Origin of the sequence: Pseudomonas sp. W2-17, from assembly GCF_041060445.1 — a bacterium.
Taxonomy (GTDB): Bacteria; Pseudomonadota; Gammaproteobacteria; order Pseudomonadales; family Pseudomonadaceae; genus Aquipseudomonas.
This window is the reverse complement of record NZ_JAUFNS010000011.1, coordinates 115,344-208,005: the sequence shown is the minus strand read 5'-3', so window position 1 is coordinate 208,005 and position 92,662 is coordinate 115,344. Positions and strand designations below refer to the sequence as shown.

The window sequence follows — 92,662 nt, the reverse complement described above, 5'->3', positions numbered from 1 at the left end:
CGCCGATGGTAGTGTGGGGTTTCCCCATGTGAGAGTAGGTCATCGTCAAGATTAAATTCCAGAACCCCATTTGCGAAAGCAGATGGGGTTTTGTTTTTGCGCGCGGAAAAGTTATTTGCCCAACCTACAACTCTCCACAGTAAAACCCACCCATCCGCATTATTTGACTTCGGTTTGTGCCTGCACGGTACGCTTGCGTAGGTCGGCTGGATGGCTATCATGCGCGTCTTACTACCAGGCGCTGAAACCCATGCATACGTTGCTAAAGCTACTTGGAGACGGGGCGTTTCACTCCGGCGAGGATCTGGGGCTCGCGCTGGGCGTCAGCCGAAGTGCTGTCTGGAAGAAGCTGCAGCAGGCCCAGGCTGACCTTGGCATCGAAATTTACAAGGTGCGCGGCCGAGGTTACCGTTTGGCTTCCCCGCTTTCGTTGTTGGACGGTGAGGTGCTGATCAGTGAGCACGAAAGATTGGGTTGGACATGTAGCATTCACGAAAGTATCGACTCCACGAATGCCGAAGCCATGAGGATGGCAAGTTCAGGCGCAGCCCTTCCTGCCTTGATTCTTGCAGAGCAGCAGACAGCAGGACGCGGCAGGCGTGGGCGTCAATGGGTAAGTCCTTTTGGTGAAAACCTCTATTACAGCCTCGCGTTGCGTATGGATGGCGGTACCCGTCGGCTCGACGGTCTTAGCCTTGTCGTAGGGCTTGCAGTTGTAGATACGCTGCGAGAGCTCGGTATCCATAGAGCGGGGCTCAAATGGCCTAACGACATCCTGGTTGGCCGCAAAAAACTCGCTGGAGTGCTGCTCGAGGTGACTGGCGATCTCGCTAATGTTTGCCACGTGGTTATCGGTATTGGGATCAATATCAATATGCGTGATTCCGTTGACGTCAACCAGGCTTGGACGTCGGTGGCCCTTGAGCTGGGAAATGTTCAGGACAGAAACACGGTCGCTTGCGCGCTAAGTCGGAATCTCAGTGGCTATCTTGCTGGCCATCAAGAAAAAGGATTCGCAGCGTATAGAAAGGCGTGGGAGGACAAGCATCTATGGCAAGGCCTCGCGGTCGCTCTCACCGCAGGTGTGAACACCACTCAGGGCGTTGTGAAGGGCATCGGTGACGATGGTGCGTTACGCCTGGAGGTGGATGGGCGTGAAGAGCATTTCAGCGGGGGGGAGGTGAGTCTCAGGCTGCAGGGTAGTTAGGGTAGAAATCACAGTTAGTAAGATCGGAATGCATTCAGGTGCGTATCGTTAATGAGGTGGGTATGCCATGGACGTTTTTGTTGTTACTCATGTTGAACGGTCTGTATTTCTTCTGGCATCAGCAGGATGCGCCGCTGCGTCCTAAAGAGGTAGAGCCGCTGCTGACTCATCGGGCGTATGGCCAAGATATTCGTTTGCTGGGCGAGTCGGGAATCGGTGGTGGTACTGCGCGTACCTCTACAGGGAAAGAGAACTGCCTCTACCTGGGGGGAACTGCCAAGCAGGCTGAAGCCGCACTTCTCGAGCAGCGTCTTGTTGCCTTAGATATCGATACTCACCTTGAAAAGCGCCCGGATCAGGAAGGCGGCGTGTACTGGCTGAAAATTGCGCCTGCTAGCCGGCGTCTGGTCAGCGAGACTTTGATTGCCGAGCTCCGCAGTGATTTTCCCATGCTAAAAAATGAAATAATGTCATGCGAAGGCATTGCAACCGTAGATTAGTTTGAATAGAATGGCGCCCGCTTCGCAGTGCAGATCGATTGATAGGTACTGATGTAGCAATGGTCAATGCTTGTAACCTCAAGTTTTTATTGAGAAAAAGATTGACAGAAGGGTGGCATGATATAGAATGCTGCCTCGCTTAGGAGGGGTTCCCGAGCGGCCAAAGGGATCAGACTGTAAATCTGACGTCTACGACTTCGAAGGTTCGAATCCTTCCCCCTCCACCATATTTTGAGCGTAAGCAGCAAAGCTCAGCGGGTATAGTTTAGTGGTAGAACCTCAGCCTTCCAAGCTGATGATGCGGGTTCGATTCCCGCTACCCGCTCCAAGTTTTCTGGTTGTGCAGTATGTTTTGCTCTTGTAGCTCAGTTGGTAGAGCACACCCTTGGTAAGGGTGAGGTCAGCGGTTCAAATCCGCTCAAGAGCTCCATTGCTAAGGCAGATATGTGAGTATCTGCCTTTGTTTTAGGCGCTACGAATACCAAGGTTTTCAAGGTCTTGGTGAGGTGGCGCCGCAGTGAGTCGACGTGCACAATCGCAGTTGTCGAGTTGCTGTTGAAATCTTCCTGTCAGGTCCGCATAATGTTCGGCCTGATTTTGCTTTTAGGTCAGTAGCTCAATTGGCAGAGCGACGGTCTCCAAAACCGTAGGTTGGGGGTTCGATTCCCTCCTGACCTGCCAGATTCTCCAAAGTATCTGGCTTTCTTTTCACAGGATTTTAGTAGATGAATCCAAAGGCTGAAGCCCAAGACTCCCGTTTTGATCTCGTGAAGTGGCTTGTAGTAGTGCTTCTGGTAGTCGTGGGTGTCGTTGGAAATCAATACTACTCCGCGCAGCCAATCCTGTATCGCGTTCTTGCCCTGCTTGTGATCGCCGCCGTGGCAGCCTATGTGGCTCTGCAGACGGGGAAGGGTAAGGCTTTCTTTGTTTTGGCCAAAGAAGCTCGCGCTGAGATTCGTAAAGTCGTGTGGCCTACGCGTCAAGAGACTACCCAGACCACTTTGATCGTGGTTGCAGTTGTTCTCGTCATGGCGCTGCTGTTGTGGGGTTTAGATTCCCTGCTCGGCTGGCTTGTTTCCTTGATTGTCGGCTAAGGGTGTCCCGTGGCTAAGCGTTGGTACGTAGTGCATGCCTACTCGGGTTACGAGAAGCATGTCATGCGCTCACTGGTTGAGCGTGTAAAGCTTGCAGGCATGGAAGATGGCTTCGGCGAGATTCTGGTCCCTACTGAAGAAGTAGTGGAAATGCGTAACGGCCAGAAGCGCAAAAGTGAACGCAAATTCTTCCCTGGCTATGTGCTTGTCCAGATGGACATGAACGAGGGTACTTGGCACTTGGTCAAGGATACTCCTCGTGTCATGGGTTTCATCGGTGGCACGGCAGACAAGCCGGCCCCTATTACCGATAAAGAAGCTGAGGCAATTCTGCGTCGCGTTGCTGATGGTAGCGACAAGCCGAAGCCAAAAACTCTATTCGAGCCGGGCGAAGTAGTCCGTGTTACAGATGGTCCGTTTGCTGATTTCAACGGTACCGTCGAAGAAGTCAATTACGAGAAGAGCAGGATCCAAGTGGCCGTGCTCATTTTCGGACGCTCCACTCCGGTGGAGCTGGAGTTCAGTCAGGTCGAAAAGGCGTAGCTGAGCTCAGAATCCCATACCCCGCAGCCCTGGGCTGTGGGGTTTTTTCGTCACCGGGATAAACGCGCAAGTAACCGGGGAGCCTTTCGAGGCGCTAGAACCCGTAATTGGAGTGCCTCATGGCCAAGAAGATTACCGCTTACATCAAGCTTCAAGTGAAAGCCGCTCAGGCTAACCCGAGCCCGCCTGTTGGTCCTGCGCTGGGTCAGCACGGCGTGAACATCATGGAATTCTGCAAAGCGTTCAACGCCCGTACTCAGGGTATTGAGCCAGGTTTGCCGACTCCTGTGATCATCACTGTTTACAGTGACCGCAGCTTCACCTTTGAAACCAAAAGCACCCCGGCTTCGGTACTGCTGAAAAAAGCAGCTGGCTTGACCAGCGGCTCGGCTCGTCCGAACACCGTAAAAGTTGGCACAGTAACCCGTGCTCAGCTGGAAGAAATCGCCAAGGCAAAAAATGCCGACTTGACCGCTGCTGATATGGACGCCGCCGTGCGCACCATCGCTGGTTCTGCTCGTAGCATGGGCCTTAACGTGGAGGGTGTGTAATGGCTAAGCTGACCAAGCGCCAAAAGGCTATCGCTTCCAAAGTCGAAGCTGGCAAATCTTATAACTTCAACGAAGCCGCTGCTCTGCTGGCTGAGTTGTCGACAGTGAAGTTCAGCGAGTCTGTAGACGTTGCTGTGAACCTCGGTGTTGATCCTCGTAAATCCGATCAGGTCGTACGTAGCGCTACCGTGCTGCCTCACGGCACTGGCAAGACCGTTCGTGTCGCAGTATTTACTCAGGGCCCAGCTGCTGAAGCTGCTCTGGCTGCCGGCGCTGATCGTGTTGGCATGGACGATCTGGCTGCTGAAATGAAAGGCGGCGACCTGAACTATGACGTCGTAATTGCTTCCCCGGACGCAATGCGTGTTGTTGGTCAGCTAGGTCAGATCCTCGGCCCGCGCGGCCTGATGCCTAACCCTAAAGTCGGTACCGTTACTCCAGACGTAGCCACTGCCGTGAAAAACGCCAAGGCTGGTCAGGTTCGTTATCGCACCGACAAAAACGGCATTATCCACACCTCCGTTGGCAAAGTCGGCTTTGATGCAGACAAGCTGCGTGAGAACGTTGAAGCTCTGATCGCTGATCTGAAGCGTATCAAGCCAGCTTCCTCGAAAGGTATCTACGTTAAGCGCGTAACACTGAGCACCACTATGGGCCCAGGCTTGGTCATCGACCAAGGTTCGTTGGACGCGTAAGACTGGCATGGCGCGGGTAACCGCGTCATTGCGAAAATTGGGGTCCCTGCCTGGCGGGGGCTATCCAAGACCGTAGGCGGCGCAAGCCTTAAACCACAAGCCTACGCAGATGGTGCTCCCGGTTCCTTACCGAATCAGACACCAAAACGACATCCGGCTCAGGTCAGATGAAACGGTAACAAGCAGGAGTTAAACCCGTGGCAATTAAACTCGAAGACAAGAAGGCCATCGTCGCTGAAGTCAACGAGGCTGCCAAAGTCGCTCTGTCTGCTGTTGTGGCTGATGCCCGCGGTGTGACGGTAGGCGCGATGACCGGACTCCGTAAAGAGGCTCGTGAAGCTGGCGTTTACGTACGTGTCGTACGTAACACCCTGCTCAAGCGCGCCGTTGCTGATACTGAATACAGTGTCCTCAACGATGTGTTCACTGGCCCGACCTTGATCGCCTTCTCCAACGAACATCCAGGTGCTGCTGCCCGTTTGTTCAAAGAGTTTGCAAAAGGTCAGGATAAGTTCGAGATCAAGGCAGCTGCGTTTGAGGGCAAGTACCTCGCAGCTAATCAGATCGACGTACTGGCAACACTGCCGACTCGCAACGAAGCGATTTCGCAGCTGATGAGCGTGATTCAAGGCGCTACCAGCAAGCTCGCTCGTACTCTGGCGGCTATTCGCGAACAGAAAGAAGCCGCTGCAGCCTAAGGGCCGGCACTTCTTCTCGCGTATTTTTGTTTATTTCGATGGTCGCGTAGGCCGTCCCCCAATTCAGGAATTAGAGTCATGTCTATCTCTCAAGACGATATCCTCAACGCCGTAGCTGAAATGTCCGTTCTGCAGGTTGTAGAGCTGATCAAAGCATTCGAAGAAAAATTCGGTGTTAGCGCTGCTGCTGCTTCCGCTGGCCCAGCTGCTGCTGCCGCCGTTGTTGAAGAGCAAACTGAATTCAACGTCATGCTGCTTGAAGCTGGCGAGAAGAAAGTTAACGTCATCAAGGCAGTTCGTGAGCTGACCGGTCTGGGCCTGAAAGAAGCCAAGGCAGTCGTTGACGGCGCTCCAGCAATGGTCCTGGAAGCAGTAGCTAAAGACGCTGCTGATAAAGCCAAGGCTACTCTGGAAGAAGCAGGCGCTAAAGTCGAGCTGAAGTAAGCATCGACTTTGCGTTTCCAGCCCAAGCGTTAAGCGAAAGGCTGATGGCTGGTGGCTTCTGCCACCGGCCTTTTTCCGTTGTTGGCAGCTGATTCGGTTAGCGCTGATTACGTGATCTACCCACCCCGAACGGTGGCGCGAACCATGGGGTTCGCAAGATTTTTCTGGCTGCTCCCGTCGGGAGGAGCCAAACAAGCAGGTGACCAAGCTGGGGAACGCTGATGGCTTACTCATATACTGAGAAAAAACGTATCCGCAAGGACTTTAGCAAGTTGCCGGACGTCATGGATGTGCCTTACCTCCTGGCCATCCAGCTGGATTCGTATCGTGAATTCTTGCAAGCGGGAGCGACTAAAGATCAGTTCCGCGACGTGGGCCTGCATGCGGCCTTCAAATCTGTTTTCCCGATCATCAGCTACTCCGGCAATGCTGCTCTGGAGTATGTGGGTTATCGTCTGGGCGAACCGGCTTTTGATGTCAAGGAATGCGTGCTCCGCGGTGTGACATACGCCGTACCTTTGCGGGTAAAAGTACGTCTGATCATTTTCGACAAAGAATCGTCGAATAAAGCGATCAAGGATATCAAAGAGCAAGAAGTCTACATGGGTGAAATCCCACTCATGACTGAAAACGGTACCTTCGTTATCAACGGTACCGAGCGTGTGATCGTTTCCCAGCTGCACCGTTCTCCGGGCGTGTTCTTTGACCATGACCGCGGCAAGACGCACAGTTCGGGCAAGCTGTTGTATTCGGCTCGCATTATTCCTTACCGTGGTTCGTGGCTGGACTTCGAATTCGATCCGAAAGACTGTGTCTTCGTTCGTATCGACCGTCGCCGCAAACTCCCTGCATCGGTTCTGCTCCGTGCATTGGGTTACACCACTGAAGAAGTGCTGGATGCTTTCTACACCACCAACGTATTCCACGTTCAGGGCGAGAACCTGAATCTGGAGTTGGTGCCTCAGCGCCTGCGTGGCGAAATTGCCGTTCTGGATATTCTGGACGACAAGGGCAAGGTGATTGTTGAGCAAGGCCGTCGTATTACGGCCCGTCACATCAACCAGCTCGAAAAAGCAAACATCAAGACCCTTGAGGTTCCGCTCGACTACGTTATTGGCCGCACCAGCGCCAAGGCGATCGTGCATCCGGCGACGGGTGAGATCATTGCCGAGTGCAATACCGAGCTGAACACCGAGATCCTGGCAAAAATTGCCAAGGCTCAGGTTGTTCGCATCGAAACGCTGTACACGAACGACATCGACTGCGGTCCTTTCATCTCCGACACCCTGAAGATCGACTCGACCGGCAATCAGCTTGAAGCCCTGGTCGAGATTTATCGGATGATGCGTCCTGGCGAGCCACCTACCAAGGATGCCGCCGAGACCTTGTTCAACAACCTGTTCTTCAGCCCAGAGCGCTACGATCTGTCGGCTGTAGGTCGGATGAAGTTCAACCGTCGTATCGGTCGTACCGAGATCGAAGGTTCGGGCGTCCTGCACAAAGACGACATCGTTGCAGTGCTGAAGACCCTGGTCGACATCCGTAATGGTAAAGGCATCGTCGATGACATCGATCACCTCGGTAACCGTCGCGTTCGTTGCGTAGGCGAGATGGCCGAGAACCAGTTCCGTGTAGGTCTGGTACGTGTTGAGCGTGCGGTTAAAGAGCGTCTGTCGATGGCAGAAAGCGAAGGCCTGATGCCTCAGGACTTGATCAACGCCAAGCCTGTTGCGGCGGCGGTGAAAGAGTTCTTCGGTTCCAGCCAGCTTTCCCAGTTTATGGACCAGAACAACCCGCTGTCCGAGATCACTCACAAGCGTCGTGTCTCTGCACTCGGCCCTGGTGGTCTGACGCGCGAGCGTGCCGGCTTTGAAGTTCGTGACGTACACCCGACTCACTACGGTCGTGTATGCCCGATTGAAACGCCGGAAGGTCCGAACATTGGTCTGATCAACTCCTTGGCGGCATACGCGCGCACCAACCAGTACGGCTTCCTCGAGAGTCCGTACCGTGTGGTTAAGGACGCTCTGGTAACTGACGAAATCGTTTTCCTCTCAGCTATTGAGGAAGCGGATCACGTCATTGCCCAGGCTTCTGCGGCAATGAACGATAAGAAGATCCTGATCGACGAGCTGGTTGCCGTTCGTCACTTGAACGAGTTCACAGTCAAGGCGCCGGAAGACGTCACCTTGATGGATGTTTCGCCGAAGCAGGTTGTTTCGGTTGCAGCATCGCTGATCCCGTTCCTTGAGCACGACGACGCCAACCGTGCGTTGATGGGTTCGAACATGCAGCGTCAGGCTGTCCCAACACTGCGCGCTGACAAGCCGCTGGTTGGTACTGGCATGGAGCGTAACGTTGCGCGTGACTCGGGCGTTTGCGTCGTGGCCCGTCGTGGCGGCGTGATTGACTCGGTTGACGCCAGCCGTATCGTGGTTCGTGTCGCAGATGACGAAGTTGAGACAGGCGAAGCCGGTGTCGACATCTACAACCTGACCAAATACACGCGTTCGAACCAGAACACCTGCATCAACCAGCGTCCGCTAGTGAGCAAGGGTGATCGCGTTCAGCGCAGCGACATCATGGCCGACGGCCCGTCCACCGATATGGGTGAACTGGCGTTGGGTCAGAACATGCGCATCGCGTTCATGGCGTGGAACGGCTTCAACTTCGAAGACTCCATCTGCTTGTCCGAGCGTGTTGTTCAGGAAGACCGCTTCACCACGATCCACATTCAGGAACTGACCTGTGTGGCGCGTGATACAAAGCTTGGGCCTGAAGAGATCACTGCTGACATCCCTAACGTGGGTGAAGCAGCACTTAACAAGCTGGACGAAGCCGGTATCGTTTATGTGGGTGCGGAAGTCGGCGCTGGCGACATTCTGGTAGGTAAAGTCACTCCGAAAGGCGAGACTCAGCTGACGCCGGAAGAGAAGCTGCTGCGCGCAATCTTCGGTGAAAAAGCCAGCGACGTTAAAGACACCTCCCTGCGCGTACCTACCGGTACCAAAGGCACCGTCATTGATGTCCAGGTCTTCACCCGTGATGGCGTTGAGCGTGATGCTCGTGCGCTGTCCATCGAGAAGAGCCAACTCGACGAGATCCGCAAGGATCTGAACGAAGAGTTTCGCATTGTTGAAGGTGCAACGTTCGAGCGCCTGCGTTCCGCTTTGGTAGGTCGTACCGCTGAAGGTGGTGCCGGCCTGAAGAAAGGCCAGGAAATCACCAACGAGGTTCTGGACGGTCTGGAGCATGGTCAGTGGTTCAAGCTGCGCATGGTCGAAGATGCGTTGAACGAGCAGCTCGAGAAAGCTCAGGCGTACATCGTTGATCGTCGCCGTCTGCTTGACGACAAGTTCGAAGACAAGAAGCGTAAGCTGCAGCAGGGCGATGACCTTGCTCCAGGCGTGCTGAAGATCGTCAAGGTCTACCTTGCCATTCGCCGCCGCATCCAGCCGGGCGACAAGATGGCCGGTCGTCACGGTAACAAAGGTGTGGTCTCCGTGATCATGCCTGTTGAAGACATGCCGCACGATGCCAACGGCACGCCGGTGGATATCGTCCTCAACCCGTTGGGTGTACCTTCGCGTATGAACGTCGGTCAGATCCTCGAAACTCACCTGGGCCTCGCGGCTAAAGGATTGGGCGAGAAGATCAACCGCATGCTCGAAGAGCAGCGTAAGGTCGTTGAGCTGCGCAAGTTCCTGAACGAGATCTACAACGAGATTGGCGGCCGTCAGGAAAGTCTTGATGACCTGTCTGATCAGGAAATTCTGGATCTGGCGAAGAACCTGCGTGGCGGCGTTCCTATGGCTACCCCGGTATTCGACGGCGCCAAGGAATCCGAGATCAAGGCAATGCTCCGCTTGGCGGACATGCCGGACAGTGGCCAGATGCAGCTGTTTGACGGCCGTACCGGTAACAAGTTTGAGCGTCCGGTCACCGTTGGCTACATGTACATGCTGAAGCTGAACCACTTGGTGGACGACAAGATGCACGCGCGTTCCACTGGTTCGTACAGCCTGGTTACCCAGCAGCCGCTGGGTGGTAAGGCTCAGTTCGGTGGTCAGCGTTTCGGGGAGATGGAAGTCTGGGCGCTGGAAGCGTATGGCGCGGCGTACACTCTGCAAGAAATGCTCACAGTGAAGTCGGACGACGTGAACGGCCGTACCAAGATGTACAAGAACATCGTGGACGGCGATCACCGTATGGAGCCGGGCATGCCCGAGTCCTTCAACGTGTTGATCAAAGAAATCCGTTCGCTCGGTATCGATATCGATCTGGAAACCGAATAACACGTGACGCGAATCGAGGGTGGGTCGGTATGACCGCCCTCTGCTCCGCCAGGAGGAAAGGCCTTGAAAGACCTACTGAATTTGCTGAAAAACCAGGGTCAAGTCGAAGAGTTCGACGCCATCCGTATTGGATTGGCATCGCCTGAGATGATCCGTTCGTGGTCGTTCGGTGAAGTTAAAAAGCCGGAAACCATCAACTACCGTACGTTCAAACCTGAGCGTGACGGCCTGTTCTGCGCCAAGATTTTTGGCCCGGTCAAGGATTACGAGTGCCTGTGCGGTAAGTACAAGCGCTTGAAGCATCGTGGCGTTATCTGCGAAAAATGCGGCGTTGAAGTCGCACTGGCCAAAGTCCGTCGTGAGCGCATGGCTCACATCGAACTGGCATCGCCGGTAGCTCACATCTGGTTCCTGAAATCGCTGCCGTCCCGTATCGGCTTGCTGATGGACATGACTTTGCGTGATATCGAACGCGTTCTCTATTTCGAGAGCTATGTCGTTATCGACCCAGGCATGACTACCCTCGAAAAAGGCCAGTTGCTGAACGACGAGCAATACTTCGAAGCCCTAGAAGAGTTCGGTGATGACTTCGACGCCCGTATGGGTGCCGAGGCTGTCCGTGAGCTGCTGCACGCCATTGATCTGGAACACGAGATTGGCCGTCTGCGCGAAGAGATTCCGCAAACCAACTCCGAGACCAAAATCAAGAAGCTGTCCAAGCGCCTGAAGTTGATGGAAGCCTTCCAAGGTTCCGGCAACCTTCCAGAATGGATGGTGTTGACCGTTCTGCCGGTTCTGCCGCCAGACCTGCGTCCACTGGTTCCACTGGACGGTGGTCGTTTCGCGACTTCCGACCTCAACGATCTGTATCGTCGGGTGATCAACCGTAACAACCGTTTGAAGCGTCTGCTGGATCTGTCTGCTCCTGACATCATCGTGCGCAACGAAAAGCGCATGCTTCAGGAAGCTGTGGATGCGCTGCTTGATAACGGTCGTCGCGGTCGCGCCATCACAGGTTCGAACAAGCGCCCTCTGAAATCCCTGGCTGACATGATCAAGGGTAAGCAGGGTCGTTTCCGTCAGAACTTGCTCGGTAAGCGTGTTGACTACTCTGGCCGTTCGGTAATTACCGTAGGTCCGACCCTGCGTCTGCACCAGTGCGGTCTGCCGAAGAAGATGGCACTTGAGCTGTTCAAGCCGTTCATTTTCGGCAAGCTCGAAATGCGTGGTCTTGCGACCACCATCAAAGCTGCCAAGAAAATGGTTGAGCGCGAGCTGCCAGAAGTCTGGGACGTTCTCGCCGAAGTCATTCGCGAACACCCAGTGCTTCTGAACCGTGCGCCGACGCTTCACCGTCTGGGCATCCAGGCGTTTGAGCCGGTTCTCATCGAAGGTAAGGCGATCCAGCTGCACCCGCTGGTCTGTGCGGCATACAACGCCGACTTCGACGGCGACCAGATGGCCGTTCACGTGCCGCTGACGCTGGAAGCCCAGCTCGAAGCCCGTGCGCTGATGATGTCGACCAACAACATTCTGTCGCCGGCTAACGGTGAACCAATCATCGTTCCTTCGCAGGACGTTGTATTGGGTCTGTACTACATGACCCGTGAAGCGATCAACGCCAAAGGCGAAGGTCGTGTATTCGCGGATCTGCAGGAAGTTGACCGTGTGTTCCGTGCCGGCGAAGCCGCACTGCATGCGAAAGTAAAAGTGCGCATCAACGAAACGGTCAATGATCGTGATGGTGGCAGCGTCAAGAACACTCGTATCGTCGACACAACCGTTGGCCGTGCGTTGCTGTTCCAGGTGGTCCCGGCCGGCCTGTCATATGACGTCGTCAACCAGCCGATGAAGAAAAAGGCGATCTCCAAGCTGATCAACCAGTGCTATCGCGTGGTTGGCCTGAAAGAGACCGTTATCTTCGCTGACCAGTTGATGTACACCGGTTTTGCCTACTCGACGATCTCGGGTGTTTCCATCGGCGTTAACGACTTCGTTATCCCTGATGAAAAAGCTCGCATCATCGACGCCGCAACGGATGAAGTGAAAGAGATCGAAAGTCAGTACGCCTCAGGCCTCGTTACCCAGGGCGAGAAGTACAACAAGGTGATCGACCTCTGGTCCAAGGCCAACGATGAAGTCTCGAAAGCTATGATGTCGAACCTCTCGAAAGAGAAGGTTGTCGACCGTCACGGTGAGACCGTTGACCAGGAATCCTTCAACTCGATGTACATGATGGCTGACTCTGGTGCGCGGGGTTCCGCTGCACAGATTCGTCAGCTGGCAGGTATGCGTGGTCTGATGGCCAAGCCGGACGGCTCGATCATCGAGACGCCGATCACTGCGAACTTCCGTGAAGGTCTGAGCGTACTTCAGTACTTCATCTCGACGCACGGTGCTCGTAAGGGTCTTGCGGATACCGCGTTGAAAACCGCGAACTCCGGTTACCTGACTCGTCGTCTTGTAGACGTGGCGCAAGATCTGGTCGTTACCGAGGTTGACTGCGGTACTGAACACGGTCTGGTAATGACTCCGCACATCGAAGGCGGTGATGTCGTAGAACCGTTGGGCGAACGCGTATTGGGTCGAGTGATCGCCCGTGACGTATTCAAGCCTGGCACTGAAGATGTCATCGTTCCAGGCGGCACGCTGGTTGACGAGAAGTGGGTTGAATTCATCGAGCTGAACAGCATCGACGAAGTCATCGTACGTTCCCCGATCAGCTGCGAAACCCGTTTCGGTATCTGCGCCAAGTGTTATGGCCGGGATCTGGCACGCGGTCACCAAGTGAACATCGGTGAAGCGGTTGGCGTTATCGCTGCTCAGTCGATCGGTGAGCCGGGTACCCAGCTGACCATGCGTACATTCCACATCGGTGGTGCGGCAAGCCGTACTTCTGCTGCGGACAGTGTCCAGGTCAAGAACGGCGGTATCGTTCGGCTGCACAACTTGAAGCACGTTGAGCGTCTTGATGGTCACTTGGTCGCGGTGTCGCGTTCGGGTGAGCTGGCAATCGCCGACGAGTTCGGTCGTGAGCGCGAGCGCTACAAGCTGCCGTATGGCGCTGTGATTCTGGTGAAGGAAGGTGACAAGGTCGACGCTGGGTCCATCGTGGCCAAGTGGGATCCACACACTCACCCAATCGTCACCGAGATGAAAGGTACCGTGACCTATGTGGGCATGGAGGAAGGTATTACGATCAAGCGCCAGACCGACGAATTGACCGGTTTGACGAACATCGAAGTACTGGATGCCAAAGATCGTCCTGCAGCAGGTAAAGACATTCGTCCTGCGGTCAAGATGGTTGGTGTTGATGGCAAGGATCTGCTGCTGCCGGGTACCGACGTACCGGCTCAGTACTTCCTGCCGGCGAACGCCCTTGTCGGTGTTGCGGATGGTGTGCAAGTGGGTGTGGGTGACGTTATCGCCCGTATCCCCCAAGAGACCTCCAAGACTCGTGACATCACCGGTGGTCTGCCGCGCGTTGCCGACTTGTTCGAAGCGCGTCGTCCGAAAGAAGCGTCGATCCTGGCTGAAGTCAGCGGCACGATCGCGTTCGGTAAAGAGACCAAAGGCAAGCGCCGTCTGGTTATCACGCCAAACGATGGTACCGATCCGTACGAAGAGCTGATTCCGAAGTGGCGTCACCTCAACGTCTTCGAAGGTGAGCAGGTCAGCCGTGGTGAGGTTATCTCCGACGGTCCTAGCGATCCGCACGATATCCTGCGCCTGCTGGGTGTCAGCGCTCTGGCGAAATACATCGTCAACGAGATTCAGGACGTCTACCGCCTGCAAGGCGTGAAGATCAATGACAAGCATATCGAGACGATTCTTCGTCAGATGCTGCGTAAAGTCGAGATCGCTGAGTCGGGCGACTCCAGCTTCATCAAGGGCGACCAGATGGAGTTGACGCACGTACTGGTTGAAAACGAGCGCCTGGCAGCTGACGAGAAATTTGTTTCCAAATTTACTCGTGTATTGCTCGGTATCACCAAGGCCTCGCTGTCCACCGAATCGTTCATCTCGGCGGCCTCCTTCCAGGAGACCACTCGCGTGTTGACCGAAGCGGCAGTGACCGGCAAGCGTGATTATCTGCGCGGCCTGAAAGAAAACGTGGTTGTGGGTCGTCTGATCCCTGCAGGTACCGGTCTGGCATATCACAGCGAGCGCAAGCGTCGTCGTGAAGCTGACAAGCCGATGCGTGTAAGTGCGAGCGAAGTTGAAGCTGCGCTGACCGAAGCGTTGAACTCAAGCAGTAATTGAGAGTAGGGCCCCGATTTTCATGGTCATTGGTCTTACCCGGTTTCGACGGGTTGCCAGTGGCTGTTGACATCGGGGCTTTGCCTTGACTGGGGGCAGGATCCTCTTTAGACTCCTGTACCCCTAAATCTGGCGGGACGTATGTCCTGCCATTTTGCTTTTCTTGTAAGACAATAGCGTCGCAAGACAACAGTGGAGCTAGTAGATGGCAACTATCAACCAGCTGGTACGTCAGCCGCGTAAGCGTATCGTCGAGAAATCCGACGTGCCTGCGCTGCAGAACTGCCCGCAGCGTCGTGGTGTGTGCACTCGCGTGTACACAACTACGCCGAAAAAACCTAACTCGGCATTGCGTAAAGTCTGCCGTGTGCGTCTGACCAACGGTTTCGAGGTTTCCTCGTACATCGGTGGTGAAGGCCACAACCTGCAAGAGCACAGCGTCGTACTGATTCGCGGCGGCCGTGTAAAAGACTTGCCAGGTGTTCGTTACCACACCGTTCGCGGTTCGTTGGATACCTCCGGTGTCAAAGGTCGTAACCAGGGTCGTTCGAAGTACGGTACCAAGAAGCCTAAGTAGTAGCGGCTTTTTGTAAAAATTGAATCATCTTATTTTCTGAGTCGATAAGAGTAAGGTCGGAGGCGCCAGTAGGTGCTGATTCCGAGCGAACCTGAAGACCGTTTGAGGGCTTATCCATGCCAAGAAGACGCGTAGCAGCCAAGCGCGAAGTGCTTGACGATCCAAAATACGGCAGCCAGATTCTGGCCAAGTTCATGAACCACGTTATGGAAAGCGGCAAGAAAGCCGTTGCCGAGCGTATCGTTTATGGCGCGCTGGAGAAGGTTAAAGAACGCAAGAACTCCGATCCCCTGGAAATCTTCGAGAAAGCTCTCGACGCCATCGCTCCGCTGGTCGAAGTGAAGTCGCGCCGCGTAGGCGGTGCTACTTACCAGGTTCCGGTCGAAGTTCGTCCGTCCCGTCGTAATGCTCTGGCAATGCGTTGGCTGGTAGACTTCGCGCGCAAGCGCGGTGAGAAGTCTATGGCTCTGCGTTTGGCTGGCGAACTGTTGGACGCCGCCGAAGGTAAAGGTGCTGCGGTCAAGAAGCGTGAAGACGTGCACCGTATGGCTGAGGCCAACAAAGCTTTCTCGCACTACCGCTTCTAATTTCAGCGTCACTAATTTTGCGAGGGCTTTATGGCTCGTACTACACCGATCAACCGTTACCGTAACATTGGTATCGTTGCTCACGTGGATGCTGGTAAAACCACCACCACCGAGCGCGTCCTTTTTTACACCGGTAAAAGCCACAAGATGGGCGAGGTGCATGACGGCGCCGCGACCACCGACTGGATGGTTCAGGAGCAGGAGCGTGGTATTACCATTACTTCTGCTGCTATTACTGCCTTTTGGCAGGGTTCCGAGAAGCAGCACAAAGACCAATACCGCTTCAATGTCATTGACACCCCGGGCCACGTAGACTTCACCATTGAAGTTGAGCGTTCCCTGCGTGTACTCGACGGCGCGGTCGTTGTGTTCTGTGGTACTTCCGGGGTAGAGCCTCAGTCCGAAACCGTATGGCGTCAAGCCAACAAATACGGTGTTCCACGTATTGTTTACGTGAACAAAATGGACCGTGCCGGCGCAAACTTTCTGCGCGTAATTGCTCAGATCAAGCAGCGTCTGGGTCACACTCCGGTGCCGATCCAATTGGCAATCGGTGCTGAGGACAACTTCCAGGGTCAGATCGATCTGATGTCCATGGAAGCGGTCTACTGGAACGATGCCGATAAGGGTATGGTCCCAGTTCGCAAGCCTATTCCTGCTGAATTGCTGGAATTGGCTAACGAATGGCGCAGCAACATGGTAGAGGCTGCGGCCGAAGCCAATGAAGACCTGATGAACAAGTACCTCGAGGGTGAAGAGCTCACCAACGAGGAAATCAAGGCTGCTCTGCGTCAGCGTACTATCGCTGGTGAGATCGTTCTTGCTGTTTGCGGTTCTTCCTTCAAGAACAAGGGTGTTCCCCTCGTTCTCGACGCCGTTATCGACTATCTGCCAGCTCCAGTCGACATTCCTGCTATCAAGGGCACCAACCCTGATAACGAAGAAGAAGAGATGGAGCGTCACGCAGACGACAACGAGCCGTTCTCGGCTCTGGCGTTCAAGATCGCTACCGACCCATTCGTGGGTACCTTGACGTTCGTCCGTGTGTACTCGGGCGTGTTGGCATCCGGCGACGGCGTGATCAACTCGGTCAAGGGCAAAAAAGAGCGCGTGGGTCGTATGGTGCAAATGCACGCAAACGCTCGCGAAGAGATCAAGGAAGTACGCGCTGGTGACATCGCGGCCTTGATCGGCATGAAGGACGTCACCACTGGTGAAACCTTGTGCAACGCTGACAAGCCAATCATCCTGGTTCGGATGGACTTCCCGGAGCCGGTTATTTCGGTTGCCGTAGAGCCTAAAACCAAGGATGACCAGGAAAAAATGGGTATCGCACTGGGCAAACTTGCTCAGGAAGACCCGTCTTTCCGCGTCAAAACTGATGAAGAGACTGGTCAGACGATCATCTCTGGCATGGGCGAGCTGCACTTGGACATCCTGGTTGACCGGATGCGCCGTGAGTTCAACGTCGAAGCCAACATCGGTAAGCCTCAGGTTTCGTATCGTGAGCGCATCACGAAGAACTGTGAAATCGAAGGCAAGTTCGTTCGCCAGTCCGGCGGTCGTGGTCAGTTCGGCCACTGCTGGATCCGTTTTGCACCTGCTGACGAAGGTCAGGAAGGTCTGCAATTCGTGAACGAAGTAGTGGGTGGTGTGGTTCCTAAGGAATACATCCCGGCTATCCAGAAGGGCATCGAAGAGCAGATGAAGAACGGCGTTGTTGCCGGCTATCCGCTGATCGGCCTCAAGGCTACCGTGTTTGATGGTTCTTACCACGACGTCGACTCGAACGAGATGGCGTTTAAGGTGGCTGCTTCCATGGCGACCAAGCAACTGGCCCAGAAGGGCGGTGGTGAGTTGCTTGAGCCGATCATGGCTGTAGAGGTTGTTACGCCTGAAGACTATATGGGTGACGTGATGGGCGACCTTAACCGTCGTCGCGGCATGATCCTGGGTATGGAAGACACGGTCTCCGGCAAGGTAATTCGTGCCGAGGTTCCGCTGGGTGAGATGTTCGGTTACGCGACCGACGTTCGCTCCATGTCCCAAGGTCGCGCAAGCTACTCTATGGAATTCAAAAAATACAATACAGCTCCGTCGCACATCGTCGAAACTGTAACCAAAAAACAAGGCTGATTCAGCGCCTTTAGGCTAGGAGTTATTTGTCGTGGCTAAAGAAAAATTTGATCGTTCCCTTCCGCACGTCAACGTTGGCACCATCGGTCACGTTGACCATGGTAAAACCACGCTGACCGCTGCTCTGACTCGCGTCTGCTCCGAAGTTTTCGGCTCGGCTCGTGTTGACTTCGACAAGATCGACAGCGCACCAGAAGAGAAGGCTCGCGGTATCACCATCAACACTGCTCACGTTGAGTACAACTCGGCCGTGCGTCACTACGCACACGTTGACTGCCCAGGTCACGCCGACTACGTGAAGAACATGATCACTGGTGCTGCCCAAATGGACGGCGCTATCTTGGTTTGTTCGGCTGCTGATGGTCCGATGCCACAAACTCGTGAGCACATCCTGCTGTCCCGTCAGGTAGGCGTTCCGTACATCGTGGTCTTCCTGAACAAGGCTGACCTGGTAGACGACGCTGAGCTGCTGGAACTGGTTGAGATGGAAGTGCGCGATCTGCTGAGCACTTACGACTTCCCAGGCGACGACACTCCAATCATCATCGGCTCTGCCCGTATGGCGTTGGAAGGCAAAGACGACAACGAGATGGGCACCACTGCCGTCAAGAAGTTGGTTGAAACTCTGGACAGCTACATTCCTCAGCCAGAGCGTGCTGTCGACAAGCCGTTCCTGATGCCAATCGAAGACGTATTCTCGATCTCCGGTCGCGGTACTGTTGTGACTGGTCGTGTTGAGCGCGGTATCGTAAAGGTTCAAGATCCACTGGAAATCGTTGGTCTGCGTGACACTACCGTCACCACCTGCACCGGTGTTGAAATGTTCCGTAAGCTGCTCGACGAAGGTCGTGCTGGCGAGAACTGCGGCGTTCTGTTGCGCGGCACCAAGCGTGACGACGTTGAGCGTGGCCAGGTTCTGGTCAAGCCAGGCACCGTCAAGCCGCACACTCAGTTCGAAGCTGAAATCTACGTGCTGAGCAAAGAAGAAGGCGGCCGTCACACTCCGTTCTTCAAAGGCTACCGTCCACAGTTCTACTTCCGTACTACCGACGTAACTGGTAGCTGCGAACTGCCGGAAGGCGTTGAGATGGTTATGCCAGGCGATAACGTGAAAGTTTCCGTTACCCTGATCAAGCCAATCGCAATGGAAGACGGTCTGCGTTTCGCTATTCGTGAAGGCGGTCGTACCGTCGGCGCTGGCGTCGTGGCCAAAATCATCGCGTAAGCGATGATCTTCAAAAAGAGCCCCCGCTTGCGGGGGCTTTTTTATTGGGTTGACACCCTGTTAGCTCGTCTATAGAATTGCGCCTCCTTTAAACGGGCGTATTGCGCTCGGTGGGAAGTAGCCTGGAGTCTGAAATCCAATGCAAAATCAGCAAATCCGTATCAGGTTGAAGGCTTTTGACCATCGCCTGATCGACCAATCCACCCAGGAAATCGTGGAAACCGCGAAACGTACTGGTGCTCAAGTGCGTGGTCCGATTCCACTCCCTACCCGTAAAGAGCGGTTCACCGTTCTGGTTTCTCCGCACGTCAACAAAGACGCGCGCGACCAGTACGAGATCCGCACTCATAAGCGTGTTCTGGACATCGTCCAGCCAACGGATAAAACCGTTGATGCGCTGATGAAGCTTGATCTTGCGGCAGGTGTGGAAGTACAGATCAGCCTCGGCTAAGACTCGGGTCTTAGTCGTGTAACGCTCTGAAATGGGCGGCCATAGCGGGTGAAAGCCCCGTACACTCATGAGGTTTACAACATGACTATTGGTGTAGTCGGTCGTAAATGCGGTATGACCCGTATTTTCACCGAAGAAGGTGTCTCCATTCCGGTTACGGTCATTGAGATCGAGCCGAATCGCGTCACCCAGTTCAAAACCGAAGAAGTCGATGGCTATCGTGCAGTGCAAGTCACTGTCGGCGTTCGTCGTGCTTCCCGCGTGACTGCTGCTCAAGCAGGTCACTTCGCTAAAGCGAACGTTGCCGCAGGTCGTACCGTCTTGGAATTCCGTCTTGAAGAAGGCGAATACAAGGCTGGCGATCTGATCAATGCAGAAATCTTTGCTGCTGGCCAGATGGTAGATGTTACCGGTCAGTCCAAGGGTAAAGGCTTCCAAGGTACTATCAAGCGCCACAATTTCCGTGGTCAAGATAATACTCACGGTAACTCCGTGTCCCACCGCGTCCCGGGCTCTATCGGCCAGTGCCAGACTCCTGGTCGTGTATTCAAGGGCAAAAAAATGTCCGGTCATATGGGCGCTGAGCGCGTGACCGTGCAGTCCCTGGAAGTAGTGCGCGTGGACGCTGAACGCAATCTGTTGTTGGTCAAGGGTGCTGTTCCTGGCGCTACTGGCGGCAATGTGGTTGTACGTCCAGCAGCCAAGGCTCGCGGTTAAGGGGAAGCTGACATGCAATTAAATGTAAATGACGCTCAAGCGATCGAAGTTTCCGAACTGACATTTGGCGGCGAATTCAACGAGACGCTGGTTCACCAGGCAGTCGTGGCCTACATGGCTGGCGGTCGTCAGGGTAGCAAGCAGCAAAAGACCCGTTCTGACGTATCCGGTGGCGGTAAGCGCCCTTGGCGTCAAAAGGGTACTGGCCGTGCTCGTGCCGGTACTATCCGTAGCCCGATCTGGCGCGGCGGCGGTACCACTTTCGCAGCACGTCCTCAAGATCACTCTCAGAAGCTCAACAAGAAGATGTATCGCGCTGCACTGCGCTCCATCCTTGCTGAACTGGTTCGTACTGATCGTCTGGTCGTGGTTCAGGATTTCGCTGTTGAATCGCCGAAAACCAAAGATCTGCTGGGCAAACTGAATGACATGAGCCTGACCGACGTTTTGATCGTGTCGGACGCTGTTGATCAGAACCTGTACCTGGCTGCTCGTAACCTGCCGCACGTTGATGTGCGTGATGTTCAAGGTTCCGATCCAGTTAGTCTGATCGCATACGACAAAGTGTTGATCACTGTGTCGGCCGTGAAGAAATTCGAGGAGCTGCTGGGATGAACCAGGAACGCGTATTTAAAGTTCTGCTTGGCCCGCACGTTTCCGAGAAGGCTACGGTTCTGGCAGACAAAAAAGGTCAGTTCGTTTTCAAGGTTGCTACTGATGCAACCAAGCTGGAAATCAAGAAGGCCGTCGAAAGCCTGTTCAGCGTGAAAGTAGAGCGTGTCACTACCCTGAATGTTATGGGTAAGACCAAGCGCACTGCTCGCGGTCTGGGCAAGCGTAATGACTGGAAGAAGGCGGTTATCTCCCTTCAGCCAGGCCAAGATCTCGATTTCAGCAGCAGTGCTGAGTAAGGAAGGGGTGCATCATGGCAATCGTTAAATGCAAACCGACTTCCCCTGGCCGCCGTTTTGTGGTCAAGGTGGTCAACCAGGAGCTGCATAAAGGCGCTCCTCACGCACCGCTGCTCGAGAAAAAATCGAAGACTGGTGGTCGTAACAACAATGGCCGCATCACTACTCGTCACATCGGTGGTGGTCATAAGCAGCATTATCGTCTGGTCGATTTCCGTCGCAACGACAAAGATGGCATCGCTGCCACCGTCGAGCGCATTGAATACGATCCAAACCGTACTGCTCACATCGCACTGCTGCTGTACGCAGACGGCGAGCGTCGTTACATCATCGCGCCTAAAGGTGTGAGTGCTGGCGACCAGCTGATCGCGGGCGCTTTGGCTCCAATCAAGCCAGGCAACGCTCTGCAGCTGCGCAACATCCCAGTGGGTTCTACCGTTCACGGCATCGAACTGAAGCCGGGTAAAGGTGCTCAGATCGCTCGTTCTGCTGGTGCGTCTGCACAGCTGATCGCTCGTGAAGGTGTCTACGTGACTCTGCGTCTTCGCTCCGGTGAGATGCGTAAAGTTCTGGCTGAATGCCGTGCGACTCTGGGTGAGGTCTCGAACTCCGAGCACAGCCTGCGTTCGCTGGGTAAAGCTGGTGCCAAACGCTGGCGTGGCGTTCGCCCAACCGTTCGTGGTGTTGCCATGAACCCGGTTGACCACCCACATGGTGGTGGTGAAGGTCGTACCTCTGGTGGTCGTCATCCGGTATCGCCGTGGGGCTTCCCGACTAAGGGCGCGAAGACTCGTGGTAATAAGCGTACCGACAAAATGATCGTCCGTCGTCGCAAGTAAATAGAGGGATACGACAGTGCCACGTTCTCTGAAAAAAGGTCCTTTTATTGATCTTCACCTACTGAAGAAGATCGAAGTGGCGGCGGAAAAGAACGATCGCAAACCAGTTAAGACCTGGTCGCGCCGTTCTATGATCCTGCCACAAATGGTCGGTTTGACCATTGCTGTGCATAACGGTCGTCAGCATGTTCCTGTTCTCGTGAACGAAGACATGGTCGGCCACAAACTAGGCGAGTTTGCCGGTACCCGCACTTATCGTGGGCACGTGGCAGACAAGAAAGCCAAGCGTTAAGGGGTAAGGAACGATGGAAGTAGCCGCTAAGTTGTCGGGCGCTCGAATCTCCGCCCAGAAAGCCCGCTTGGTCGCCGACCAGATCCGCGGGAAGAAGGTGGGCGAAGCGCTCAACCTGTTGGCTTTCAGCAGTAAGAAAGCCGCCGAGATCATGAAGAAAGTGCTGGAGTCGGCCGTAGCCAACGCCGAGCATAACGAAGGCGCAGACGTTGATGACCTTAAGGTCTCCACCGTCTTCGTCAACGAAGGGCGTTCGCTGAAGCGCATCATGCCACGTGCCAAAGGCCGTGCTGATCGCATCGTCAAGCGGTCTTGCCATATCACTGTCAAGGTTGCTGACAAGTAACGGAGTCGAAGAGATGGGTCAGAAAGTACATCCCATTGGCATTCGCCTGGGAATCGTCAAGGAGCACACCTCCGTCTGGTACGCAGACGGTCGGACTTATGCGGACTATTTGTTCGCTGATCTGAAGGTGCGAGAGTATCTCCAAGACAAACTAAAAAGCGCGTCCGTAAGCCGTATCGATATCCATCGTCCGGCGCAGACTGCACGCATCACCATCCACACCGCTCGTCCAGGTATCGTTATCGGGAAGAAAGGTGAGGATGTTGAGAAGCTGCGTCAGGACCTGACCAAGCAAATGGGTGTGCCTGTGCACATCAATATCGAAGAGATCCGTAAGCCGGAGCTCGACGGTATGCTGGTTGCGCAGAGCGTAGCTCAGCAGCTGGAGCGTCGCGTAATGTTCCGTCGCGCTATGAAGCGCGCAGTGCAAAACGCCATGCGCATTGGTGCCAAAGGCATCAAAATCCAAGTGAGCGGTCGTCTCGGCGGTGCTGAAATTGCACGTACTGAATGGTATCGCGAAGGTCGTGTGCCATTGCACACCCTGCGTGCCGACATCGACTATGCCAACTACGAAGCTCACACCACTTACGGTGTGATCGGTGTAAAGGTTTGGATCTTCAAAGGCGAAGTAATTGGTGGTCGCCAAGAAGAGCTGAAACCGCAAGCACCAGCGCCTCGTAAAAAAGCTGCTAAGTAAGGGGTACGCCAAATGTTGCAACCTAAGCGTACGAAGTTCCGCAAGCAGATGACCGGCCACAACCGTGGTCTGGCATTGCGCGGTAGCAAAGTCAGCTTCGGCGAGTTCGCGCTGAAGTCTGTTGCTCGTGGTCGTCTCACCGCTCGTCAGATCGAGTCAGCGCGTCGTGCACTGACCCGTCACGTTAAACGTGGCGGCAAGATCTGGATCCGTGTATTCCCGGACAAGCCTGTCACCAAAAAGCCACTCGAAGTTCGGATGGGTAAAGGTAAGGGTAACGTGGAGTACTGGGTTGCCCAGATTCAGCCAGGCAAAGTCCTGTATGAAATCGAGGGTGTTTCCGAAGAGTTGGCGCGTGAGGCTTTCGCCCTGGCTGCTGCAAAGCTGCCGCTCGCCACCTCCTTTGTTAAGCGGACGGTGATGTGATGAAAGCGAATGAACTTCGTGAAAAATCAGCACAGCAACTGAACGAGCAACTGCTCGGCTTGCTGCGCGACCAGTTCAATCTGCGCATGCAGAAAGCAACTGGCCAGTTGGGGCAGTCTCACCTGCTCTCGCAAGTTAAGCGTGACATCGCTCGCGTGAAGACTGTGCTCAACCAGCAGGCAGGTAAGTAATCATGGCTGAAGCCGAAAAAACCGTCCGTACGCTGACTGGCCGTGTCGTCAGCGACAAGATGGACAAGACCATCACCGTACTGATCGAGCGTCGCGTCAAGCACCCAATCTACGGTAAATACGTTAAGCGTTCGACTAAGCTGCACGCGCACGACGAAACCAATCAGTGCCACATCGGCGACAAGGTCACTATTCGTGAAACTCGTCCGATGGCCAAGACTAAGTCCTGGGCACTGGTTGATGTTCTCGAACGCGCTGTGGAAGTCTAAGGGCTAGGGGTCGGAGAAATTATATGATTCAGACTCAATCCATGCTCGATGTGGCCGATAACAGCGGCGCACGCCGCGTTATGTGCATCAAGGTGCTTGGTGGCTCTCATCGTCGTTACGCTGGTATCGGTGACATCATCAAAGTTACCGTCAAGGAAGCAATTCCGCGCGGTAAGGTGAAAAAAGGCCAAGTGATGACTGCAGTAGTAGTCCGCACTCGCCACGGTGTTCGTCGCGCAGACGGCTCCATCATCCGCTTTGATGGCAACGCTGCTGTTCTTTTGAACAACAAGCAAGAGCCGATCGGCACCCGTATCTTTGGGCCAGTGACCCGTGAGCTTCGTACTGAGAAGTTCATGAAGATCGTCTCGCTCGCCCCAGAAGTGCTGTAAGGAGATCCGACATGCAAAAGATTCGTCGTGACGACGAGATCATCGTGATCGCCGGCAAAGACAAAGGTAAGCGCGGTAAGGTGCTCAAGGTTCTCGCTGACGACCGTTTGGTCGTTGGTGGGATCAACCTGGTGAAGCGTCATACCAAGCCAAACCCGATGTCGGGCGTACAGGGCGGTATCGTCGAGAAAGAAGCGCCATTGCACGCTTCTAACGTCGCCATTTTCAACGGCGCAACCAACAAGGCTGACCGCGTTGGTTTCAAAGTTGAAGACGGCAAGAAAATTCGTGTCTTCAAGTCGACCCAAAAAGCGGTTGATGCTTGAACACTGCTAGGTAGAAGACCATGGCACGACTAAAAGAGATTTACTGGAAAGAAATCGCACCGAAGCTTAAAGAAGAACTTAAGCTTTCGAACGTGATGGAAGTTCCACGCGTTACCAAGATCACTCTGAACATGGGTCTGGGCGAAGCGATCGGCGACAAAAAAGTCATCGAGCACGCTGTTGCAGATCTGGAAAAAATCACCGGCCAGAAAGTCGTCGTGACCTACGCTCGCAAATCTATCGCTGGCTTTAAAGTCCGTGAAGGTTGGCCGATCGGCGTCAAAGTGACTCTGCGCCGTGAGCGTATGTATGAATTCCTGGATCGTCTGCTGTCGATCTCCCTGCCTCGGGTCCGCGACTTTCGCGGCCTGAATGCCAAGTCCTTCGATGGTCGTGGTAACTACAGCATGGGCGTTAAAGAGCAGATCATTTTCCCGGAAATCGACTACGACAAGATCGATGCCCTGCGCGGTCTGGACATTACCCTGACCACCACTGCTCGTACGGACGAAGAAGGTCGCGCATTGCTGCGTGCTTTCAAGTTCCCGTTCCGCAACTGATTGGAGTAGGACCATGGCCAAGAAGAGCATGAAAAACCGTGAGCTGAAGCGTCAGCTCACCGTTGCCAAGTACGCTACCAAGCGTGCAGCGCTGAAAGCGATCATCGTGGATCTGAACGCAAGTCCAGAAGCACGTTGGGAAGCTACGGTCGCACTGCAGAAGCAGCCACGTGATGCAAGTGCCTCGCGCATGCGTAACCGTTGCCGTCTGACAGGTCGTCCGCACGGCGTGTACCGCAAGTTCGGCCTCGGCCGTAACATGCTGCGTCAAGCAGCAATGCGTGGCGACGTACCAGGTCTGGTTAAAGCCAGCTGGTAAGCAGTTATTCACGCAGTACGCCCATTGTGTTCACGTCGAACCGATGGGCGTAGAGCCTGAATTTGAATCAAGCCCCTTTTGGGGCTTGATTCATTTCTGGGGTGCGCCTAGAATTGCCGGCTCGCCAGAGCCCGTGCTCGCACGTGCCCGGAATTTTAAGGCGACAGGTTGTAGCCGCAAGGCTCATTTTTTTTGTATCAGGAGCGTCTAGCCCATGAGTATGCAGGACCCGTTAGCGGACATGCTAACTCGTATCCGTAATGCCCAGATGGCTGAAAAGCCCGTCGTAAGCATGCCATCCTCCACGTTGAAGGTGGCTGTAGCCAAAGTCCTGAAGGACGAAGGTTACATTGCGGGTTATCAGATCAGCAGCGAAACAAAGCCGTTGCTATCCATCGAGCTGAAGTACTTCGAAGGCCGTCCGGTCATCGAGGAAGTGAAGCGCGTTAGCCGTCCAGGCCTGCGTCAGTACAAGTCCGTCGATGAGTTGCCAAAAGTTCGTGGCGGCCTCGGTGTGTCTATCGTCTCCACCAACAAAGGTGTGATGACGGATCGTGCTGCGCGCGCTGCCGGTGTCGGCGGCGAAGTGCTTTGCACTGTGTTCTAAGGGGGGATAAGCATGTCACGCGTAGCTAAGAACCCCGTTAAGTTGCCAGCAGGCGTCGAAGTCAAGCTCGTCGGCCAGCAGCTTTCGGTGAAGGGTGCCAAGGGCACTCTAGACCTGAACATTCATTCGTCCGTTGAAATTGTTGAAGAGTCCGGTGAGCTGCGTTTTGCTGCTCGCAATGGCGATCAACAAACTCGCGCAATGGCCGGTACCACTCGTGCGTTGGTAAACAACATGGTCCAAGGCGTAAGCCAAGGCTTCGAGCGCAAGCTCCAGCTGGTCGGTGTTGGTTACAAAGCGCAAGCAAAAGGCACGGTGCTGAACCTGGCCCTTGGCTTCTCGCACCCAGTGGACTACGAATTGCCGGAAGGCATCACCGCTGAGACTCCCAACCAAACCGATATCGTTATTCGCGGTATCGACAAGCAGTTGGTTGGTCAAGTGGCCGCTGAGATCCGCGACTTCCGCCGTCCAGAGCCGTACAAAGGCAAAGGCGTGCGTTACGCGGACGAAGTCGTCCGTCGTAAAGAAGCCAAGAAGAAGTAGGGCATAGCAAATGACCGTCAAAAAAGTTACCCGACTGCGTCGCGCTCGCAAAGCACGCCTGAAAATGCACGAACTCGAAGTCGTGCGTCTCTGCGTGTACCGCTCTTCGCAGCACATTTATGCCCAGGTCATCTCGGCCGACGGCAGCAAAGTCCTGGCAAACGCCTCGACTTTGGACAAAGAACTGCGTGATGGCGCCACTGGCAACATCGACGCGGCCACTAAAGTTGGCCAGCTGATCGCTGAGCGTGCGAAAGCCGCCGGTGTATCGCAAGTGGCTTTTGATCGTTCTGGCTTCAAGTACCACGGTCGCGTTAAGGCGCTGGCTGATGCTGCTCGTGAAGGCGGGCTGGAGTTCTAAGTTATGTCAAATAACGACCAAAAACGCGACGAAGGCTACATCGAGAAGCTGGTACAAGTTAATCGCGTAGCAAAAACCGTTAAAGGCGGCCGTATCTTCACTTTCACCGCGCTGACCGTGGTTGGTGATGGTAAAGGGCGCGTTGGCTTCGGCCGTGGCAAGTCACGTGAAGTGCCTGCTGCGATCCAGAAGGCAATGGAAGCTGCTCGCCGCAACATGATCCAGGTTGATCTGAACGGCACCACGCTGCAGTACGCTATCAAGTCCGCTCATGGGGCTTCGAAGGTCTACATGCAGCCTGCGTCGGAAGGTACTGGCATCATCGCTGGCGGTGCAATGCGCGCCGTTCTCGAGGTTGCTGGCGTCCACAACGTTCTGGCCAAGTGCTACGGTTCGACTAACCCGGTCAACGTTGTTCACGCAACGTTCAAGGGTTTGAAGACCATGCAGTCCCCTGAGTCCATCGCTGCTAAACGCGGCCTGAACGTCCAGGAGATCTTCTGATCATGGCTACCGTTAAAGTAACGCTGATCAAAAGCATGACCGGCCGCATCCCTAACCACAAATTGTGCGTTAAGGGTTTGGGTCTGCGTCGCATCGGTCACACTGTAGAAGTCGTTGATACCCCGGAAAACCGTGGGATGATCAACAAGGCTTACTACATGCTGCGAGTCGAGGGTTAATCGATGAAACTCAATGATCTGAGTCCAGCGCCGGGTTCCCGTCGCGAAAAGCATCGTCCGGGCCGTGGTATCGGTAGTGGTTTGGGTAAGACCGGTGGCCGTGGCCACAAAGGTCAGACCTCCCGCTCCGGTGGCACCATTGCTCCGGGCTTCGAAGGCGGCCAACAGCCGTTGCATCGTCGTCTGCCCAAGTTCGGCTTCGTCTCTTTGAAAGCTATGGATCGTGCTGAAGTTCGCACCTCCGAGCTGGCTAAAGTAGAAGGCGTCGTCACTGTGCAGTCCCTGAAGGATGCCAACGTGATCAACCAAAACGTACAGCGTGTGAAAATCATGCTGTCCGGTGAGGTTACTCGCGCAGTCACCCTCAAAGGTATCGCAGCCACCAAAGGTGCGCGCGCGGCTATCGAAGCAGCTGGCGGCAAGTTCGAGGAATAAATGGCTAAGCAAGGTGCTCTCTCAGCGCTAGGCAAAAGCGGCGGGTTGTCCGAACTCTGGGCTCGTCTGCGTTTCCTGTTCCTGGCGATTATCGTCTATCGGATCGGTGCGCATATCCCAGTTCCGGGTATCAACCCTGACCGTCTGGCGGACCTGTTTCGACAGAATGAGGGGACCATTCTTAGCTTGTTCAACATGTTTTCAGGTGGTGCGCTGGAGCGCATGAGCATCTTTGCACTGGGGATCATGCCGTACATTTCGGCATCGATCATCATGCAGCTCATGACCGCGGTCAGCCCGCAGCTGGAGCAGTTGAAGAAGGAAGGTGAGGCTGGTCGTCGTAAGATCAGCCAGTACACCCGCTATGGCACCGTCGTCCTGGCCCTGGTTCAAGCTATTGGCATGTCCATTGGTTTGGCCGGTCAGGGCGTTGCGTTCTCAGCAGATATCGGCTTCCACTTCGTTGCAGTCACCACCTTTGTTGCTGGTGCGCTGTTCATGATGTGGCTGGGCGAGCAGATCACTGAGCGAGGTGTTGGCAACGGTATCTCGATGTTGATTTTTTCGGGTATCGTCGCCGGTCTTCCGAGAGCGATCGGGCAGTCTTTCGAGTCTGCACGTCAAGGTGATATCAATATCTTCGCCTTGGTCGCCATCGGTTTGCTGGCAGTAGCGATCATCGGTTTCGTGGTGTTCATCGAGCGTGGTCAGCGTCGTATTGCTGTTCACTACGCCAAACGTCAGCAGGGCCGCAAGGTCTTCGCTGCGCAGACGAGCCACTTGCCGTTGAAAGTGAACATGGCGGGCGTTATTCCTGCCATCTTCGCTAGCAGCATCTTGCTGTTTCCGGCTTCGCTGGGTGCCTGGTTCGGTCAGTCTGAAGGTATGGGCTGGTTGCAGGACATCTCGCAGTCGATCGCACCTGGTCAGCCGTTGAATATTCTGCTGTTTAGTGCAGGGATTATTTTCTTCTGCTTCTTCTATACGGCGTTGATGTTCAATCCGAAAGACGTAGCGGAAAACCTGAAGAAGTCCGGTGCCTTTATTCCGGGCATTCGTCCTGGTGAGCAGTCTGCGCGCTATATTGATGGCGTTCTGACTCGTCTGACCATGTTCGGTGCTCTCTATATGATGGCCGTGTGCTTGCTTCCACAGTTTCTGGTGGTCGCTGCAAACGTGCCGTTTTACCTTGGCGGGACCTCGTTGCTGATCGTGGTCGTGGTTGTGATGGACTTCATGTCCCAAGTGCAATCGCACCTCGTTTCGCACCAGTATGAATCCCTGATGAAGAAAGCCAACCTGAAGGGCTACGGCAGCGGTATGCTGCGCTGAAGCACCCATAAGGTTCGAGGAGTTGGTGATGAAAGTTCGTGCATCGGTGAAAAAGCTGTGCCGCAACTGCAAGATTATTCGCCGCGAAGGTGTTGTTCGAGTAATTTGCAGCGCGGAACCACGTCACAAGCAGCGCCAAGGCTAAATGTGATCTGTGCTAAAAGCCCAGCAGCTAGTGCGCTGCTGGGTTGATTATTTGTTATTACAGCGATATTATCTCGCGCCCTATTTCTTGGCTTCCGGGGCGTAGGTAGCTGTCAATTGGAGTCCCACTGAATGGCCCGTATTGCAGGCGTTAACATTCCAGATAACAAGCATACTGTTATCTCGCTGACCTACATCTATGGTGTTGGTCGCACAACTGCACACAAAATCTGTGCTACTACCGGGGTTAACCCGGCGGTAAAGATCAAAGATCTGAGCGACGAGCAGATTGAACAGCTGCGTGGCGAAGTCGCGAAGTTCACCACTGAAGGTGATCTGCGTCGCGAAATCAACATGAAAATCAAGCGCTTGATGGACCTCGGTTGCTATCGCGGTCTGCGTCATCGTCGTGGTCTTCCAGTGCGCGGTCAGCGTACCAAGACTAACGCGCGTACCCGTAAAGGTCCGCGTAAGCCGATCCGCAAGTAATCGCCCCAGCGAATCGACAGGAATTAAATCATGGCAAAACCTGCTGCTCGTCCTCGTAAAAAAGTTAAAAAGACAGTGGTTGATGGCATCGCCCACATCCATGCATCTTTTAACAACACAATCGTGACCATCACCGACCGTCAAGGTAACGCTCTGTCCTGGGCAACCTCCGGTGGTTCGGGTTTCCGCGGTTCTCGCAAGTCCACGCCGTTTGCTGCTCAAGTAGCTGCTGAACGTGCTGGTCAAGCTGCGCTGGAATACGGCCTGAAAAACCTCGACGTCAACGTCAAAGGTCCAGGTCCAGGTCGTGAATCTGCTGTCCGTGCTTTGAACGGCTGCGGCTACAAGATCGCCAGCATCACCGACGTGACGCCAATCCCGCACAACGGGTGCCGTCCGCCGAAGAAGCGCCGCGTGTAATCCAGGAGATTGTAAAGAATGGCTCGTTACATTGGTCCAAAATGCAAACTCGCTCGTCGCGAAGGCACCGATCTCTTTCTGAAGAGCGGCGTGCGCGCGATCGAATCGAAGTGCAACATCGAAGCAGCACCTGGTATCCACGGCCAACGCCGCGGTCGCCAGTCCGACTACGGCACCCAACTGCGTGAAAAGCAGAAAGTCCGTCGTATTTATGGCGTTCTCGAGCGTCAGTTCAGCGGTTACTACAAAGAAGCTGCCGGCAAGAAAGGCGCAACTGGTGAGAACCTGCTGCAACTGCTCGAATGCCGTCTGGACAACGTTGTATACCGCATGGGCTTTGGTTCGACTCGTGCCGAATCGCGTCAGCTGGTATCGCACAAGTCGGTAAGCGTAAACGGCAAAACCGTTAACGTTCCGTCCTACCAGGTCCGTGCTGGTGACGTAGTGGCAATTCGCGAAAAAGCGAAGAACCAACTGCGTATTGTCCAGGCTCTCGATCTGTGTGCCCAACGTGGCCGCGTAGAATGGGTAGAAGTAGACACTGAGAAAAAGTCTGGCGTCTTCAAAAGCGTCCCAGCTCGCAGTGATCTGTCCGCCGACATCAACGAAAGCCTGATTGTCGAGCTCTACTCCAAGTAAGGGCTAGAAAATAGGTGCATCCATGCAGATTTCGGTAAATGAGTTCCTGACACCCCGCCACATTGATGTGCAGGTTGTCAGTCCGACCCGCGCCAAAATCACTCTCGAGCCTCTCGAGCGTGGTTTCGGCCATACCCTGGGCAACGCGCTGCGCCGCATCCTGTTGTCCTCCATGCCCGGCTGTGCAGTAGTCGAGGCCGAGATTGACGGTGTACTCCATGAGTACAGCGCAATCGAAGGTGTTCAGGAAGATGTCATTGAAATCCTGTTGAACCTGAAAGGTCTGGCTATCAAGCTGCACGGTCGAGACGAAGTTACGCTGACCTTGTCGAAGAAGGGTTCGGGGGTGGTTACCGCTGCCGATATTCAGCTGGATCATGATGTCGAGATCGTTAACCCCGATCACGTAATCGCTAACCTGGCGTCTAACGGCGCACTGAACATGAAGCTCGTTGTAGCTCGTGGTCGCGGTTATGAACCAGCAGACTCGCGTCAGAGCGATGAAGACGAAAGCCGCAGCATTGGTCGCTTGCAGCTTGACTCTTCGTTCAGCCCGGTTCGTCGCATCGCATACGTGGTGGAAAACGCCCGTGTCGAGCAACGTACCAACCTGGACAAGCTGGTTATCGATCTGGAAACCAACGGTACTCTGGATCCTGAAGAGGCTATCCGTCGTGCAGCAACCATTCTGCAACAGCAGCTGGCTGCGTTCGTCGACCTCAAAGGTGACAGCGAACCCGTTGTAGTCGAACAGGAAGACGAGATCGATCCGATCCTGCTTCGTCCGGTTGACGATTTGGAACTGACCGTACGTTCGGCCAACTGCCTTAAGGCGGAGAACATTTACTACATCGGCGACCTGATTCAGCGCACCGAAGTAGAACTGTTGAAGACTCCGAACCTGGGCAAGAAATCCTTGACCGAGATCAAGGACGTTCTGGCTTCTCGTGGTCTCTCCCTCGGCATGCGCCTCGACAACTGGCCGCCTGCAAGTCTTAAGAAGGACGACAAGGCGACTGCCTGATCGTCGTAATCACCGAACGTAGTGTTTGGTAAGGAATGAACCATGCGTCATCGTAAAAGTGGACGTCACCTGAGCCGTACCAGCTCTCACCGTAAGGCCATGTTCCAAAACATGGCGGTGTCGCTGTTCGAGCACGAGCTGATCAAAACTACCCTGCCGAAAGCCAAAGAACTGCGTCGCGTTGCTGAGCCGCTGATCACCTTGGCCAAGATTGACAGCGTTGCTAACCGTCGTTTGGCATTTGACCGTACCCGTTCGAAAGAAATGGTCGGCAAACTGTTTAACGATCTGGGCAAGCGTTATGCAACTCGTGAGGGTGGCTACCTGCGCATCCTCAAGTGCGGCTTTCGCGCTGGCGACAACGCGCCTATGGCGTACGTCGAACTGGTTGATCGTCCTGTCGGTGGCTCTGTAGAAGCCGCTGAATAAGACATCAGTCAATACAAAGAACCGGGCCTAGTGCCCGGTTTTTTGTTGTCTGCACCAAAGCCTCCCGAAGGGCTGGAGTCAGCTCAATTCGGGGTGATTCTAAGTGATAAACGGAACCCTCCTCATTTACCTGTCTTTTCGATACCAAATGTCCGAATTTCGCCGGATTTCTATGTTTATTTGCTATGTCGTAGGGTGACCAACCAGTCTGCTTGGTTCAAACTAACGCCTTTCACGAGGAGATGGACGGCGATGCAAGGCCAACCGGATGTAATTGATTACCTCAACACGCTGTTGACTGGCGAACTGGCTGCGCGCGACCAGTATTTCGTCCACTCGCGGATGTACGAAGATTGGGGTTTCAGCAAGCTGTACGAACGAATCAATCACGAGATGGAAGAAGAGGCTCAACACGCTGATGCGTTGATGCGCCGGATTCTGATGCTCGAAGGCACTCCGCGTATGCGTCCTGACGATCTGGATGTGGGGACTACGGTACCGGAGATGCTCGCCAGCGATCTTCGCCTGGAGTACAAGGTGCGAGCCGCACTGTGCAAAGGTATTGCGCTCTGTGAGCAGCACAGAGACTACGTCAGCCGCGACATCCTCCGCATTCAGCTCGCTGACACCGAAGAAGACCATACCTATTGGCTTGAGAAGCAATTAGGCCTGATCAAGTCCATCGGACTCGAAAATTATCTTCAGTCGCAGTTCTGATTACTCAGACCACCGCTACAAAAAAAGCCCTTGTTGCATATTGCGACAAGGGCTTTTTGTTAAGGCCATGCAATCAAGCGCGATCGCGCTCCAGAAGCGGCTTTAGATAGTGGCCAGTGTAGGACTGTTTCATGTCCGCCACCTGCTCTGGCGTACCGGTCGCGATAATCTGTCCGCCTTTCGAACCGCCCTCAGGGCCCAGGTCAACCAGCCAATCGGCGGTCTTGATCACATCCAGGTTGTGCTCGATCACAACGACCGTGTTGCCGTGGTCGCGAAGTCGATGCAAAACGTCCAGCAATTGCTGAATATCCGCGAAGTGCAGGCCGGTGGTGGGCTCGTCGAGGATGTACAGGGTTTTGCCGGTGTCACGCTTGGACAGCTCGCGCGACAGCTTCACCCGCTGTGCTTCACCACCAGAAAGCGTGGTCGCTGACTGGCCCAGTTTGATATAGGACAGACCCACATCCATCAGCGTCTGCAACTTCCGAGCAAGGGCCGGCACGGCGTCAAAAAACGTCCTCGCCTCCTCGATCGTCATTTCCAGGACCTCGTGGACGTTTTTGCCCTTGTACTTCACCTCAAGCGTCTCACGGTTGTACCGCTTGCTCTTGCACACATCGCATGGGACGTAGATGTCAGGCAGAAAATGCATCTCGACCTTGATCAGGCCATCGCCCTGGCACGCCTCGCAGCGACCACCCTTGACGTTGAAAGAGAATCGGCCAGGGCCGTAGCCACGAGACCTTGACTCAGGCACGCCGGCGAACAGCTCACGGATTGGCGTGAACAGCCCGGTATAGGTCGCAGGATTTGACCGTGGGGTACGCCCGATTGGGCTCTGGTCAATATCGACGACTTTATCCAGATGCTGCAGGCCGTCAATACTGTCGTGTGCCGAAGCCTCAAGCGTTGTTGCGCCATTGAGCGCGGTGGCGCTGAGCGGGAACAGCGTGTTGTTGATCAGCGTCGACTTGCCCGAGCCCGACACGCCCGTTACGCAGGTCAGCAAGCCGATTGGAATTTCCAGATCGACGTTGCGCAGGTTATTGCCACGCGCGCCTTTGAGTTTGAGCGAGAGCTTTTTATTGCGAGGCGTCCGCTTGGCAGGCACGGCGATCTTCACCCGGCCCGACAGGTATTTACCGGTCAGCGAGTCCGGATGATCCATTACTTCCTGTGGTGTGCCCTCCGCGACAATCCTGCCGCCATGCACGCCTGCGCCCGGCCCGATGTCGACCACGTAGTCGGCCAGTCGGATGGCGTCCTCGTCGTGCTCCACCACAATCACCGTGTTGCCGATGTCTCGCAGGTGCCGCAACGTGTCCAGCAGCCGATCGTTATCGCGCTGATGCAAGCCGATTGAAGGCTCATCAAGGATGTACATCACGCCGACCAGGCCGGCACCGATCTGGCTGGCGAGACGAATCCGCTGCGCCTCACCGCCGGAGAGCGTATCGGCGCTGCGGTCCAGTGTCAGGTAGTCCAGCCCGACGTTGACGAGAAACTGCAGGCGCTCGCGAATTTCCTTGAGAATCTTGTCAGCGATTTCGCCACGTCGGCCCGTGAGCTTCAACTCACCAAAATAATGGGTAGCATCGCCGATCGGCATGTTGGTGACGGCGGGAAGTGTCTTCTCGCCAACCCAAACGTGACGGGCCTCTCGGCGCAACCGCGTGCCACGACATTCGGGGCAGGGCTGGGTACTCAGAAACTTTGCCAGTTCTTCCCGAACCGTGGTCGATTCGGTTTCCCGGTACCGGCGCTCAAGATTCGGGACAATGCCTTCGAACGGGTGCGCACGTTTGACGATGTCGCCGCGGTCGTTCAGGTAACGGAAATCAACGCTGTCCTTACCGCTGCCGCCGAGCAGGACCTTCTGCAAATCGGCAGGCAGTTCCTTGAACGGCACCTCCAGACTGAAGGCGTAATGCTTCGCCAACGAGCCGAGCATCTGGAAGTAATAGACGTTTCGCCTGTCCCAGCCACGAATCGCGCCTTCTGCCAGCGTGAGCTCGCCATTGACCAGGCGCTTGGTGTCGAAAAACTGCTTCACGCCCAGCCCGTCGCAGGTCGGGCACGCGCCGGCGGGGTTGTTGAATGAGAACAGCTTTGGCTCCAGTTCGCTGATCGCGTGGCCACAGATTGGACAGGCAAAACGCGCGGAGAAGATGATCTCTTCACCCGGCTCGTCGTCCATCGGCGCGACCAAGGCAATGCCGTCAGCCAGCTTCAGCGCGGTCTCGAAGGATTCAGCCAAGCGCTGTTGCAAGTCCGAGCGCACCTTGAACCGGTCAACCACGACATCGATCGAGTGCTTCTTCTGTTTATCGAGCTTGGGAAGTTCGTCCAGCTCGCACAGCCGACCGTTCACCCGAGCACGGACGAAACCCTGAGCGCGAAGCTCTTCGAAGACGGCCAGATGCTCGCCTTTGCGCTCCCGTACCACGGGGGCAAGCAGCATCAGTTTGGCGCCTTCCGGCTGGGCCAGGACCAGGTCGACCATCTGGCTGACGGTTTGCGCCTCAAGAGGAATGTCGTGATCCGGGCAGCGCGGCTGACCCACACGCGCATACAGCAGACGCAGGTAGTCGTAGATCTCGGTGATGGTGCCCACGGTCGAGCGCGGGTTGTGAGAGGTGGACTTCTGCTCGATGGAAATGGCCGGCGACAGGCCTTCGATCGTGTCGACGTCCGGCTTCTCCATCATCGACAGAAACTGACGCGCGTAGGCGGACAGCGATTCGACGTAGCGGCGCTGGCCCTCGGCGTAGAGCGTATCGAACGCCAGGGACGATTTTCCTGAGCCGGACAATCCGGTGATGACGATCAGCTTGTCGCGTGGAAGGGTCAGGTCGATGTTCTTCAGGTTGTGGGTTCGAGCCCCACGAATCAAGATCTTGTCCAAAGCTGGCCTCGCACGGCGGGCGTGTAAAACGTGGAAGTATACGGGGAAATACTGGATGGATACACACTGTTGAGGGTCGCGCCGCCTCACTGGGGAAAAAGAAAATTCCTGCGATGCGCGGCAAACCGTCGTATGTGCTCTAAACGATGGGACTGGTAGAATCGCCGCCGGTTCATACGAGGTTCCTTCATGCACGATTCTCACAGCGAGCGCATGAGCGGCAGCGAAACCCGCGCTGCGGGCGGTCTGGCGCTGGTGTTCGCCTTCCGTATGCTTGGCATGTTCATGGTGCTGCCCGTCCTCGCCACTTACGGGATGGACCTTGCGGGCGCCAGCCCGGCACTCATCGGTCTGGCGATCGGCGCTTACGGCCTGACACAAGCGGTGCTGCAGATTCCGTTTGGCATTATTTCTGATCGCATCGGTCGTCGTCCCGTCATTTATCTGGGACTGATCGTGTTTGCGCTCGGCAGCGTGCTGGCCGCTCAGTCGAGCTCGATCTGGGGCGTGATCGCCGGTCGGGTTCTGCAAGGCGCGGGCGCTATCTCCGCCGCGGTCATGGCGTTGCTGTCCGATCTGACCCGCGAGCAGCATCGCACCAAAGCCATGGCGATGATCGGCATGACCATTGGTGTGTCCTTCGCCGTTGCGATGGTGGTCGGCCCCATTCTGGCCAGTGCTTTTGGATTGTCCGGCCTGTTTCTGGCGACCGGCGCGATGGCGCTGGTGGGCGTGGCAATCGTCGCCTTCGTCGTGCCCAAGTCCACGGTAACCCTGCAGCACCGGGAGTCCGGTCTGGCGCGACAGGCATTGGGCGCGACGCTTCGTCATCCTGACCTGTTGCGTCTGGACTTGGGTATCTTCGCGTTGCACGCCATGCTGATGTCCAGTTTCGTCGCGTTGCCGCTGGCGCTCGTCGAGAAAGCCGGCCTGCCCAAAGAGCAGCACTGGTGGGTGTACCTGACCGCGCTGTTGATTTCTTTCTTCGCGATGATCCCCTTCATCATCTACGGCGAGAAGAAGCGTCAGATGAAGCGCGTGTTACTCGGCGCCGTACTGGTGCTGATGCTCACTGAGCTATTCTTCTGGGAGTTCGGCGACGCGCTGCGATCACTGGTCATCGGTACCGTGGTCTTTTTCACCGCATTCAATTTGCTCGAAGCGTCGCTGCCGTCGCTGATCAGCAAAGTGTCTCCGGCGGGCGGGAAGGGCACGGCGATGGGGATTTATTCCACCAGTCAGTTCCTGGGTTCGGCAGCGGGGGGCATCCTCGGTGGATGGCTTTTCCAGCATGGCGGACTGGATGTGGTGTTCCTGGGAGGCGCCGGGCTGGCCGCCCTCTGGCTGGCGTTTGCTGTTACCATGCGCGAACCTCCCTACGTAACCAGCCTTCGCTTGCCGTTGTCGCCCGAGGCTCAACGCGACACAGGCCTTGCCGATCGCGTGTTGGCCGTACGTGGAGTAACAGATGCAGTAGTGGTGGCCGACGAGGCTGCCATCTATATCAAATTTGACAAAGAACTGTTGGATCGGGCGTCTTTCGACGAAGTGGTCAATCCAGCGTCGGAAACGTGTGAAGCCTAGGAGAACGTTATGGCCCGTGGGGTAAACAAAGTCATATTGGTCGGCACATGCGGCCAGGATCCCGAAGTCCGCTACATGCCTAACGGTAATGCCGTGACCAATCTGAGTCTGGCAACAAGCGAACAGTGGACCGACAAGCAAACCGGTCAGAAGGTCGAGAAGACCGAATGGCACCGCGTTTCGATGTTCGGCAAAGTCGCCGAAATCGCCGGCGAGTACCTGCGTAAGGGGTCGCAGGTCTATATCGAAGGCAAGCTGCAGACCCGCGAGTGGGAAAAAGACGGCATTAAGCGTTACACGACTGAAATCGTCGTCGACATGCAAGGCACCATGCAGTTGCTCGGTGGCCGTCCTCAGGGCGACGGTGCTCCTCAGGGCCAGGGTGGTGGCGGTTATCAGAACTCCCAGAACTCCGCGCCGCGTCCGCAGCAGCAGGCCCGCCCGCAGCAGTCCGCTCCTCAGCCACAGCGCGAGTCGCGTCCTGCGCCGCAACAAGCGCCGCAGCCGGCACCTGATTTCGACAGCTTCGATGACGACATCCCGTTTTAAGCAGCGCGTTACCCAAACGCAATAACGCTGCAAACAAAAGCCCTCGCACAGCTCAGCTGTCGGGGGCTTTGTTTTGGGTCTCGTTCGAGGATTACAAACCCAGATCCGACAACCCGGGATGATCATCAGGACGCCGGCCCAGCGGCCAGTGAAACTTGCGATCCGCTTCTTTGATCGGCATGTCATTGATGCAAGCGAAGCGCCACGCCATCAAGCCATCTTCATTGAATTCCCAATTCTCGTTGCCGTACGAGCGGAACCAATTCCCTGAATCGTCGTGCCACTCGTAGGCGTAACGCACCGCGATGCGGTTGTCGGTAAACGCCCAGAGTTCTTTGATCAGGCGATAGTCGAGCTCCTTGTTCCACTTGCGTATCAGGAAATGTTTCGCCTCTTCACGGTTCTCGGCGAAGTCGGCGCGGTTGCGCCACTTGGTGTCGAGTGTGTAGGCCAGCGAAACCTTTTCGGCGTCACGGCTGTTCCAGCCATCTTCAGCCAGGCGAACCTTCTTGATGGCGGATTCGCGGGTGAAAGGGGGAAGTGGCGGGCGAGTGCGGGCATCGGACGACATGGTGGACCTCCAGGCGGTGATGATTCGGTGGTGGGTGGGACGTTTGAGGCTAGGAACTGGAGCGCAGGCGCTGCTCGACCATCAGTTGCGCAACCGCCTTGGCGCTTTCTGCAGCGCTGTAGTCACACATGACGCGAGCGACGGTGATCGCGCCTTCCATGAGGATGAGCAGTTGTTTGGCAAGAGCTTGCGGATCGGCAATCCCAAGCTGCTCGCAGAGCCCCAGCGTGTAGTCCAACAGCTTCTGTTTGTGCAGTTTGGCGATCAGACGGACGGGATCTTGAGGGTCGCCGACTTCACCTGCCGTATTGATGAACGCGCAGCCGCGAAAGCCTTCGGACTCGAACCAGCCTTTGAGCACGTCAAACATATTCAGAATGCGCGCCTCAGGGGTGTCGGCCTTGTTTGATTCAGTCCGGAACCAGTCCATCCAGCGCACGTCGCGGGCGTTGAGCGCAGCAGCGGCGACGTCGTCTTTGGTGGCGAAATATCGATAGATGCTTTTCCTCGCGACGCCCGACGTCTTTACCAGAAGGTCCATGCCGGTGGCCTGGATGCCGTTCTGATAAATGAGTTGCTCGGCAGTCGCGAGGATTTTCTCGCGGGTGAGGTTCGTTGATGTATTCATGATCCAGAAGGTAGAACGTACGTTCTCCTGCGTCAAGCCGCTCATTTAAAAACAGGCTCACCGCACCTGATCGGACTCCGGCAGCGCACGTTTCAAATCCTGTGCGCTGGGTGCGGCCTTGGCCAGCGTAACGGGGATGGATTTAGCCGCAGGCACCTTGCTGCGTTCAGCGTGATGCCACAGCGGAACGAGTGGGTTGCACTCGGGGTAGTACGCTGCGCAGCAGTTTTCGGGGATGTCGTAGGCGATGATTTGCAAAGGCCCTACCGAACGCGTTACCTGTGGCTCGATGGCGGTGGTGACGTTCACCCAGTCTCCCGCTTTGAAGCCCAGTCTGAGGACGTCGTTGCGGTTCATGAAGATGACCGCGCGAGTGCCGCTAACGCCACGGAAGCGATCTTCGTAGCCATAGATCGTGGTGTTGAACTGGTCATTGCTGCGCAGCGTCATCAGTTGCAGCACGTCTCGGCGAGTGTGGTTCGGGTACACGTCATCGTCTTCTTCAAGCAGCTCGGGCGTGATGAACATTGCGCGGCCGCTCTCGGTTTTCCATTCACGCTTCGCTGCGGCAATGGGGCGATGAAAACCGCCGGTTTCCCACATGCGGGTTTCCATGTCGTGAAAAATTTCGGGGTAGACCTGAGCGATGCCCTGACGAATCAGCGCGTAATCGCGGCGCCAGGCGTCCCAATCGATTTGAGTGGTACCGGGTAACGTTGCCTCGGCGATGCCCGCGAGGATGGCGATTTCGGCGCGGGCGTGGGCGCTGGCCGGTTCGCTATTACCCTGCCAGGCCCGCACGCAGCCGGTGCTGTCTTCGGTGGTATAAACCTGCTCGACGCCGTTTTGTACGTCTTTTTCGATGCGCCCGAGGCAGGGCAGGATCCACGCGTTTTTCCCCGGAACCAGATGAGTGCGGTTCAGCTTGGTCGCGATCTGAACGTTCAGGTCCAACGTGTTCCAGGCCGGCTCCATGCGGGACGTGTCCGGGATCGCACGGAGAAAATTCCCGCCGAGCCCGATGAATCCGCGCACGCTCCCGTCCAGCAGTCCTTCGCAGGTCTCAACGGTGTTCAAGCCTTTTTTCGACGGGACCGAGAAGCCGTACAGTGCCTCAATCTTATCCACGGGAATCTTTTTCGGGTCTTCGGTAATGCCAACCGTGCGCTGCCCCTGCACATTGGAGTGACCGCGCACTGGGCAAATCCCGGCGCCGCGCTTGCCGATGTTGCCGCGCAGCAGGAGCAGATTCACCAGCATCTGCACGTTGGTCACGCCGCGCCGGTGTTGGGTGATGCCCATGCCGTAAACCAGCATCACGCGCTCGTGTCTGGCGTATACCGTCGCCACTGCCTCCAGCGCGCTACGGCTGAGTCCTGCCTGACGCTCGATGGTTTCCCACGGTGTTTCGAGCGCGCAGTTGCAGAACTCGGCAAAGCCTTCGGTGTGCTGGGCGATAAACGCCTGATCGATGATCCCGGGCTGACCCTTTGCCAGCGCCGCTTCATCCATTTCAAACAGCGATTTGGCGATGCCTAGCACAACCGCCGTGTCGCCACCGATCGCCAACTGATGGTATTGGGTGCTGATGACTGTCGACTTCGGCCCGAGCATCTCCACGGGGGACTGTGGATTGACGAAGCGCTCGAGGCCGCGCTCGCGGATCGGGTTGAACGTGATGATCGGCACGTCACGCTGCCGGGCTTCACGCAGTTGATGCAGCATCCGCGGGCTGTTGCTGCCTACGTTCTGGCCGAAAAACAGGATGCAATCGGTGTGCTCGAAGTCATCCAGGGTCACCGTTCCTACAGGCACCCCGATACTTTCCTGCAAGCCGACCGAGGTGCTCTCGTGGCACATGTTCGAGCTGTCGGGCAAATTGTTGTTGCCGTAGGCGCGGGCGATGAGCTGGTACATGAACGACGTTTCCAGCGAGGCCCGGCCCGACGCATAAAAAACCACGCTCTCCGGCGTCATGCTTTTCAGCTGCGTGCCAATGTCACGGTAGGCTTCCTCCCACGTGGCTTCCTGGTAGCGATCGGTCGTAGCGTTGTACCGCATGGGATGCGTGAGGCGGCCCTGTTGCTCAAGGTCGTAATCGGGCCACTGGCGCAGTTCGGTGAGCGTGTGGCGGGCGAAAAAGGCCGGATCGGTCTTGCGCGACGTCAGCTCCCAGGCGGTGGCTTTCGCGCCGTTTTCGCAAAACTCGAGGCTGTGGGGTTTGCCGGGCTTGGCCCATGCGCAACTGACGCAGGCGAATCCGCCCGGCTTGTTTTGCTTGATCAGCGGCAGCCCCGCTCGAATCGGCGCCTGCTCGCGCCAGAGGATCTCCATCACCGACTTCGCCGAGCCCCAACCGCCGGCGGCGGACGTGTAGGGACGGTAATGGGCTTTGGGATGGATGAGCGACATGGAGTTGATCCTCGGCGGAGCGGGCGCACTGGAGACAGTCGCCCTCGTTAAGGCTACGACGAAGCGGCTCGGTAAAGGTTCGTTACATTTGCTGGCGGGCGGACCGTCAACGGCCAACATGACGATTGCGTGCTGGAAACGAACTTGCCGGATGAAATTCGATCAGTTCCAGAGGGCCAATTTTTTCACGGTTCCCTGACCGAAGGAGTGACTCGCGTTTTGCCGAATTTCAAACCCTTTCTATTGCTGTGCCTGCTGTTAAGCGTTTGCAGCGTCAATGTTCAAGCCGCCGACGCCCCCGCCGCTACCACTGCTCCCGCTGCCGCACCTGCTGACCCGGCGCCCGAGGACCCTGCCAAAGCGGAGATTCTGGTCAAAGGCGGATTGCTCGGCGCCATCAGTTCCAGCATCGACAGCGTGCAAGACAAGCTCGATGTAGATGGCCACTTGCTCGACTCCTGGCGTCTGCGCGCCGACCGAGCCGCTGACGAGATCGACGCGCTGGTCAACAAACCGCAGTCGCGCTCAGCGTGGCGGATTGCCGGCGATTTCGTGATGCTGTCCCTGGTGTGGGCGGGCGCGTTCCTACTGCTCAACCGAATCGGCGCGTTTCTGGTCACTCGGTTATCACGGCATCGGTTCCTGATTCGCCGCGATCGCGTGGTCGGGGTGCTGGGCTATGTGCTGCCTTACATGGTGCCGGCGCTGATCTGCCTGCCACTGACCCTCTACGTCAGTCACTTCATGCCGACGTCGGTGGGGCGCGCGCTGGCGCTGTGTCTGGCGTACTCGACCAGCAGCGGGATTTTCTCCACATCCGTGCTGTTGTCGCTGATCGTGCTGTTCAATTCAGGCCACAAACGGCCGGCGGTGCGCATCATTCGTCACTACGCGCCGCACCCGTTGTTCATCATCGGCTTTCTCGCGGCGTTGAGCGACGCGCTGACCAGTCCGCAGATTGCCAGGCTGTTCGGCGGCAACGTGACCACCAGCATCGCCGCATTCACCGGGCTGATGGCGTCGATCATGTTTGGCATGGTCGTCATCCGCATGCGTCGGCCGATCGCCCATCTGATCCGCAACCGTTCCCTCGGCGCCCGGCTGGCGCGGCCCGCAGTGCAACAGACGCTGAAGATTTTCTCCAGCCTGTGGCACTTGCCGATCCTGCTGATGATTCTGGTCTCGGCGGTGAATCTGATCGGCGCCGGCGAAGGCAGCCAGGAAGCCTTGCGTTGCGCATTGCTGACGACGGTCCTGTTGATCGGCGCGGTGTTTCTCAGCACCTTGTTTCAGCACGTGTTCAAGCCCACCGAGGCGCGGACCGACAGTGTTTACAAGGAGCGTCTGCTGAGCCTGTTCCACGCAGTCATGCGTATCGCGCTGGCGATCGGCTTCATCGAGTTGCTGGGTCGGATCTGGGGTTTCTCGCTGTTTGAATTCGCCCAACGCAATGCGTTGGGCAAAGTGATCAGCGATTCGCTGAGCAGCATCGGTCTGATCCTGCTGGTGACCTGGCTGCTGTGGGTGGTAATGGACACGGCCATTCAGGAAGCCCTGAAGCCTCCGGCCAATGGACGTTCCGCGCGTCAGCCGAGCACACGGGTGAAGACCATCCTGCCGCTGTTGCGTAACGCGATGAAGATCATCCTGGTGGTGATCTGCACCATCACGACCATGGCGAACCTGGGCATCAACGTCGCGCCACTGCTGGCCGGTGCCGGGGTTGTCGGGCTGGCGATCGGTTTCGGTTCGCAGCAGTTGGTGCAGGACGTCATTACCGGACTGTTCATCATCATCGAGGACACCATCTCCATCGGCGACTGGGTGGTGCTGGATTCAGGCCACGCCGGCACAGTCGAGAGCCTGACGATCCGCACCCTGCGTCTGCGCGACGGCAAGGGCTTCGTGCATTCGGTGCCGTTCGGGCAGATCAAGGCGGTCACCAACCAGTCGCGGCAGTTCGCTTACGCCTTCTTCTCGTTCCAGTTCACCTACGACACGGACGTGGACGCGGCGACCTCGCTGATTCGTGAAGCGGGCCAGTCGATCAGCGACGACTTGCTGCTGGCGAGCAAACTGCAGGGCCCGCTGGAAGTGTTCGGACTGGACCGGATGGACATGAACGGCATTGTGATCACGGCGCAGTTTCGTACCTCGTCGGGTGGGCAGTATGCGGTGAGCCGTGCGTTCAATGATCGGCTCAAGCGACTTGTGGATAAGTCGGCTGAGGTGCGATTCGCGCAAACTTATCCACAACTGGTGATGAGCCCGCACAATCGTCAGGCACCTGAAGGGGAAGAGGGCGCAGAGCAACAAGCGCTGCCCGGCAAGTCATCGGTGGTGAACAAGGACGGGTCAGAAAGCCCTGCCTGAGATCGGGTCACAGCCAGTCGAGCGTCCTAACACGCCCCATTCGGCTGCGCTCATCTGAACAACCGGTCGCGCACCTGCAACATCAGCGCCTCATCCACCTCGCCCCAGTACTGCGGCTTGCCGGCGATGATGGCGGCGATGGGGATGCCGTCGCGGTAAACCAGCTTGTTGCCGACAATCGCCGGGACTTTCGCGCCGGGGAGCAGCGTCCCGGCGAGGTTGAGCGGGTCAACTCCGCTGACGGCAATCAAGCTGCCGTCCAGCGGGCGGTTGCGGACTTCGCGCAACAACGGGATGGCTTCGGGCAACGCGAACTGCTCACCGGCCAGGCCGGCAACGAAGCGCCCGCCGCGAATCTCTCCGCGAGCTTCAAGCCGATGGAACGTGCGCAGCAACTCGCGCCAGGTCGGCAGCCAGTCCGCCTCGCGTTCCAGCAGGCGCCAGAACACCACGCCGTATCGGCGTAGCGAGGTCATTGCGACATGCTCCAGCGTGTCGCCGTCGATCCGTTGCGACGCGCCTTCTTCCTTCGCCGGCGCGCGCCGCAACAACGCCCAGCGCCCGGCATCGTCCATGCCGCCAATGAAGGCGCCGCGATTGCGTCGGCTGGTGTGGCTGCTGCGTTTGCTTGCCGGGGTGATCAGCGCCCGCAGCCCGGCGAAACTGTCGGCATTGACCAGCCCGGCGCCCACCAATTCCTGCAGCGCCGTTTCCAGTTCAGCCCGCAGCAAGTGAGCTTCGGAGGTCAGCTCGTCGAAAAACATCGCGCCCTGGCTCGACAACACCTCATGAACCTTCTGCGCGCGCAGGGATAATTCGGTCGGCGCCGGCTGTTCGGTCAGCCCGGTCCACAGGCGAACCTGCGGTCGCGGCAGCAGCACAATCGGCGTACTGCGCAACGCAGCGCTGCCGACCTTGTTGGGGCTGGTCAGGCGCATCCACACCACCTTGCCGGACCGACACAGATCATCCAGCCAGATCGATGAATAGTCCTTCAAGCGTGCCGGAAGCAGATCACTGTCCCACGCGCCTGCGGCCGACGAGAATCCCTCCAGTTGCGCGACGACTTCGGGCAGCGCGGCTTTGCCCTGACTCTGGGTCGTGGCGGACAGATGCTGCCAGTCGAACAGGAATCGAGTGAAGTCCTGCAGCGACACCGGCTCGATTTCCCGGCGCAGGCGTTTGACCGTATACCGGTGGATACGCGACAGCAGATGCCGCTCGCACCATTGTTCCTCGCTCGCGTCAGGGCTGAACTGGCCGCGCAGTACGTAGCCTTCGTTCTCCAGCTGCGCCAGCGCCTGAGCGATCTCGTTCTGCGTCAGCGCCAGCGGCTCGGCAATGGCAGGAACCGTGAGCGGGCCGAAACCTCCCAGCCGCGCACGCACGATCTCGACCCGCGCGTCCTCCTCGCTCCACGCCTCGTCGAACCCGGCCAAGGCGGCTAACGGCGGGTGCATTTTGGCGGCGGGATAGATCGCCTGCAAACAGGTCAGCCGCTCCAGCGGAATCCACAGCGCCTGCTCCGGCGTGACCTGCAAACGCGTGCCCCGGCCGGAGCGGGCCAGGGTTTCCAGCCATTTCATCCAGTCTCCGTGCTCGCGGGCCTCAACGCCGGTGATGCATCCCAGGGTCATCAGCGCCTCGTGCATCTCATCCACATTTTGCGGCTGCGGCCAGGCTTCATCGGCCACCGCTTTGATCGCATCGACATCCAGCGCGCCGAGATCGTCTGTGGATTCCGGGTCGCTCCAGCGCCGATTGAGCACCGCCTGGGTGCGACGTTCTTCAAGCGGCGCGTTGTCGAGAAATGCATACGGTTTAGCGTTGAGGATTTCCGCCGCGAGCGGGGAGGGCGCGGGCAGATCGCGACTGACCAGACGCACTTCGCCGTTCTCCATACGCCGCAGCAGTTTCAGCCAACCTTCGGCGTCCATGGCTTCGTGCAGGCAGTCGTCCAGGGTCTGCTCGATCAGCGGATGCTCCGGCACATCCCGCTCGCCCACCAGATTTTCCAGGCAGGCGATCTGGTCCGGAAAGACCGTGGCGATCAGGTCATCGCTCTTGATCCGCTGCAGCTGGGGCGCCACTTTTCGCCCGCCGGTGTAACGCGGTAGGGCCAAGGCGACACCGGCGTTCCAGCGCCAGCGCACGCCGAACAGCGGCGCATCCAGCACCGCCTGAATCAGTAAATGCTCGGCAGTGGCGGAGTTGAGATAACGCCAGACTTCGTCCAGCGCAAAACTGTGCGCCGTGGACAGCGACAGCACGATGGCGTCCTCGCTGGCGGCGGCTTGCAACTCGAAGTTGAAGGTGCGGCAGAAGCGCTTGCGCAGCGCCAGCCCCCACGCGCGATTGACCCGGCTGCCGAACGGGGAGTGAATCACCAGTTGCGTGCCGCCGGACTGGTCGAAAAAACGCTCAATGACCAGCGTGTCCTGTGACGGCAGCGCACCCAGGGCCGAGTGCGCGCGGGCGAGGTATTCAATGATCTGCTCGGCGCTGGCGAGGTCCAGGCCCAAGGTGTTCATCAGCCAGTCGGTGCAGGCCTGAAGATTGCCAGGGTGGGCGCTGAGCTGCTGGTCGATGTCGGCCTGCAAGCGTGCGACGGCGAAAGACAATTCATCGCTGCGCCCCGGCGCCTCACCCATCCAGAACGGAATGTTCGGCGGCATGCCGTGGGCGTCCTCGACCCGCACGCGGCCGGACTCGATCCGCAGAATCCGGTATGACGTGTTGCCCAGCTGGAAGATGTCCCCCGCCGCGCTTTCCACGGCGAAGTCTTCGTTGACGGTGCCGATGTTGAGCGCCTGAGGTTCGAGGACCACGCTGTAATCGGCGTTGTCCGGAATCGTGCCGCCACTGGTGACCGCCGTGAGTTTGCTGCCACGCCGACCACGCAACGTGCGGGTTACCGCGTCGCGATGCAGGTACGCCGCGCGCACGCCCTGACGCCCGCTGTAGCCTTCGGCAAGCATGCTCAGCAGCGCCTGATAATGGGTTTCGTCGACTTCGGCGTAGGGCGAAGCCTTGCGGAACAGCGCCAGCAGGTCCTGCTCCTGCCATTCCTGACAACTCACCTCAGCAATGATCTGCTGCGCCAGCACATCCAGCGGCGCCTTGGGAATGACCAGCGTGTCGAGCTCGCCGCGACGTACACAATCGAGCAGCGCCGCGCACTCGATCAGATCATCCCGAGACACCGCAAACAGCCGCCCCTTGGGTGTGCCGCCTACGTGGTGACCGGAACGGCCGACGCGCTGCAAAAAGGAAGCGATGGAACGGGGCGAGCTGATCTGGCAGACCAGATCGACGTCGCCAATGTCTATCCCCAGTTCCAGCGAAGCCGTGGCGATCAACACCTGCAGATCACCGCGCTTTAGGCGCTGCTCGGCGTCGAGTCGTTGCTCTTTTGCCATGCTGCCGTGGTGGGCCGCTACCGCTTCTTTGCCCAGTCGCTCGCTCAGATGCCGCGCCATGCGCTCAGCGAGTCGCCGGGTGTTGACGAAGATGAGAGTGGTGCGGTGTTCGCGCGCCAACGCCGCCAGCCGGTCATAGACCAGTTGCCAGACGTCACTGGACATGACGGCGCTCAAGGCAACCGGCGGCACTTCGATGGCCAGATCCCGAGGGCGCGCGTGACCGATGTCAACGATGGCGCAAGGACGGCTGACCGGATCGCTGCCAGCCAGAAAGCGCGACACCCGCTCGATGGGTTTTTGCGTCGCCGACAGCCCGATGCGCAGCAGCGGTTTAGCGCACAGCGCCTGCAAACGCTCGAGGGTCAGGGCGAGATGACTGCCGCGCTTACCCGCAGCGATGGCGTGAATCTCATCGACGATAACGGTCTGCGTGCTCGACAACATGCGCCGGCCGGAGTCGGAGCCCAGCAGCACGTACAGCGACTCCGGCGTCGTGACCAAAATGTTCGGCGCGGTTTTGCGCATGGCGGTGCGATCTTTTTGCGGCGTGTCACCGGTCCGCACGGCGGTGGTGATGCGCAGCCCGGGCAGGCCTTGCTGGATCAGCTGCTCCGTGATGCCCGCCAACGGATTCTGCAGGTTGATCTGGATGTCGTTGGACAGCGCTTTCAGGGGAGAGACGTACACCACGAAGGTCTCGCTCGGCAGCTCGCCGCCGTGCCCCAGCCCTTGATGCACCAGATCATCGATGACCGCCAGAAACGCTGTCAGGGTTTTCCCGGAACCGGTGGGCGCGGCGATCAACGTGGACTCGCGGCGTTTGATCAGCGGCCACGCCTGGGCCTGGGCCGCAGTAATGGCCGGGAACGTGGAGCGAAACCACGCGCTGACCGCCGGATGAAAGGCGTCGAGCACCGGGTCGGGCGTCTGGGGAAGGTTCATTCGCAATTAATGCGGGCGCCGGTGGGTAGATGCAAGGGTCAGATGCTCAGGGGAAGACACAAGGGCGAGTGAGCGGCGACGGGTTTCAGGGGCGGCCGCCCGTGCGCATGCCCGCCGTTGTTGGGACTTGCCCGATGACGTGTTATGTTTGCGGACGTTTTTCACCTATTTTTAATCGACCTGAAGACTGAGCCTGCTGACTCTATGCGAATGCGCCTTATGCTGTTGGGCGGCGGGAATGCCCTCGGGCAGGCGTTGATTCGTCTAGGTGCCGAGGAGAACATTGGATTCCTCGCGCCGCGTCCACCCCAAGACGGTTGGGACGCGGCAAGCCTGACGCAACTGCTCGATGACACCCGCCCGGATGCCTTGATCAATCTCGCTTACTACTTCGACTGGTTTCAGGCGGAGCGAGTAAGCGCTGACAGGCTGGATAATCAGGAACGCTCCGTCGAGCGTCTCGCTGAACTGTGCCAGCACCACAATATCGTCCTCGTTCAACCCTCCAGCTACCGCGTGTTCGACGGTTCGCGGGCGACGGCTTACAGCGAAAAAGACGAGCCCGTGCCGCTGGGCTCCCGTGGCCAAGCATTGTGGCGCATCGAGCAAAGCGTGCGCGCCACCTGCCCGCAGCACGTGCTGCTGCGTTTCGGCTGGCTGCTCGACGACAGCGCCGAAGGTGTGCTCGGGCGCTTTCTCAGCCGCGCCGAATCCCCCGGTGAATTGCTGCTGGCGGACGACCGTCGTGGCAATCCGACCCCGGTCGATGATGCCGCGAGGGTCATCATTTCAGTGCTTAAACAGCTTGATTGCGCCGCGCCGCTGTGGGGCACTTACCACTACGCCGGCCATGAAGCGACCACGCCACTGGCGTTCGGTCAGGCCGTATTGACCGAAGCCCGTCTGCTGCGCCCGCTGGCAATCGAAACGCCGACCGCCCAAGCCCACGCCGCACGTCCGGACGCCAGCGAAGAGCCGCAGAACGCCGTGCTCGCCTGCAAGAAAATTCTCCACACTTTCGGTATCAAGCCACGCGCCTGGCGTGCTGGTTTGCCCAACCTACTGGACCGCTACTACCGCCATGTCTGATGCTCCTGTCCTCATCACCGGCGGCGCCGGTTTCATCGGTTCGCACCTGACCGACGCGCTGCTCGCCAAGGGCTACGCCGTACGCATTCTCGATGATCTTTCCACCGGCAAACGCAGCAACCTGCCGCTGGACAACCCGCGTGTCGAGTTGATCGAAGCTGATGTCGCCGATGCCGCGCTGGTGGCCCGCGCGGCGGTGGGTTGTCAGGCCGTGGCGCACCTGGCTGCCGTCGCGTCGGTGCAGGCCTCGGTAGATGATCCGGTGAAGACGCACCAGAGCAATTTCATCGGCACGCTAAATGTCTGTGAAGCGATGCGTCAGGCCGGTATCAAGCGCGTTGTGTTTGCTTCCAGCGCCGCCGTTTATGGCAACAACGGTGAAGGCGAGGCGATCACCGAAGACACGCCGAAGGCGCCGCTGACTCCGTATGCGTCGGACAAACTGGCTGGTGAGCACTACTTTGATTTCTATCGTCGCCAGCACGGTTTCGAGCCAGTTGTGTTCCGTTTCTTCAACATCTTCGGCCCGCGCCAGGATCCTTCTTCGCCGTACTCGGGCGTGATCAGCATCTTCGCGGAGCGTGCGGTAAACGGCCTGCCGATTGCGGTCTTCGGCGACGGCGAGCAGACCCGGGACTTCTTCTACGTCGAGGACCTGGTTGACCTCGTGGTGCAGGGCATCGAGATGCCGACGGTGGCAGAGGGCGCAGTCAATGTCGGGCTGAACGCGACGACTTCGCTGAACGAGCTGCTGGGCGCCCTTGCCGAGGTGGTCGGAAATCTGCCGCCGGTGAGCTACCTGCCGGCACGTTCGGGTGACATCAAGCACTCACGGGCGAGCAATCAGCGTCTGCTTGAGCGCTTCAAAGTGCCCGAGCCGACGCCGCTGAAAGTTGGGCTGGCCCGGCTGCTGGGGCGCTGAAACCCGCGCAGCAAAAAGGCACCGAGGAGGTGCCTTTTTTGTGCCTGCTGGTTCGGGCGCAAACGCTTCGAACTTCAAGCGATTAGAACTTGTAGCCCACGCCGACCATGTACACCCACGGATCGACGTCCACGTTCACTTTGGTCCGGCCGACGCCCAGCGCCGACGGGCCGTCCAGCGTGGCTTGTGTGTCGATGTCCACGTACCAGACGGCGGCGTTGACCATGATCTTGTCCGTCAGCATGTAGTCCGCGCCGATCTGACCGGCCCAGCCCCAAGAATTCTTGATGTGCAGGTTGTTCATGCCCTGGCCTTTGCGTTCGCTGCTCAGGTTTTCGTCGTAGAACCAGGTGTAGTTCACGCCGACACCGGCGTATGGCTGGAATTTCGACGTCGCGTCCATTGGGTAGTACTGCAGCGACAGGGTCGGCGGCAGTTGTTTCACGTCCGCCAGCTTGCCATCCAGCCCCGGGCCCAGGCCTTTGACCGCGACGGTGTGCTGGAAGGGCGTTGCCGCCAGCAACTCAAGGCCCACGTGATCGGTGAGCATGTAGGCGAAGGCCAGCCCCAGTTGGGTGTCGCTGTCCAGCGTCGCTTTGGTACCCGGGACTTTGGTGCCGTCCAGCTTCAGGTTTCCGCTTTCTTCGTTGGGCGCCGTCGTGGCAGCACCGGCGCGAATGATGAAGTCACCGGCCTGGTGGGCGTGAGCGGCGAGAGGTACACCGAGTGCAAGCGCGAGCAGGGGCACGCTGAGCAGGGACTTGTGCATGGGAGCTCCGTAAGGGCATAAAAAAGAGATGCCGTATGTTACGAAGCGTCTGGCTCGCGGTTTTTGACCTGGCTCAATGAAAGTGCAATTAGGGTGTGCCTGCTAACGGCAGCTCACTGCTCATCCGGCATTTCGTACACCAGAATCTTGTCCGCTTCCATCTGGTAGCCCGCATCGGCCAGTTCGGTGGTCGAGGATTTGACCTGCATCGGGCCTTCGATCCAGTAGGGCTGGTATAGCTCGTCCACCTTGACGCCCAGTTCGCTGGTCACGTGGACGATCTGATTCGGCGGCGGTGGAGGCACGTGAATGCAGGCGCCGAAATACGGCACCAACAGAAACTCCGTCACCCGGCCTTCCTCGCTGACTTCCAGCGGCACGATGTAACCCGGCAGACGCACTCGCTCGCCGTCCAGCGACTTGACCACCGGCGCATGGGGCGCCAGTTGATGGGCGGCGGGCGCGGACTCGACTGACAGGGTGTCCGCCATGCTCGACAGGTTATGGATGGGCGCGGTGATCAGCTTCACGGGCGGAGCGTCGGGCGGGATCATCTCCTGCCACGTCAGCACGCGCAGGTCCTGGGCCCACAACGGCGTCGCGACGATCATCAACCACAGCACCCAACCCATTCGCATCACAACGACCTCATAAACGAATCGACAGCCCGTCTGCCAGCGACTGGCGGTAGGCTCGCCACGCGGGCACGGTGCCCATCAACACGGCAGCGCCGAGAATGCCCGCCAGCAGCGTCCATTCGTAGGTGCTGGGCAGTGACAGCGGCAGGTACAAGCCGTAATTGGCCTGCACGTAACCCTGCGCGGTGGCAATGCCGATGTAAAGCAGCGCCAACCCGCAAACCGATCCTCCCAGCGCCAGGGCAAACGCTTCCAGCACCAACAGACTGGCGATGTGCCAAGGGCGTGCGCCCACCGAGCGCAGAATCGCCATCTCCCGACGCCGCTCGTTGAGGCTGGTGAGAATCGCCGTCAGCATGCCGATCAGCCCGGTCAGCACCACAAACAGCGAAATCACGAACAGCGCTTTTTCAGCCGTGCCCATCAGGCTCCACAGCTCCTGCAACGCCACCCCCGGCAGAATCGCCAGCATCGGCTCGCCGCGGAACTCGTTGATGTCGCGCTGCACGGCGAAGGTCGCAATCTTGCTGTTCAGCCCGAGCATGAACGCGGTGATGGCGGTGGGCGTGAGGTCCATGTTGCGTGCCTGATCGGCGCTGATTCGCCCGGCGCCTTGGGCGGGGACGCCGTTGTGCCAGTCGATGTGAATCGCTTCCATGCCGCCGAGGCTAATGTGCAGCGTGCGGTCCACCGGCGTGCCGGTGCGTTTGAGAATGCCGACGACGGTGAACGGCTTGTCGTCATGCTTGACCAGACTCACCGTCGCGACGCCGTGGGCCAGCACTAGCTTGTCGCCCAGCTTGTAATGCAGCGCGTCCGCGACTTCCGCGCCGAGCACCACTTCGAACGGGTCGGTGGCGAACGGCCGGCCGTCGGCCAGCTCCAAGTGCTGCTGACGACCGTACTGGTAGTGCTCGAAATACGATTCGTTGGTGCCCATCACGCGATAGCCGCGATGGCTGTCGCCGAGGGAAATCGGGATCGCCCACTTCACCTGCTTGCTGTTGGCGAAGTGCTCGAAACTGTCCCAGCGAATGTTGTTGGTGGCGTTGCCGATGCGGAACACCGAGTACAGCAGCAGGTTGACCGACCCCGAGCGAGCGCCGACGATCAGGTCCGTGCCGCTGATGGTGCTGGCAAAACTGGCGCGTGCTTCGGTGCGCACCCGTTCGACCGCCAGCAGCAGGCAGACGGAGAGGGCGATGGCGAACGCGGTGAGGAAGGCAGTGAAGCGGCGGTTGGCGAGGCTGGCCAGCGCCAGACGAAGAAGATACATCTCAAACCTCTGCGGCGACGGCGGCGCGATTGAGTTCGGCCAGCGACAGATTGCGATCGAACAGCGGCGCCAGGCTCTGATCGTGGCTGACGAACAGCAGGCTGGCGCCGGCCTCCCGGCATTCGGCGAACAACAACTGGATGAACGCTTCCCGGGCGTCGGCATCCAGCGCCGACGTCGGTTCGTCAGCGATCACCAGCTCCGGCTGGCCGATCAGGGCGCGAGCGGCGGCGACACGCTGCTGCTGACCAATGGACAGCGAATCGGCGCGGCGGCTAAGCATTTCGGGGTCTTTCAAGCCCAGGTGAGCGAGCAGGGTTTCAGCCGCTTTGTCGACGCTGCCGTGGCGTTGCGTCGCCCGCTGCGTGCGTAGTTTGGAAAAGCGGCACGGCAGCTCGACGTTCTCGCGCACCGACAAAAACGGCAGCAGGTTGAACTGCTGGAAAATGTAGCCCGTGTGGTCGACACGAAAACGGTCCCGCGCCCCTGCAGAGAGCTGCGTCAGCTCCTGACCGAGCAGGCGAACGCTGCCGCGACTGGGGCGCTGCACGCCGCCCAGCAAACCGAGCAATGTGGTTTTACCGCTGCCGCTGGGGCCTTTGAGAAACAGGGTTTCGCCGGCATCGAGGCGAAACGCCGGAATGTCCAGCAGCTGCGGATGCCCCGGCCAGCTGAAGCCGAGTTCGGACAATTCAATAAGCGCTTGAGTCATGGCCACACGTACGTTTGAAAAGTGATCGACCGGGAAGCCCGGTCGCTGATAGAGCGGCGTTGGTTAAAACTTGACCACCGGATTGCTCGGACGCACTTCAGCGCCCATCTGGTGTTTCGGTGTCACCAGCTGCACCTGAATGGTCTGGGTCGCAGGGAAGCTTTTGAACAGCTGGGTCAGATCGAGCTTGTTGAGCACGTTCGGCGCGCTGCAGGTGAGCTGATAGTGGCCGTGAATTTCGCTGTGCTCGTGTTCAGCCGCGTCGCCATCGGCGTGCTCGTGATCGTCGTCATCCTTGTCGCCGAACAGCGTGCTTTCCACCCGCTGTTTGGTCGCGGTGCATCCGGCTGCCTCCGGGAGACTGAACAGGGCATGGGGCTTGAGCAGGGTTTCCTTGGCCAGGGCCAAGGTCATCTTGTCAGCGTCGGTGGTTGCCGGGTGCTCGAAGCCGACGATGTTCATCGCCGGCGTGTCGAGTTCCAGTTCCAGCGTACGACCGTCCAGCGCCATATCCAGCCGCGCGACACCGTGCACGTGCGCGCCGAGACTGCCGTGCTCATGATCGTGGTCATGTTCATCGGCCGCGTGGGCAACGGCGAGGGGCAGCAGGGCAAAGGGCAGGGCGAGTAGCAAAAGACGCATAGGGGAAAGCTCCGGAGGCGAGTCTGAAATTTGTTATGTAATCTTATAACAATAAATTGTGCCGGTTCTTAACTTTTTATTCAGCCCTGTAGGCGCGTGGGCTGTCAGGGATCACGTGCAGGTCGCCAATTCCTGTGGGACCATGCCGGTCCGCCCTATCAGAGGACACACCCCATGCTGCGAATCCGTGGAACCGTCGGCGATCTGCCGGTGGATCTGACTGTGGAAATGGACGACGCCGACTGGGCACGGCTGGGCATTCAGCTAGGCGCGCAGGTGCAGGCAACGTCGGCGCCGGTTGATACGTCCGTCAAGCCTGCGGCCAGTCGCAACGATGCTGTTTGGGATATCGCTCAAGAACTGTTGCGCAAAGCGGGACATCTGACCGGGCCGGATCTGCTTGGTCAGCTGGAAGGTCTGTCGGGCAGCACCGCTGCGGGCAAACGCCTGATGGTGCGGATGCGCCACAGCGCCAACGTGAAAGTGGAAAGCCAGGGCGACACGCCGGTGTATCACTGGGTTGAGTGACATGCCTCAGCCTCACCATGCCTACTGATGGGCATCCTGGCCATGTGGGAGCGACCGGGGTGGCGTTCCACCTTGCTCGCGAAAGCGGTAGTCCCGAAACATGTTCGAGCCTGACACACCGCCTTCGCGAGCAAGCTCGCTCCCACAGGGTTTAGCGCTGTCAGTAGAGCGCCGCAAACAACCGACGACGATACGTAGTCACCAGCGGGTGATCATTCCCCAGCAAGTCAAACACCTGCAGCAGCGTCTTGTGCGGCTGGCCTTCGTTGTAGCTGCGGTTGAGGATGAACAGCTTGAGCAGTCCCTCCAGCGCGGCTTCGTATTGCTGACGGGACAATTGCTGGATCGCCAACTGGTGCGCGGCTTCATCGTCCTGCGGGTTCTGCGCCAGGCGCGACTTCAGCTCGGCGACGTCAGGCAATGCGGCGGCTTCTGCCAGGAACGTCAATTGCGCCTTAGCCCCGGCCAGCGCGGCTTTGTGCTCATCGCTTTTCACCGCATCCAGCACCGTGCGGGCTTCCGTCAGCTCGCCGCGTTCGGCCAGGCAGCGCGCGTACAGAATCAGCGCGGCAGCGTTGGTGTTGTCTTCGCTGAGGATGGTCTGCAGCACCGCTTCGGCTTCGGCGAAATGGCTCTCGGCGAACATCGCCTGCGCGGTTTTCAGCGGGTCGGCGGCGGCCGGTGGCGGCATCTGCACATGGGGTTCAAGCAGCGCGCGGATTTGCGATTCAGGCTGGGCGCCAGAGAATCCATCCACCGGCTGGCCGTCCTTGAACAGCACCACGGTGGGCAGGCTGCGAATGCCGAAGCGCGCCACGATGTCCTGTTCAGCGTCGCAGTCGACCTTGGCCAGCAGCAATTCGCCCTGATAACTCTCGGCAATCTGTTGCAGCAGCGGCATCAGCACCTTGCACGGCGCACACCACTCGGCCCAGAAATCCACCAGCACGGGTTTGTGAAAGGAATTTTCGATGACCATCTGATCGAAAGTGGCGGTGGTCGCATCGAAGATGTACGGCGTGTCCTGGCTCATCGCGGGTCTCGAAAAAAGGCTTGATGGCGCGAACTATAAAGCGCTGGGGGGATTGTCGGAAGCGGGGTTGATGCCTGCCGCACAATTGCGCTTGCGAAGCGAGTCATGACCTGACCGCATGATAAAGGCTCACTCTGCGAAACTCCCACGGCTCGGCCAGGTCAGGCAGCGTCAGCGCCTCCAGAACTCCCAGCGGCGTATACATCGGATGCTGAAAGTCCCGCACCCGGGAATCGGCCACCAACGCCTCTTTTCCGCGACTGAGAAACTGATCCAGCAGCGGCAGGTTGGCGCGGTCGTACAGCACGTCGGCCACCAGGATCAGGTCAAAACGATCTTCCTCGGCGAAGAAGTCGTCCGAATACTGAAGCGTCACGCCGTTCAGCTCAGCGTTGGCTCGGCAGGCCTTGATCGCCAGCGGATCAAGATCACAGGCGACGACTTCAAGGGCCCCGGCTTTCATCGCCGCAATGCCTGCGACGCCCGAGCCCGCGCCGAAATCCAGCACCCGCTTGCCCGCGACCCACTGCGGCTGCTCGGCGAGAAAGCGCGCCAGCGCCAGGCCACTGGCCCAACAGAAACTCCAGTAGGGCGGGTCTTCGAGAATGCGCCGGGTTTCGTCGGGGCTGAACGCACGATCCATATTGTTCGCGTCGATCAGCCACAGCTTCAGGTCCGTACCCGGCAGCGCTTCGGCACCCAGTTGCGCATCGCCCAGCAGTTCGCCCAATGCGGCTTGCAGGTGAAGCGGAGCGGTCACGGTGCGGGAGCGAATTGCAGCTGACCCAGCGCCTGAGTGGTGGGCTGGGTGATCAGCACGGACGGCAGATGCAGAATCAACTGACCGGACTTGCTGGCGCGGCCGCGCAGTTCGACACGCGCGCCCACCGGGAAGGCTTCTGGATTAAAACGCAGCTGGAATGGCAGCGACTGGTTGTTGCCGATCAACTTGGTGCTGGTCAGCAGCTTCTGCGGGCGATTGCGATCGTCAATCACCAGCAGCGCCAGCTCGACCTCTGCGCCGGCCGGCACGCCCAGCAACTGGCCGCTCAATTCACGCTGGAACGGCTGCAGCGGACCTTGCCCTTCCGGTAGCGTAATGGCGTTGGGCGCAGGTTTGGCGGGCGCCGCAGGTTTTGGCGCCTCGGCCGTGCTGCACGCAGCGAGCAGGCCCACAAGGCTGATTACAGCAAGCGTACGTAGCGTCATGAACAGCTCCAGACAAAGCAGAATGCGGGCGAGATACGCACGGGATGGCGCAGTATCGCTGAGTGCGGCGGGTTTCACCGCACTGAATGCGCGTCTATATACCTTAAAGCCCCGGACTTGTCTTGCCAGCGAGATGCGCTACCATGGCCCTCCCTTTTTTTGTTGCCTGCCACCATGCACTGTCCCTTTTGCGGTGCCAACGACACCAAAGTCATTGACTCGCGCCTCGTTGCTGAAGGCGATCAGGTTCGCCGCCGCCGCGAATGCGTCGCTTGCGAAGAACGCTTCACCACATTCGAAACCGCTGAACTGGTTCTGCCCCGGCTGATCAAGCAGGACGGCAGCCGTCAGCCCTTCGACGAAGAGAAGCTGCGCGCCGGCATGCAGCGCGCGCTGGAAAAACGCCCGGTCAGCGTCGAACGTCTCGAAGCGGCCCTGGCCCACATCAAAAGCAAGCTGCGTGCGACCGGCGAGCGCGAGGTCAAATCGCTGATCGTCGGTGAGCTGGTGATGGGCGAATTGCAGAAGCTCGACGAAGTGGCCTACATCCGCTTTGCTTCTGTTTATCGGCGGTTTCAGGACCTCAACGAATTCCGCGAAGAAATCGACCGACTGGCCCGCGAGCCGGTTAAAGAGTGAGCATGACCTCGACAGAGCAAGGCGTGCTCGACGCAGCCTATATGGCGCGGGCGCTGGAGCTGGCGCGCAAGGGCGTCTACTCGACGCACCCCAACCCGCGTGTCGGCTGCGTGATCGTGCGTGATGGCGCAATTGTCGGCGAAGGCTGGCACGTCCGCGCCGGCGAGCCCCACGCCGAGGTCCATGCGCTGCGCGAGGCGGGCGACAAGGCAAAGGGCGCCACCGCGTACGTCACCCTCGAACCCTGCAGCCATCATGGCCGCACCCCGCCGTGCGCCGACGCGTTGGTCAATGCCGGTGTGGCGCGTGTGGTCGCCGCCATGCAAGACCCCAATCCCGACGTCGCCGGCCGTGGCCTGTTGCGATTGATGAACGCCGGGATCGCGGTGCAGGGCGGCGTGCTCGAAAGCGAAGCGCGGGCGCTGAACAAAGGCTTTCTCAAGCGCATGGAACATGGCCTGCCGTACGTGCGGGTCAAGCTGGCGATGAGCCTCGACGGACGAACGGCTATGGCCAGCGGCGAAAGCCAGTGGATCACCGGCCCTGAAGCGAGATCTGCCGTACAACGCTTGCGTGCGCAGTCGAGCGTCGTGCTGACCGGCGCCGATACCGTGCTCGCCGACAACGCGCGGCTCACCGTGCGCCCTGACGAGTTGGGCCTGAACGCCGAACTCACTGCCCTGGCCGCGACCCGACCGCCGTTGCGCGTGTTGATCGACGGGCGTTTGCGGGTGCCCCTCGATGCGCCGTTCTTTACAGCGGGCAACGCGCTGGTGGTGACCTGCGCGGCAGCGTCAGCACGGGGGCGCTACCACGACGAAGGCCACGAACTGCTGGCGCTGCCCAGCAGCGGCGGGCATGTCGACCTGCGCAAGTTGCTGGTTGAACTGGCGGCCCGTGGCGTCAATGACGTGCTGGTCGAAGCCGGTCCCAAGCTGGCCGGCGCGTTTACCCGGCTGGGCCTGGTGGATGAATTTCAGATCTTCGTGGCGGGCAAGTTCATGGGCTCGTCGGCCCGACCGTTGCTGGACATCCCGCTGGCGCAGATGAGCGAGGCGCTCGAACTCAAGATCGTCGAAATGCGCGCGGTCGGCAATGACTGGCGAGTCATTGCGATACCCGCGTCGCACCCCGGCGTATAATTCCGGCTTCCGCGCTCAGCGCTGGCCCTGTTTTCCAGGAGCACCCATGTTTACCGGCATCATCGAATCCATCGGCAGCATCCGCGCCATCACTCCGAAAGGCGGCGACGTCCGCGTTTACGTAGAGACCGGCAAGCTCGACCTTTCCGACGTCAAACTGGGCGACAGCATCGCGGTCAACGGCGTCTGCCTGACCGCCGTTGAATTGCCAGGCGACGGCTTCTGGGCCGACGTCAGCCGCGAAACCCTGAACGTCACTGCGTTCGTCGATCTGAAAACCGGCAGCCGGGTCAATCTGGAAAAAGCCCTGACCCCGACCACGCGCCTGGGCGGCCATCTGGTCAGCGGCCACGTCGACGGCGTTGGCGAAGTGCTGGCCCGTGAAGAAAACGCCCGTGCGATCCAGTTCCGCATGCGCGCCCCCCGCGAGCTGGCCAAGTACATCTCTCACAAGGGCTCGATCACCGTCGACGGCACCAGCCTGACCGTGAACGCCGTCAACGGCGCCGAGTTCGAGCTGACCATCGTCCCGCACACGCTCGCCGAAACCATCATGGGCGACTACCGCCCGGGCCGTAAGATCAACCTGGAAGTCGACCTGCTGGCGCGTTACCTCGAGCGTTTGCTGCTCGGTGACAAAGCGGCCGATCCGACGCCGGCCCAGGGCGGCAATATCAGCGAAAGCTTTCTGGCCGCCAACGGCTACCTCAAATCCTGAATCGAAGGGGGTGCCGCGTGGCGCTCAACAGCATCGAAGAACTGGTTGAAGACATTCGCCAAGGCAAGATGGTCATCCTCATGGATGACGAAGACCGCGAGAACGAAGGCGATCTGATCATGGCCTCCGAGTGCGTCAAGGCCGAGCACATCAACTTCATGGCGCGTTACGCCCGTGGCCTGATCTGCATGCCGATGACCCGCGAGCGCTGCGAAACCCTGAAACTGCCGTTGATGGCGCCGCGCAATGGCTCGGGCTTCGGCACCAAGTTCACCGTCTCCATCGAAGCCGCCGAAGGCGTGACCACCGGGATTTCCGCCGCCGACCGCGCGCGCACCGTTCAGGCCGCTGCTGCCAAAGACGCCAAGGCTGAAGACATCGTCAGCCCGGGCCACATCTTCCCGTTGATGGCCCAAGCCGGTGGCACACTGTCCCGCGCAGGCCATACCGAAGCGGCCTGCGACCTGGCGCGCATGGCCGGTTTCGAGCCGACCGGCGTGATCTGCGAAGTCATGAACGACGACGGCACCATGTCCCGTCGTACTGAACTGGAAGCCTTCGCGGCCGAGCACAACATCAAGATCGGCACCATCGCCGACCTGATCCATTACCGGATGATCCACGAGCGTACCGTTCAGCGGATTGCCGAGCAGCCCCTCGACAGCGAACTGGGCCATTTCAATCTGGTGACCTACCGCGATTCCGTCGAAGGTGACGTGCACCTGGCGCTGACGCTGGGCAAGATCTGCGCGGAAGAAGCCACGCTGGTTCGCGTGCATAACATGGACCCGCTGCGCGACCTGTTGATGGTCAAACAGCCCGGCCGCTGGAGCCTGCGCGCTGCTATGAAGACCGTGGCCGAGGCCGGCAGCGGCGTCGTGCTGCTGCTCGGTCACCCGCTCGATGGCGACACGGTTCTGGCCCATGTGCGTGAAACCGCCGGCGGCACGCCGATCAAGACGCCGACCACTTACAGCACCGTCGGTGCCGGTTCGCAGATCCTTCGTGACCTCGGCGTGCGCAAAATGCGCCTGATGAGTTCGCCAATGAAGTTCAATGCGATATCCGGTTTCGATCTGGAAGTTGTAGAATACGTGCCCTCCGAATAAAGACCGGCAGGTGACGGGCCCCGACAGCGTTCAGCCGTGGGTGGTTCTGGTCCCTGCAGTCGCCCATTCGTGGCCTAAAATCCCTGAGAGCGCGCGTCCGATGCGCGCTCTCATGCTCTTTAATACGAGAACACGAGACTCAGCCGAATGACCCTGAAGACCATCGAAGGTACCTTCATCGCCCCCCAAGGTCGCTATGCCCTGGTGGTTGGCCGCTTCAACAGCTTCGTCGTCGAAAGCCTGGTGAGCGGTGCCGTTGATGCCCTGGTTCGCCATGGCGTGAGCGAAAGCGACATCACCATCATCCGCGCACCGGGCGCGTTCGAAATCCCGCTGGTTGTGCAGAAGGTCGCTCAACGCAGCGAATTCGCCGCCATCATCGCGCTCGGCGCCGTCATTCGTGGCGGCACCCCGCACTTTGAATACGTCGCTGGCGAATGCACCAAGGGCCTGTCCCAGGTGTCCATGGAGTTCGGCGTACCGGTCGCGTTCGGCGTCCTGACTGTCGATTCCATCGAACAGGCGATCGAGCGTTCCGGCACCAAGGCCGGCAACAAAGGCGCTGAAGCTGCCCTGTCCGCCATCGAGATGGTCAGCCTGTTGGCGCAGTTGGAGGCCAAGTGATTAACGACGAAAGCGATCAGTTCAACCCGCGTGATCCACGTGCGGCAGACGCGGGCAAGCCATCCAAAAGCGAAAAGCGTCGTGCGGCTCGCCAGATGGCGATGCAGGCCCTTTACCAGCGCCACATGGCTGGCCAGTCGCTGAACGAAATCGAAGCACAATTCCGCGTCGACAACGACTTCACCTCCGTCGATGCCAGCTATTTCCACGACATCCTCCACGGTGTTCCGGGCAATCAGGACAAGATCGACGCGGCGCTGGCGCCATGTCTTGACCTGACCATCGACGAGCTGGACCCGGTTGAGCTGGCGGTTTTGCGTCTATCGACCTGGGAGCTGCTGGAGCGCATCGACGTGCCGTACCGTGTGGTCATCAACGAAGGCATCGAGCTGGCGAAAGTCTACGGTTCGACCGACGGCCACAAGTTCGTCAACGGCGTGCTCGACAAGCTGGCTCCGCGTCTGCGCGAAGTCGAAGTGAAGGCGCACAAGCGCTGAGGCGTCTGGGTTTCTCCAGAACCTGAGCGTCTCCGCCATGGGCGAGTTCGAACTGATCCGCAATTACTTTGCCGCTGCGCCCTGCGCGCAGCCCGGCGAAGGCGTTGCCTTGGGGATCGGCGACGACTGCGCCCTGTTGTCGGTGGCCACTGGCGAGCAACTCGCTATCTCCACTGACACGCTGGTTGCCGGGGTGCATTTCCCGGACGTCTGCGATCCTTTCCTGCTTGGCCAGCGCGCACTCGGCGTTTCGGCCAGCGACCTGGCCGCCATGGGCGCCAGTCCCCTCGCATTTACCCTTGCTCTGACCCTGCCGCAGGTTTCCGCCGACTGGCTGGAAGCGTTCGCCCGCGGTTTGAACACCATGGCCCAAGGCTGCGGCCTGCGCCTGATCGGCGGCGACACGACGCGCGGGCCGTTAAGCCTGACGGTCACCGTTTTCGGCACCGTTCCCACCGGGCATGCCCTGACCCGAAGCGGCGCCCGGCCCGGCGATTTGTTGTGCGTGGGCGGTCCGCTGGGCGACGGGGCCGGAGCGCTGCCGTTGGTGTTGAACCAGCGCAGCACCGAGGCGTCTACCACTCAGGCCTTGCTGGCGCGTTACTGGTCGCCGCAGCCGCAGTTCGAGCTGGGCATCGCGTTGCGCAACAAGGCCAGCGCGGCGCTGGACATCTCTGACGGACTGCTCGCCGACTGCGGACACATCGCCACCGCATCGGGCGTGCGCTTGCTCGTTGAGCGTGAAAAAGTGCCGATGTCTGACGCGCTGCTGAGTTTTTTCGGGCCTGATGCGGCGTTGGATGCGGCGCTTGGCGGGGGCGATGACTACAGACTGGCCTTTACGTTGCCGCCATCATGGCTGGCTGAACTTCAGGCTGCTGGCTTGCCTTTTTTCGTTCTGGGTCGGGTGGTCGAAGGCCACGGCGTGGCGCTGATTGACGCACTTGGGCAGGACGTCACCCCGTTGACTCGGGGCTATCAACATTTTCAGGAGACACGGTGACAGATCATCCCAATCAGGTTCCGGCGGAAAACGTTCCTCCGTCCGTATGGACCAATCCGTGGCATTTCCTGGCCTTCGGTTTCGGCTCCGGCACACTCCCCAAAGCGCCCGGCACTTGGGGCTCAATGGTCGCCGTACCGTTCATCCCGCTGTGGCAGATGCTGCCGGACTGGGGCTATTGGTTGATGCTCGGCCTGACCATGCTCTTCGGCTTCTGGCTGTGCGGCAAAGTGGCCGACGACCTGCGCGTTCACGACCATGAAGGCATCGTGTGGGATGAAATGGTCGGGATGTGGATCACCCTGTGGCTGGTGCCCGAGGGGTGGGTCTGGCTGCTGGTGGGTTTTCTGGTGTTTCGCTTTTTCGACATTCTCAAGCCTTGGCCCATTCACTGGATAGACAAGCACGTTCACGGCGGCGTTGGCATCATGCTCGATGATGTCCTGGCCGGCGTTTTCGCGTGGCTCGCGATGCAAGGGCTGGTCTGGTTGTGGGCTGTGATGTAGGTCTGCGCTCATGAGGCGTTCAGGCGTGGGATGGCTGCTGGGTCTGGCATTGCTGATGACGAGCGTCTGGATGACTGCCGACGCGGCAACCCCTGCATCTGTGCCCGACAAGCCCTCCGACATCCTGCTGGTCAGCGAGCACTGGATTGGTTACACCGAAACCGACGGCACGGGGCTGGGCTGGGACCTGATGCGGGAGATCTTCGAGCCGGCCGGCGTCAAGGTCGAGCAGCGCATCGAGCCCTACACCCGCGCGGTCGGGCTGGTGCAGCGCGGCGAGGCCGATGCCTGGATTGCTGCCTACAAGGATGAAGTCGAGGGCACGCTTTACTCAAAGTGGCACTACGACAATGACGAGATCTACACGCTGGGTCTGGCGTCGAAGCCGCTTCCTTCGCTGCAGACGCTGGGAAAATATCGTCTCGCCTGGGTGCGTGGCTACGAGTTTCAGCACTATCTGCCCAACGTCACGCACTTCAACGAGGTCGCCCGGCGCGATCACATTCTGCCGATGCTCGAATACGGGCGCGCGGATCTGTACATCGATGCCAAGCCGGAAATGGACTTTGTCCTCGCCCAAAGCGACGATCCTCAGCGTTATCGGCTGACTTATCTCACGTCCATTCCGTTGTACCTGAGCTTTGCTGATACCCCGCGAGGGCATGCGCTGCGGGATCTGTTTGACGTGCGGATGGGCGAACTTGTGCACAGCGGCAAGCTGCGGCCGATCTTTGCACGCTGGAAGCATGCGTATCCGTTCGACACAGACGGTCGTCAATCTGTTACTGACGCTGCCCACTGATCAAGCGCGTTGATCTGATTGGCCAACAATTCAGCCTAAGCGTCTGCCGGAACCTGCTGTTACAATGTTGCGAATTTCCAGCCCTCATACTGATCAGGAGCACCCGGTGCCCGTCGTATTTGTCGCGGCTTCCAAGCTGCCTACCCCCTTTGCCACGTTCAAAATGAATGGCTTTCTCGAGCAGGAAAACGGTCGCGAGCACGTCGTGCTGACCCTCGGCGATGTGTCAGATGGCGCCTCGGTGCTCGGCCGCGTGCATTCCGAATGCCTGACCGGTGACGCGCTGTTCAGTCAGCGCTGCGATTGCGGTTCCCAGCTTGAAGCGGCGTTGCGCGCTATCGCCACCGAAGGCCGCGGCGTGTTGTTGTACCTGCGCCAGGAAGGTCGCGGCATTGGCCTGATGAACAAGATCCGTGCCTACGAACTGCAGGACGGCGGTGCCGATACCGTAGAAGCCAACGAGCGCCTGGGCTTTGCCGCTGACCAGCGCGATTACGGCATTTGCCTGCCGATGCTGGAGCACTTGGGCATCAAGTCCCTGCGTCTGATGACCAATAATCCGCGCAAGGTCAAAGCGCTGACAGACATGGGCATCACCGTAGCCGGGCGTGTGCCGCTGCACACCGGCCACAATCCGCACAACAAGCTCTACCTGGCGACCAAGGCCGGCAAGCTGGGTCACATGATGGGTAACGAGCATCAGAGCGAAGTCGATCCGGCGTGATGCTCTGCAGCCTGCGCCGTGGTCGGGCGCCGGCTGGCCGCGCTTGATGCGCCCGCTGATTGCCTACCTGCTGTTGCTGATCGCCTATCAGGCCGGCGCTGACCAGCGGGTGGTCAGCCTCGCACCCTCTCTGACTGAAATTGTTGTTGAACTGGATGCCGCCGATCTGCTGGTCGGCGTGCTCGACGGCGGTCCACGCCCGACAAAGGTAGCAGGCCTGCCTTCGGTGGGTCGCTACGGGCAGCTCGACATCGAGCGCCTGCTCAGTTTGCAGCCGGATCTTTTGCTGCTATGGCCCGGGAGTGTCAGCGCGGCCCAGCGCGATCAACTGAAGCGCCTGAATATTCCTGCTTACACCGCCGAGCCCCACACGCTGAACGAACTGGCTGATCAGATCAAGCAGATGGGCGAACGTCTTGGCCGCGCCGATCGTGGACGACAAGTAGCGGGGGATTTCCGTCAGCGATTGGCCGGGTTGCGTGAACGCTATCGGCGCGATGTCCCGCTGAAAGTCTTTTACCAAGTGTGGGATCAGCCGCTTTACACCGTCGGCGGCGGTCAGATCATCAGCGATGCACTGACCGTCTGCGGCGCACGTAATGTGTTTGAAGACCTGACCCTGCCGGCGCCGCAGGTGAGTATCGAGTCAGTGCTGCAACGAGATCCGGACGTGATTCTCGCCAGCGACGCTGCATTGTTGCCGACATGGAAAACCTGGTCGCAGTTGAAGGCCGTGAAAGCCGGTCGCCTGTTTGCCGTGCCCGATAAAGGCCTCGAACGAGCAAGCGGGCAGATGGTGGAAGCGGTGGCGAAGGTGTGCAGCGTGATAGCGCCAGAACGCTAGATCAGGTGGGCTGCAGACCTACAGCTCCGGCGTCCACGTCACGCCAAACATCCACGTCCGACCCTCTTCGCGATAGCCGTAGTTGCTGCCATCGAAGCTGTACAGCGTGCGGCTGTAGCGCTTGTCCAAGGCGTTATCCAGCTTGAACTCAAGCTTCACTTCGTCGCTAGCTTTCCAGCTGCTGCGCAATCCGAACAACGAATAGCCGCCGATGTGCTGGGTGTTGGCCTCGTCGTTGTAGCTGTCGCTGACGGCCTGCCAACTGGCGCCGACACCGAGGCGATCGAACTGCCGATCAAGATCGAGGTTCAGGGTGCGGCGGGCGCGACGGTTGAGCGTGTGCCCAGTGTCACGGTCGCGCGGGTCGATGACCGACGCGCCGAGCTTGCCGGTCCAGCCGAACAATTGCTGCTCAAGGGACGCTTCGACACCATTGATCCGTGCCGAGCCGATGTTCTGAGGGCGAAAGTCGCTGTCGAGGGCAATCGCGTCCTGCAGATCAGTGCGATACAGCGAGGCCTCAAGGCGGGCGGTTTCGCTCAGGCGACTGCGCCATTGCAGCTCGTAGCTTTTGGAGTGCTCGGGTTTGAGATTCGGGTTGCTGAAGTCCGGGTAATACAGGTCGTTGAACGTCGGCGCGCGGAAGCCTTCGCTGTAGGACAGCAGCACGTCGTTGGCGTCATTGAGCGGCACAGTGAGCGTGCCGCTCCAGGTGTTCTGGCTGCCGAACTGTTCGTTCTGATCGTGGCGCAGGCCGAGCTCGGTCGAAAAGTGCTCGCCCTTGAAGCGGTGCTGGATGAACGCCGCACGGTTCCAGCGGCTGTCCTCATCTAACGCCGTGCTGCTATTGACACGGTCCTCGTACCAGTCGCCCCCCAGCATGATGCTGTTGCGCTCGTTCAGGGTCAGGTCGTTCTGCCAATTGACCGAGTCGCGGTAGGTGTTGAACACGTAGTGATCGTCGCTCAGCTTATCCAGCGTCTTTTCACGGTTCTCGCTGTGGCCCAGCTCCAGGCGGGTTTTCCAGGTCTGGTTGATCCGGGCGTCGACGTAGGTGCCGAGGCTGCTTAGGTCAAACTTGCTGTATTGCTGCTGACCCACGGTGTTGAACGTGACCGGGTCGAACAGGCCGAATGGATTGTCGAACTCAGTCTTGCCCCGGTTATCCAGAGCGTTGAAGCCGACCTCCACGTCGTCGCTGAGCCAGTGGCTGAGGTTCAGGCTCAGGGATTTATTGCGGTAGGCGTCGCGGTCATCGTCGCTGGCGAAGGAGGGGCCGGTGCGATCGATGCCTGTCGTTTCATCCAGGCTGGTGCTGAGGTTGAAATGGGTCTGCTGATCGCCGCCCGACAACCCGAGGCTCTGCGGCTGTGTGCCTCGATTGCCGAAACCGGTGTGCAAGCGGGCTTGCAGGCCTTGCTCGGCGCCCCGTCGGGTGAAGATCTGGATGACGCCGCCAATGGCGTCAGCGCCGTAGATGACCGAACGTGAACCGCGCAGCACTTCCACGCGCTCAATCTGCTCGACGTCAAGGTATTGCAGGTTACTGTCCGCGGAGGTGGCATTGGCAATGCGCTGGCCATCGACCAGCACCAGACTTTGCGCGGCCTTGGTCCCGCGAATAAAGATCCCCGGCAGACTGCCACGCCCCCCGCTGGGCGCCACTTGCACACCGGGCACACGACTCAACAGGTCAGTAACGCTGCTCGGTTGCAGCCGCTCGATGTCGGCGCGGCTGAACACGGTGTTCGCCGCAGTGCTGGCGTCCCGCTGCTCGACCTGACGATTGGCGCTGATCAGCACGCTGTCCAGCTTCAAGGCGCTTTCCCGATCAGGCTGATCGCCGAAGACGTGGGTGGCGGGGATGAGGGAGAAGGCGAGGGCGAGGCGGGAAATTATCATCGTACTGATCGCAAACCTGTAGGAGTGAGCTTGCTCGGGAATGCAATCGTTCTGTTGTGCATGTATCAACTGACAGAACACATTCGCGAGCAAGCTCACTCCTACAGGTAAGTGGGGGCGTCGAGCCATCTGGTTGGACATGTGATTGTAGGAACGATCGGGTAGGCGCTCCACCTTGCCCGCGATAGCGATTTATTCGTTGCAAGCGTAGCAACTGTCAGAACGCATCCGCGGGCAAGCGAGCCCCCTGCAAAAACTACATCTTCAGCAGGCGCTGGTTGATCGACGCTTCAATCCCGGCAGCATCCAGCCCGCACTCGGCCAGCATCTGCGCCGGTTTGGCGTGCTCGACGTAAACATCCGGGAGGCCCAGGTGCAGCACCGACTTGAGGATGTTCTCCCGCGCCAGAAACTCGCTGACCGCCGCACCCGCGCCGCCCATGACGGCGTTTTCTTCGACGGTCACGAGCAAGTCGTGGCTGCCGGCCATTTCGCGAATCAGTGCCTCGTCCAGCGGTTTGACGAAACGCATGTCGACCACGGTTGCATCAAGTTTTTCCGCCACGATCAGCGCTTCGGTCAACTGCACGCCGAACACCAGCATCGCGACTTTGCTGCCTTGACGGCGCACCACGCCCTTGCCGATTTCCAGCGGTTCGAGACTGCTCTCGATCACGGCATCGGGGCCATTGCCGCGCGGGTAACGAACGGCCGCGGGGCCTTTGAACAAGTGACCGGTGGTGAGCATCTTGCGCAGCTCGTTTTCATCGCTCGGCGTCATGATTAGCATGCCGGGGATGCAACGCAGGTACGACAAGTCGAAACTGCCGGCATGGGTCGGGCCGTCTTCGCCCACCAGACCGGCGCGGTCGATGGCGAACAGCACGTCCAGATTCTGAACGGCGACGTCATGAATCAGCTGGTCGTAACCACGCTGCAGGAACGTCGAGTAAATCGCCACCACGGGCTTGGCGCCCTCGCAGGCCATGCCCGCTGCCAGCGTCACCGCGTGCTGCTCGGCGATGGCGACGTCGAAATAGCGCTCCGGGAAGCGTTCGCTGAACGCAACCAGATCCGAGCCTTCTTTCATGGCGGGCGTGATGCCGACCAGGCGCTCGTCCGCTTCGGCCATGTCGCACAGCCACTGACCGAACACGCCGGAATACTTGGGACCGCTGGCTTTCTTGGGCACGACCGGTGCGTTCAGCGGGTCGAGCTTGGTGATCGCGTGATAGCCGATCGGGTCGACTTCAGCCGGCGCAAAACCTTTGCCTTTCTTGGTGACCACGTGCAGGAACTGCGGACCCTTGAGGTCACGCATGTTGCGCAGGGTGGCGATCAGGATCGGCAGGTCGTGGCCATCGATCGGGCCGATGTAATTCCAGCCGAGTTCTTCGAACAGCGTGCCGGGCACCAGCATGCCTTTGGCGTATTCCTCGGTGCGTCGGGCGATTTCCCACGCGCCAGGCAGACGCGACAGCACTTTCTTGCTGCCTTCGCGCATGCTTGTGTACGTGCGGCTTGAGAGGATTTTCGCCAGGTAGTTCGACAGCCCGCCGACGTTGCGCGAGATCGACATGTCGTTGTCGTTGAGGATCACCAGCATGTCGGCGCTGACTTCGGGCGCATGGTTCAGCGCTTCGAAGGCCATGCCGGCAGTGAGTGCGCCGTCGCCGATCACGGCAATGGACTTGCGCTCGCTGCCTTGCAGCCGGGAGGCGATCGCCATGCCCAGCGCGGCGCTGATGGAGGTGCTGGAGTGACCGACGCCAAAGGTGTCGTATTCGCTCTCGCTGCGACGCGGGAATGCCGCCACGCCGCCTTTCTGGCGCAGGGTCGACATCTGCTCGCGACGACCCGTGAGGATCTTGTGCGGGTACGCCTGATGACCGACGTCCCAGACCAGCCGGTCGTCGGGGGTATCGAAGACGTAGTGCAAGGCCACGGTCAGTTCGATGACGCCGAGGCCGGCGCCGAAGTGGCCGCCGGTCTGGCCAACGGTGTAGAGCAGCTCCAGGCGCAGTTCATCAGCCAGGGCTTCAAGCTCTGCTTCACCTAAGCGGCGCAGGCCGTCCGGCGTCACTGCCTTGTCGAGCAGGGGCGTGGACGGGCGCTCGCGGGGAATCTCTTTGAACGTCGTGGGCATCAGGCGAATCGTTATAAGTAAAAGAGGCGGCAGTTTACCTGATGCATTACCGGCTGCGCACGATGTGCAGCAACGCGATGTTCAGGAGAAACGATTGCCGGCGAAATGGGGCAGCGGCAGCAAGGCCGCTCGCGCCCGATAAGTCCTATGACCTGCGCTTGGTTGCGGGGTTCGACGCGTTGCGGGCTTCGATTAGTTGCGGCGTTCGACGATATAACGCGCCAGGGCCCGCAAAGGCTCGGCGGCCGCGTCGAACGGTCGCAGCGCCACAAGGGCTTGATCGCGCAATTCAAGTGCGTAATGTTTGGCTTCTTCCAGACCCAGCAGCGCGGGGTAGGTCGGTTTGTCCCGGGCAATATCGGCGCCCTGGCGCTTGCCAAGGGTTGCGGTATCGCTCTCCACGTCAAGAATGTCGTCCTGGACTTGAAAGGCCAGACCGATGGCGCGGGCGTAAATCTGCAGTGAATCGAGTTGAACCTGGGTTGCGTTGCCGCTGGCCAGGGCGCCGAGTCTGACGCTGGCTTCGATCAATGCGCCGGTCTTGTGCCGATGCATGAATTCCAGCGCCTTCTGGTCGAGCTTGAGCCCTACCGAGCCGAGATCGATGGCCTGTCCGCCGACCATGCCGGCAGGGCCGGATGCACGGGCGAGTGTGGCGACCATTTTCAGTCGGGTGTCAGCGTTCTGCGGGGTCAGCGCGTTATCGCTCAGCACGCTGAAGGCCAGGGTCTGCAGGCCGTCGCCGGCGAGAATCGCGCAGGCTTCGTCAAAGGCTTTATGGGTGGTGGGCAGGCCGCGACGCAAATCGTCGTCGTCCATGGCGGGCAGGTCGTCGTGCACCAACGAATAGGCGTGGATCAGCTCGACTGCGCAGGCGGCGCCGTTGGCGTGCTCGGCGTTGCCGCCCAAGGCTTCGCAGGCGGCGTAGACCAGCAGCGGACGCACGCGCTTGCCGCCATTGGTGACGCTGTAGCGCATGGCGGCGTAAAGGCGGGTCAATTCAGGGGCGGGCGCATCGAACAGAGTCTCCAGCGCCGCATTGACGCGAGCCTGGCTGAGTGCCTGATACGCCGCGATCATTCCGGCTGTTCCGCGTCGAACGGCTCTTCGGCCAGTTCGCCGTCGCGTTCCAGCAAGACCTGCACTTTCTGTTCGGCCTGGGCCAGCGCGCTCTGGCACTCGCGGGTCAGGCGGATGCCTTGCTCGAAGGCGGTCAGTGAGTCTTCCAGCGACAGCTCACCGTTCTCCAGACGCTCGACGAGCGTTTGCAAATCCGTGAGGGACTGTTCGAAATCCAGTGCAGCTTTCTTGCGGGCCATGGCGGCTATCCCGGTAGACGTTAAACCGGCGCGACACTAGCAGAGCGCAGGCATCGGGGCAAATGAGAAGGGGTGTGCAGGTGACCGCTTGCTGTTGCTGCACGCCCGTCAAACACCGCAGATGTATTCACCGACGGACTAACTGTGGGAGTCGAGCTTGCTCGCGAATAGGCCGGGACAGTCGCTAAACCTTCAGCGGCTGTCATGCCGTCTTCGCGAGCAAGCTCGGCTCCCACGCGTTCATCATCTGCCGCCAACATTCGCGAGGCAGATGCGATTTTTGTGGGAGCGAGCTTGCTCGCGACTAGGCCGGGACATCCGCTAAACCTTCAGCGGCTGAGATACCGTCTTCGAGCAGCTCACTCCTACAGGTGTGTGCGATTGGGTTAAAGGAAGGTAAACACCGTCTCGGCCGGCAGGCGCGATTTCGGCAGTTTGGCGTTGAAATCGCTGTCGCTGCGGTAGCCCAGGCTGACCACGACCAGGCTGGTGAAACCCTTGTCACGCAGGCCCAGTTCTTCGTCGAGCTTCTTGAAATCGAAGCCTTCCATCGGTGTCGCATCCAGGCCCAACGATGCAGCGCCCAGCAGCAAGGTGCCCAGTGCCAGATAGGTCTGCTTTTCCATCCAGTGCTGCACGTCCTTCTGATCGTATTTGTGCATGTTCACGTAGCCACGACGGGTTTTGTCCTGACCGGCTTTGGCCTCGTCATTGGCAAAGCGTCCGTCAGCCGCCTCCTGGGTCAGCACGGCGTGCAGGTGCGATTCCGGCATTTCAGTGCGGGTGCAAAGCACCACGACGTGAGAGGCATTGAGCATCTTCGCCTCGTTGTAGGCAAAACCGCCCTCGGCGGACTTGGCCACGCGCGCCTTGCCCTGCTCATCGGAGGCGACGATGAAGTGCCATGGCTGCGAGTTCACCGATGACGGGCTGTGACGCAGTTGCTCCAGCAACTCATTGATCGTCTCTTGCGGGATCTTGCGTGAGGCATCGTAGGCTTTGGTGGTGTAGCGCGACTTTGCCAGTGCGGTCAGTTGCATGATGAATCTCCGAAATGGGGAAACTGAATCAACGGGTCGGTGCAGGCGCGGCGTCGATCTTCACCCGCAGCAGGCTGTAGGGTTTTTCGCGCAGATCCTTGCCGTCGTGGAAACCGGCCTGGCGCTGTAGCTGGTTGGCGGTGAAATACAGGTAGCCATCCGGCCCGACCGACAAGGTGTCCGGCCACAGCACGCGAGGGTCGTGAACGATGGTCTGCCAGCTGCCGTCGGCCAGGCGTTTGCGGATGCCGTTGTGCTCGTAGTCACCGGCGTAGACCGCGCCGTTGGCGTCTGCTTCCAGACCGTCCGACGCGCCTTTTTCGCCGAGGTCTTTGACCGCCGCGTTCAGTTGCGCCTCGCTCGCGCTGGCATCACGCAGCATCGCAGCGGGCACGGCATACAGATGGCGGCTGGAAAGTGCGCTGAAATACAGCGTCTTGCCGTCAGGGGACAGGGCGATGCCATCAGACGCAACGGCCATGGTTTTCGGCTTGCCGTCAGGGCCTTTGCTGACCAATGCAGTTTGGCCTTCGACGACCGGTTTGAAGTCAGGATCGGCCGAAGTGGATTTTGCGCCGCTCAATCGACGTGTCGCCTTGCCGCTGGCGATGTCCATCACGATGATCGCGCCGGGCCCGGAGACCGACGAATCCGTCACGTAAACCGTGCCTTCCTTGCCGCTGCGGAAATCAAAGCGCATGTCGTTGACGTAGGTGCTCGGCAGGATGACGTTGGCCGGGAACACCAGCGTCTTGACCACTTTGTTACTGGCCAGATCAACCGCCACCAGCTTGGCGCCGCCGGCTTTGGGCGCGGCGAAATTCGGTGCAGCGGTGTCCAGCAGCCAGACGCGGCCCTGACCGTCGGCGACCACGCTCTGCACGCTGATCAACCCTTTCGCCGGGTCTTTGGGGTCTTCCTTGTTGATGGCGGCATCGGGGTAGGCGACGACCTTGCCGTTACGGATCTCACCCACGGTAAACGGTACGTCGTCGCCCCAGTGCGGGAAGTTGACGAAGATGCGCCCGGTTTCCGTCACGGTCACGCCGGTGGGCATGGCGTCGTGGAAGGTGAACACCTGCTCCAGCTGACCGATGGTTTTCTCCGCCGGTGCATTGGCGGGCAGTGCGGTAGTGGTGGTTGCGATCGTGGCGGCGATGCCGGTCTGGCTGATCAACGCGACTGACAGGGCCAGTGCTGACAACATCATGTTCTGTTTCATGGACACAAACGGCTCCTGGCCTGGCGTAGCAGGCCATTTTCATTAATGGAAACAGGTTCAGAAACCTTCGAGGACGATCTTGCCCTTGGCCTTGCCGCTTTCGATCACGGCGTGGGCGCGGCGCAGGTTTTCGGCATTGATCGCGCCGAAATGCTCACCGAGGGTGGTCTTCAGTACGCCTTCGTCGATCAGGTCGGCGACGCGATTGAGCAGTTGATGCTGGGCAATCATGTCCGGCGTTTCGTAGAGCGAGCGAGTGAACATCAGTTCCCAGTGCAGCGACAGGGCCTTGCGTTTCATCGGCACCACGTCGAGGGATTTCGGGTCATCGATCAGCGCCAACTGGCCTTGTGGTTTCAGGGCCTCGATCAGCTGCGTGAAGTACGAATCGGTGTGGGTCAGGCTGGCGACATGGCTCACCTGGCCGACGCTGATCTGGTTCAGTTGCTCAACCAGCGGCTGGCTGTGATCGATGACGTGATGGGCGCCCAGGCTTTCGACCCACTCGCGGGTTTCCGGACGGGACGCGGTACCGATCACGGTCAGCTTGGTCAGTTGACGGGCCAGTTGCACCAGAATCGACCCGACGCCGCCACCGGCACCGATGATCAACAGGCTGTCACCTTCGCCGTCGCCTTCTTCGACGCCCAGGCGATCAAACAGTAACTCCCACGCGGTGATCGAGGTCAGCGGCAGCGCGGCAGAGTGGGCGTTGTCGAGGGTCTTGGGTTTGTGCCCGACGATGCGCTCGTCGACGAGGTGGAATTCGCTGTAGCTGCCGGGACGGGCGATGGAGCCGGCGTAGAACACTTCGTCCCCGGCTTTGAACAGCGTGACGTCGCTGCCTGTTTCGCGAACCACGCCAACCGCGTCCCAGCCGACCACTTTGGGTTCGGTGGTCGCAGAGCCGGCGCGGATTTTTGTGTCGACCGGGTTCACCGAAATCGCTTTGACTTCGACCAGCAAATCCCGAGCGCCGGGCGTTGGCTTGGGCAGGTCCATGTCGAGCAGCGCATTGGGGTCTTCGATGGGCAGACCGTGTTGGGTGAAGGCGACGGCTTTCATGGCGATTTCTCTCGTCAGTGGACAGAAGGTGGCTGAAACGTTGGACCCATCTTGTTCTTGTTCGTCAGGCAGAAAAACCCGCAGAATCCGGCAACACTTTCACGGCTGGAGTGAAAATGATCCGCATCGACGACCTGACGCTGTTTGTCCGCACCGCTGCGCTGGGCAGCTTCTCCAATGCCGCGCGGGAGGTGGATCTGTTGCCGGGGCAAGTCGCGGCGGCCATCAAGCGCCTCGAACGCGAGCTGGATATCCGCCTGTTTGCCCGTTCGACGCGCAGCTTGCGCCTCACCGCGGAAGGCGAGCAGTACCTGCCGACCGCCCAGACGGTGCTCGATGCCTTACGGGATGGCCGAGAAAAGCTGCGGCGCGAAAGTGCTGAGCTGCAAGGCACGCTGCAGGTGGCGGCGCCGTCGGATCTGGGCCGAAACATGCTGCTGCCCTGGCTGACGGATTTTCGCAGCCAGCACCCGGCGCTGAATTTACGTCTGTTTATCTCCGATCAAGTGGCTGATCTGTTTCGCGATCCGGTGGACGTCGCCATTCGCTACGGCGTGATCGAAGACGCGAATTACATCGCGTTGGCGCTGGCGCCGTGGAATCGCCGGGTGTTGGTGGCGTCGCCCGAGTATCTGGCGCGCAAGGGCCGGCCCGTGGTCTCCGATGACCTGCTGCGACACGAGTGTTTGCTGTTTACGCTGGCGGGGCGGGTGTACGACAAATGGCGGCTCGGGGGCCGGGTGTTCTCAGTATCGGGTCCCTTGCTTACCGATGACGCAGATCTGGTCCGGCGCTGGGCGGTGGCGGGGCAGGGTGTGGCCTACAAATCGTGGCTGGATGTCTGCGAGGACGTGCACGCCGGGCGGCTGGATTTGTTGCTGCCGGATTACCCGGGCGAGCCGACCCCGCTTAACCTGGTCTGCCCGCACCGCAAACAGTTTTCCCCGGCGGTGCAGCAGTTGCATTCCTTGTTGAAGGATCGCTTCGCCGGGATGGAGAAGGGGTTGCCGGCGTTGTTGTGAGGATGTTTGAAATTCTTGGGGCCTCATCGTCCAGATACCGCGCGATCGTGCAGTAAACGCAGACCTTGTGGGAGTGAGCTTGCTCACGAAGACGGCATTTCAACCGCTGAAGATTTGGCGGATGTACTGGCCTCTTCGCGAGCAAGCTCGCTCCCACAAGTCATATGCCGGGCGCCACATCTGCGGCGTTAATGCGAATGCCGCGGCTCGCCGCTTCGTGCAATCACCCGTAAATGCAGCGTCGCCGGCTCCAGACATCCGCCGGTGGACAGCTGCCCCACCAACTGCCGATACAGCTCCTGCCATGGGGTTTGCGAGGCCGGCATCTTCGGTTCGAACAGCGCGCGGCGTGCGGCCATTTCTTCGTCGCTGACCAGCACATTGACGCTGCGGTTGTTCAGATCCACGCGCAGCCGGTCATTGGTTTTCAGCAACGCAAGGCCACCGCCTACCGCCGCTTCCGGCGACATGTTCAGGATCGAAGGGCTGGCCGAGGTGCCGCTCTGCCGGCCATCCCCCAGGCACGGTAGCGAATCGATGCCCTGTTTGATCAGCGCAGACGGCGGCGCCATGTTCACCACTTCGGCGCTGCCGGGGTAACCGACCGTGCCAGCACCACGGATCACCAGAATGCAGCGCTCGTCGATTTCCAGCGACGGGTCGTTGATCCGCGCGTGGTAGTCCTCCGGGCCCTCGAACACGATCGCTCGCGCCTCGAAGCTATTCTCGGCGCCCGGCTCGGACAGATAGGTCTTGCGGAACGCCTCGCCGACCACCGACATCTTCATGATCGCGCTGTCGAAAAAGTTGCCGCTCAGCACGATGAAACCGGCGCGGTGCTTGAGCGGGTCTTCGTACGGACGGATCACGTCGGTGTCGTGGGTGACGGCATTGCGCACGATGTCACCGATGGTTTTGCCGGAGACCGTGCCGCAGTCTTCGTGCAGCTTGCCGGCCTTCTGCAGCTCGTGCATCACCGCCGGCACGCCGCCTGCGCGGTGGAAGCCTTCGCCCAGATACTTCCCGGCCGGCATGCAATTGACCAGCAACGGCACGTCTTCGCCGATGCGCTGCCAGTCGTCGAGGCTCAACTCGACGCCCATGTGCCGGGCGATGGCGATCAAGTGAGGCGGGCAGTTGCTTGAAGCCCCCAGCGCCGACGCCACCGCGATCGCGTTTTCAAACGCCTCGCGGGTCATGATCTGCGAGGGGCGCACGTCTTCGCGGACCAGATCGCAGATGCGCTTGCCAGTCATGTACGCCATCTGGCCGCGCTCGCGGTACGCCGCTGGAATACTCGCGCAACCCGGCAGCGACATGCCCAGCGCCTCGGCCAGCGCGTTCATCGAAAGCGCGGTGCCCATGGTGTTGCAGTGGCCCACCGACGGCGACGCGGCGGTGGTCATTTCCATGAAGCCTTCGTAATTGATCTCGCCTGCGGACAGCAGATTGCGCGCATGCCAGAGCACTGTGCCGGAGCCGATCAACTCGCCCTTGTGCCGACCGTCAAGCATCGGCCCGCCGGACAATACAATCGCCGGCAGGTCTGTGGTCGCTGCCGCCATCAGGCACGCCGGGGTGGTTTTGTCGCAGCCGGTGGTGAGGACAACGCCATCCAGCGGGTAGCCGTGAAGAACTTCCACCAGCCCGAGGTACGCCAGGTTCCGGTCCAGGGCTGCGGTCGGGCGGCGGGTCTGCTCGGCCATCGGGTGCACCGGAAACTCCATCGGAATCCCGCCTGCATCACGGATGCCGGCCTTGACCCGCTGGGCGAGTTCCAGGTGATGACGGTTGCAGGGCGCCAGATCAGAACCCGTTTGAGCGATGCCGATGATCGGTCGGCCCGATTGCAGCTCTTCGCGGGTCATGCCGTAGTTCATGTAGCGCTCGACGTACAGCGCCGTCATGTCAGCGTGTTCCGGGTCATCGAACCACTGCTGGCTGCGAAGAGGGCGTTTCGGCGTATCGGACATGGTTCGGGTCTCTCTTGGAATTAGGTGTGCTGCGTAAGGTGTTCAGTTACAACAAACCGCGCACCGCAAGATTGCGTATCAACGCGCCGACGCCGAATTTCCACGGCGCCGCGTCACTGCTGTGGGTCACCTCATTGTGCAGGCCGCCGAACAGGCTGCTGCTGATACTGACCTGATCGCCCAGCTTGTGGGTAAAACCGCCGCCGGCATGGTCGCGGTCGGCGGTCGGGGCGAAGAGGGTGCCGAGAAACAGCAGGAAGCCGTCCGGGTATTGATGGTTGGCGTTGAGCGCCTGGCCGGCAATGTCGGCGGGATCGCGGCTGATCTGCGACATCGAGCTTGAGCCTGTCATCACGTAACCGTCATCGCCTTTTACCTGCAGATCGACCACGCACTTGCGCACGTCATCCAGGGAGAAGGTTTCGTCGAACAGCCGAATGAACGGGCCGATCGAGCACGAGGCGTTGTTGTCCTTGGCCTTGCTCAACAGCAGCGCGCTGCGGCCTTCGAAGTCGCGCAAGTTGACGTCATTGCCCAGGGTTGCGCCGTGGATCTGCCCGCGACTGTTCACCGCCAGCACCACTTCCGGCTCGGGGTTGTTCCACTCCGATTTCGGATGAATGCCCACCTGACTGCCGCTGCCCACCGCCGCCAGCACGGGCGCTTTGGTGAAAATCTCGGCGTCCGGCCCGATGCCGACTTCAAGGTACTGCGACCACATGCCTTGCTCGATCAGCAGCGCCTTGAGTGTGCTGGCCTGTTCCGAGCCCGGCTTGATGTTGCGCAAATTGTCGCCGATGGCGTTCTGTACGATCGCGCGCACGCTCTCCGCCTTGGCCGGATCGCCCGCTGCCTGTTCCTCGATTACTCGTTCGATCATGCTTGCGGCGAAGGTCACACCTGCGGCCTTGATCACTTGCAGATCCGCCGGCGCCAGCAGGTATGGCTTGTTGGGATCAGGCGTTGCGGTCGAATTCGCCAGCAGTTCTTCGAGGCTGGCGACACGTTTGCCCTGGGCTTCACGCACGGCGGCCAAAGGGGATTCCAGCTCCAGCAACTCACTCAAGGTGGCGAAGCTCGATGAAAGATCAAACACGCCGTCGTTGCGCAGCACCACAGGCGATGGGCCGCTGATGTGTCCCGGCACCCACGCGCGACCGACCAATGTGCCATTGAGGCCGTCGGCGGGGAGGGTGTTTTCGGGAGTGAGCTGGATGGGCATGGTGAAGTCCTCAACGCTTTTTATGGTTTACAAACGACCCTAATCAGCAGCGTCGATAAACTCCAATGACATCTGGTCAGTAATCGATAACACTGGGTTATCGCTCACCGAGGCCGTCCTCATGTCAGACATTTCCTTCTCCACGGTCTGTAACTGGCTCAAGTTCAAGCACCTGGTGCTCATCGAAACCCTGGCGCGCACCCGCAACATGCACGCGGCGGCGCAGCACATGAATCTTAGTCAGCCGGCGGTGAGCAAGATGCTGCGCGAGATCGAGCGGTTGCTGGGCTTTGATGTGTTCGAGCGCCTGCCGCGCAACATGCCGCCCACCGCCCTCGGCGAGCATGTGGTTCGCTATGCGCAGATCGCCCTGAATGACGCGAGCAAGTTCGTTGATCAGATCAGCAGCCTGCGCGAGGGCGGCCATGGCTTTCTGAAGGTGGGGGCGATCTTCGCGGCGACTGCGGTGGTGCTGCCGGAAGCCATCGTGCAGTTGAAACAGCGTTGGCCGCTGCTGTCGATCGAGGTGGTCGAGCAGACCAGCGACCATTTAATGGAAATGCTCGACGACAAGAAACTCGACCTCGCGGTGGCGCGTTACACCAATGAAAACCAGCAGCAGGTGTACGACTTTCAGGCGCTGGCGCCGGAGCCGTTCTGCATGGTCGTCAACAGCCGCCACCCGCTGACCGAGCTGGCGCAGACGCCTTTGCATGAACTCGGAAACTGGCCATGGATTCTGTACCCGCTGGGCACGCCGATTCGCGCACGGATGGAGCAGGCGTTCGCCAAAGCTGGAATTCCCGTGCCGAAGAACACCATCGATACCATCTCGATGCAGACCTTTCTGCAAGTGCTGCAGGCAGGGCCGATGATCGCCATGTTGCCGGCTTCCATGGCGCAGCCGCATCTGGATTCCGGCCTGCTGAAAGTGCTGAACACGCCGCTGAAACTGGCGCCCCAGGATTACGGAATCCTCACCCGCCGAGGTGAGCCGTTGCTCGGAGCGGCGTCGGAATTTGCCGAAATCCTGCTGGCGAATGCGCGGCTGGCGCGTCAGTGATCGATAACGCTGCGTTATCAATCAATGGAAACAAGTCATTATCCTAATCAATGCCGCTGTTAGTAACATCGCTCCGTGTTTCGACCCTCACATAACAACAATACAGGCGCCTCCGAGTGCCTGGAGGTCCCACCATGGAAACCGTCACCCAGCGCCTGCCCGAGTCCTCGGGTCCCGGGCACGCCAGCTTTGAAGACCGCACCTACCGCAAAGTCATTCTGCGCATTCTCCCCGTCCTGCTCCTGTGTTACATGGCGGCGTATCTGGACCGCGTGAACATCGGCTTCGCCAAGCTGGACATGCTCAACGATCTGCAATTCAGCAACACCATCTATGCCCTCGGCGCGAGTATGTTTTTCTGGGGCTATTTCCTCTTCGAAGTACCGAGCAACCTGCTGCTGCATCGCTTCGGCGCGCGGTTCTGGATCGCCCGGATCATGCTCACCTGGGCCATCGTCTCCATGGCCGTCGCGTTTACCGTACCGCTGGCGAAGCTTTTCCACATCGAATCGGAAACCATGTTCTACGTGCTGCGCTTTTTGCTCGGCATCTGTGAGGCAGGCTTCTTTCCCGGCGTCATCCTTTACCTCAACTACTGGTTTCCGACCCGTCGGCAAAGCCGGGTGATGGCAGGTTTCCTTATGGCGATGCCGATCAGTCTGACCCTGGGCGGTGTGATTTCCGGCTGGTTGATGACCCGAATGCAGGGCGTCAACGGCATGGCCGGCTGGCAGTGGCTGCTGATCATCGAAGGCCTGCCTTCGGTGGTAATGGCCTTCGTGGTGCTGGCGTTCATGGCCAATAACATCGACGCGGCCAAATGGCTGTTGCCCCAGGAAAAGGCCATGCTCAAGGCCAATCTGGAGACCGACAGCAAAGGCAAGGCGACGAGTCTGCGCGAGGTGTTTTTCAACGGACGCGTGTGGCTGCTGGTGCTGATCCTGCTGACGTTCAACACCGGTTTCTACGGACTGGCGTTCTGGATGCCGTCGATCATCAAAAGCGCCGGCGTCTCCAATCCGCTGGACATCGGCCTGCTGACGGCCATTCCGTACGGCATCGCCGTGATCGCCATGACCCTCAACGCGCGGCACTCCAACAAGACCGGCGAGCGCCGTTGGCACGCCGCGATTCCGGCAATCATCGGCGGCATCGGCTTGATGCTCAGCGCCTACTTCGCCAGTAACGTGGTGCTGTCGATCATCTTCCTGAGCGTGTCGGCCTCTGGTGTGCTGAGCCTGATGCCAATCTACTGGACCCTGCCGGGCACCGTACTCTCCGGCGTCGCGGCGGCTGCGGGGATCGGCATGATCAACGCCATCGGCAACCTGTCAGGCTTCACCGGTTCGATGATCACCGCCGTGGCCGAGAATTTAACCGGCAACATCAACAACGGCACCTACGTGCTGGGCGCGTGTTTGTTCATCAGCGCGGGGCTGATTCTGTCGATCCCTCGGGCGATGTTGGGCAATCACAAGGCCGAGGCGCCTGCGCGGGGCGAGGTGCTTTCTCACGCGTAATCGGGATAGAGCGGACACACGCTTTTCCCTTTGGGAGATTCCCGGCGTCCAGACGTTCCACACTTTCGCGTAGTAACACGGTCCCTGTGGGAGTGAGCTTGCTCACGAAGACGGCATTTCAGTCGCCGAAGATTCAGCGGATGTTCCTGCCTCTTCGCGAGCAAGCTCGCTCCCACATGAACGGGTGCCAGCACTAATATCGTGCCCCGGTCATCCCTATCTTTTTGCCTGCCATCGCCAGCCGCGATGGCAGGCTCGCCATTGCCTGATATACGCAACTCACCGTCACTCCTAGCATCGGTCGCACATGACCTCGCCGTCGGCGAAATGGAGAAGACCCTGTGAGAAACTTCCGGATTGGCCAGATCGTCCCCAGCTCCAATACCACCATGGAAACCGAGATCCCAGCGATGCTCACGTCGCGGTATTCCCTGTTCCCGGACGAGCGCTTCACCTTTCACTCGTCTCGCATGCGCATGATGAAAGTCAGCCCCGAAGAATTGAAGAAAATGGACATCGACAGCGACCGCTGCGCACTGGAATTGAGCGATGCCCGGGTCGATGTCATGGCGTACGCCTGCCTGGTGGCAATCATGTGCCAGGGCGCCGGTTACCACAAAGTGTCTCAGGAGCGCCTGAGCAAGACGGTCGCCAGCAACGCGTCCGACGCACCCGTGCTCAGCTCGGCCGGGGCGCTGATCGACAGCCTGCAGATGCTCGACTACAAGAAAGTGTCGATCATCACGCCCTACATGAAGCCACTCACCCAACAGGTCATCGACTACATCGAAGCGGCCGGCATCGAGGTGGTGGACGCCATCAGTCTGGAAGTTTCCGACAACCTGCAAGTCGGGCGGCTTGATCCGATAGACCTGGTTTCCCATGCCGACCGGCTCAATATCGGACAGGCCGACGGGGTGGTGCTGTCGTGCTGCGTGCAAATGCCGTCGCTGCCCGCCATCCAGGTCGTACAGGATCGGCTGGATAAACCGGTGCTGTCTGCGTCCGTGGCGACCGTTTACCAGATGCTCAAAACCCTCGGCCTCAAAGCCCAAGTTCCGAACGCGGGCCATCTGTTGTCGGGCGCGTTCTGAGGCGATGTCTGACGGGGTACTATGGCGGCCACTCAGGCCAGCACGCCCGGTACCCCACATGAAGCTCGACCCCGTCTCGCTGCGCCTTTTCGTCAGCGTCGTCGAAGAAGGCACCATTGCTGCCGCCGCCAAGCGCGAACACATTGCGGCGGCGGCCGTCAGCAAGCGGCTCAGCGAACTGGAAGAGCTGCTCGATTCCCGACTGCTCAACCGCACCAACAAAGGCATCACCCCGACCGACGCCGGCCTGTCGCTGTTGTTCATGGCCCGCAGCGCGCTGAACAACCTCAACGACATCGTCCTGCAGATGCGCGACTACTCCAACGGCACGCGCGGGTCGGTGCACGTGCTCGCTAACATCTCCGCGATCACACAATTCATGCCCGGCTTGATCAAGTCGTTCATGGCGCTTTACCCGCTGATCAACATCGTCCTCGAAGAGCAGCAAAGCCTGGCGATCACCAAAGCCGTCGCCGAAAACCGCGCCGAGATCGGCATCTTCACGCGCCTGCCCCATGGCGCCGACATCGAAGTCTTCCCGTTCCGCAACGACCGCCTGGTGTTGATCGTGCCCAACGACCACCCGCTGGCAGGCCGCGAGTCAGTGCGCTTCAGCGACACCCTCGACCACGAGTACGTCGCCCTGCGCAGCGGCACCCACCTGAATTTCCAGCTGATCAAAGCCGCCAACGACCTCGGCCGCTCCCTCAGAATCCGCATGGAAGTCGCCAGCTATGACGCCCTGAGCCTGATGGTTCAGGCAGGCGTCGGCATCGGCATCATGCCCGAGGGCAGCGCAGGGATTTACCGAATGGACGGTGCGAAAGTGGTTCAGCTGGAAGAGGAATGGGCCAGCCGCGAACTCAACGTTTGCGTGAGGTCGGGGGACGGGTTGTCGGTGGCGGGGGCGTTGTTTTTGCGGCATGTGTTGGCGGGGTGAGGCTGATCGTCGGTATCCTCGACCATCGCCGAATGGACCCCCATCCCTATGCTGATTTTTGATTGCACCAAAGACGCCGCTGATTTTTTTTCGAAGAAAGTGAAGGGCGAAATCATCAGCGCTGTGCAGCCCTCCGCCGCTGCCCAATCGCTGGAAGCGGACAGCGCAGCCCATGAGCGAGTGGATCGCTGGCAACTGCACGTCACCAAATTCGGCAGGACCCATGTCCTGCTCGCCATGAAAGTCGACACGCGCTACGCGATGATGTTTGTGGGCCTGAAACGCAACGATGTGCAGGGTTTTCTGCAGCAGTTCAACGCTCGCTACATTCTTGAAGTGCTTGTGTTGGCGGGTAATGTTCGCGGGCAAATTCCGCCTCAGGCTGAGCTCCAGCGACACGTTGATCTGTTGGAAGAAAGCCTCCAGCCTGTGCATTTCTTCAAGCGTAGCGATCGGAGTGTTCAAGCCCATATCAATGATGTGCTCTACATGGCTGCACACGATGCCTACGAAGGAAAAGGGCTGCCAGTTGAGGCGCCGAATCTCATCGCCTTCGGTGAGGTGGCCAACGGTATGTTCCGATCAATCAGGGGCGGGGATTACTTCATTCCGGCCGAGCTGGAGCTGAAGCAGGCTTTTCCGAGGCTCGGAATGGTGATGACCGAGGTGGAGATTGCGGATGGGTATAAGAGGTGGAGGTCGCGTGGACGTGAGCAAGATCTTGGGCCTGAATGTGAGGATTAACAAATAGAAGATCAGGACTTCGCGTGCAAAAAGCGCCTATGTTGAGCCACTTGAAAGAACGCTCGAATTGCTCCAAGCCATGACGCAACCAGTGAAAGGAAGCACAAATGAACAGACTTGAACGGATCAAAGGCTGCCTGCTCGGCGGCGCGGTAGGCGATGCGCTGGGTGCGCCGGTCGAATTTCTCAAATGGAACGCCATCCGCGCCACCTTCGGTGCGCGTGGCATTGTCGATTTCGCCCCGGCTTACGGTCGCGTGGGCGCCATCACCGACGACACGCAAATGATGCTCTTCACCGCTGAAGGTCTGCTGCGCGCTCATGTGCGCGGCATCTCCCGCGGTATTTGCCACATACCCGGCGTCATCCACCATGCGTTGCTGCGCTGGCTGATAACCCAGGATTACTCGCCGGCCACTGACGTCAGCCTGAACGGCTGGCTGGTGCATGAGCGCGAGTTGTGGTCCCGCCGCGCGCCCGGCCTCACCTGTCTAAGCGCATTGAAGGCCAGCACGGCATTTGGCGCTTTCGCCCAAAACGACAGCAAAGGGTGCGGCGCCGTCATGCGCGTCGCGCCGTGCGCTTTCTTCCCCAACGCTTTCGACAACGCCGCTGACTCCGGCCGTCTGACCCACGGTCACCCAACGGGCTACCTGGCGGGTGGTCTTTTCGCCGACATCCTGCAGCGCATCGTCGACCGCCAGGACAGCCTCGAAGACGCCATCGCCAAAAGCCTGGCCGAGCACGGCCAGAAGCCCGGCATGGAAGAAACACGTGCGCTGGTCGAACGCGTGCTCTTCTTTAGTTACGAAGGCCACCGCCCAACCCCCGAGCGGATCGAGGAGTTGGGCGGCGGATGGATCGCGGAAGAAGCTCTGGCGATCGGCATCTGGTGCGCACTCACTGCGACGTCGTTTGAAGACGGCGTGATCAATGCCGTGAACCACAGTGGGGACAGTGACAGCACCGGGCTGATTGCCGGGCATCTGCTGGGTATTCAGCACGGCGTAGAAGCGATCCCGGACCGCTGGCTTGCGCCGCTTGAGTTGCGTGAAGTGATTGAGGCGGTGGCGGAGGATATCGAGCGGGTGCCGAGGGTTTTTACGGGGTATGGCGGAGAGTTTGATGATGAGATTTGGAAGCGGTATCCGGGAGGCTGATAGGCCTGGGCGTTCTGATGAATGGACCGGCCATGGCAGGCTATCGATTTGGTCAGCGGCTTGCTGACCAAATGTAAGCGCTGGATATATCGCTGACATTTGAAATCTTTCGGCTGACCCCGGATGCTGTGCTCCCGATGTGCCTCTACCGGCAAGATAGTTCTTATGACGTGTATCGGCAGATTAACGCGATTCGCCGGTATCCTCGGTACTCGCTCAGAAAACAAGCTCAAGCGTTTTTTTCAATCCAGAAGGATCTAACTTTGCCAATCAAAACGGATATTTGGACCGTAGATGTTGCGCCCACCAAACTGGTACCGAGCCGATTGCCAAGCGAGCAGTTTCTCGAAGACATGATCGTGAATGCGCCAGACATCCTTTCGGATGAGTGGATGCTCATCGGCCGGCAGGAAAGTACCGGCATGGGCGGAAGAATCGATCTACTTGCAGTCGCTCCGGACGGTGCGTTGGTTCTGATTGAGCTCAAGCGGGATCGCACTCCCCGTGAGGTCGTTGCTCAAGCGATTGATTACGCAGTGTGGATTGAAAAACTACGCAGCGACGAAATCGAACTGATCTACAAACGTTTCCGGCCGGGCCGAAGTTTGGGTGAAGATTTCCGCCACCGGTTTGGGCGCATGCTGGGTGAAGGCGATCTGAACAACAGCCACCAGTTGATCATTGTCGCCACAGAACTGGACGCAAGCAGCGAGCGCATCGTTTCCTACCTAAGCGAGCGAGACATCCCGATCAACGTCCTGTGCTTTCAGATCTTTCAAGCTGGCGAGCGTCAACTGCTTAGTCGGTCGTGGCTGCTCGATCCTGCGCAGACTCAGGTCAATGCAGCATCAACGGGCGAGTCGCAAAACGAACCGTGGAATGGCGAGTTTTATTGCTCCTACGGGGTATCAACGGCGCGGTCGTGGGATGACGCGATCGAGTTCGGGTTCATCTCCGGGGGCGGCGGAAGTTGGTACAGCAAAACCCTGCGGGTACTTGCACCAGGCGACCGAGTTTGGGTGAACGTTCCGCAGCAAGGCTACGTCGGCGTATGCCGGGTCATCGCTGCCGCTGCGCCGGCCAGCGCGTATACAGTCACGAGGGATGGCGTCGACGTCCCGGTATTGGACGCGGCGACACGCGGCAGTTACCACGTTGAATTTTTCGATGACCTGGAACGGTGCGAATACTTCGTTGGCGTTGAATGGCTGCAGACGGTCCCGCTTTCGCAAGCCGTGCGCGAGGTTGGATTCTTTGGTAATCAGAACACCATATGCCGTCCTAGTACCCCGAAGTGGCGGTGGACGGTAGAGCGATTGAAAACCTTTTTTCAAAGGTTTGATGAGGGCGGCCTGGGCAATGGCGAGTTCCGTTAACTCATTTGGGGCTGAAGCGTCTTGTGAGGGGGCTCATGAGTAAGTACATGCATCTGCACAGTTTTATGTACGAGGTCGGCGAAGGCGTTGGCGAGTTTTTATCAGTTGAAGAAAAGGCAGGGTTCCAACCGCTCAATCTTCCAGAGATCGTAAGAAATTCCTTTGGTAAAGGAGAGATCGTGGACCTTGTCCACGCCGTGATTCTGAAGCGGCAGATTAGGTCTTACATTAGGCGATACATGACTGCTGACGGGTTGGCGTATGTGTACCCTCCATTCGGCCAGGAAACGTCGTTCGCAGAAGATTATTTTGAGGGTGATCTTTATGATTTCTTGTCGAGCGTTTTGGTCTTGCTGGATGCCGAAATCAAGGTCAGACGACAAAGGTTTTTCCGCTTCTAATCGTGCCGTTCAATGTAATTTAGGCTTCTAAGGCTGGGCATGCGATACGCATATATACATGGATTCATGTTCTCCGTCGGTGATGCAGTAGGCGAGTTTCTAACCGAAGAAGAAAAGGGAGAGTTCGAACCCCTCACGCTTCCCCAGATAGTCAAGCAATGCATCGGCTATGGGTTCCTGGATCTGCTGCACGCAATCCTGTTCAAACGAGAAATAAAGACCTATATCCGAAGGAATATGACGCTCGAAGGTTTGCAGTATGTCGATCCGCCTTTTGGTCAAGACACCTCTTTCGCCGAAGATTACTTCGAAGGCGACCTGTATGTATTCCTGACCACCGTATCCGCATTGCTCGACAGCGAAATCAAAATCCGAAGAAAAAAGCTTTTCGGATTCTGATTGGGAGACGGCGCAGGGTTGTTCGAAAGCGACTAGCGCGGCGGCAACCTATCCCGCCTCAAGCAACCGCCGCGCAATCTCATCCGTCTCCATCACCGATATCTCCTGCACCTCCCCAAACTCCGTCCCCCCACCCGGCAGCGTCCCCGCCACATGAAAGTGCACGTGCCCGATCGCCTGGCCCGCCGGCACGCCGTTGTTCTGCCAGACCGCGATCCCGGTTCTCGCGTACGCCTTTTCAATCAGCCTCGCCGCATTGCGCACTTCCACCGCCACCGCCGCCACTTCCTCGTCAGTCATTTCCAACAGCGAAGGCACGTGCCGCTGGGGCAGGACCAGCAAATGCGGATGACCCCGTTGTTCGCGGGTGACGAAGGTCGCGGTGTGTGCGGTGCAGGAGAGGATGGTGTAAGGCCGTTTACCTTTCAGGTACGCACAGAACGCGCAGTCGGGATTGTCCGGCAGATCAAGGCTGGTTTCCGGGTTCATGAGGACCTCAGTGATGACAGGAAAGACTGCAGTTCCAGCCGGTCAAGTTTTCGGTAGTCGTCGGGGCGGACGACGATGCGCAGCTCGTCGCAGACCTTCGAGTTGCGGGAGGCGAACATGAACGACAGCAGGGTGAAGCGAATGGCGTCCTGGGCGGGGAGCACGCTGGACAGTCGCGCCTGTCCGCCTCCGATCACCGGAATCGAAATCGTCCCGCCGTTGCCGCGTCGGGACACTTCGGCCCAGAGCGCGAGCAAGCCCTTCCACACTTTGTCCGGCGTGGAGCGCGCGACGTTCTGGGCGTCCATTTCGCAGTAGGCCAGGAAGAAGATCAGCCGGTGCGCATGCTTGAGCGTCGCGATGGTGCCGACACCGTATTGCACGTGTTTGCCTGGCTTGTTGAGCGTGCCGATGCAGGCCGTGTTGACCAGCGCGTCGTCCAGATGACGATCAAGTTCCTTAAGGTCGCCGCCGTAAAGCACCTGAAGCGCCTGACCCTGCAGGCTGGAGGTGGCAATGATGTTCGGCGTTTCCGTGTCGAAGGTGTCGTTAGTGCCGATCACCAGATGGCCGTCCTCCTTGAGAAGGTCGCCGGGCACGATGGTGATCCGCGTTTTCGGTGCGTTGTACTCCTCGGCAATCGGGCGCGGCCAGGCTTTGAACAGTGCGGCGGAAACTGACAGCGCGATGATCGCGATCAGAATGCCGAAACCCTCCATTGCGTGGCTGCCGGGGTAGATGACGTTGAAGGTCTGCATGATCGTCGACAGGCCGCCGACGCAGGCGAACAACGCCACCAGAAAGTGGCGCCAGAAGCGCCATGTCTGCATGTCCTGAAGGATGGTCATCACAGGCCCAGCTCGTCGTAGATTCTGCCGACATATCGATGGGGACCCTGCATCTCGCTCTTCGCGTAGCCCTCGACGTAATTGTCCAGCGCGTACTGAATGATTTTCGGCTGGAAGGACACAGACACGTTGAAGTGTTTTTGATCGATGAGCGGCTGGGGAATGTTGTCCGTGACGATGTTTCTGCTTTGGCAGAGATTGGCGATAACGATCGGAAGGTCGAGTTCGAGAATCACCTCGATTTCATAGGCAAGAAACGAATCCCCGTCACCGCCTTTGCGTCGGCCATCTTCGCTGCCCAGAAATATGACTTGCTTGGTGTTATTGAGGCGTTCGCGCAGTCGGCGTTTGATGGTCTCTGGCGAACTGCTGTCACGCGCTTCGAACAAGTCATGGGCATTGAAAAAGTCGAAGTCGATATTCTCGTTCTGCTTCCAGGCTTTCATCAGCCAGTAATGCTTGATGTCTTCACTGGCGAAGGCGATGTAGGTTTTGTTGCGATAACTCATGATGAACTTCCTGTATTGGAACGAAGGCGGTTGTCCGCTTCGTTGATTAAGGCGCTCAGTCCATTGATTGCCGATTGACGCGCGCGCGGAGGCGCCGCGTGGGTTAGCGGTGCGACGTATTCATGGGAAGTTAAAAAGCCGGCTTGTGGCCGGCTTCTCGGTGACGGGTTTGATTAGTTTTTGGCTAACCGCACCCGTCCGCAAAAGTGCGCGCTGCGAGGAGGCGCTTGTCAGGTAGACCGGGCAGGTCACGGAGACGGTGCCAGGTCGATCACCCATCGACGTGTGGCCGACGGGTGCTGAAACGAAGGCGTGCAGGATACCCATGTTGCTGGCATCTGCCCAGTTCTGAAACACGCTCATTGCGCGCCTCGCCCCAACGTTGCCGGGTGGCGGCGGTTATTGAGGGTCGACCACCAAAAGATCCACCCCAAAATATGAATGTGCTGAGCCTGAACCTGTTCGGCGCTGAAGACCTCGTCCGGGTACTCGGCACAATTGTGGCTGCGCAGACGCAAACCGCCGCCCGGCAGGCGATACAGGTATTTCACCCGCAGCATGCCGTCGTGTTCGAGGGCGTACATTTCGCCATCGATGATCTGCACGCGTCCGCGATCAATGCCAATCAGCGAGCCGTCCTGAATCTTGTCCGCCATGCTGTTGCCGACCATTGCTACACAAATGGCGTTGTGCAGCTCCACGTCCATGGTTTCGAGCACGCGCCGGGACAGGCGCACTTTGTGGTTGTGGATTTCGCCCACCGCCGTCCGGCCGGAGCTTTGCGTCTCCAGTTCGGTGTAGACGGGCATTTCCAGTTCTTCGCGTGCGCTTCGCTCGACCCGGGGTGGTTGAGTGTCTGGCTGCTGGGCAATTGAGCGGTCTTGTCCGGGGTGCTTCGGGCCCTCGCCGCTGCGCAGCCAGCGCGCGTTGACGCTCAGCAGTTCAGCGACTTCTTCAATACGCGCCATGGGAATGCCGCGCTTGAACCAGTTGTTCACGTGTTGCGGCGTAACTTTTCGGTTGGCGGCAAAGTCCGTCGCGGAGAGATGGCACTCTCGCAAAAGGCCGCGCAGTCGATCACCTGATGTATTCATGGGCCGAAGTTTACGGCGGGTTGAAGCTCGTTTAAATGAACGAAGTGTTCAAATGAGCACGCCGTCATGCCTGGGCGTGAATGTAAGGATTACAACGTTCGGCTGTTTTTGTAGGCCGATTCATTGACTGTTTTCTTTTGCATCAACAATGGCTGAAGCCGATGTCATTATTGGTCTTAGGCCATTAACGAACGCAAAGGCCTGACTAAAGCGGCCGTCAGGGAAGTTTGAATCAAGCGGTGTTGCTCCAATAAGAAATTCAAACGGCGCCAATAAACACGCTGTGTGTGGAAGGCGGGTTTTAAACATTTGTGTAAGGACGAAGGGCGAAAAAAAGCGGGATGTATGGGGGAGGGGGTGTTCAAAAAGCAGAAAACGGGAACGTGCGTGTCAAGCGTGGCCCCGTCGAAGCGGCGAGCGCTTCGGCGGGGCACAACCGGATCAGCCCTTGTAGGCCGCGACCGATTTGGTGATCGCTTCGCGAGCGGCGTCAGCGCCGGCCCAGCCTTCGATCTTCACCCATTTGCCTTTTTCGAGGTCTTTATAGTTCGCGAAGAAGTGCTCGATCTGCTGGATCAGCAGCGGTGGCAGATCGGTGTATTCCTTCACGTCCACGTACAGCTGGGACAGCTTGTCGTGCGGGACTGCGATGACTTTGGCATCGCCGCCGCCGTCGTCGGTCATGTTCAGCACGCCGACCGGACGGGCGCGAATCACGGAACCCGGGGTCACCGGATAAGGCGTCACGACCAGCACGTCGAGGGGGTCGCCGTCGTCAGCCAGGGTGTTGGGGATAAAACCGTAGTTGGCCGGGTAGAACATCGGGGTGGCCATGAAACGGTCAACGAAAAGGCAGTCGCTTTCTTTGTCGATTTCGTACTTGATCGGCGCGTGGTTGGCCGGGATCTCGATTGCGACGTAGATGTCATTCGGCAGGTCTTTACCGGCCGGAATCTTGCTGTAGCTCATTGGGCTTTGCCCCCTTGGTTGACCATTCAGAATCTGGCATGCAACGCCAAAAAGTGGCCCGGATTATAGGCACATTCCCGGAGCGTTGCCATGCGTGACGGCAGGCTTCAGGCGTCGTGTTGAGCCTGATAGACCGGGTTGTCGCGCTGAAGTGCCGTCAGTCGCGCCAACGGATCCTGCCGATAGAACGCTTTCAGTTGCCCGTAGACGGCGGGATAGGCCTCGACGAGCAAATCCGGGGCGCTGAAGAAGTACTCGCTGATGACCGCAAAGAACTCGGCCGGGTTTTCCGCAGCGTAGGGGTCGATGGCGGTCTCGGCGTCCGGGTCGGCGTCGAGTTGCCGATTGAGATCGTCGTACGCGCTCTGCATGGCGCTGGCCCAGTCACTGACGCGCATGTCGGGGTGCAGCGGCGGCAGGCCGTTCGCCTCGCCGTTGAGCATGTCCAGCTTGTGCGCCAGTTCGTGGATCACCAGGTTGTAGGCTTCCCATCCGCCGCTGGTCAGCACACCTGGCCAAGCCAGAATCACCGGGCCTTGGGACCACGCTTCTCCGCTGTGCTCACCATCCCATTCGTGTTCGATGCCGCTGGCATCGCGGTGGCGTTGCGGGCTGATGAAGTCGTCGCCGTAGAGGATGATTTCGTGAAAACCCTGATACCAGTTCAGATCGCCCAGGGCGAGTAACGGCAGCTGCGCCTGAGCAGCCAGAAACAGCCGCGATTCGTCATCCAGCTCGACGCCTTCCAGCGCCGTCAGGTGTTTGGCTTGCAGAAACAGCACGCAGCTGTCGAGCAGGTAGCGGTCTTCTTCGGCGCTCAGGCCGTCGAGGATCGGCAGGCGCTGGCATGCGCGCTCCCACAGTTGCGGATCGACCCGATGGCGCGCCAGCGTGCGCCGTTTGCGCCATTCCCGGAACGACCACATGGGCTCAGCGCGCCTCGGCGGAGCGAC

At 58.9% G+C, this 92,662-nt stretch carries 101 protein-coding genes and 4 tRNA genes (1 of these 105 running past the window's edge); 75 read left to right on the top strand and 30 right to left on the bottom strand.

Annotated features, from left to right (window positions below; translation table 11 throughout):
- Window positions 1–250: 250 nt before the first annotated feature.
- The 47 genes from birA to bfr all read left to right on the top strand — a co-directional run bounded on the left by birA (window position 251) and on the right by bfr (window position 33,377).
- On the top strand, window positions 251–1,207 hold the full coding sequence (gene birA, locus QWI20_RS16070; protein ID WP_369306287.1) for a bifunctional biotin--[acetyl-CoA-carboxylase] ligase/biotin operon repressor BirA: 957 nt from the start codon (window positions 251–253) through the stop codon (window positions 1,205–1,207).
- Between the two features lie 62 nt (window positions 1,208–1,269).
- Window positions 1,270–1,707, top strand: coding sequence for a hypothetical protein (locus tag QWI20_RS16065; protein WP_369306286.1), 438 nt, complete (start codon window positions 1,270–1,272; stop codon window positions 1,705–1,707).
- Between the two features lie 142 nt (window positions 1,708–1,849).
- Window positions 1,850–1,934: transfer RNA gene (locus tag QWI20_RS16060), tRNA-Tyr, on the top strand.
- A 27-nt stretch (window positions 1,935–1,961) separates the two neighbouring features.
- A tRNA-Gly gene (locus QWI20_RS16055) sits at window positions 1,962–2,035 on the top strand.
- Between the two features lie 26 nt (window positions 2,036–2,061).
- Window positions 2,062–2,137 (top strand) — tRNA-Thr (locus tag QWI20_RS16050).
- A 175-nt stretch (window positions 2,138–2,312) separates the two neighbouring features.
- Window positions 2,313–2,388: transfer RNA gene (locus QWI20_RS16045), tRNA-Trp, on the top strand.
- 44 nt (window positions 2,389–2,432) lie between these two features.
- Window positions 2,433–2,801: a preprotein translocase subunit SecE gene (gene secE / locus QWI20_RS16040; RefSeq protein ID WP_037017694.1), complete on the top strand. Its 369-nt coding sequence runs from the start codon at window positions 2,433–2,435 to the stop codon at window positions 2,799–2,801.
- Window positions 2,802–2,810: 9 nt separating this feature from the next.
- The gene (gene nusG / locus QWI20_RS16035) at window positions 2,811–3,344 is read left to right on the top strand and encodes a transcription termination/antitermination protein NusG (RefSeq protein WP_003317113.1); all 534 of its coding nucleotides are present in this window, start codon (window positions 2,811–2,813) and stop codon (window positions 3,342–3,344) included.
- A gap of 119 nt (window positions 3,345–3,463) precedes the next feature.
- The gene (rplK, locus tag QWI20_RS16030; protein ID WP_037017696.1) at window positions 3,464–3,895 is read left to right on the top strand and encodes a 50S ribosomal protein L11; all 432 of its coding nucleotides are present in this window, start codon (window positions 3,464–3,466) and stop codon (window positions 3,893–3,895) included.
- Window positions 3,895–4,590, top strand: coding sequence for a 50S ribosomal protein L1 (gene rplA / locus QWI20_RS16025; protein WP_122536823.1), 696 nt, complete (start codon window positions 3,895–3,897; stop codon window positions 4,588–4,590). The genes rplK and rplA overlap by 1 nt, the downstream gene beginning before the upstream one ends.
- A gap of 197 nt (window positions 4,591–4,787) precedes the next feature.
- The gene (rplJ, locus tag QWI20_RS16020) at window positions 4,788–5,288 is read left to right on the top strand and encodes a 50S ribosomal protein L10 (protein ID WP_192174974.1); all 501 of its coding nucleotides are present in this window, start codon (window positions 4,788–4,790) and stop codon (window positions 5,286–5,288) included.
- Between the two features lie 78 nt (window positions 5,289–5,366).
- Window positions 5,367–5,732: a 50S ribosomal protein L7/L12 gene (gene rplL, locus QWI20_RS16015; protein WP_019409897.1), complete on the top strand. Its 366-nt coding sequence runs from the start codon at window positions 5,367–5,369 to the stop codon at window positions 5,730–5,732.
- A 221-nt stretch (window positions 5,733–5,953) separates the two neighbouring features.
- The gene (rpoB, locus tag QWI20_RS16010; protein WP_133775995.1) at window positions 5,954–10,027 is read left to right on the top strand and encodes a DNA-directed RNA polymerase subunit beta; all 4,074 of its coding nucleotides are present in this window, start codon (window positions 5,954–5,956) and stop codon (window positions 10,025–10,027) included.
- A gap of 63 nt (window positions 10,028–10,090) precedes the next feature.
- Window positions 10,091–14,290 (top strand): DNA-directed RNA polymerase subunit beta', encoded by a 4,200-nt coding sequence (gene rpoC, locus QWI20_RS16005; protein ID WP_108121483.1) that lies wholly within the window; start codon window positions 10,091–10,093, stop codon window positions 14,288–14,290.
- 202 nt (window positions 14,291–14,492) lie between these two features.
- Window positions 14,493–14,864 carry a 30S ribosomal protein S12 gene (rpsL, locus tag QWI20_RS16000; RefSeq protein ID WP_002555494.1) on the top strand — a complete coding sequence of 124 codons (372 nt, stop codon included), beginning with the start codon at window positions 14,493–14,495 and terminating at the stop codon, window positions 14,862–14,864.
- Window positions 14,865–14,980: 116 nt separating this feature from the next.
- Window positions 14,981–15,451 (top strand): 30S ribosomal protein S7, encoded by a 471-nt coding sequence (rpsG, locus tag QWI20_RS15995; RefSeq protein WP_002555493.1) that lies wholly within the window; start codon window positions 14,981–14,983, stop codon window positions 15,449–15,451.
- Window positions 15,452–15,481: 30 nt separating this feature from the next.
- A complete protein-coding gene (fusA, locus tag QWI20_RS15990; protein ID WP_369306285.1) occupies window positions 15,482–17,587 on the top strand; it encodes an elongation factor G in 2,106 nt (701 codons plus the stop codon).
- Between the two features lie 31 nt (window positions 17,588–17,618).
- Entirely contained in the window at window positions 17,619–18,812 is a 1,194-nt protein-coding gene (gene tuf, locus QWI20_RS15985; RefSeq protein WP_133775997.1) for an elongation factor Tu, read from the top strand.
- A gap of 139 nt (window positions 18,813–18,951) precedes the next feature.
- Window positions 18,952–19,263: a 30S ribosomal protein S10 gene (rpsJ, locus tag QWI20_RS15980; protein WP_003186070.1), complete on the top strand. Its 312-nt coding sequence runs from the start codon at window positions 18,952–18,954 to the stop codon at window positions 19,261–19,263.
- An 81-nt stretch (window positions 19,264–19,344) separates the two neighbouring features.
- The gene (gene rplC, locus QWI20_RS15975) at window positions 19,345–19,980 is read left to right on the top strand and encodes a 50S ribosomal protein L3 (protein WP_065988459.1); all 636 of its coding nucleotides are present in this window, start codon (window positions 19,345–19,347) and stop codon (window positions 19,978–19,980) included.
- A 12-nt stretch (window positions 19,981–19,992) separates the two neighbouring features.
- Window positions 19,993–20,595: a 50S ribosomal protein L4 gene (gene rplD / locus QWI20_RS15970; protein ID WP_037017717.1), complete on the top strand. Its 603-nt coding sequence runs from the start codon at window positions 19,993–19,995 to the stop codon at window positions 20,593–20,595.
- The gene (gene rplW / locus QWI20_RS15965; RefSeq protein WP_065988457.1) at window positions 20,592–20,891 is read left to right on the top strand and encodes a 50S ribosomal protein L23; all 300 of its coding nucleotides are present in this window, start codon (window positions 20,592–20,594) and stop codon (window positions 20,889–20,891) included. Before rplD ends, rplW begins: the two co-directional genes overlap by 4 nt.
- Window positions 20,892–20,905: 14 nt before the next feature.
- The gene (gene rplB, locus QWI20_RS15960; RefSeq protein ID WP_003210080.1) at window positions 20,906–21,730 is read left to right on the top strand and encodes a 50S ribosomal protein L2; all 825 of its coding nucleotides are present in this window, start codon (window positions 20,906–20,908) and stop codon (window positions 21,728–21,730) included.
- 16 nt (window positions 21,731–21,746) lie between these two features.
- Complete coding sequence (gene rpsS, locus QWI20_RS15955; protein ID WP_002555486.1) at window positions 21,747–22,022, top strand: 30S ribosomal protein S19; 276 nt, start codon at window positions 21,747–21,749, stop codon at window positions 22,020–22,022.
- 13 nt (window positions 22,023–22,035) lie between these two features.
- Entirely contained in the window at window positions 22,036–22,368 is a 333-nt protein-coding gene (gene rplV / locus QWI20_RS15950; protein ID WP_003103908.1) for a 50S ribosomal protein L22, read from the top strand.
- Between the two features lie 13 nt (window positions 22,369–22,381).
- A complete protein-coding gene (gene rpsC, locus QWI20_RS15945) occupies window positions 22,382–23,068 on the top strand; it encodes a 30S ribosomal protein S3 (protein ID WP_003176422.1) in 687 nt (228 codons plus the stop codon).
- A gap of 12 nt (window positions 23,069–23,080) precedes the next feature.
- A complete protein-coding gene (rplP, locus tag QWI20_RS15940; protein WP_003186052.1) occupies window positions 23,081–23,494 on the top strand; it encodes a 50S ribosomal protein L16 in 414 nt (137 codons plus the stop codon).
- Window positions 23,494–23,685, top strand: coding sequence for a 50S ribosomal protein L29 (gene rpmC, locus QWI20_RS15935; RefSeq protein ID WP_002555481.1), 192 nt, complete (start codon window positions 23,494–23,496; stop codon window positions 23,683–23,685). Before rplP ends, rpmC begins: the two co-directional genes overlap by 1 nt.
- Window positions 23,686–23,687: 2 nt before the next feature.
- Entirely contained in the window at window positions 23,688–23,954 is a 267-nt protein-coding gene (gene rpsQ / locus QWI20_RS15930) for a 30S ribosomal protein S17 (RefSeq protein WP_003194644.1), read from the top strand.
- Window positions 23,955–23,977: 23 nt separating this feature from the next.
- On the top strand, window positions 23,978–24,346 hold the full coding sequence (gene rplN / locus QWI20_RS15925) for a 50S ribosomal protein L14 (RefSeq protein ID WP_002555479.1): 369 nt from the start codon (window positions 23,978–23,980) through the stop codon (window positions 24,344–24,346).
- 11 nt (window positions 24,347–24,357) lie between these two features.
- Complete coding sequence (gene rplX, locus QWI20_RS15920; RefSeq protein ID WP_002555478.1) at window positions 24,358–24,672, top strand: 50S ribosomal protein L24; 315 nt, start codon at window positions 24,358–24,360, stop codon at window positions 24,670–24,672.
- Window positions 24,673–24,692: 20 nt separating this feature from the next.
- Window positions 24,693–25,232, top strand: coding sequence for a 50S ribosomal protein L5 (gene rplE, locus QWI20_RS15915; protein ID WP_037017720.1), 540 nt, complete (start codon window positions 24,693–24,695; stop codon window positions 25,230–25,232).
- A 13-nt stretch (window positions 25,233–25,245) separates the two neighbouring features.
- Window positions 25,246–25,551 carry a 30S ribosomal protein S14 gene (gene rpsN, locus QWI20_RS15910; RefSeq protein ID WP_003186042.1) on the top strand — a complete coding sequence of 102 codons (306 nt, stop codon included), beginning with the start codon at window positions 25,246–25,248 and terminating at the stop codon, window positions 25,549–25,551.
- Between the two features lie 214 nt (window positions 25,552–25,765).
- Entirely contained in the window at window positions 25,766–26,158 is a 393-nt protein-coding gene (rpsH, locus tag QWI20_RS15905) for a 30S ribosomal protein S8 (protein ID WP_037017722.1), read from the top strand.
- Between the two features lie 12 nt (window positions 26,159–26,170).
- Window positions 26,171–26,704, top strand: a complete 534-nt coding sequence (gene rplF / locus QWI20_RS15900) for a 50S ribosomal protein L6 (RefSeq protein ID WP_108121485.1) — start codon at window positions 26,171–26,173, stop codon at window positions 26,702–26,704.
- Between the two features lie 10 nt (window positions 26,705–26,714).
- Entirely contained in the window at window positions 26,715–27,065 is a 351-nt protein-coding gene (gene rplR / locus QWI20_RS15895) for a 50S ribosomal protein L18 (RefSeq protein ID WP_037017727.1), read from the top strand.
- 3 nt (window positions 27,066–27,068) lie between these two features.
- Window positions 27,069–27,569 (top strand): 30S ribosomal protein S5, encoded by a 501-nt coding sequence (gene rpsE, locus QWI20_RS15890; RefSeq protein ID WP_037017729.1) that lies wholly within the window; start codon window positions 27,069–27,071, stop codon window positions 27,567–27,569.
- A gap of 2 nt (window positions 27,570–27,571) precedes the next feature.
- A complete protein-coding gene (rpmD, locus tag QWI20_RS15885) occupies window positions 27,572–27,748 on the top strand; it encodes a 50S ribosomal protein L30 (RefSeq protein ID WP_028621547.1) in 177 nt (58 codons plus the stop codon).
- A 3-nt stretch (window positions 27,749–27,751) separates the two neighbouring features.
- Complete coding sequence (rplO, locus tag QWI20_RS15880) at window positions 27,752–28,183, top strand: 50S ribosomal protein L15 (protein ID WP_037017733.1); 432 nt, start codon at window positions 27,752–27,754, stop codon at window positions 28,181–28,183.
- Window positions 28,184–29,515 carry a preprotein translocase subunit SecY gene (gene secY / locus QWI20_RS15875; protein ID WP_065988454.1) on the top strand — a complete coding sequence of 444 codons (1,332 nt, stop codon included), beginning with the start codon at window positions 28,184–28,186 and terminating at the stop codon, window positions 29,513–29,515. It abuts the gene before it with no gap.
- A gap of 28 nt (window positions 29,516–29,543) precedes the next feature.
- The gene (gene rpmJ / locus QWI20_RS15870; RefSeq protein ID WP_002555468.1) at window positions 29,544–29,660 is read left to right on the top strand and encodes a 50S ribosomal protein L36; all 117 of its coding nucleotides are present in this window, start codon (window positions 29,544–29,546) and stop codon (window positions 29,658–29,660) included.
- Between the two features lie 131 nt (window positions 29,661–29,791).
- The gene (gene rpsM, locus QWI20_RS15865; RefSeq protein ID WP_037017739.1) at window positions 29,792–30,148 is read left to right on the top strand and encodes a 30S ribosomal protein S13; all 357 of its coding nucleotides are present in this window, start codon (window positions 29,792–29,794) and stop codon (window positions 30,146–30,148) included.
- Window positions 30,149–30,178: 30 nt separating this feature from the next.
- A complete protein-coding gene (rpsK, locus tag QWI20_RS15860; RefSeq protein ID WP_002555466.1) occupies window positions 30,179–30,568 on the top strand; it encodes a 30S ribosomal protein S11 in 390 nt (129 codons plus the stop codon).
- 18 nt (window positions 30,569–30,586) lie between these two features.
- Window positions 30,587–31,207: a 30S ribosomal protein S4 gene (gene rpsD, locus QWI20_RS15855; RefSeq protein ID WP_037017742.1), complete on the top strand. Its 621-nt coding sequence runs from the start codon at window positions 30,587–30,589 to the stop codon at window positions 31,205–31,207.
- A gap of 22 nt (window positions 31,208–31,229) precedes the next feature.
- Complete coding sequence (gene rpoA / locus QWI20_RS15850) at window positions 31,230–32,231, top strand: DNA-directed RNA polymerase subunit alpha (RefSeq protein ID WP_007970428.1); 1,002 nt, start codon at window positions 31,230–31,232, stop codon at window positions 32,229–32,231.
- Between the two features lie 42 nt (window positions 32,232–32,273).
- Window positions 32,274–32,660, top strand: a complete 387-nt coding sequence (gene rplQ / locus QWI20_RS15845) for a 50S ribosomal protein L17 (RefSeq protein ID WP_074891753.1) — start codon at window positions 32,274–32,276, stop codon at window positions 32,658–32,660.
- 252 nt (window positions 32,661–32,912) lie between these two features.
- Window positions 32,913–33,377, top strand: coding sequence for a bacterioferritin (bfr, locus tag QWI20_RS15840; protein WP_369306284.1), 465 nt, complete (start codon window positions 32,913–32,915; stop codon window positions 33,375–33,377).
- A 73-nt stretch (window positions 33,378–33,450) separates the two neighbouring features.
- Here bfr and uvrA read toward each other — a convergent pair whose 3' ends face one another.
- Entirely contained in the window at window positions 33,451–36,285 is a 2,835-nt protein-coding gene (gene uvrA / locus QWI20_RS15835; RefSeq protein ID WP_369306283.1) for an excinuclease ABC subunit UvrA, read from the bottom strand.
- Between the two features lie 189 nt (window positions 36,286–36,474).
- Here uvrA and QWI20_RS15830 point away from each other — a divergent pair, with 189 nt between their 5' ends.
- Together QWI20_RS15830 and QWI20_RS15825 are read left to right on the top strand one after the other, a co-directional pair.
- The gene (locus tag QWI20_RS15830) at window positions 36,475–37,869 is read left to right on the top strand and encodes an MFS transporter (RefSeq protein ID WP_369306282.1); all 1,395 of its coding nucleotides are present in this window, start codon (window positions 36,475–36,477) and stop codon (window positions 37,867–37,869) included.
- A gap of 9 nt (window positions 37,870–37,878) precedes the next feature.
- Window positions 37,879–38,418: a single-stranded DNA-binding protein gene (locus QWI20_RS15825; RefSeq protein ID WP_037017756.1), complete on the top strand. Its 540-nt coding sequence runs from the start codon at window positions 37,879–37,881 to the stop codon at window positions 38,416–38,418.
- Window positions 38,419–38,509: 91 nt separating this feature from the next.
- On the opposite strand, the gene QWI20_RS15820 is transcribed toward QWI20_RS15825, so the two are convergent.
- From QWI20_RS15820 to QWI20_RS15810, 3 genes are read right to left on the bottom strand one after another with little or no spacing between them, the layout of a single operon-like run.
- Window positions 38,510–38,989: a DUF1348 family protein gene (locus tag QWI20_RS15820; RefSeq protein ID WP_369306281.1), complete on the bottom strand. Its 480-nt coding sequence runs from the start codon at window positions 38,987–38,989 to the stop codon at window positions 38,510–38,512.
- Between the two features lie 49 nt (window positions 38,990–39,038).
- Window positions 39,039–39,617: a TetR/AcrR family transcriptional regulator gene (locus tag QWI20_RS15815; RefSeq protein WP_369306280.1), complete on the bottom strand. Its 579-nt coding sequence runs from the start codon at window positions 39,615–39,617 to the stop codon at window positions 39,039–39,041.
- A gap of 57 nt (window positions 39,618–39,674) precedes the next feature.
- On the bottom strand, window positions 39,675–42,029 hold the full coding sequence (locus QWI20_RS15810; RefSeq protein WP_369306279.1) for an FdhF/YdeP family oxidoreductase: 2,355 nt from the start codon (window positions 42,027–42,029) through the stop codon (window positions 39,675–39,677).
- Between QWI20_RS15810 and QWI20_RS15805 the strand changes: the two genes are divergently transcribed.
- Together QWI20_RS15805 and QWI20_RS15800 are read left to right on the top strand one after the other, a co-directional pair.
- Window positions 42,028–42,228 (top strand): hypothetical protein, encoded by a 201-nt coding sequence (locus QWI20_RS15805; protein WP_369306278.1) that lies wholly within the window; start codon window positions 42,028–42,030, stop codon window positions 42,226–42,228. The genes QWI20_RS15810 and QWI20_RS15805 overlap by 2 nt on opposite strands.
- Before the next feature lie 47 nt (window positions 42,229–42,275).
- A complete protein-coding gene (locus tag QWI20_RS15800) occupies window positions 42,276–44,402 on the top strand; it encodes a mechanosensitive ion channel family protein (protein ID WP_369306293.1) in 2,127 nt (708 codons plus the stop codon).
- A gap of 50 nt (window positions 44,403–44,452) precedes the next feature.
- Here QWI20_RS15800 and QWI20_RS15795 read toward each other — a convergent pair whose 3' ends face one another.
- Window positions 44,453–48,766, bottom strand: coding sequence for a DEAD/DEAH box helicase (locus QWI20_RS15795; protein WP_369306277.1), 4,314 nt, complete (start codon window positions 48,764–48,766; stop codon window positions 44,453–44,455).
- 204 nt (window positions 48,767–48,970) lie between these two features.
- Between QWI20_RS15795 and QWI20_RS15790 the strand changes: the two genes are divergently transcribed.
- Window positions 48,971–49,855: a sugar nucleotide-binding protein gene (locus tag QWI20_RS15790; RefSeq protein ID WP_122536834.1), complete on the top strand. Its 885-nt coding sequence runs from the start codon at window positions 48,971–48,973 to the stop codon at window positions 49,853–49,855.
- Complete coding sequence (locus QWI20_RS15785) at window positions 49,848–50,777, top strand: NAD-dependent epimerase/dehydratase family protein (protein ID WP_369306276.1); 930 nt, start codon at window positions 49,848–49,850, stop codon at window positions 50,775–50,777. Before QWI20_RS15790 ends, QWI20_RS15785 begins: the two co-directional genes overlap by 8 nt.
- An 82-nt stretch (window positions 50,778–50,859) precedes the next feature.
- Here the strand turns inward: QWI20_RS15785 and QWI20_RS15780 are convergent, their stop codons facing one another.
- The 5 genes from QWI20_RS15780 to QWI20_RS15760 all read right to left on the bottom strand — a co-directional run bounded on the left by QWI20_RS15780 (window position 50,860) and on the right by QWI20_RS15760 (window position 54,814).
- Entirely contained in the window at window positions 50,860–51,546 is a 687-nt protein-coding gene (locus QWI20_RS15780; RefSeq protein ID WP_122536836.1) for an OmpW family protein, read from the bottom strand.
- A gap of 113 nt (window positions 51,547–51,659) precedes the next feature.
- Window positions 51,660–52,184: a DUF3299 domain-containing protein gene (locus QWI20_RS15775; RefSeq protein WP_369306275.1), complete on the bottom strand. Its 525-nt coding sequence runs from the start codon at window positions 52,182–52,184 to the stop codon at window positions 51,660–51,662.
- Window positions 52,185–52,194: 10 nt separating this feature from the next.
- On the bottom strand, window positions 52,195–53,460 hold the full coding sequence (locus tag QWI20_RS15770; protein WP_369306274.1) for an ABC transporter permease: 1,266 nt from the start codon (window positions 53,458–53,460) through the stop codon (window positions 52,195–52,197).
- A gap of 1 nt (window position 53,461) precedes the next feature.
- Complete coding sequence (locus QWI20_RS15765; RefSeq protein ID WP_122536839.1) at window positions 53,462–54,172, bottom strand: ABC transporter ATP-binding protein; 711 nt, start codon at window positions 54,170–54,172, stop codon at window positions 53,462–53,464.
- Window positions 54,173–54,235: 63 nt separating this feature from the next.
- Window positions 54,236–54,814: a DUF2796 domain-containing protein gene (locus tag QWI20_RS15760; RefSeq protein WP_369306273.1), complete on the bottom strand. Its 579-nt coding sequence runs from the start codon at window positions 54,812–54,814 to the stop codon at window positions 54,236–54,238.
- Window positions 54,815–54,988: 174 nt separating this feature from the next.
- On the opposite strand from QWI20_RS15760, the gene QWI20_RS15755 reads away from it, so the two are divergent.
- A complete protein-coding gene (locus QWI20_RS15755) occupies window positions 54,989–55,342 on the top strand; it encodes a hypothetical protein (RefSeq protein WP_369306272.1) in 354 nt (117 codons plus the stop codon).
- A 160-nt stretch (window positions 55,343–55,502) separates the two neighbouring features.
- Here the strand turns inward: QWI20_RS15755 and trxA are convergent, their stop codons facing one another.
- The 3 genes from trxA to QWI20_RS15740 all read right to left on the bottom strand — a co-directional run bounded on the left by trxA (window position 55,503) and on the right by QWI20_RS15740 (window position 57,584).
- Window positions 55,503–56,375, bottom strand: a complete 873-nt coding sequence (gene trxA, locus QWI20_RS15750; protein ID WP_369306271.1) for a thioredoxin — start codon at window positions 56,373–56,375, stop codon at window positions 55,503–55,505.
- A 103-nt stretch (window positions 56,376–56,478) separates the two neighbouring features.
- Window positions 56,479–57,135, bottom strand: a complete 657-nt coding sequence (locus QWI20_RS15745) for a methyltransferase (protein WP_369306270.1) — start codon at window positions 57,133–57,135, stop codon at window positions 56,479–56,481.
- Window positions 57,132–57,584 carry a hypothetical protein gene (locus QWI20_RS15740; protein ID WP_237254191.1) on the bottom strand — a complete coding sequence of 151 codons (453 nt, stop codon included), beginning with the start codon at window positions 57,582–57,584 and terminating at the stop codon, window positions 57,132–57,134. Before QWI20_RS15740 ends, QWI20_RS15745 begins: the two co-directional genes overlap by 4 nt.
- 174 nt (window positions 57,585–57,758) lie before the next feature.
- Here QWI20_RS15740 and nrdR point away from each other — a divergent pair, with 174 nt between their 5' ends.
- The 11 genes from nrdR to QWI20_RS15685 all read left to right on the top strand — a co-directional run bounded on the left by nrdR (window position 57,759) and on the right by QWI20_RS15685 (window position 66,192).
- Window positions 57,759–58,223, top strand: a complete 465-nt coding sequence (nrdR, locus tag QWI20_RS15735) for a transcriptional regulator NrdR (RefSeq protein ID WP_065988433.1) — start codon at window positions 57,759–57,761, stop codon at window positions 58,221–58,223.
- Window positions 58,224–58,225: 2 nt separating this feature from the next.
- Window positions 58,226–59,365, top strand: coding sequence for a bifunctional diaminohydroxyphosphoribosylaminopyrimidine deaminase/5-amino-6-(5-phosphoribosylamino)uracil reductase RibD (gene ribD, locus QWI20_RS15730; protein ID WP_369306269.1), 1,140 nt, complete (start codon window positions 58,226–58,228; stop codon window positions 59,363–59,365).
- A gap of 46 nt (window positions 59,366–59,411) precedes the next feature.
- Window positions 59,412–60,083, top strand: a complete 672-nt coding sequence (locus QWI20_RS15725; protein ID WP_369306268.1) for a riboflavin synthase — start codon at window positions 59,412–59,414, stop codon at window positions 60,081–60,083.
- 17 nt (window positions 60,084–60,100) lie between these two features.
- Complete coding sequence (gene ribBA, locus QWI20_RS15720) at window positions 60,101–61,192, top strand: bifunctional 3,4-dihydroxy-2-butanone-4-phosphate synthase/GTP cyclohydrolase II (protein WP_192173801.1); 1,092 nt, start codon at window positions 60,101–60,103, stop codon at window positions 61,190–61,192.
- Between the two features lie 147 nt (window positions 61,193–61,339).
- A complete protein-coding gene (ribE, locus tag QWI20_RS15715) occupies window positions 61,340–61,816 on the top strand; it encodes a 6,7-dimethyl-8-ribityllumazine synthase (protein ID WP_037017809.1) in 477 nt (158 codons plus the stop codon).
- Complete coding sequence (gene nusB, locus QWI20_RS15710) at window positions 61,813–62,313, top strand: transcription antitermination factor NusB (RefSeq protein ID WP_369306267.1); 501 nt, start codon at window positions 61,813–61,815, stop codon at window positions 62,311–62,313. The genes ribE and nusB overlap by 4 nt, the downstream gene beginning before the upstream one ends.
- A 37-nt stretch (window positions 62,314–62,350) precedes the next feature.
- Window positions 62,351–63,316 carry a thiamine-phosphate kinase gene (thiL, locus tag QWI20_RS15705; protein WP_369306266.1) on the top strand — a complete coding sequence of 322 codons (966 nt, stop codon included), beginning with the start codon at window positions 62,351–62,353 and terminating at the stop codon, window positions 63,314–63,316.
- Window positions 63,313–63,822, top strand: a complete 510-nt coding sequence (locus tag QWI20_RS15700; protein WP_065988427.1) for a phosphatidylglycerophosphatase A — start codon at window positions 63,313–63,315, stop codon at window positions 63,820–63,822. The genes thiL and QWI20_RS15700 overlap by 4 nt, the downstream gene beginning before the upstream one ends.
- Window positions 63,823–63,832: 10 nt before the next feature.
- Window positions 63,833–64,624 carry a substrate-binding periplasmic protein gene (locus QWI20_RS15695; RefSeq protein ID WP_369306265.1) on the top strand — a complete coding sequence of 264 codons (792 nt, stop codon included), beginning with the start codon at window positions 63,833–63,835 and terminating at the stop codon, window positions 64,622–64,624.
- Between the two features lie 106 nt (window positions 64,625–64,730).
- Window positions 64,731–65,348: a GTP cyclohydrolase II gene (gene ribA / locus QWI20_RS15690; protein ID WP_369306264.1), complete on the top strand. Its 618-nt coding sequence runs from the start codon at window positions 64,731–64,733 to the stop codon at window positions 65,346–65,348.
- Between the two features lie 46 nt (window positions 65,349–65,394).
- Entirely contained in the window at window positions 65,395–66,192 is a 798-nt protein-coding gene (locus QWI20_RS15685) for a cobalamin-binding protein (protein WP_369306263.1), read from the top strand.
- A gap of 18 nt (window positions 66,193–66,210) precedes the next feature.
- Here the strand turns inward: QWI20_RS15685 and QWI20_RS15680 are convergent, their stop codons facing one another.
- The 7 genes from QWI20_RS15680 to QWI20_RS15650 all read right to left on the bottom strand — a co-directional run bounded on the left by QWI20_RS15680 (window position 66,211) and on the right by QWI20_RS15650 (window position 74,886).
- A complete protein-coding gene (locus QWI20_RS15680) occupies window positions 66,211–68,094 on the bottom strand; it encodes a TonB-dependent receptor (protein WP_369306262.1) in 1,884 nt (627 codons plus the stop codon).
- Between the two features lie 256 nt (window positions 68,095–68,350).
- Window positions 68,351–70,240: a 1-deoxy-D-xylulose-5-phosphate synthase gene (gene dxs, locus QWI20_RS15675; protein WP_369306261.1), complete on the bottom strand. Its 1,890-nt coding sequence runs from the start codon at window positions 70,238–70,240 to the stop codon at window positions 68,351–68,353.
- Window positions 70,241–70,432: 192 nt separating this feature from the next.
- Complete coding sequence (gene ispA, locus QWI20_RS15670) at window positions 70,433–71,320, bottom strand: (2E,6E)-farnesyl diphosphate synthase (protein WP_172609849.1); 888 nt, start codon at window positions 71,318–71,320, stop codon at window positions 70,433–70,435.
- The gene (locus QWI20_RS15665) at window positions 71,317–71,559 is read right to left on the bottom strand and encodes an exodeoxyribonuclease VII small subunit (RefSeq protein WP_062384761.1); all 243 of its coding nucleotides are present in this window, start codon (window positions 71,557–71,559) and stop codon (window positions 71,317–71,319) included. Before QWI20_RS15665 ends, ispA begins: the two co-directional genes overlap by 4 nt.
- Window positions 71,560–71,945: 386 nt before the next feature.
- A complete protein-coding gene (gene nfsB / locus QWI20_RS15660; protein ID WP_369306260.1) occupies window positions 71,946–72,599 on the bottom strand; it encodes an oxygen-insensitive NAD(P)H nitroreductase in 654 nt (217 codons plus the stop codon).
- 28 nt (window positions 72,600–72,627) lie between these two features.
- On the bottom strand, window positions 72,628–73,821 hold the full coding sequence (locus tag QWI20_RS15655; protein WP_369306292.1) for an L-dopachrome tautomerase-related protein: 1,194 nt from the start codon (window positions 73,819–73,821) through the stop codon (window positions 72,628–72,630).
- 57 nt (window positions 73,822–73,878) lie between these two features.
- On the bottom strand, window positions 73,879–74,886 hold the full coding sequence (locus tag QWI20_RS15650; RefSeq protein WP_369306259.1) for a zinc-binding alcohol dehydrogenase family protein: 1,008 nt from the start codon (window positions 74,884–74,886) through the stop codon (window positions 73,879–73,881).
- Between the two features lie 116 nt (window positions 74,887–75,002).
- Between QWI20_RS15650 and QWI20_RS15645 the strand changes: the two genes are divergently transcribed.
- A complete protein-coding gene (locus QWI20_RS15645; RefSeq protein WP_369306258.1) occupies window positions 75,003–75,908 on the top strand; it encodes a LysR substrate-binding domain-containing protein in 906 nt (301 codons plus the stop codon).
- A 188-nt stretch (window positions 75,909–76,096) separates the two neighbouring features.
- Here the strand turns inward: QWI20_RS15645 and QWI20_RS15640 are convergent, their stop codons facing one another.
- Both QWI20_RS15640 and QWI20_RS15635 read right to left on the bottom strand, forming a co-directional pair.
- Window positions 76,097–77,881: an IlvD/Edd family dehydratase gene (locus QWI20_RS15640; RefSeq protein ID WP_369306257.1), complete on the bottom strand. Its 1,785-nt coding sequence runs from the start codon at window positions 77,879–77,881 to the stop codon at window positions 76,097–76,099.
- Between the two features lie 46 nt (window positions 77,882–77,927).
- Window positions 77,928–79,103, bottom strand: a complete 1,176-nt coding sequence (locus tag QWI20_RS15635; protein ID WP_369306256.1) for a fumarylacetoacetate hydrolase family protein — start codon at window positions 79,101–79,103, stop codon at window positions 77,928–77,930.
- A gap of 121 nt (window positions 79,104–79,224) precedes the next feature.
- Between QWI20_RS15635 and QWI20_RS15630 the strand changes: the two genes are divergently transcribed.
- The 9 genes from QWI20_RS15630 (at window position 79,225) to QWI20_RS15590 (ending at window position 87,800) form a co-directional block, all read left to right on the top strand.
- Window positions 79,225–80,166 (top strand): LysR family transcriptional regulator, encoded by a 942-nt coding sequence (locus QWI20_RS15630; protein WP_369306255.1) that lies wholly within the window; start codon window positions 79,225–79,227, stop codon window positions 80,164–80,166.
- A 134-nt stretch (window positions 80,167–80,300) separates the two neighbouring features.
- Entirely contained in the window at window positions 80,301–81,686 is a 1,386-nt protein-coding gene (locus QWI20_RS15625) for an MFS transporter (protein WP_369306254.1), read from the top strand.
- Window positions 81,687–82,027: 341 nt separating this feature from the next.
- Entirely contained in the window at window positions 82,028–82,780 is a 753-nt protein-coding gene (locus tag QWI20_RS15620) for an Asp/Glu racemase (protein ID WP_369306253.1), read from the top strand.
- Window positions 82,781–82,838: 58 nt separating this feature from the next.
- Window positions 82,839–83,720, top strand: a complete 882-nt coding sequence (locus tag QWI20_RS15615; protein WP_369306252.1) for a LysR family transcriptional regulator — start codon at window positions 82,839–82,841, stop codon at window positions 83,718–83,720.
- Window positions 83,721–83,768: 48 nt separating this feature from the next.
- Window positions 83,769–84,464, top strand: a complete 696-nt coding sequence (locus tag QWI20_RS15610; RefSeq protein WP_369306251.1) for a hypothetical protein — start codon at window positions 83,769–83,771, stop codon at window positions 84,462–84,464.
- 107 nt (window positions 84,465–84,571) lie between these two features.
- On the top strand, window positions 84,572–85,624 hold the full coding sequence (locus tag QWI20_RS15605; RefSeq protein ID WP_369306250.1) for an ADP-ribosylglycohydrolase family protein: 1,053 nt from the start codon (window positions 84,572–84,574) through the stop codon (window positions 85,622–85,624).
- A gap of 263 nt (window positions 85,625–85,887) precedes the next feature.
- Window positions 85,888–87,000, top strand: a complete 1,113-nt coding sequence (locus QWI20_RS15600; protein WP_369306249.1) for an endonuclease NucS domain-containing protein — start codon at window positions 85,888–85,890, stop codon at window positions 86,998–87,000.
- Window positions 87,001–87,047: 47 nt separating this feature from the next.
- The gene (locus QWI20_RS15595) at window positions 87,048–87,401 is read left to right on the top strand and encodes a hypothetical protein (protein WP_369306248.1); all 354 of its coding nucleotides are present in this window, start codon (window positions 87,048–87,050) and stop codon (window positions 87,399–87,401) included.
- A 66-nt stretch (window positions 87,402–87,467) separates the two neighbouring features.
- The gene (locus tag QWI20_RS15590) at window positions 87,468–87,800 is read left to right on the top strand and encodes a hypothetical protein (protein ID WP_369306247.1); all 333 of its coding nucleotides are present in this window, start codon (window positions 87,468–87,470) and stop codon (window positions 87,798–87,800) included.
- 48 nt (window positions 87,801–87,848) lie between these two features.
- Here the strand turns inward: QWI20_RS15590 and QWI20_RS15585 are convergent, their stop codons facing one another.
- From QWI20_RS15585 to QWI20_RS15550, 8 genes are all read right to left on the bottom strand, one after another.
- Window positions 87,849–88,289: an HIT family protein gene (locus tag QWI20_RS15585; RefSeq protein ID WP_369306246.1), complete on the bottom strand. Its 441-nt coding sequence runs from the start codon at window positions 88,287–88,289 to the stop codon at window positions 87,849–87,851.
- On the bottom strand, window positions 88,286–89,137 hold the full coding sequence (locus tag QWI20_RS15580) for a macro domain-containing protein (RefSeq protein ID WP_369306245.1): 852 nt from the start codon (window positions 89,135–89,137) through the stop codon (window positions 88,286–88,288). The genes QWI20_RS15585 and QWI20_RS15580 overlap by 4 nt, the downstream gene beginning before the upstream one ends.
- On the bottom strand, window positions 89,137–89,646 hold the full coding sequence (locus QWI20_RS15575) for a TIR domain-containing protein (protein WP_369306244.1): 510 nt from the start codon (window positions 89,644–89,646) through the stop codon (window positions 89,137–89,139). Before QWI20_RS15575 ends, QWI20_RS15580 begins: the two co-directional genes overlap by 1 nt.
- 120 nt (window positions 89,647–89,766) lie before the next feature.
- Window positions 89,767–90,009 carry a hypothetical protein gene (locus QWI20_RS15570; RefSeq protein WP_369306243.1) on the bottom strand — a complete coding sequence of 81 codons (243 nt, stop codon included), beginning with the start codon at window positions 90,007–90,009 and terminating at the stop codon, window positions 89,767–89,769.
- Entirely contained in the window at window positions 90,006–90,740 is a 735-nt protein-coding gene (locus QWI20_RS15565; RefSeq protein WP_369306242.1) for a helix-turn-helix transcriptional regulator, read from the bottom strand. Before QWI20_RS15565 ends, QWI20_RS15570 begins: the two co-directional genes overlap by 4 nt.
- A gap of 441 nt (window positions 90,741–91,181) precedes the next feature.
- A complete protein-coding gene (ppa, locus tag QWI20_RS15560; RefSeq protein WP_065988394.1) occupies window positions 91,182–91,709 on the bottom strand; it encodes an inorganic diphosphatase in 528 nt (175 codons plus the stop codon).
- A 107-nt stretch (window positions 91,710–91,816) separates the two neighbouring features.
- Window positions 91,817–92,635 (bottom strand): zinc-dependent peptidase, encoded by an 819-nt coding sequence (locus tag QWI20_RS15555; RefSeq protein WP_369306241.1) that lies wholly within the window; start codon window positions 92,633–92,635, stop codon window positions 91,817–91,819.
- 4 nt (window positions 92,636–92,639) lie between these two features.
- Window positions 92,640–92,662, bottom strand: partial view of a DedA family protein gene (locus QWI20_RS15550; RefSeq protein WP_369306240.1) — the 3' portion only. It continues 625 nt past the right edge of the window; only the last 23 of its 648 coding nucleotides appear in the window; its start codon lies beyond the right edge, outside the window — the gene reads right to left on this strand; the stop codon is at window positions 92,640–92,642.

Bases quoted from the DNA above. Each gene is read 5' to 3' on its own strand.
- dxs (WP_369306261.1), bottom strand. From the start codon at position 70,240: ATGCCCACGACGTTCAAAGAGATTCCCCGCGAGCGCCCGTCCACGCCC.
- rplB (WP_003210080.1), top strand. From the start codon at position 20,906: ATGGCAATCGTTAAATGCAAACCGACTTCCCCTGGCCGCCGTTTTGTG.
- rplK (WP_037017696.1), top strand. From the start codon at position 3,464: ATGGCCAAGAAGATTACCGCTTACATCAAGCTTCAAGTGAAAGCCGCT.
- QWI20_RS15650 (WP_369306259.1), bottom strand. From the start codon at position 74,886: ATGAAAGCCGTCGCCTTCACCCAACACGGTCTGCCCATCGAAGACCCC.
- rplQ (WP_074891753.1), top strand. From the start codon at position 32,274: ATGCGTCATCGTAAAAGTGGACGTCACCTGAGCCGTACCAGCTCTCAC.
- rplO (WP_037017733.1), top strand. From the start codon at position 27,752: ATGAAACTCAATGATCTGAGTCCAGCGCCGGGTTCCCGTCGCGAAAAG.
- QWI20_RS15640 (WP_369306257.1), bottom strand. From the start codon at position 77,881: ATGTCCGATACGCCGAAACGCCCTCTTCGCAGCCAGCAGTGGTTCGAT.
- nfsB (WP_369306260.1), bottom strand. From the start codon at position 72,599: ATGCAACTGACCGCACTGGCAAAGTCGCGCTACACCACCAAAGCCTAC.
- QWI20_RS15585 (WP_369306246.1), bottom strand. From the start codon at position 88,289: ATGAACCCGGAAACCAGCCTTGATCTGCCGGACAATCCCGACTGCGCG.
- QWI20_RS15790 (WP_122536834.1), top strand. From the start codon at position 48,971: ATGCGAATGCGCCTTATGCTGTTGGGCGGCGGGAATGCCCTCGGGCAG.
- rpmJ (WP_002555468.1), top strand. From the start codon at position 29,544: ATGAAAGTTCGTGCATCGGTGAAAAAGCTGTGCCGCAACTGCAAGATT.
- QWI20_RS15820 (WP_369306281.1), bottom strand. From the start codon at position 38,989: ATGTCGTCCGATGCCCGCACTCGCCCGCCACTTCCCCCTTTCACCCGC.
- QWI20_RS15635 (WP_369306256.1), bottom strand. From the start codon at position 79,103: ATGCCCATCCAGCTCACTCCCGAAAACACCCTCCCCGCCGACGGCCTC.
- nrdR (WP_065988433.1), top strand. From the start codon at position 57,759: ATGCACTGTCCCTTTTGCGGTGCCAACGACACCAAAGTCATTGACTCG.
- secY (WP_065988454.1), top strand. From the start codon at position 28,184: ATGGCTAAGCAAGGTGCTCTCTCAGCGCTAGGCAAAAGCGGCGGGTTG.
- QWI20_RS15625 (WP_369306254.1), top strand. From the start codon at position 80,301: ATGGAAACCGTCACCCAGCGCCTGCCCGAGTCCTCGGGTCCCGGGCAC.
- QWI20_RS15590 (WP_369306247.1), top strand. From the start codon at position 87,468: ATGTTCTCCGTCGGTGATGCAGTAGGCGAGTTTCTAACCGAAGAAGAA.
- rpmC (WP_002555481.1), top strand. From the start codon at position 23,494: ATGAAAGCGAATGAACTTCGTGAAAAATCAGCACAGCAACTGAACGAG.
- QWI20_RS15570 (WP_369306243.1), bottom strand. From the start codon at position 90,009: ATGAGCGTGTTTCAGAACTGGGCAGATGCCAGCAACATGGGTATCCTG.
- QWI20_RS15760 (WP_369306273.1), bottom strand. From the start codon at position 54,814: ATGCGTCTTTTGCTACTCGCCCTGCCCTTTGCCCTGCTGCCCCTCGCC.
- QWI20_RS15685 (WP_369306263.1), top strand. From the start codon at position 65,395: ATGCGCCCGCTGATTGCCTACCTGCTGTTGCTGATCGCCTATCAGGCC.
- rplX (WP_002555478.1), top strand. From the start codon at position 24,358: ATGCAAAAGATTCGTCGTGACGACGAGATCATCGTGATCGCCGGCAAA.
- thiL (WP_369306266.1), top strand. From the start codon at position 62,351: ATGGGCGAGTTCGAACTGATCCGCAATTACTTTGCCGCTGCGCCCTGC.
- rpsH (WP_037017722.1), top strand. From the start codon at position 25,766: ATGAGTATGCAGGACCCGTTAGCGGACATGCTAACTCGTATCCGTAAT.
- QWI20_RS15695 (WP_369306265.1), top strand. From the start codon at position 63,833: ATGAGGCGTTCAGGCGTGGGATGGCTGCTGGGTCTGGCATTGCTGATG.
- QWI20_RS15755 (WP_369306272.1), top strand. From the start codon at position 54,989: ATGCTGCGAATCCGTGGAACCGTCGGCGATCTGCCGGTGGATCTGACT.
- ribD (WP_369306269.1), top strand. From the start codon at position 58,226: ATGACCTCGACAGAGCAAGGCGTGCTCGACGCAGCCTATATGGCGCGG.
- QWI20_RS15795 (WP_369306277.1), bottom strand. From the start codon at position 48,766: ATGAACCTTCCCCAGACGCCCGACCCGGTGCTCGACGCCTTTCATCCG.
- QWI20_RS15580 (WP_369306245.1), bottom strand. From the start codon at position 89,137: ATGACCATCCTTCAGGACATGCAGACATGGCGCTTCTGGCGCCACTTT.
- rpsJ (WP_003186070.1), top strand. From the start codon at position 18,952: ATGCAAAATCAGCAAATCCGTATCAGGTTGAAGGCTTTTGACCATCGC.
- rplE (WP_037017720.1), top strand. From the start codon at position 24,693: ATGGCACGACTAAAAGAGATTTACTGGAAAGAAATCGCACCGAAGCTT.
- rplL (WP_019409897.1), top strand. From the start codon at position 5,367: ATGTCTATCTCTCAAGACGATATCCTCAACGCCGTAGCTGAAATGTCC.
- QWI20_RS15610 (WP_369306251.1), top strand. From the start codon at position 83,769: ATGCTGATTTTTGATTGCACCAAAGACGCCGCTGATTTTTTTTCGAAG.
- QWI20_RS15805 (WP_369306278.1), top strand. From the start codon at position 42,028: ATGGAGTTGATCCTCGGCGGAGCGGGCGCACTGGAGACAGTCGCCCTC.
- rpsL (WP_002555494.1), top strand. From the start codon at position 14,493: ATGGCAACTATCAACCAGCTGGTACGTCAGCCGCGTAAGCGTATCGTC.
- QWI20_RS15615 (WP_369306252.1), top strand. From the start codon at position 82,839: ATGAAGCTCGACCCCGTCTCGCTGCGCCTTTTCGTCAGCGTCGTCGAA.
- QWI20_RS15815 (WP_369306280.1), bottom strand. From the start codon at position 39,617: ATGAATACATCAACGAACCTCACCCGCGAGAAAATCCTCGCGACTGCC.
- QWI20_RS15565 (WP_369306242.1), bottom strand. From the start codon at position 90,740: ATGAATACATCAGGTGATCGACTGCGCGGCCTTTTGCGAGAGTGCCAT.
- ppa (WP_065988394.1), bottom strand. From the start codon at position 91,709: ATGAGCTACAGCAAGATTCCGGCCGGTAAAGACCTGCCGAATGACATC.
- rplW (WP_065988457.1), top strand. From the start codon at position 20,592: ATGAACCAGGAACGCGTATTTAAAGTTCTGCTTGGCCCGCACGTTTCC.
- QWI20_RS15765 (WP_122536839.1), bottom strand. From the start codon at position 54,172: ATGACTCAAGCGCTTATTGAATTGTCCGAACTCGGCTTCAGCTGGCCG.
- rpsQ (WP_003194644.1), top strand. From the start codon at position 23,688: ATGGCTGAAGCCGAAAAAACCGTCCGTACGCTGACTGGCCGTGTCGTC.
- rplR (WP_037017727.1), top strand. From the start codon at position 26,715: ATGACCGTCAAAAAAGTTACCCGACTGCGTCGCGCTCGCAAAGCACGC.
- rplP (WP_003186052.1), top strand. From the start codon at position 23,081: ATGTTGCAACCTAAGCGTACGAAGTTCCGCAAGCAGATGACCGGCCAC.
- ribE (WP_037017809.1), top strand. From the start codon at position 61,340: ATGACCCTGAAGACCATCGAAGGTACCTTCATCGCCCCCCAAGGTCGC.
- birA (WP_369306287.1), top strand. From the start codon at position 251: ATGCATACGTTGCTAAAGCTACTTGGAGACGGGGCGTTTCACTCCGGC.
- rpsC (WP_003176422.1), top strand. From the start codon at position 22,382: ATGGGTCAGAAAGTACATCCCATTGGCATTCGCCTGGGAATCGTCAAG.
- QWI20_RS15605 (WP_369306250.1), top strand. From the start codon at position 84,572: ATGAACAGACTTGAACGGATCAAAGGCTGCCTGCTCGGCGGCGCGGTA.
- rpsD (WP_037017742.1), top strand. From the start codon at position 30,587: ATGGCTCGTTACATTGGTCCAAAATGCAAACTCGCTCGTCGCGAAGGC.
- QWI20_RS15825 (WP_037017756.1), top strand. From the start codon at position 37,879: ATGGCCCGTGGGGTAAACAAAGTCATATTGGTCGGCACATGCGGCCAG.
- QWI20_RS15810 (WP_369306279.1), bottom strand. From the start codon at position 42,029: ATGTCGCTCATCCATCCCAAAGCCCATTACCGTCCCTACACGTCCGCC.
- rplV (WP_003103908.1), top strand. From the start codon at position 22,036: ATGGAAGTAGCCGCTAAGTTGTCGGGCGCTCGAATCTCCGCCCAGAAA.
- QWI20_RS15780 (WP_122536836.1), bottom strand. From the start codon at position 51,546: ATGCACAAGTCCCTGCTCAGCGTGCCCCTGCTCGCGCTTGCACTCGGT.
- rplD (WP_037017717.1), top strand. From the start codon at position 19,993: ATGCAATTAAATGTAAATGACGCTCAAGCGATCGAAGTTTCCGAACTG.
- rpsE (WP_037017729.1), top strand. From the start codon at position 27,069: ATGTCAAATAACGACCAAAAACGCGACGAAGGCTACATCGAGAAGCTG.
- QWI20_RS15665 (WP_062384761.1), bottom strand. From the start codon at position 71,559: ATGGCCCGCAAGAAAGCTGCACTGGATTTCGAACAGTCCCTCACGGAT.
- QWI20_RS15775 (WP_369306275.1), bottom strand. From the start codon at position 52,184: ATGCGAATGGGTTGGGTGCTGTGGTTGATGATCGTCGCGACGCCGTTG.
- QWI20_RS16065 (WP_369306286.1), top strand. From the start codon at position 1,270: ATGCCATGGACGTTTTTGTTGTTACTCATGTTGAACGGTCTGTATTTC.
- trxA (WP_369306271.1), bottom strand. From the start codon at position 56,375: ATGAGCCAGGACACGCCGTACATCTTCGATGCGACCACCGCCACTTTC.
- rpsN (WP_003186042.1), top strand. From the start codon at position 25,246: ATGGCCAAGAAGAGCATGAAAAACCGTGAGCTGAAGCGTCAGCTCACC.
- rplC (WP_065988459.1), top strand. From the start codon at position 19,345: ATGACTATTGGTGTAGTCGGTCGTAAATGCGGTATGACCCGTATTTTC.
- rplA (WP_122536823.1), top strand. From the start codon at position 3,895: ATGGCTAAGCTGACCAAGCGCCAAAAGGCTATCGCTTCCAAAGTCGAA.
- QWI20_RS15770 (WP_369306274.1), bottom strand. From the start codon at position 53,460: ATGTATCTTCTTCGTCTGGCGCTGGCCAGCCTCGCCAACCGCCGCTTC.
- QWI20_RS15645 (WP_369306258.1), top strand. From the start codon at position 75,003: ATGATCCGCATCGACGACCTGACGCTGTTTGTCCGCACCGCTGCGCTG.
- rpsG (WP_002555493.1), top strand. From the start codon at position 14,981: ATGCCAAGAAGACGCGTAGCAGCCAAGCGCGAAGTGCTTGACGATCCA.
- rpsK (WP_002555466.1), top strand. From the start codon at position 30,179: ATGGCAAAACCTGCTGCTCGTCCTCGTAAAAAAGTTAAAAAGACAGTG.
- QWI20_RS15725 (WP_369306268.1), top strand. From the start codon at position 59,412: ATGTTTACCGGCATCATCGAATCCATCGGCAGCATCCGCGCCATCACT.
- rpoB (WP_133775995.1), top strand. From the start codon at position 5,954: ATGGCTTACTCATATACTGAGAAAAAACGTATCCGCAAGGACTTTAGC.
- rplN (WP_002555479.1), top strand. From the start codon at position 23,978: ATGATTCAGACTCAATCCATGCTCGATGTGGCCGATAACAGCGGCGCA.
- QWI20_RS15595 (WP_369306248.1), top strand. From the start codon at position 87,048: ATGCATCTGCACAGTTTTATGTACGAGGTCGGCGAAGGCGTTGGCGAG.
- QWI20_RS15740 (WP_237254191.1), bottom strand. From the start codon at position 57,584: ATGACGCTACGTACGCTTGCTGTAATCAGCCTTGTGGGCCTGCTCGCT.
- QWI20_RS15575 (WP_369306244.1), bottom strand. From the start codon at position 89,646: ATGAGTTATCGCAACAAAACCTACATCGCCTTCGCCAGTGAAGACATC.
- QWI20_RS15655 (WP_369306292.1), bottom strand. From the start codon at position 73,821: ATGAAACAGAACATGATGTTGTCAGCACTGGCCCTGTCAGTCGCGTTG.
- QWI20_RS15680 (WP_369306262.1), bottom strand. From the start codon at position 68,094: ATGATAATTTCCCGCCTCGCCCTCGCCTTCTCCCTCATCCCCGCCACC.
- rplF (WP_108121485.1), top strand. From the start codon at position 26,171: ATGTCACGCGTAGCTAAGAACCCCGTTAAGTTGCCAGCAGGCGTCGAA.
- fusA (WP_369306285.1), top strand. From the start codon at position 15,482: ATGGCTCGTACTACACCGATCAACCGTTACCGTAACATTGGTATCGTT.
- ispA (WP_172609849.1), bottom strand. From the start codon at position 71,320: ATGATCGCGGCGTATCAGGCACTCAGCCAGGCTCGCGTCAATGCGGCG.
- secE (WP_037017694.1), top strand. From the start codon at position 2,433: ATGAATCCAAAGGCTGAAGCCCAAGACTCCCGTTTTGATCTCGTGAAG.
- rpoA (WP_007970428.1), top strand. From the start codon at position 31,230: ATGCAGATTTCGGTAAATGAGTTCCTGACACCCCGCCACATTGATGTG.
- QWI20_RS15630 (WP_369306255.1), top strand. From the start codon at position 79,225: ATGTCAGACATTTCCTTCTCCACGGTCTGTAACTGGCTCAAGTTCAAG.
- rpmD (WP_028621547.1), top strand. From the start codon at position 27,572: ATGGCTACCGTTAAAGTAACGCTGATCAAAAGCATGACCGGCCGCATC.
- QWI20_RS15830 (WP_369306282.1), top strand. From the start codon at position 36,475: ATGCACGATTCTCACAGCGAGCGCATGAGCGGCAGCGAAACCCGCGCT.
- QWI20_RS15555 (WP_369306241.1), bottom strand. From the start codon at position 92,635: ATGTGGTCGTTCCGGGAATGGCGCAAACGGCGCACGCTGGCGCGCCAT.
- QWI20_RS15785 (WP_369306276.1), top strand. From the start codon at position 49,848: ATGTCTGATGCTCCTGTCCTCATCACCGGCGGCGCCGGTTTCATCGGT.
- bfr (WP_369306284.1), top strand. From the start codon at position 32,913: ATGCAAGGCCAACCGGATGTAATTGATTACCTCAACACGCTGTTGACT.
- rpsM (WP_037017739.1), top strand. From the start codon at position 29,792: ATGGCCCGTATTGCAGGCGTTAACATTCCAGATAACAAGCATACTGTT.